This is a genomic window from Tenacibaculum sp. IMCC1 (assembly GCF_054906355.1).
Window position 1 is genome coordinate 57,502 of the sequence record NZ_CM142818.1, and the last position, 115,343, is coordinate 172,844.

The window sequence follows — 115,343 nt, forward strand, 5'->3', positions numbered from 1 at the left end:
ATTAGCTAATATTTTTGAAGCTCTTGAAAAAATTAATGTTTCTAAAAAAGTAGTATTGCCATTGCATCCAAGGACAAAAAAAATGTTAGAAAAGTACAAATTAAAGTCTAATATAACCTTTATTGAACCTGTAGGGTATTTTTCTATGTTAGAGTTATTAAAAAATTGTGCTCTTGTTATAACTGATAGTGGAGGTTTACAAAAAGAGGCTTTCTTTAATAAGAAGTTTTGTGTTATAGCAAGAGAAGAAACAGAATGGAAAGAGTTAGTAAGTAATGGTTATGGAGCTATAACAGGAGCTAATTCAGGAAAAATAATTAATTATTTTCAACAGTTTTTAGCTACATCAAAAGATTTTAAAGAGCCGTTATATGGAGATAATGTTGGAGAAAAAATATATCAATCAATATTAAAATTAATAAAAGAATAAATTGGGAATTGTATTTAAACAATCGTTCAGGAATACTCTAATAATCTATTTAGGATTTTTGATTGGAGGTGTTAATACTTTGGTGTTATATACACGATTTTTAGGAGATGAGTATTATGGATTAGCAACCTATGTTTTTTCGGCTTCAAACTTAATTATGCCTGTTACAGCCTTTGGAGTTCACTTTACAATTATCAAGTTTTTTTCTGGATATACTTCAAAAGTAGAAAAAGATAAATTTTTAAGCTCTATAATTTTTTTACCATTATTTATAGCGATTCCAATAGGATATTTTTGGAGTTTATTTCATAATTGGATTATGAGTTATGTGGTAGAAAATGGAAGTGGAGGCAACCTCATAATTGAAGATTATACTATTTATATTTATATTATCGCTGTAGCTTGTGCTTATTTTGAAGTGTTTTATTCTTGGGCAAGAGTACAAATGCAATCGGTTTTTGGGAATATTTTAAAGGAATTATACAATAGAGTAGCTGTGATGGTTTTACTTTTTGCTGTGTATTTTAACTTTATAACAAAAGAAGAGTTTTTAGTATATATGTCAATAGCTTACATATTAAGAGTACTCTTAATGATGGGGTATGCTTTTCGTCTATATACACCAAAATTTACCTTCAGTTTACCAAACAACTTTAAAGAAGTTTTACGATACACTTTTTATATCATTTTAGCAGGTAGTGCAGGAGCTATTATCTTAGATATAGACAAAGTAATGATACCAGGGAAAGAAGGTTTTGCTACAGCTGCATATTATACGGTAGCTGTGTTTATAGGATCATTTATAGAGGCACCAAGTAGGGCAATGGGGCAAATTTTACAGCCATTAACCTCTAAGGCTCTTAATGAAGATAACCCAAAAGAAACAGAAAGTTTATATAAGAAGAGTTCTATTAATTTATTGTTGATTGGCGGGCTGTTTTTTGTCTTAGTAAATTGTAATGTGGAGGAGTTATTCAGGTTGATGCCGAATAAAAATTATGGAAAAGAAGGAGTATTAGTAGTATTATTGATTTCGTCTGCAAAGTTATTTTTAATGTCATTAGGTAGTAATGGTGCTATTATAAGTAATTCTAAATTTTATCGTATTACGTTACCTGTAGGTTTAGGAATGGCCTTTTCTGTATATTTTTTAAATAGTTACTTTTTTAATGATTTAGAAATGGGAACAAAAGGGTTGGCACTAGCAACACTTATTACAGTTTTGGTGTTTAATACCTTTAAACTATGGTTTGTAAAAGAAAAGTTTAATATGACCCCTTTTACTAATAAAACATTTTTAATGATTCTTATTGTCTTAATTATGTTTTTAGGGTTTAACTTTTGGAATTTTTCAATACCTAAGTTTTATCTTTTTGACTTTCCAATTCACCCAATAGTAAACATTGTTTTAAAGAGTATATTAATTATAGTAATTTATGTCTTTGTCGTAGTAAAATTATCTATTTCTGAGCAGATTAACAATCTAGCCAAAAGGTATATAAAGTAAAAAGACCTGCACACAAAGGGAACAAGTCTTTTCTTAATAATAAGGGGGAAATGAAACATTAAAAAGGGGGAAATGCTTCGGTGGCAAATATATATAAAATAACTAAATAACCTCTTAGTTTATGTTAAAAAATAAAGAAATACTAAAATAGTATGAAGAAAGTTATTTTAGGCTTATATTAATTTTTTCTAAAAAACTAATAGTATTAGCACCTTCCATAAACAAAAGATCTAAAATAGATAAATTAGGTATAAATCCGTATTTATCATCAAACATTTGAATATAAGAATCCATTTTTATTTCAACTCCTTTTTTGGCAATAGCTAAAGGTCTGAAGTCTTTGCTTTCAGAGTTTAACTCGTAACTAGTTGTTTTGTTAAATCGTTGCTCAATTTGTAAAGCGTCAGTTACAAATAAATGAGTATCAATATTCAAGTCTTGTAAAAACGTGTACTTTTTATTGAAAATAGCTTGTAAATCATCTTCAAAAAATTCAAAAAATGGAGAAGAACGATAAGCTGATTGTAATGACTTAAAATGTTGTTGTTGCCAAGGGAAGTCATTTTCTACTAAGGTGTCTTTGGTCTTTTTTCTACCTTCTTTTGTTTTATGTTTAACAGGAATATTAAGAGCTAATTTACCATTGGCTCCATAAATATAACAGCGATTACGATAGGTTTGCTTTTGATAATTATCTTCTATTTCAAAAGTAATAGCATCCGATTGATAGATTGCTGCATACTGTGAAATAGGAGCAAAATAAGTTGGAATAAAAAGTGACATTATGCTTTTTTCTTTTTACTTTTTCTAAAACTGTACACGATATAACCTCCAATCAACAATAAAACTAACCAAAGGTAAGAAACAGGTTTACCACTTCCTCCAACAGTTGTAAACATTCTGTCCCAACGAATAGAATTTAACTTAGCAATAAAACTAGGTGCATTAGCATCCCAACTTAACCAAATCATAACAGGTTTACCAACTACGTGGTCAAAAGGCACATACCCCCAATTTCTAGCGTCTAACGAACGTTGACGATTGTCTCCCATCATCCAGTAGTAATCTTGCTTAAAAGTATATTCTTTTGCTTTCTCACCATTGATATAAATGTCGTCTCCAAAAATTGTTAAATTGTTATTCTCATATCTACGAATAATCTGCTCATAAAAAGGAATTGTTTTAGAATTTAATTTAACAGTAGCTCCTTTTTTAGGAATATATATTGGTCCAAAATTATCCGAAGACCAAGCATATCTTGGGTCATGAGGAAAAACTGATTTGTCATAAGCTCCTTTTGGAGTTAAGTGTTTTTTAATACTTTCTACAATAGGGTTTTTAGCTATTAAAGCAGCTTCTTCATCTGTTAAGTTTAAAGCATATTTACCATCAGGCATTACTTGTCCTTCTCTAATATTATATCTAGAAAGGGCTCCTTGGCTAAACTTTTCTCCGTTGGTATCAACTATAAAATGCCATTGTGGTTTCGCTCTATCTGGTAAAACAGTTTTCTTTCCATTAATAAAAACATAACCATCACGTACTTCTAAGCTATCTCCAGGAATTCCTACAGCACGTTTTACGTAGTTCGTACGCTTATCAATTGGTTTATAGGTAAAGTTACCAGAGTTATCTCCCCACATTGTGGCTAAAGAGTCTGAAGGCCAGCTAAAAACAACGATATCATTACGGTTAATTTTTTGAAAGCCAGGAACACGCATATAAGGTAAAGAAAGCTTGTTTAATAAACCTTCCTTGTTTTTATCATCAGATAAAAATGATTTTATACCCAATCCAGGAATAGTATCGTGTGCCATTGGTGCAGCAACGGTAGTCATTGGTACACGTGCACCGTAATGAAACTTACTTACAAATAAATAATCACCAACTAATAAGGTTTTCTCTAAAGATGAGGTAGGAATAGTGTATGGTTGCATAATATAAGTATGTACCAAAGTAGCAGCAATAATAGCAAAAGCAATAGAGCTAACCCATTCACCTAAAGGAGATCTTGGTTTTAAACTTCTGTTTTCAATATATTTTGCATCTGTAAAATAATTGATATAATAGATATATAATCCTAAAGTTAGAATAGCTAAAATAGTATCAGGTCTTTTGTTAAAACCAAAACTTCTACAAGTTTCAACCCAAATAATAGGGAACATTAATAGGTTAACTATAGGAATAAACAATAAAATAACCCACCATTTTGGACGATTTATTATTTGCATCAATACAATAGCATTATAAACAGGTATAGCAGCTTCCCAAGCTTTTTTACCTGCTTTAGTATATAGCTTCCAAGTACCTAAAAAATGAACAACTTGTATGAATAAAAAGAATAAAAACCATTCAGTAAATGTCATAATCTATATATTTTGTAGTTCCATTAAGGAATAAAATTCAATTTTATTTGTGTGTTTTTTGAGTTGTTTGTTACGTTATTAACCTAAGTTTAACACATCTCGCATAGTAAAAACACCTGTTTTATTATTTAACCACTCAGCAGCAATTACAGCACCTAAAGCAAAACCTTGACGATTATGAGCTGTGTGTTTAATATCAATAGTATCTATTTCAGAATTGTAAGTCACGGTGTGAGTACCTGGAACATCCGGAGTTCTGATAGCTTTAATAGGAATATTTTCTTCTGATGTTTTTTCGTCTAATTCCCAAGCTTTTTGGTTAGTATTTTCAATAACACCTTCTGCCAATGTAATTGCAGTACCGCTTGGAGCATCCAACTTTTTAGTATGATGAATCTCTTCAATAGAAACATTATATTGTTCTAAAGTATTCATCATTTTAGCAAGTTGTTTGTTTAGTTCAAAGAAAACATTAACCCCTAAACTAAAGTTAGAAGCATAAATAAATGCACCTTTCTTGTCATTACATAACTCAACAATATCGTTGTACTTATCTAACCAGCCAGTAGTTCCAGAAATAACAGGTGTATTATTGTTAATACAATTGCTGATATTGTCGTATGCTGAAGAAGGAATGCTAAAGTCTATTGCTACATCAGCTTTTGTAATATCATACACTTCTTTTCCAGAAGTTTTTATAACGATTTGATGTCCTCTTTGTAAAGCAATTTTTTCAATTTCTTTACCCATTCTACCATAACCAAGTAAGGCTATTTTCATTTTAAAAAGAATATTTTAGTGTTAAACCAACTTTTGGGGCTTCAATAAATAAAGGATCAGGAGTTATTACTGGTTTTACAGATAAGCTATCGTCTGTGTCAAATTGTAATAAGTGTGCATTAACACTAGCTTCAACAATTTGCAAAACATATAAAAGTACACCAGTTAATAATGATAAATCTCTATTTTTTCGTAAAGTTTTTTGAGCAGATTCTAATCCAGGTGTTGAAATAAATGGGTTTCCGTCCTTACCATTGAATTCATCAGATAACCCTTGGTTTCTTAGCTTAAAAGCTGTTCGGTATCGATCATACTGATCACTATTATCAATATAAAAATATGCACTAGCACCTATTGCAGCCCATACTATTGGAGCTTTCCAATATTTTCCATTATAAATTTGCCCGCCTCCGGGGAAAATAGCTGAGTAAAAGGCAGCTTTTGAAGGTGACAAAGGATTGTATTTGTCACTTGTTAACTGAAGTTGTTTTGCCCTAACGGCAATAGAATCTTTTTGAGCAAAAGTATTTTGAAACAAAAAAAGACTAAAAAAAGCGAATATGATTATACGTACGTTCAATTACTTTAGTAAGTTTTTAATACGGTTAAAATCTTCTTCAGAATGAAAAGGAATAGAGATTTTACCTTTTCCACGATTGTTCACTGTAACGTCAATTTTATGTCCAAAATAGTCACTAATATCCTTAACACTTTCAGAAATATAATTAGGCAAAGCTTTCTTTTTGGTTGTTTTAGCAACCTTACCAGCTTTTAAGTTTTTTACAAGTTCTTCAGTTTGACGTACTGATAGTTTATCACGAACAATTTTCTCATAAATATTTAATTGATCAGAGTTACTATCAACATTAATCAATGCACGACCGTGCCCCATTGAAATAAAACCATCACGCATTCCTGTTTGAATAATAGGATCTAGCTTAAGTAAACGTAAGTAGTTAGTAACTGTAGAACGCTTTTTACCAACACGGGTACTTAGTTCTTCTTGAGTAAGTTGAATTTCATCAATTAAACGTTGATAAGAAAGAGCAACTTCAATCGGGTCTAAGTTTTTACGTTGAATATTTTCTACCAACGCCATTTCTAACATTTCCTGATCGTTTGCTAAACGAATGTAAGCAGGAACGGTTTTGTTTCCAATAAGTTTAGAAGCTCTAAAACGACGCTCCCCAGAAACTAATTGAAACTTATCGCTTGATAGTTTACGTACAGTAATAGGCTGAATTACTCCTAATTCTTTAATAGAACTAGCTAATTCGCGCAACGCTTCTTCATCAAAATAAGTCCTAGGTTGGTAAGGGTTTACATCGATTGAGTTGATATCAATTTCAATAATATTTCCAACTAACTTATCTGCATTTTTATCTTCTGCCGAATTTACTTCTGCAGTTTCCTTTAATAATGCTGATAAACCTCTACCTAAAGCTTGTTTTTTTGTTGCTTTTGCCATTTACAGTAATTATGCGTTTTTAGTTAAAATTTCGTTCGCCAAATTTAAGTAATTTACGGCACCTTTACTCGTTGCATCGTATGAAATTATACTTTCTCCATAACTTGGTGCTTCACTTAAACGGATATTTCTGTGTACTATTGTTTCAAAAACCATAGAACTGAAATGTTTGCGTACTTCATCTACCACTTGGTTTGACAAGCGTAAACGAGAATCGAACATAGTTAATAACAAGCCTTCTATTTCTAGCTCTTGATTGTGTATTTTTTGAACACTCTTAATTGTGTTTAATAATTTTCCTAAACCTTCTAAAGCAAAATATTCACATTGAATAGGGATAACAACAGAGTCGGCAGCTACTAGAGAGTTTAAAGTTATTAACCCTAAAGATGGGGCGCAATCAATTAAAATAAAATCGTAATCATCTTTAATATCTTCTAACGCTTTTTTTAACATGTACTCGCGTTGTTGCTTGTCTACCAATTCAATTTCAATAGCAACTAAATCAATATGAGCAGGGATTAAGTCAACGTTTGGAGAGTCAGTTTTTAAAACAGTGTCTTTCGCAGAGATCGTGTGTTCTAAAACCTGATACGTTCCAATTTCTATACTTTCAACGTCTAAACCTAAACCAGAAGTAGCATTTGCTTGGGGGTCAGCATCAATTAACAACACTTTTTTTTCTAAAACACCTAAAGCCGCAGCTAAGTTTACAGATGTAGTAGTTTTACCTACGCCACCTTTTTGATTTGCAATTGCAATAATTCTACCCATTATAATTTATAAAGTTTGAAAGAGGTAAATTTACAATTATTTCTCATTTTTGAAAGAGAAAGATATTAAATAAAATTACAAAAGCCACAGAGTTTTGATTCTGTGGCTTTTGTAATTTTTATATGTAGAAAATTTATTACCCGTTTAACATTACTGGCATAACAAGCATAGTTACTAACTCGCCTTCTTCAGTACCGTCAATTGGAGTTAAAATTCCAGCTCTATTTGGTAAGCTCATTTCAATTAAAACGTCGTTAGAGTTTAAGTTGTTTAACATTTCGCTAAGAAAACGAGAGTTAAACCCAATCTGCATATCGTCACCTTGATAATCACAGTTTAATCGTTCGTCGGCTTTATTAGAATAGTCTAAATCTTCTGCAGAAATATTTAATTCAGTACCCGCCATTTTCAAACGAATTTGATGTGTTGTCTTACTAGAGAAAATAGATACACGACGTACAGAATTTAAGAAAGAAGCTCTGTCAACAGTTAATTTGTTTGGATTTTCTTTTGGTATAACAGCTTCGTAGTTAGGGTATTTTCCATCAATTAATCGACAGATTAATACTACATTATCAAAAGTAAATTTGGCATTAGTATCATTATATTCAATAGTCACATTGTTTTCTGATCCCCCTAAAATTCCCTTTAGTAAGTTTAAAGGTTTTTTAGGCATGATAAATTCGGCTGATTTATCAGCAGTAATATCGGTACGTGTATATTTAACTAATTTATGAGCATCAGTGGCTACAAAAGTTAATTCTTTTGAATTGAACTGAAAAAATACACCACTCATAACAGGACGTAAATCATCATTACCAGCCGCAAAAATAGTTTTAGAAATAGCTGTAGCTAAAATATGAGAAGGGATTTCAGTGCTGCTAGGAGAAGGTAATTCTACAGCTTTAGGGAACTCATCTCCACTAAAGTATGCCATGTCATATTTTCCTTGTTCCGAAATAATCTCAATAGTGTTATCTCCTTCAATCTTAAATGTAAGAGGTTGTTCAGGAAATGTTTTTAAAGTATCTAATAATAAACGAGCATTTATAGCAATCGCTCCAGTATCAGTACTTTCAACTTCAATAACTGATGACATTGTTGTCTCAAGGTCGGAAGCTGATATTTTTAATTCGTTTTCAGATAGTTCAAATAAAAAGTTATCTAAAATTGGTAACGTGTTATTGCTATTTATAACCCCACCTAAAACTTGTAGTTGTTTTAATAATTGTGAGCTAGATACGATAAATTTCATTTAGTAATTTTTCTATTTATTAGACTTACAAATATATCTTAATTTGATGATTTTAAAAATTATTTTTTCAAAGAGTGCAATACTCTTAATTAAATTGATAATTTAATTGTATTGTACCATAAAAATTTCCTTTAGGAACACGCGAACTTTTAAGTTTTTTTGTATGGTAGTTTATGGCATAACCAAAATTAAAACGATTACTTGTAAAACGAATTCCAAACTCCGTTGTAAATTTAAAAGGTTCTACATCAAACGTTACAGGGCTTTTTTTGTTTAAAAAGCTACCTTCAATAGTTGCGTCATAAGCAACATAATGAAGCATTGGTTTTAGGTATAAAAAAACTTCCGTCTTATTTTCGAAATTAGTGTTTTTATTGTTTAAGTTTCCATGAAAAGCAATAGAATTAATAATACTTTCTAGAGGCTTAAAGCCAATACGAGTAAATAAACCAGTTGATAAATCAGTATAAACAGTACCTAACCTAGCAGAGTTTGTCCAGTTAAGGTCAAAAACATTGTCTTTAGTTATTTTTTTAATATAATCGACCTTTAGATTAAGAGCAAAAGCATCTTTTATTTGATAATCCCATCCAGTAGCTTCTTTAAAACCATACATTTTATGTATAATTCCTTGAAGTTCTTCACCAAAAGAATAAGATCCAATAGTTCCTATTTGTAAAGCTGTTTTGAGAATAGATTTATTAGCGTAAAATCGGTTAACCCCAAAACTACCGAATAAGTAGCTAGCAAAAGGACGATCATGTTCTTCAATAGTTTCAACAACAGCCTTATAAGGAGTGTACATATGGTGACCTAATTGGATTTCATATATTTTTTTATCAATATTTTTAGCTTGCTTTTTACTTAAGAAGCGGTATGTTAAAAAGGCTCCGTTTGTATAATATCGATCTTGATAGGTGGAAACATATAAGTCATTATCATTTAAAAAACTTAATTCTTTGTCATATTTACGTTGTGAGAATAGATAGAGAGTAAATAAGATAAATAAAAGTGACATGTTTTTTTTCATAGGTGTAAATATCGTATTATTTTAGCACAACCTTGGTTAAATTATTAACAAGAATAATTAATAAACATATGAAAGAAAAGCAAGTATTAACAATTGAAGATTTTGAAAGTGTTTCTACAAATGAAGAGTTGCTAGCAATTATAAAAAAAAAGGAAATTTCAATAACCAAGGTTCAGGTAAAGTTAAATTACGAAGAGGAACTGAAAAAACTACAGATAGAGTTAGTGAAACTTCAGCAATGGATTGCGCAAAATAAGAAGCGAGTGGCAGTTATCTTTGAAGGAAGAGATGCAGCAGGGAAAGGTGGGAGTATAAGACGTTTTATGGAGCATATGAATCCGCGTTCTACTCGTTTAGTAGCTTTGAATAAACCTACAGATGTAGAAAAGGGACAATGGTATTTTCAGCGTTATATTAAAGAATTACCAAATCCTGGGGAAATAGTTTTTTTTGATCGTAGTTGGTACAATAGAGCTGTAGTTGAGCCTGTAATGGGGTTTTGTACGGACGAGCAGTATAAGAATTTTTTGGTTCAAGTGCCTGAATTTGAACATATGTTATATGAAGATGGAGTTGTTGTGATAAAATTTTGGTTATCAATTTCAAAAGAAGAACAGTTACGTCGATTTAATTCTAGGAATAATAATCCTTTAAAGCGTTGGAAGTTCAGCCCTGTAGATAAACGAGGACAAGAGTTATGGGATAAGTATAGTCATTATAAAAATGAAATGTTTAGTAAAACGCACACAGCTTATAGTCCTTGGATAGTAGTAAAGACAAATAACAAAAAAGAAGCTAGAGTTGAGTGTATGCGTCATGTATTGTCTCAATTTGATTATAAAGGAAAAGAAGAGGCGCAAACTATTTTAACACCAGATCCAAATATAGTAATGCGTTATTATCGTTCAGTAAAACATTTAGATTAATTATGGGGAAGTTAACTCAAAGAGATGTAAATAAATTAAATACAACAAGAGGTTTAAAGGCTTTACTGTCTAAATCTTTTAATATAGAAAGAGCAATTCGATATGTAGATTACGAACGAAAGTTAAAAAAATTACAAGTAGAGTTAATTCGTTTACAAGCTTGGACAATAAAAAAAAATGAACGAATAATTGTAATTTTTGAAGGAAGAGATGCTGCTGGAAAAGGAGGGGCAATACGTAGAATTACAGAACGTATCAATCCTCGTCATATGCGAATAGTAGCGCTTCCTAAACCAAATGAAGATGAAAAAACACAATGGTATTTTCAAAGGTATGTAGAACAGTTTCCAAAAGCAGGTGAAATAGTTTTTTTTGATCGCAGTTGGTATAATAGAGCAGTAGTAGAACCAGTTAATGGTTTTTGTACACAAGAAGAGTATGAGGTTTTTATGAATCAAGTAAATGATTTTGAACGTATGATTTTAGAGTCAGGTATTCGTTTGGTAAAAATCTACATGTCTATTAATAAAAAAGAACAAGCTAAACGATTCAACGATATAAAAAACAACCCATTAAAACAATGGAAAATGACGCCTGTAGATGAAAAAGCGCAAGAACTTTGGGATAATTATACAGAGTATAAAAAGGCAATGTTCTCAAAAACAAATACAGAAATATCTCCATGGAAAGTTATTCGAGCAAATAGGAAAACTATAGCAAGAATAAGTGTGATTAATCACATTTTAAAAAGTATACCTTATGACAAGAGTATAGAAGTGTAGCTAAGATAATTTTTGATAAATTTCTTCGAAAATAAAAAATAACTCACCAGCAATTCGTTTACTAACTTTTAAGTATGTTTCTTCGGTTAAGTCTGTATTGTCAGATGTTTGAGGGTCGTTATAAGGTAAATGAAAACGTTCAATAGCATCAGGTATATATGGACAGTTTTGGTCGGCATTATCACAAGTAGTTATAGCTACAAAAGGATAACTGTTTTGGGGGTGATCATATAACTTAGAAAAACCTAAAATTGATTTTTTAGTTCCTTTAAAAGAAACTAAGTACCTTGGATTCTGGTGAGAAAAATCAACAACGTTAAAGATAAAGCCAGTTTTTTGTAAACATTTCACTGTGTTTCTATGAAAAGAAGTGGTTTCTGTTCCGCCAGAATAGGTGAACATGTTCTTTAAGTTAAAATATTCAATAGCAAAAAAGCTCCACACTTGTGCAAACTGACTTCTACGAGAATTATGAGTACAAATAAAATTTAAATTTATTTTTTCTCTGTCAAGATATTCTTCGTAAATAGTGTCTATTATTTCAAGCAATAAATCTTTTCGGTCTTCGGTAAGGGTTAACTCTTTTCTAGCTTCCTCAAAGAAAATTTTTGTATTGATATTCTTAGTGTTTATCATTTATTTGCAGTTATTTTGCATAATTAAATCATTTGCAAAAATACAAGCTAATACCCTTTTGGCTAATTAAATAAAGGTTAAGGATGTGTTTAGAAATAGGAAATAAAGTAGCAGTAATTGATGCTGATATTAAAGGAGTTGTAACAAAAATTAAAAATGAAGAAATTTTTGTTAAAGATGAGGGAGGAATGGAGTATTGTTTTCTTAGGAAAGAGCTAGTAAAAGTTGAGGTAGATCAAAGTGAGTTAAGTAAATATTCGGATATTAACAATCCAATGCTTAAAGCCAAGACTCAAAATAAAGAAAAGAAGAAAAAAACATCTTTTATAAAAGATAAGAGAGAAGTGGTAATGGAAGTAGATTTACATGCTGAAAAGCTGTTAAAATCTACAAGAGGAATGGATAATTTTGATATTTTATCAATACAAATTAATACAGCAAAACATAAGTTAGAGTATTGTATATCTAAAAGAATATCAAAACTAGTTTTAATACATGGAGTAGGAGATGGAGTTTTAAAAACTGAGTTACAGTATTTATTAAATAATTATCCAGTTAAATATTACGACGCTTCTTATCAAAGATATGGGCAAGGAGCAACAGAGGTATATATTTTTCAGAATCAATAATTTTTTGAAAACATAACTATCGTTAAGAAAAACTTATTTTTGCTCTATGAAATCTGTTTATTTAGACAATGCCGCAACAACACCTATGTTGCCCGAAGTTATTGAGGTTATTCAACAATCAATGCAAACCAATTTTGGAAATCCGTCATCCATACATCAGCATGGTAGAAAAGCTAAAGCAGCTGTTGAAACAGCTAGAAAGAGTATAGCGAAACATTTTAATGTGTCTTCAAGTGAAATCATTTTTACAGCAGGAGGGACCGAAGCTGATAACTTAATTTTGTTTAATGCAGTCTTAAACTTAGGAGTAGAGAGAATTATTACTTCCAAGATAGAACACCATGCAGTTTTAAACACTGTACAGTTTTTAGAAGAAAAACATAATCTAGTAGTAGATTATGTTAAGGTAAATGAAGAAGGAGCTGTTTCAATGGAGAGTTTGGGGAATTTACTAAATAAATCAAAGAAAAAAACTTTGGTGAGTTTAATGTATGTGAATAATGAAATAGGTAATTTACTATCAATAGAAGAGGTTGTAGCATTATGTAAAGAGCATGAGGCGTATTTTCATTCAGATACCGTACAAGCTATTGGGCATTATGATATAGACTTACAAAAAACACAAATAGACTTTATCACTGCAAGTGCACATAAGTTCCATGGACCTAAAGGGGTTGGTTTTGCTTATTTTAAAAAAGGGATTGGAATATTACCAATGTTACATGGTGGTGAACAAGAAAAAGGAGCAAGATCTAGTACAGAAAACGTACATTCAATAGTTGGAATGGAAAAAGCGTTGACTATTGCTTTTGAAAATTTACAAAAAGACAAAAAATATATTTTTGGATTAAAGGAATATTTTACAAAAAAAATAAAAGAAGTTATTCCAAATATTAGAGTTAATGGAGAGTCAATAGAAAAGACTAGTTATACAATTGTAAATATACAATTTCCTTTAGAGGATAAAATGCTGTTATTTAATTTAGATTTATCTGGGATAGCTGTTTCTGGAGGTAGTGCATGTCAAAGTGGAAGTAGTAAAGGATCTCATGTGTTACGAGAACTCTTAAGTGAAAAAGAAGAAAGGAATGCTTCTGTAAGATTTTCATTTAGTAAATTAAATACAATTGAAGAGATTGATTATAGTTTAAATCAGTTAAAAATGATATTAAACAAATAAAAAAGTTGTTTTTATTTGTTTTAAAGCTTTTTTTTTATTTATTTGTGCTTAGCATTTAATAAGGAATAAAACTCTTTGAGAGGTGTGTTTAAGAGGTTTATTATTATAAGTTTTAGTTATTTTAAACGCTTTAGATATATTTTTTTATTATAATGTGACTTAAATTGTTAATTTTACGTCTAATGTTTTAGTGAAAGTAAAAAAAGTTTACTTTTGCACATTCAAAATTTTAGAGGCCCCCCACGAGAAATAAGTTGTATAAGAGCAACTTAATGTTTTGTGTGGGGCTTTTTTGTATCCCATTCTGTTTTTTAGTAGTCAATTCAGTTAAAGCTTTTTGTTTTAGCTCTTTATTAAGTATATGTTAAAAAGAAGTAAATGAAAAAAAAATACAATCAAAAAGATGTAAAGAATAATGTGAATTTTTTTACTCTAATCCTTTCTTTGTTTTTTAGTGTAGGGATTTTTGGACAGGTAACCCTTTTAAATAACAACCCCACAGCATCACAGATAGCTTCTGAGTTACAGTCAGATGGTGTATTGATTTCAAATCCAACACTTACAACTACAAATACAAATATTAATCAGGTAGCGATATTTTCTGGAGGTGTAGGAGCTGGTTTAGATATTGAACGAGGAGTTGCATTTACTACTTCAAATGTGAATCAAGTATTTAGTAATAATAATGCATATACTAATATGTCTTATGGAAATATGAATGCAGATATTAATGATCCAGATTTGAAAGGTTTAGATGGAGGTTATCATACTGATATTGTTTTGTTTGAATTTGATTTTGAGGCTTTACCTGGTTATAAGGGGGTATTAGTTGAATTCCAGTTTGGTTCAGAGGAGTATCCAAATTATGTAGGTTCTAGGTATAATGATGTTTTCGGTTTTTTTGTAACAGATCCTAATGGTTTAGATCCGTTAGTACCAGATGTGGCACCAGGATTAAATTTAGCAACAGTACCAACTACAGGTTTGCCTGTAGCAGTTAATAATATTAATGCTGGGTTTCTAGGATGTGCTAATGACGGAACAGCAGCAGATTTGTCACAAAGTTCATTATATATAAATAATGGTCATGATGGGTCTACCATTACGTGTAATTCGGGTCAAGCTTCTATTCCTCGTCAAATATTTGTAGAATTTAATGGAGTGACAAAAAAACTTGAAGCTAATATAAACTTAGAAATAGGTGTAGTTTACAGAATGAAAATGGCTATAGCTGATGTAGGAGACTATCAACTTGATTCAGGCGTATTTATAACGAACGTATCAGGTGTACCTATTATAGTTGCAGAAGATGATTTTGGAGAAATAGTAAGTACAAATGGGGGAGTAGCTGTAGCAAATGTGTTAACAAATGATACCGTAGCAGGTACAACTAATCCATCAGCGTCAGGAGTAGAACTATCAGAAGTTAGTTCTGAAAACCCAGGAATAACATTAAACACAAATACAGGAGAAGTTTCTGTAGCACCTGGTGTGCCAGCTGGTGTATATGAATTAGTATATAGTTTATGTCAACCTTCAACAAATTGTGATACAGCTATAGTAACAGTAACAGTTTTAGCAGATAGTGATGGAGATAATGTTGCAGATAGAGATGATTTGGATGATGATAATGATGGTATTTTAGATACGGAGGAAAATAATTGTACAGGAACTATCAGTTATGAGTTTTATAATTCCTATCCATTATCAAATACAGTAGACGATATACCAACTACAGGGGCTTTAGCAACAGGAACAAGTACTAATTTTAATGTAGATCAACTGTGGGCGCTACATACCCCAGGGGATCATGAAACATTTAGTGTTAGATACAAAGGGTTGTTAAGAATAGATACAGATGGGGCTTATACGTTCTATACAACATCTGATGATGGGTCTAAACTGTTTATAAATGGTATAGAAGTCGTTGACAACGACGGACCACATGCAAGTCGAACACGAAGTGGTCAAATAACTCTTAAATCAGGAGTCCATGAACTCGAAGTGTTATTTTATGAAAGAACAGGAGCAGAAAATTTATCTGTAGAATATGAAGGTCCATCCATATCAAGAAGAAACTTACCATTCTCTAGATTAAGCTGTCTGTTAGATTCCGACAATGATGGAATTCCGAATCATTTAGATTTAGATAGTGATAATGATGGGTGCTTTGATGCAGTAGAAGCAAGTGAAAATGTTTCTTCTGGTCAGTTAGACGGAAATGGAAGAATAGATATAGCAGCTCAAGGAAGTATCGATAGCAATGGAGTTCCTAACCTTGTAAATGCTTCTGGAGCATCAGATATAGGAGGTGATCAAGGACAAGAGACCACAGGTAATGAAATTGTTGCTACTCAAATACAAATGGACACACAACCAAGTGATAGTACTATATGTTTAGGGAGCAATGTTACTTTTACAGCCGCAGCAAGCTCTTTAAGTACAACTACTTATACAGGAACCGCCCCAGGAACAAATCCGGATTACAGTGGTAGTACAAGTACTACAACTGGATTGGTATATCAATGGCTAGAGCAAGTAGGAGGTGTCGGAGCTTGGAATAGTATATCTAATGGAGGAATATATAGCAATGCAACTACCCCTGCATTAACCTTAACCAATCCACCAATAACAGCTTCCACTAATAAATATAGGTTGATAGTAACAAGTACACTTAACACCTGTCAGACTTTAGCTTCAGATGAAGCATCCCTTACAATTATCCCTACTTCGGTGGGAGGAAGCATTGCGGGAAGTACCAATGTGTGTACCGGAACCAATTCAACAACACTGACCCTAAGTGGACAGACAGGAAATATCATCCGTTGGGAAAGTTCTACCGATAACTTCACCACTGATACCGATATCGCAAATACCACCACGACTTTAACAGCAACCAACCTTACGACCACCACGCAATACCGTGCTATCGTACAAAGTGGTGCCTGTACTGAAGCTACTTCTGCTACAGCAACCATTACTGTAGATCCGACTTCAGTGGGAGGAAGCATTGCGGGAAGTACCAATGTGTGTACCGGAACCAATTCAACAACACTGACCCTAAGTGGACAGACAGGAAATATCATCCGTTGGGAAAGTTCTACCGATAACTTTACAACTGATACCGATATTGCCAATACCACCACGACCTTAACAGCAACCAACCTTACCACCACCACGCAATACCGTGCTATCGTACAAAGTGGTGCCTGTACTGAAGCGACTTCTGCTACAGCAACCATTACTGTAGATCCGACTTCGGTGGGAGGAAGCATTGCGGGAAGTACCAATGTGTGTACCGGAACCAATTCAACAACACTGACCCTAAGTGGACAGACAGGAAATATCATCCGTTGGGAAAGTTCTACCGATAACTTTACCACTGATACCGATATCGCAAATACCACCACGACTTTAACAGCAACCAACCTTACGACCACCACGCAATACCGTGCTATCGTACAAAGTGGTGCCTGTACTGAAGCGACTTCTGCTACAGCAACCATTACTGTAGATCCGACTTCAGTGGGAGGAAGCATTGCGGGAAGTACCAATGTGTGTACCGGAACCAATTCAACAACACTGACCCTAAGTGGACAGACAGGAAATATCATCCGTTGGGAAAGTTCTACCGATAACTTTACAACTGATACCGATATTGCCAATACCACCACGACCTTAACAGCAACCAACCTTACCACCACCACGCAATACCGTGCAATCGTACAAAGTGGTGCCTGTACTGAAGCGACTTCTGCTACAGCAACCATTACTGTAGATCCGACTTCGGTGGGAGGAAGCATTGCGGGAAGTACCAATGTGTGTACCGGAACCAATTCAACAACACTGACCCTAAGTGGACAGACAGGAAATATCATCCGTTGGGAAAGTTCTACCGATAACTTTACCACTGATACCGATATTGCCAATACCACCACGACTTTAACAGCAACCAACCTTACGACCACCACGCAATACCGTGCTATCGTACAAAGTGGTGCCTGTACTGAAGCGACTTCTGCTACAGCAACCATTACTGTAGATCCGACTTCGGTGGGAGGAAGCATTGCGGGAAGTACCAATGTGTGTACCGGAACCAATTCAACAACACTGACCCTAAGTGGACAGACAGGAAATATCATCCGTTGGGAAAGTTCTACCGATAACTTCACCACTGATACCGATATCGCAAACCACCACACCACGACCTTAACAGCAACCAACCTTACCACCACCACGCAATACCGTGCTATCGTACAAAGTGGTGCCTGTACTGAAGCTACTTCTGCTACAGCAACCATTACTGTAGATCCGACTTCGGTGGGAGGAAGCATTGCGGGAAGTACCAATGTGTGTACCGGAACCAATTCAACAACACTGACCCTAAGTGGACAGACAGGAAATATCATCCGTTGGGAAAGTTCTACCGATAACTTCACCACTGATACCGATATCGCAAATACCACCACGACCTTAACAGCAACCAACCTTACCACCACCACGCAATACCGTGCTATCGTACAAAGTGGTGCCTGTACTGAAGCGACTTCTGCTACAGCAACCATTACTGTAGATCCGACTTCGGTGGGAGGAAGCATTGCGGGAAGTACCAATGTGTGTACCGGAACCAATTCAACAACACTGACCCTAAGTGGACAGACAGGAAATATCATCCGTTGGGAAAGTTCTACCGATAACTTCACCACTGATACCGATATCGCAAATACCACCACGACTTTAACAGCAACCAACCTTACGACCACCACGCAATACCGTGCTATCGTACAAAGTGGTGCCTGTACTGAAGCGACTTCTGCTACAGCAACCATTACTGTAGATCCTACTTCGGTGGGAGGAAGCATTGCGGGAAGTACCAATGTGTGTACCGGAACCAATTCAACAACACTGACCCTAAGTGGACAAACAGGAAATATCATCCGTTGGGAAAGTTCTACCGATAACTTTACCACTGATACCGATATTGCCAATACCACCACGACCTTAACAGCAACCAACCTTACCACCACCACGCAATACCGTGCAATCGTACAAAGTGGTGCCTGTACTGAAGCGACTTCTGCTACAGCAACCATTACTGTAGATCCTACTTCGGTGGGAGGAAGCATTGCGGGAAGTACCAATGTGTGTACCGGAACCAATTCAACAACACTGACCCTAAGTGGACAAACAGGAAATATCATCCGTTGGGAAAGTTCTACCGATAACTTTACCACTGATACCGATATTGCCAATACCACCACGACCTTAACAGCAACCAACCTTACCACCACCACGCAATACCGTGCAATCGTACAAAGTGGTGCCTGTACTGAAGCTACTTCTGCTACAGCAACCATTACTGTAGATCCGACTTCGGTGGGAGGAAGCATTGCGGGAAGTACCAATGTGTGTACCGGAACCAATTCAACAACACTGACCCTAAGTGGACAGACAGGAAATATCATCCGTTGGGAAAGTTCTACCGATAACTTTACAACTGATACCGATATTGCCAATACCACCACGACCTTAACAGCAACCAACCTTACCACCACCACGCAATACCGTGCAATCGTACAAAGTGGTGCCTGTACTGAAGCGACTTCTGCTACAGCAACCATTACTGTAGATCCGACTTCGGTGGGAGGAAGCATTGCGGGAAGTACCAATGTGTGTACCGGAACCAATTCAACAACATTGACCCTAAGTGGACAGACAGGAAATATCATCCGTTGGGAAAGTTCTACCGATAACTTTACCACTGATACCGATATTGCCAATACCACCACGACCTTAACAGCAACCAACCTTACCACCACCACGCAATACCGTGCTATCGTACAAAGTGGTGCCTGTACTGAAGCGACTTCTGCTACAGCAACCATTACTGTAGATCCGACTTCAGTGGGAGGAAGCATTGCGGGAAGTACCAATGTGTGTACCGGAACCAATTCAACAACACTGACCCTAAGTGGACAGACAGGAAATATCATCCGTTGGGAAAGTTCTACCGATAACTTTACCACTGATACCGATATTGCCAATACCACCACGACTTTAACAGCAACCAACCTTACGACCACCACGCAATACCGTGCTATCGTACAAAGTGGTGCCTGTACTGAAGCTACTTCTGCTACAGCAACCATTACTGTAGATCCTACTTCGGTGGGAGGAAGCATTGCGGGAAGTACCAATGTGTGTACCGGAACCAATTCAACAACATTGACCCTAAGTGGACAGACAGGAAATATCATCCGTTGGGAAAGTTCTACCGATAACTTTACCACTGATACCGATATTGCCAATACCACCACGACCTTAACAACAACCAACCTTACCACCACCACGCAATACCGTGCTATCGTACAAAGTGGTGCCTGTACTGAAGCTACTTCTGCTACAGCAACCATTACTGTAGATCCGACTTCGGTGGGAGGAAGCATTGCGGGAAGTACCAATGTGTGTACCGGAACCAATTCAACAACACTGACCCTAAGTGGACAGACAGGAAATATCATCCGTTGGGAAAGTTCTACCGATAACTTCACCACTGATACCGATATTGCCAATACCACCACGACTTTAACAGCAACCAACCTTACGACCACCACGCAATACCGTGCTATCGTACAAAGTGGTGCCTGTACTGAAGCTACTTCTGCTACAGCAACCATTACTGTAGATCCTACTTCGGTGGGAGGAAGCATTGCGGGAAGTACCAATGTGTGTACCGGAACCAATTCAACAACATTGACCCTAAGTGGACAGACAGGAAATATCATCCGTTGGGAAAGTTCTACCGATAACTTTACCACTGATACCGATATCGCAAATACCACCACGACCTTAACAGCAACCAACCTTACCACCACCACGCAATACCGTGCAATCGTACAAAGTGGTGCCTGTACAGAAGCAACTTCTGCTACAGCAACCATTACTGTAGGAGGAGTAGTTAACTTAACTATAAATGATATTACGGCAGACAACATTGTGAATGCCTCAGAAGCAGGAAGCACTATTCCAGTAACCGGAACCGTAGGCGGTGACTTCAATACAGGAGATACGGTAACTTTAACAGTCAACGGAAACACCTATACAGGTACAGTAGATGGTAGTGGAAACTACAGCATCAATGTACCAGGGTCAGACTTAGCCGCTGACACAGACACGACAGTAGAGGCTAGTTTCCTGTCATATGCAACTTGTTCCACCAACACGAATCATGTTTATAATGTAGACACGACTGCCCCAGTTCCTACCATAAGTGTAGACAACATTACGGCAGACAACATTGTCAATGCAACAGAAGCAGGAACAACCATTGCAGTCACCGGAACAGTAGGCGGAGATTTCAATACCGGCGACACGGTAACCTTAGTAATCAATGGAAACAACTATACCGGTACCGTAGATGCCAGTGGAAACTACAGCATCAATGTACCAGGGTCAGACTTAGCTGCTGACACAGACACGACAGTAGAAGCAAGTGTAGCGACAACAGACGGATCGGGGAATGCAGGAAGTGCAAACACGACCCATGCTTATAATGTAGACACGACTGCCCCAGTTCCTACCATTAGTGTAGACAACATCACGGCAGACAACATTGTCAATGCAACAGAAGCAGGGACAACCATTGCAGTAACCGGAACCGTAGGCGGAGACTTCAATACAGGAGACACCGTAACCCTAACAATCAATGGAAACAACTACACTGGTACCGTAGATGCCAGTGGAAACTACAGCATCAATGTACCAGGGTCAGACTTAGCCGCTGACACAGACACGACAGTAGAAGCAAGTGTAGCGACAACAGACGGATCGGGGAATGCAGGAAGTGCAAACACGACCCATGCTTATAATGTAGACACGACTGCCCCAGTTCCTACCATAAGTGTAGACAACATTACGGCAGACAACATTGTCAATGCAACAGAAGCAGGGACAACCATTGCAGTAACCGGAACCGTAGGCGGAGACTTCAATACCGGCGACACCGTAACCCTAACAATCAATGGAAACAACTACACTGGTACCGTAGATGCCAGTGGAAACTACAGCATCAATGTACCAGGGTCAGACTTAGCCGCTGACACAGACACGACAGTAGAAGCAAGTGTAGCGACAACAGACGGATCGGGGAATGCAGGAAGTGCAAACACGAATCATGTTTATAATGTAGACACGACTGCCCCAGTTCCTACCATTAGTGTAGACAACATCACGGCAGACAACATTGTCAATGCAACAGAAGCAGGGACAACCATTGCAGTCACCGGAACCGTAGGCGGAGACTTCAATACCGGCGACACGGTAACCTTAGTAATCAATGGAAACAACTATACCGGTACCGTAGATGCCAGTGGAAACTACAGCATCAATGTACCAGGGTCAGACTTAGCTGCTGACACAGACACGACAGTAGAAGCAAGTGTAGCGACAACAGACGGATCGGGGAATGCAGGAAGTGCAAACACGACCCATGCTTATAATGTAGACACGACTGCCCCAGTTCCTACCATAAGTGTAGACAACATTACGGCAGACAACATTGTCAATGCAACAGAAGCAGGGACAACCATTGCAGTAACCGGAACCGTAGGCGGAGACTTCAATACCGGCGACACCGTAACCCTAACAATCAATGGAAACAACTACACTGGTACCGTAGATGCCAGTGGAAACTACAGCATCAATGTACCAGGGTCAGACTTAGCCGCTGACACAGACACGACAGTAGAAGCAAGTGTAGCGACAACAGACGGATCGGGGAATGCAGGAAGTGCAAACACGAATCATGTTTATAATGTAGACACGACTGCCCCAGTTCCTACCATTAGTGTAGACAACATCACGGCAGACAACATTGTCAATGCAACAGAAGCAGGGACAACCATTGCAGTCACCGGAACCGTAGGCGGAGACTTCAATACCGGCGACACGGTAACCTTAGTAATCAATGGAAACAACTATACCGGTACCGTAGATGCCAGTGGAAACTACAGCATCAATGTACCAGGGTCAGACTTAGCTGCTGACACAGACACGACAGTAGAAGCAAGTGTAGCGACAACAGACGGATCGGGGAATGCAGGAAGTGCAAACACGACCCATGCTTATAATGTAGACACGACTGCCCCAGTTCCTACCATTAGTGTAGACAACATCACGGCAGACAACATTGTCAATGCAACAGAAGCAGGGACAACCATTGCAGTCACCGGAACCGTAGGCGGAGACTTCAATACAGGAGACACCGTAACCCTAACAATCAATGGAAACAACTACACTGGTACCGTAGATGCCAGTGGAAACTACAGCATCAATGTACCAGGGTCAGACTTAGCTGCTGACACAGACACGACAGTAGAAGCAAGTGTAGCGACAACAGACGGATCGGGGAATGCAGGAAGTGCAAACACGAATCATGTTTATAATGTAGACACGACTGCCCCAGTTCCTACCATTAGTGTAGACAACATCACGGCAGACAACATTGTCAATGCAACAGAAGCAGGAACAACCATTGCAGTCACCGGAACCGTAGGCGGAGATTTCAATACCGGCGACACGGTAACCTTAGTAATCAATGGAAACAACTATACCGGTACCGTAGATGCCAGTGGAAACTACAGCATCAATGTACCAGGGTCAGACTTAGCCGCTGACACAGACACGACAGTAGAAGCAAGTGTAGCGACAACAGACGGATCGGGGAATGCAGGAAGTGCAAACACGACCCATGCTTATAATGTAGACACGACTGCCCCAGTTCCTACCATAAGTGTAGACAACATCACGGCAGACAACATTGTCAATGCAACAGAAGCAGGGACAACCATTGCAGTCACTGGAACGGTAGGCGGAGACTTCAATACAGGAGACACCGTAACCCTAACAATCAATGGAAACAACTACACTGGTACCGTAGATGCCAGTGGAAACTACAGCATCAATGTACCAGGGTCAGACTTAGCCGCTGACACAGACACGACAGTAGAAGCAAGTGTAGCGACAACAGACGGATCGGGGAATGCAGGAAGTGCAAACACGACCCATGCTTATAATGTAGACACGACCGCTCCAGTTCCTACCATAAGTGTAGACAACATCACGGCAGACAACATTGTCAATGCAACAGAAGCAGGAACAACCATTGCAGTCACCGGAACAGTAGGCGGAGATTTCAATACCGGCGACACGGTAACCTTAGTAATCAATGGAAACAACTATACCGGTACCGTAGATGCCAGTGGAAACTACAGCATCAATGTACCAGGGTCAGACTTAGCTGCTGACACAGACACGACAGTAGAAGCAAGTGTAGCGACAACAGACGGATCGGGGAATGCAGGAAGTGCAAACACGACCCATGCTTATAATGTAGACACGACTGCCCCAGTTCCTACCATTAGTGTAGACAACATCACGGCAGACAACATTGTCAATGCAACAGAAGCAGGGACAACCATTGCAGTCACCGGAACCGTAGGCGGAGACTTCAATACAGGAGACACCGTAACCCTAACAATCAATGGAAACAACTACACTGGTACCGTAGATGCCAGTGGAAACTACAGCATCAATGTACCAGGGTCAGACTTAGCTGCTGACACAGACACGACAGTAGAAGCAAGTGTAGCGACAACAGACGGATCGGGGAATGCAGGAAGTGCAAACACGAATCATGTTTATAATGTAGACACGACTGCCCCAGTTCCTACCATTAGTGTAGACAACATCACGGCAGACAACATTGTCAATGCAACAGAAGCAGGAACAACCATTGCAGTCACCGGAACCGTAGGCGGAGATTTCAATACCGGCGACACGGTAACCTTAGTAATCAATGGAAACAACTATACCGGTACCGTAGATGCCAGTGGAAACTACAGCATCAATGTACCAGGGTCAGACTTAGCCGCTGACACAGACACGACAGTAGAAGCAAGTGTAGCGACAACAGACGGATCGGGGAATGCAGGAAGTGCAAACACGACCCATGCTTATAATGTAGACACGACTGCCCCAGTTCCTACCATTAGTGTAGACAACATCACGGCAGACAACATTGTCAATGCAACAGAAGCAGGGACAACCATTGCAGTCACTGGAACGGTAGGCGGAGACTTCAATACAGGAGACACCGTAACCCTAACAATCAATGGAAACAACTACACTGGTACCGTAGATGCCAGTGGAAACTACAGCATCAATGTACCAGGGTCAGACTTAGCCGCTGACACAGACACGACAGTAGAAGCAAGTGTAGCGACAACAGACGGATCGGGGAATGCAGGAAGTGCAAACACGACCCATGCTTATAATGTAGACACGACCGCTCCAGTTCCTACCATAAGTGTAGACAACATCACGGCAGACAACATTGTCAATGCAACAGAAGCAGGAACAACCATTGCAGTCACCGGAACAGTAGGCGGAGATTTCAATACCGGCGACACGGTAACCTTAGTAATCAATGGAAACAACTATACCGGTACCGTAGATGCCAGTGGAAACTACAGCATCAATGTACCAGGGTCAGACTTAGCTGCTGACACAGACACGACAGTAGAAGCAAGTGTAGCGACAACAGACGGATCGGGGAATGCAGGAAGTGCAAACACGACCCATGCTTATAATGTAGACACGACTGCCCCAGTTCCTACCATTAGTGTAGACAACATCACGGCAGACAACATTGTCAATGCAACAGAAGCAGGGACAACCATTGCAGTAACCGGAACCGTAGGCGGAGACTTCAATACAGGAGACACCGTAACCCTAACAATCAATGGAAACAACTACACTGGTACCGTAGATGCCAGTGGAAACTACAGCATCAATGTACCAGGGTCAGACTTAGCCGCTGACACAGACACGACAGTAGAAGCAAGTGTAGCGACAACAGACGGATCGGGGAATGCAGGAAGTGCAAACACGACCCATGCTTATAATGTAGACACGACTGCCCCAGTTCCTACCATAAGTGTAGACAACATTACGGCAGACAACATTGTCAATGCAACAGAAGCAGGGACAACCATTGCAGTCACCGGAACCGTAGGCGGAGACTTCAATACCGGCGACACCGTAACCCTAACAATCAATGGAAACAACTACACTGGTACCGTAGATGCCAGTGGAAACTACAGCATCAATGTACCAGGGTCAGACTTAGCCGCTGACACAGACACGACAGTAGAAGCAAGTGTAGCGACAACAGACGGATCGGGGAATGCAGGAAGTGCAAACACGAATCATGTTTATAATGTAGACACGACTGCCCCAGTTCCTACCATTAGTGTAGACAACATCACGGCAGACAACATTGTCAATGCAACAGAAGCAGGGACAACCATTGCAGTCACCGGAACCGTAGGCGGAGACTTCAATACCGGCGACACGGTAACCTTAGTAATCAATGGAAACAACTATACCGGTACCGTAGATGCCAGTGGAAACTACAGCATCAATGTACCAGGGTCAGACTTAGCTGCTGACACAGACACGACAGTAGAAGCAAGTGTAGCGACAACAGACGGATCGGGGAATGCAGGAAGTGCAAACACGACCCATGCTTATAATGTAGACACGACCGCTCCAGTTCCTACCATTAGTGTAGACAACATCACGGCAGACAACATTGTCAATGCAACAGAAGCAGGAACAACCATTGCAGTCACCGGAACAGTAGGCGGAGATTTCAATACCGGCGACACGGTAACCTTAGTAATCAATGGAAACAACTATACCGGTACCGTAGATGCCAGTGGAAACTACAGCATCAATGTACCAGGGTCAGACTTAGCTGCTGACACAGACACGACAGTAGAAGCAAGTGTAGCGACAACAGACGGATCGGGGAATGCAGGAAGTGCAAACACGAATCATGTTTATAATGTAGACACGACTGCCCCAGTTCCTACCATTAGTGTAGACAACATCACGGCAGACAACATTGTCAATGCAACAGAAGCAGGGACAACCATTGCAGTAACCGGAACCGTAGGCGGAGACTTCAATACCGGCGACACGGTAACCTTAGTAATCAATGGAAACAACTATACCGGTACCGTAGATGCCAGTGGAAACTACAGCATCAATGTACCAGGGTCAGACTTAGCTGCTGACACAGACACGACAGTAGAAGCAAGTGTAGCGACAACAGACGGATCGGGGAATGCAGGAAGTGCAAACACGACCCATGCTTATAATGTAGACACGACTGCCCCAGTTCCTACCATAAGTGTAGACAACATCACGGCAGACAACATTGTCAATGCAACAGAAGCAGGGACAACCATTGCAGTCACTGGAACGGTAGGCGGAGATTTCAATACCGGCGACACGGTAACCTTAGTAATCAATGGAAACAGCTACACCGGTACCGTAGATGCCAGTGGAAACTACAGCATCAATGTACCAGGGTCAGACTTAGCCGCTGACACAGACACGACAGTAGAAGCAAGTGTAGCGACAACAGACGGATCGGGGAATGCAGGAAGTGCAAACACGAATCATGTTTATAATGTAGACACGACTGCCCCAGTTCCTACCATTAGTGTAGACAACATCACGGCAGACAACATTGTCAATGCAACAGAAGCAGGGACAACCATTGCAGTAACCGGAACCGTAGGCGGAGACTTCAATACAGGAGACACCGTAACCCTAACAATCAATGGAAACAACTACACTGGTACCGTAGATGCCAGTGGAAACTACAGCATCAATGTACCAGGGTCAGACTTAGCCGCTGACACAGACACGACAGTAGAAGCAAGTGTAGCGACAACAGACGGATCGGGGAATGCAGGAAGTGCAAACACGACCCATGCTTATAATGTAGACACGACTGCCCCAGTTCCTACCATTAGTGTAGACAACATTACGGCAGACAACATTGTCAATGCAACAGAAGCAGGAACAACCATTGCAGTCACCGGAACCGTAGGCGGAGATTTCAATACCGGCGACACGGTAACCTTAGTAATTAATGGAAACAACTATACCGGTACCGTAGATGCCAGTGGAAACTACAGCATCAATGTACCAGGGTCAGACTTAGCTGCTGACACAGACACGACAGTAGAAGCAAGTGTAGCGACAACAGACGGATCGGGGAATGCAGGAAGTGCAAACACGAATCATGTTTATAATGTAGACACGACCGCTCCAGTTCCTACCATAAGTGTAGACAACATCACGGCAGACAACATTGTCAATGCCTCAGAAGCAGGAACAACCATTGCAGTCACCGGAACAGTAGGCGGAGACTTCAATACAGGAGACACCGTAACCCTAACAATCAATGGAAACAACTACACTGGTACCGTAGATGCCAGTGGAAACTACAGCATCAATGTTCCAGGATCAGACTTAGCAGCCGATGCAGACACGACAGTAGAAGCAAGTGTAAGTTCAATTGATAGTGATGGGAATAGAGGATCTGCTTTGAATACTCATAAATACTATTTACAAGACACGGATAATGATGGCATATCAGATGTTGTAGATGTAGATGATGATAATGATGGGATTCCAGATGTTGAAGAGGGAGATGGTTTAGTAGATACTGATGGTGATGGAATTCCAGATTCATTAGATCTAGATTCTGATAATGATGGTATTAATGATGTAATAGAAGGAGGAAATGGAGATTTAGATACCAACGAAGACGGTGTTATAGACTCTGGCGATTCAGGGTATACAGATGCTAATGGAGATGGACAAGCTGATGATTCTGTAGATGATGATGAAGAGCCAGATACGGATGGCGACGGTACTCCAGATTATCAAGATTTAGATAGTGATAATGACGGTATTAATGATGTTATTGAGGGAGGAAATGAAAGTTCCGATACTAATGGTGATGGAGTTATAGATTCTAATGATATGGGAGGTTCAGATTCTGATGAAGATGGAATTTCTGATAGTGTTGATGGAGATATAAATAATTTTGGTGAGGGAGGTAATGGAGATGATACTCCATTAGATACAGATGGAGATGGTGTTCCTAACTATCAAGATTTAGATAGCGATAATGATGGAGTAAATGATGTTGTAGAAGGAGGGAATTTAGATGAAGATGGAGATGGACAAGTAGAAAACCCTTTAGATGATTCAGACGGAGATGGAATTTCTGATAGTGTTGATGGTTTAGATGGTTTTGGAGATGCTAATAATCCAGATAATAACTCTAGCCCTACAGATCCAAACGATGGAGGTAACGGAGTGATAGATGGAGAAGATACAGATGGAGATGGAATACCTGACATTATAGATGGTTTTGATGGGTTTGGGGATGCAATCAATGATGACACTTGTGTGAAAGTAAACAACTTAATGAGTCCTAATGGAGATGAAGCAAACAGTTACTTACACATTGATTGTATTGAAAATTTCCCAAATAATACTCTTGAAATTTTTAATAGATGGGGTAATACAGTATATAAAACTGAAGGATATAACAATAGCAGTGTTGTGTTTAGAGGAATTTCCGAAGGAAGAGCTAATATAAATGTAGGCGATAAATTGCCAGTTGGAACATACTTCTATATTTTAGATCTTGGAAATGGAAGTAAAGTTAAAAAAGGCTGGATTTACATTAATAGATAATCTAGATTTATAAAAAAGACTGATGAATAAAAGTATTAATCAAATGAAATTATATTTAAGTTTAATTATAATATGTACAATGAGTATTTGTATAACTACAAGTATTCATGCGCAACAAGATCCTCAGTACACACAGTATATGTACAATACAATGAATGTAAACCCTGCTTATGCAGGGTCTAGAGGGCATACAGTAATTACTGCATTAGGTAGAATGCAATGGGTAGGTTTTGAGGGAGCTCCCAATACTCAAAACTTATCATACGATACTCCTTTAGGATATTCTGGGTTAGGATTAGGGGTTAACTTAATGAATGACCAAGTAGGACCATCTAGTGAAATATATTTAGACGCTAATGTATCTTACAATATACAAACAGGTGCAGAAGGTAATTTAGCCTTTGGTTTACGTTTAGGAGGAAGGTTATTAAATATAGATTGGTCAAAAGGAACTTATAAAGATGATGAAGTTGTTTTTCAAGATAATATTAATAAGTTCTTACCAACTGTTGGAGCAGGTATTTATTATCATCAACCACAATGGTATGTTGGATTATCGGTACCTAATATTTTAAGAATGGAACATTACGATGCTGAAACTCCAGGAGAAGTAGCAGTAGAAAGAATGCACTTTTTCTTAATTGCAGGATATGTTTTCGATATAAATGAAGACTTAAAGTTTAAACCAGCAGCTTTGTTAAAAGGAGTTTCAGGGGCACCTCTATCATTAGATATTTCAGCTAATTTACTATTTAATGAGAAGTTTAGAGTTGGAGCTTCTTGGAGATGGGATGATTCTGTAAGTGCACTTTTAGGTTTTCAAGCAACAGACTCTTTACTTATAGGGTATTCATATGATTTAACAACATCAAACTATAATGTAACAAATTCTGGGACACACGAAATTATGCTACAGTATGAAATCTTTAAGGATATTAGATATAGGTCACCGAGATTCTTTTAAAAAGAGAGAAATGAAATTAAAAAAGATACTAACATTAACAATATTGTTAATGCTTACTGCAGTTGGATTTAGCCAAAGTAGAAAAGTAGCAGATCGTTATTTTGAAGAATTTTCTTATGTCCAATCGGCCAAATTATATAAAGATTTAGTATTAATTAAAGGAGATAGCTCTCAACATGTGTTAACTAGGTTAGCTGAGTCTTACTATAATAATTCAAATACAGAAGAAGCAGAAATATGGTATCAAAAACTTATTTCAAATTTTAATGAAAAAGTAGAAGAAAAACATTTGTTTAAATATGCTCAAGCTTTGAGGAGTAATGGAAAGTATAAAAAATCAGATTCTATATTTTTAAGATTAACTCAAGCTCAAAAAAGTAGTTTAAATAAGGAACTTAAAAAAGAAAACTATTTGTTAGACTACACTAATAAAGAGAAAAGAATAGGAGTAAGGAACTTAGCAATAAATACACCCTATTCAGAATTTGGAGGGTTTTTATTGAATGGAAAAGCATATTTCTCATCATCTGTAGCTAATGATTCAAAAAAACAAAAATTATATAAGTGGAATAATCAACCATTTTTAAATATTTATAAGGCAGAAGAAAGTATACAAACATTAGAAGGTAGTAAGCAAGACACTATCTTAGTTTTAGGAAACGTTCAAAAGCTAGGAGAGCCAATAGCTTCTGAATTACATGAGTCGACCCCTGTTTTTACAAAAGATGGAAAAACCATTTACTTTACAAGAAATAATTCTGAAGGAAAGAAAGTAAAGAGAAGTAAGAAAAACATATCTAATTTAAAAATTTATAAAGCCAGTTATATTAATGGTTATTGGGTTAACGTTAAAGAGCTACCATTTAATAAAGATGAATATTCAACAGGTCATCCAGCTTTAAGTCCAGATGAAAAAACATTATACTTTGTTTCTAATATGCCAGGAGGATATGGGCAGTCTGACATTTATAAAGTAGAAATAAAAGGAAATGATGAGTATGGAGAACCAGTAAATTTAGGAAGTGACATAAATACATCAGAGAAAGAAGTCTTTCCGTATGTAGGAAATGATAATGTATTATATTTTTCATCTAACGGGCATTTAGGTTTAGGACTGCTTGATATTTTTCAAGCAAAGATTAAAGAGGATGGTACATTTTTATCACCTGAAAACTTAGGGTATCCATTCAATAGTAAAAAAGACGACTTTTCATTTTTTATAAGTGAAAATGGAAAAAGAGGTTTCTTTTCGTCAAATAGAGAAAAAGGAAAAGGAGATGATGATATTTATAGCTTCTTTATCTATACGGACCCACCAGTTTGTACACAAATTGTTAAAGGAGTAATAGAAAACAATAAAACAAATACTCCGGTAGATGCGGTTGTAGTAAAACTAATTAATAAAGAAAAAGAAGTTATAGCAGAAACAATTTCTGATAGTTCAGGTAACTATACTTTCAAAGATGTGCCATGTAATAATACCTATACAGTTACAGCAACTAAATTAGATCATAGATCAAATAGAAGTATAGTTCGAACTAATAATAAGAGAAATAAAGAAATTATAGCAAACTTAAAGTTAACACCATTAATAATAGGAAACCAAATAGTTATAAAACCTATTTATTTTGATTATGATAAGTATGATATTAGGGAGGATGCAGAGTATGAGTTAGAAAATATTGTAACAGTAATGACTAATCATCCTGAGTTAGTGATAAAAATAGAGTCACATACAGATAGTCGAGGTAGAAGAGATTACAATAGGTTTTTGTCAGATAAAAGAGCAAAATCTACGAGAGATTACATATTATCAAGAGGAATTGCAAGTAATAGAATTGAAAGTGCTATAGGTTATGGTGAAGACAACCCTTTAAATGATTGTGTAGACGGAAAAAAGTGTACTGAAGAAGAATATCAATTAAACAGACGTTCATATTTTTATATAGTAGAAGGGAGTGAATCTATAGAAATAAGACAGGAACAAGAAAAGAAAAGGATCAATAGAAGATTTACGACAAGAAAAAGTAATTTTTTAGAGTTTTTAAGCAAAAACTTAAAAAAAACTGATAGAAGCTTAAGACCAGAGGATAATAAATGTTTTAAAGAAAAAGATAGTGATTGTCAAAAGTTAAACAAAAACGTAAAATTAAACTATAAAAAATAAAATTTTATTTGAATAGTTGTAAAATCAACAAATAAAAAACTCCTTTATTTAAAGGAGTTTTTTATTTATACTGACATAATAATATATCGAAAATTAAGTTATAGAGTTACATTAACTTATTATCATTTATTATTAATTATGAAAAAATTATTTATTCCTTTAGCGGTATTGGCTTTAACAATGTCGTCTTGTGTATCAAAAAAGAAGTATGTAGAACTTGAACAAAAGTATAATGATACTAGAGGAAATTTACAAAAGACAACTCTAGAAAAAGAGCAATTAGAAGCTAAGTTTGCTAAAATAGAAAAGAGAGTTGATGATTACAATGAAAAAATTAACTCATTAAAGAGTGTAAACGAAACACTTCATGAAGAAAATAACATTAAGCTAGATATGGTTGGAAAATCAGCTGTAATCTCAAACTCTGTAAAAGAAAAAATGAGAGAAACGCTTAAAAATGTTGATCCAGCTGAGTTAGCTAATGTTAAAACGTTAAAAGACTCCATGAATGTAGCTATTGCTCACAACTTAAAAAAATCTATCAATACTTCAGAGTTAGAAAATGATGAAGATGTAAATATTGACATTGATCAAACAGTTGTGATGATTTCTGTTTCAGACAAAATGTTATTTAATACAGCTAGTTATAGAGTTAAAAAAAATGCACATAAATTAATAAAAAAATTAGCTGATGTGATTAACTCTGAACCAAGCATGGATGTTATGATAGAAGGTCATACAGACTCAAGACCTATTAGTAATGCAGTTGTACAAGATAACTGGGATTTAAGTGTTAAAAGAGCAACATCTATCGTTAGGCTTTTAGAGAAAAAATACAACGTTGATCCAAGTAGATTAATAGCTTCTGGTAGAGGTAGTTCTGTGCCACTTGTTGAAAATAACTCGGCTAGCAATAGAGCTAGAAATAGAAGAACTAGAATTGTAATTTTACCAAACTTAGATAAGTTTTTTGGTTTGTTAGCAACAGAAGAAAACATTAAGCTTTAATAAGAAAAAAAGACAAAAAAGTAAGCCAGCATTATTGCTGGCTTTTTTTATGCTCATTACTTTAATAACTTACCTAATTTAAGTTCTATTTTGATATTGTTTAGATAATCAGAGAAAGTATGAAAACCTTCATTTATGCTTTAAAACAGGTAAAAGAAAAAGGTGTATATAAAGTAATTTTCTAATAAAGGATTAAAAAGAGGAAAACTCTACCTTAATAGGAGTAAAGGTATATAGGTGTTATAGTGAGATAAAAAATTAAAAGAGGAGAGTATTCTAGTAAATTTAAAAATTTTAAAAGAAATAAAACTAAAAAAAGCTTCTAATTATATAATTAGAAGCTTTTTTAAACACTTTTAAGACCTTATTCATGAAGTTTAAAGTTAACAGGAATGTAGTACTCAACATTAGCTGTTTTTCCATTATGTTCTCCAGGAACGAATTTAGGTAACTTAGAAACCATTCTCTTAGCTTCTTGTTCTAATAAGTGACCATCTTTAGGTCCTTTCATTTTTATGTTAGTTACCTCTCCTTTTTTATCTATGATAAAGCGAACCCATACTCTACCTTCAATATTTTGTTCTGCAGCTGCTGCAGGGTAGTTAAAGTTTCTTTGAATATGACTAACCATTCTTTCATTGAAACAGGTTAATTTTTGCATATCAGGAACTTTTGTACAAGCTTTGAATTGAGGAATACTTTGTACCTCTACAAATTTTACAAAATCAGTAATAGTTTTTTCTTTTACTACATTAGAACTTTTTTTAGCTACGACTTTACTTGTTGTACTAGATGAAGAATTATTTGATGCTCCTGGAGCCTTGAAAGTGATAGGAACTCCGTACTTTACTTTAACAGTCCTACCATTATGTTTACCAGGAATAAAGTTTGGAAGGTTATTAATTATTCTTTCAGCTTCTTTTTCTAAAGACTCTCCACCTTTTGGCCCACGTAGTAAGATATCTTCAACATTTCCTTGCTCATTGATTGTAAATTGAACTAAAACTCTTCCTTGTATACCAGCTTCAATGGCGTCTTGAGGGTAGTTGAAATTTTTAATAATATGTTTAGTCATGTTTGTTTCAAAACACTTTGCTTGCTTTATTAAAGGAACATTGTTACACTTACTAAACAATGGAATTTCTTCAACTAAATTAAAAGGTACTTTTTCAATAGTTGAAGAATTATCTTCTAACTCAAGTTTACCAATTAACAAAGACTTCTTTTTAATATCAGCTACTTTTTGTGAAGAATTAATACCTCCACCTATAGCAGAAACAGCCTCTTTGTTCTTACGAACAACACGTCTTCTGGTTGAGACTTCAATAGAAAGTTGTTTTTTTGCACCACTCTCGGTGTCTTCAATTGCACATTTTGTGATACTGTTTGGATCAGCGATTTGTTCATCTGGAGTAGTACATACTTCTTGTCCTACAGCCGCTAAAGAAAGTAGCATAGCAGCTACTACTAAGGGGAATTTTTTAATCATGTGTGCTCTATTTTTAAGTGTTTGGTTTAGTTATTAACACGTTAACTAACGCTGTAAATATAAGTAAAAAATAGAATATAGCAAATTATTTTATAATCTTGACCAAAAGATAGTTCCTTTAAAAAGAAAATATAAAGTTATGGAACTTTAAAAATTATAGGTAAAGCATATTTTACATTAACCGAGCTACCTTTATGACTTCCAGGAATAAATTTAGGGAGCAGTGAAATTAATCTTTCTGCTTCTTTTTTTAGAAGTGCACTGTTTTTGGGTCCTTTCTTTTTTATGTCAATTACTTTTCCTTGCTTATCAATAGTAAATTGAACTAAAATTTTACCTTCAATTTTTTTTCGCAAGGCCTCTTTTGGATAATCAAAATTTCTAATAATATGTTTAATCATTTCTTTTTCAAAACACTTAGATTGTTGAAGAATTGGAGTCTTTTTACACTCATTAAACAAAGGAATTTGTTCAACTAGATGAAAAGGAATTTTATCTAAAGAAGTTAAAATATCTTCTTTTAAGTTTAGTTTTTCTACAAGAGAATTTTTACTTTTTATTTCTTCTACTTTATTTGATTTTGCTGAAATAGTATTTGTTTTTCTAAGTTTACGATGTCTTTTTCTTGTCGAAATTTCTTTAGTTTTTTCAGTTTCTAGAGCTTCTTTTACATCTTCTATAGAGCACTTAGTAATACTAATGGTATTTAAATCTTGGATATTTTCATTTGGGGTTTCACATTTTTCTTGAGCATAAGAAAATGATATTGAAAATAAAAAAAAGGTAAAGATATGTTTCATTTGTGTGTTAAAGAGGAATTTTTAAGGAGCACGAAAATAAAATTATCTGAAAACCTAGATAAATATTTTATATTAATTTAAGATTAAATTTATAGGAAAAGAGTATGTAACATCAACAGGAATTCCTTTTTCCTTACCTGATTCTAACTGAGGTAACTTGTTAATAATTCGGTTGATTTCGTTGGTAATAATATCACTTGGTTTAGAGCTTACTACTTGAATGTTTTTTGGTAATCCATATATATCTATTGTGAATTGAATCAAAATTCTGCCACGTATACCTTCTTCTGAAAAGACTTCAGGATAATAATTTTTAGAAAAATGTTTTTGCATATTGTCTTTAAAACATTTTTTTGCATTTTCGTTAGAACTATTTTTACACTTAGGAAATAAAGGAACTTGCTCAACAACAGAAAATAAAATTTCTTTAGTTTGAGATTTTAAAGAATTTTGTATTGATAAGTCATTGTTTGTAGTAATAATAGAAACTTTTGAAGAAGCATTTAAGCTTGATTGATTTTTTTGAGTAATCTTTCTTACTTTTTTTATTCTGTTTCTAGCAGTTAGTGTTTGAGTTGTTTTTTTTATAGGAATTTGATTTTCTTTACCAATTTCACATTTATCCATACTAATAATATTTAAATCAATAGTATTATCTTCAGGCGTAGTACATACTTCTTGAGCTTCGAGTGTAATTGAGATGAAAAGAAAAAATGTAAAAAAAAGGAAAGTTGTTTTCATAAGGCTTAAGAGCTTGTTTGATGACGTAAAAATCATTCTTTTTTACTCTTTTGTTCTTAAGTAATTATGATATATCTATTAAGTAATATGTTCTTTAATGTTATGAATATTAAGTAAATATTAAGTGAAATGAGATAATAAAAAAAGCCTTCATAATTTATGAAGGCTTTACTAACTTGTATAATAAATTGTAAGCTATTACTTTACATTCATTAACTCAACATCAAAAATTAAAGTTGCGTTTGGAGGAATTACACCACCAGCACCTTGTGCACCATATGCTAAGTCAGATGGAATTACTAAACGAGCTTTGTCACCCACTTTTAATAACTGAATACCTTCATCCCAACCAGGAATTACCTGACCAACGCCAATAGCAAAATCGATAGGTTGTTTACGTTTGTAAGAAGAATCAAATACAGTTCCATCTAATAACTGACCTTTATAGTGAACAGAAACCATAGCTCCTTTAGTAGCTTGTTTTCCATCTCCATTTTGTAAGATCTTATAACGTAAACCACTTGGAGTTTCATCATATCCAGCTGCTACTTGATCTAATAACTCTTTTTGTTTAGCTTTTGCTTCAGCTTCACGTTTTTCACGAGCTCCTTCAAAACTTCTAAAAGCTTCTACAGCATTAAAAGCTTCAGCGGTATTACCAACACGAATAATTTCTACATCCATAGTATCGTCTTGCGCAATAGCATCAACAACGTTTTGTCCTTCAACAACACTACCAAAAACAGTATGTTTACCGTCTAACCAAGGAGTAGCAACATGTGTAATGAAAAATTGAGAACCGTTGGTTCCAGGACCTGCGTTTGCCATAGATAATTTTCCTGGAGCATCATGTTTTAATTCAGGGTGAATTTCGTCATCAAACTTGTAACCAGGGTTTCCTGTTCCTGTTCCTTGTGGGCAACCACCTTGAATCATAAAATCAGCAATTACACGGTGGAATTTTAATCCATTATAATAAGGAGTTCCCTGTGGTTTTGCGGAGTTTTCTAAATTTCCTTCTGCTAAAGCAACAAAGTTACCTACAGTTCCAGGAGTTTTTTCGTATTCTAAGTTTACTAAAATTTCACCTTTTGGAGTGGTGAACTTTGCATAAATTCCGTTATCCATTTTTCTCTTGTTTATTTATATATGTATGATTCCAGTGCCCAAAATTTAAGGGAAAAAAGAATCTTTTTATTAAAATAGCTAAATCATTGTTTTTCTTAGCAATGGCAAAGTTAGTTTTTTACAGATAAAGTTGAAAGGTTAAAGCTTAAACCTATGTTAATATTGTTTGAGTTAACATTTCCAAAAGGAGAGTAATATCTACCTCCAGATGCAATTATAGAAACCTGATTTACTATATCATAACTCAATCCAAGTGTAGGACGAATAATGATTCCTTCGTCAGTATCTACACCAGCACCTCCGCCAGCTCCTGCCATAACTTCTATGAATCCACGCATTTTTTTATTAAAAAAATACGGACTATATATACCCCCACCGACTAATCCGTGAGCATATCCACCTGAACGACCGTCATATGCAAAACCTGCTTCACCAGCAATGTATAGCCATTTGTTTAGATCGTAGTTTATTTTTAAACCGATTAATTGTAAATCTATAGCGTATCTATTATCAGGTGGATCGAATTTAGCAACATCAAAGTAAGTTTGATTTTGAACTTCAAAACGTAACCCTCTTGTAAGATAAGTACTGTTCTCTTCGGAAGATGTTCCGCCGTTTAATCCGAAGTACTTTAAACCAAATCCGAAGGTATAAGCTTCTAAATCTCCAGCTATAGCACGATAATATCCACCATGGCCACTAATGGCAATGTTTTTAAATAGTTTTAAGTCAATTCCTGCAGAAGGGTAGATCATTAACCCACCTTCAGGAGCTACACGACCACCAGCAGCACCAATACCTAATTTTCCGAAGATATTAATGTATTTTGATTGATATGGATGATATCCAGCACCTACAAATAAATCCATAAAGCCAGCGCGTAGCCCCCTGTAAATTGCATCGGTGTGAGCAAATAGAAAAGTATTTTCGTTCAAATATTTCTGATACTCAAATCCAAGTACATATAGTAATTCATTTAGGTCATCCCCATTATCTTTTTTCGAATTACCAATAGGTTTAAAGAAATCAAAACGAATTTGTTGTGCATTTTTAACCACTGGTTTACTCCAAAAACTATCAGGCGAAAGGTTTTTTGCAACAAATTTTTGATGCGCTTTGTCATAATCAGTAAAACGTAAAATACTAGGTATTTCTACAAAGAAAGAAACGGAATTACTTTTAATTTCTCCTGATAAAAAGTTAACATGACTGTATTGTATTCCGAATGAGTAATCGTTCTTTTTGTACTGTAATCCGATATTCGGATTGATAAAACCGCCATCGTTTACCAAGTAACGATATCCGCCGCCGCCGCCAAAATGGAAGTTAGCATCAATATATAAGTTTTTGTATAGTTGTTTATTTATTCCTAATTCAGCACCTAAGGTAAATAATCCTCCTTGGTCTCCTGTTACTGCAAAATGAAATCCAGCACCACCGTACAACCAGTCATTAATAGGGATTTGATAGTGCAAACCAGTTAAACCCATCGTTGGTTTTAAGTCAGGGAATTTATCCGAAGGCATTTCAACAGGAATAAAATTCAAACGAACTTTATTGTGTAATTCTTTTCCTTGTAAACTCGATAAACCCTCTTGACTATAAGTTAGAAAAGAGACAAAAGAGAATAAAAAAGAGGCGATATAGTTTTTTTTAGAACTCACTAGTGAAATGTAATTTTACCGTAGGATATTTACTTTGTGTCATTTGAATTGTAAACGGAGAATCAGCTAAAAATACTAGTTGACCTTGTTTGTCTTTAGCTAAGTAACGTTGTTTTACACGTTTAAATTCTTTGAATTCTTCATTTTTAGGATCTTCTGGTTCCACCCAACAAGCTTTGTGCACTGCAATATTTTCATACGAACATTTAGCTCCATATTCATGTTCTAAACGGTATTGAATTACTTCGTATTGAAGTGCTCCTACAGTTCCAACAATTTTGCGTCCGTTCATATCTAAGGTAAATAACTGAGCAACTCCTTCATCCATTAACTGGTCTAAACCTTTATAAAGTTGTTTAGCCTTCATTGGGTCAGCATTATTTACATAACGGAAATGTTCTGGAGAGAAACTAGGAATTCCTTTAAAATTTAATTGTTCTCCTTCTGTTAATGTATCTCCAATTTTAAAGTTTCCAGTATCGTGTAAACCAACAATGTCACCTGGGAAAGATTCTTCAACAATTTCTTTTTTCTCAGCAAAAAAGGCATTCGGACTAGAAAATTTTACTTTTTTACCGTTACGAACATGTAAGTAGGGTGTGTTTCTTTTAAAAGTTCCTGATACAATCTTTACAAAAGCTAAACGATCACGATGTTTAGGATCCATGTTTGCATGAATCTTAAAAACAAACCCTGTCAATTTTTCTTCTTTAGAATCAACCAAACGTTCCTCAGCTTTTTTTGGCTGTGGATTTGGAGCAATATCAATAAAGCAATCTAATAACTCTTTTACTCCAAAATTATTTAAAGCAGAACCAAAGAAAACAGGCTGTAAATCTCCATTAACATAAGCTTCTTGGTCAAAGTCTGGATATACTTCATTTACTAACTCCAATTCTTCACGAAGTGTATTTGCAGAATTTTCTCCTACAATTTTATCTAGCTCAGGGTTATCTATATCATCAAATTCAACACCTTCAGAAATAGTTTGTTTGTTGTCTCCGGAAAAGATATTTAATTTCTTTTCCCAAATATTATAAATTCCTTTAAAGTCATATCCCATTCCGATAGGGAAGCTTAACGGAGTTACTTTTAAACCTAGTTTTTGCTCAACTTCATCTAATAAATCAAAAGCATCTTTACCTTCACGGTCTAATTTATTGATAAAAACAATCATTGGGATTTTACGCATACGACAAACCTCTACTAATTTTTCGGTTTGTTCCTCAACCCCTTTTGCGACATCAATAACTACAATAACACTATCTACCGCAGTTAAGGTTCTAAAGGTGTCCTCAGCAAAATCTTTGTGACCAGGGGTATCAAGAATATTGATTTTTTTGTCTTTATAAATAAAAGCTAATACAGAGGTAGCAACAGAGATACCACGTTGGCGCTCAATCTCCATAAAATCAGAAGTAGCTCCTTTTTTAATTTTATTATTTTTTACCGCACCAGCTTCTTGAATCGCTCCACCAAAAAGTAATAATTTTTCAGTTAAGGTGGTTTTACCTGCATCTGGGTGTGATATAATTCCGAATGTACGTCTCTTCTGTATTTCTTCTAAAAAACTCATCTATAAATTTTAAGGTTGCAAAGATACATTTTAAAGCGAACTGTTCAAAAGGTTTTAATTGTTGAACTGGTCGCAATTTTGTAAGTTTGCTTTTCGTAAATTTTCTAGATGAAAGAACAAGTAATTTTAGTTGATCAGCAAGATAATCCGATAGGATTAATGGAAAAAATTGAAGCACATGAAAAAGCTTTACTACACAGGGCATTTTCGGTATTTGTTTTTAATGATAAAAATGAATTGATGTTACAACAACGTGCTGCTGAAAAATATCACTCCCCTTTGTTATGGACAAATACTTGTTGTTCACACCAAAGAGATGGAGAATCGAACATTGAAGCTGGAAAACGTAGATTACAAGAAGAAATGGGGTTTTCATGTGAGTTAGAAGAAGTATTCTCTTTTATTTATAAAGCTCCGTTTGATAATGGCTTAACAGAGCATGAATACGATCATGTAATGATTGGTCGATTTAACGACGAACCTATTGTAAACCCTGAAGAAGTGGCGTCATATAAATGGATGCCTTTAGAGGAGGTGAAAAATGATATAGAAAATCATCCAGAAAAGTATACAGCTTGGTTTAAAATAATTTTTAAAGAATCGTACGATAAAATATCTAAGTATATTCAATTATGCCTAAAGTAACAGTTCACAGAAAAGCACATTTTAATGCAGCACATAGGTTATTTAACCCTAAATGGTCTGATGAGAAAAATTACGAGGTTTTTGGTAAGTGTAGTAACCCTAATTACCACGGTCATAATTATGAGCTAATTGTTTCATTAACTGGTGAGATAGATCAAGAAACAGGATATGTATATGATTTAGGTAAGTTGAAAGATTTAATTAAGTCGAAGGTTGAATATCTATTGGATCATAAAAACTTAAATATTGAAGTAAAGGAGTTTAAAAATGTTAATCCTACAGTAGAAAACATATCAGTAGTAATTTATAATAAGTTACGTGTAAGTATTCCAGAAAAATTAGACTTAGCAATTACATTATATGAAACTCCAAGAAACTACGTAACTTATAGAGGTACATAATTTATGATAAACCAATTACTACGATTTACTCCAATTTTAAAGCAAAAGGTTTGGGGAGGAAAAAAACTAAACCTACTACTTCATAAAAACTCAGACGGATCCAATATTGGAGAGAGTTGGGAAATTTCAGATGTTGATGGAGATGAATCGGTTGTTAGTAATGGTAACCTTAAAGGAAGAACATTAAGAAGTCTTTTAAAAGAGTATAAGCACGATTTAGTAGGTGAATATGTATATGAAACTTTTGGAGAGCAGTTTCCATTATTAATAAAATTTATTGATGCAAAAGAGGTTTTAAGTATTCAAGTACATCCTGATGATAAATTAGCAGAACTTCAAGAGTCTTTTGGGAAGACAGAGATGTGGTATGTAATGCAAGCCGATAATGAAGCTAATATTATTATAGGTTTTAAAGAAAACTCTAATAAAGAAGAATACGTATATCACCTAAATAACAAGACGCTCTTAAGTATTTTAAATGTAGATAAAGTGTCCAAAGGAGATGTTTATTTTGTGCCACCAGGAAGAGTACACGCTATTGGTGCTGGTTTACTGATTGCTGAAATTCAACAAACCTCAGACATAACTTACCGTATTTACGATTGGGATAGAAAAGATATAGACGGTAATTACCGAGAACTCCATACTGAAAAAGCATTAGAAGCTATTGATTTCTCAGCTAAAAGTTCCTATAAAACAACTTATAAGAAACAAAAAAATATAGCGAATAAAGTTGTTGCATGCCCTTATTTTACAACAAATATATTACCAGTGGAGGGGAAAAAAGAAATAGATTTATCTAAAAAAGATTGCTTCGTAATTTATATGTGCGTAGAAGGAGAGGTAATGTTCTTTTATAAAAGTCAACAAGAAGTTGTAAGAAAAGGAGAAACAATCTTGGTACCAGCATGTATTGATAAAGTGGAAATTTTATCAGAAAACTCTTCAGAACTATTAGAAACGTATATAAAATAAGCTTAAGAGAAAAGAATCTCCTAAGCTTATAAACAAACCAAACTAACTTAACGATTGCTTAATTGATTGTAAAATCAATTTTTAGGAATAATTAAGACGCTTTTTTAATTGTATAGCCAAAAGTAGCTGTACATATAATATTTTGTTTCTTTTCTTCTTTTTTAGATACTGTTATATTGAAAATAATCTCAGTATCACTCAATTTTTTAATATTGTTTTTGATAACAAGTTTATCATTAAGGTATGCGTTGCCTAACAGATCAAACTCGATACTGTTAAAACTAAAATTAGAAGAGTCTGGATAAAAGCCTAAAGAAGTATTCGCGCTAGATTCAATTTTATCGTATAAAACTGAAGTTTTTAACACTTTGTTTTTGCTAACCTGCTTTTTGTTAACTATAAATTGATTTGGCTGACTGTTTGATGTGATATTTAATGTTTTCATGATAATTTTAAGGATTAAGTATTAGTAATTCCGGATCTCTGTAAAATGGATTTTGTACTGAGTACATTACAGTTGAGGCTACATGTTTTCTAATTGAGTTTCGATACTTAAAAGTGTTCATAATGTTTAAAATTTAAAATATTAGTAAATAAAAAAGGTGCTTTTTTAAAAAAGCACCTTTGGTTAAATTTATATTAAAATTGATTGTTTAAAATCGATGTTTAAATCTGTTTCTTTGGGTGCTTTTAGTTACATATACATATTGTTTATGCATGCGGGCAGTACACATAATCGAATTGATTGTGTTAAAAATAAACGTGTATGTACCTAAAAGCGTCTTCATAATGACTCAAAAGTAGTAAAAGTTTTTAATAATTGAACAAAACTAAAAAGTATTTAATGTTAAAGTTTTATAAAAGTGAGTATTATCAGTTTTTATGATGGCAGTTTAAATATGTATCTTTGATACGTAAACACTTATGATTATTTATGAAGATAATAGCAATGATACCTGCACGTTATAGTGCATCACGTTTTCCAGGGAAATTGATGAAAGATTTAGGAGGAAAACCTGTAATTGTAAGAACCTATGAAGCAGCTGTAAAAGCAAACCTTTTTGATGAGGTATATGTGGTAACCGATTCCGAAGTAATTTATAACTCTATAGAAAAAGTAGGAGGTGAGGTTTTAATGAGTAAAAAGGAACATGAATGTGGTTCTGATAGAATAGCAGAAGCAGTTCAAAATTTAGATGTAGATATTGTGGTAAACGTACAAGGAGATGAACCCTTTATTGATACAGTTTCGTTGTCAAAACTAATTAGTGTTTTTAAATCTGATATTCAAAAAGAAATAGATTTAGCATCACTAAAAGTAAAAATGACGAATAAAGAAGATATTCAAAATCCAAATAACGTTAAGGTAATTACTGATACAAATGATTTTGCTATTTATTTTTCAAGAAGTATAATTCCATATCATCGAGATAAAGAAGTTCCTGTAAACTATTATAAGCACAAAGGAGTTTATGCGTTCAGAAAAGAAGCGTTAATTGATTTTTATCATACCCCTATGACACCAATAGAGGCTGCTGAAAAAATTGAATGTATTCGTTATTTAGAAGTAGGAAAAAAAATAAAGATGATAGAAACTTCAGTGGAGAGTATTGGTATTGATACTCCTGAAGATTTAGAGAAAGCTATAAAACAACTAGAAAATGAATAATATTAAAATAATATCTTTTGATGCAGATGATACACTTTGGGTAAACGAGACTTACTTTCGTGATGCTGAAGATAATTTTGCTCGATTATTGTCCGATTATGAAACAGAGAATAAAATCCATCAAGAGTTATTTAAAAAAGAAATAGAAAATCTTAAAATATACGGGTACGGAGTAAAAGCTTTTATGCTGTCAATGGTTGAATGTGCGCTAGAAATTTCTAACTATAAAATTAGTCCTAAAAAAATGGAAGAAATTCTTGAAATAGGAAAAGATATGTTAGAAAAACCAATAGAACTCCTAGATGGGGTAGAAGAGGTGTTGCAAGAATTACATGGAAAATATAAGTTAATTGTAGCAACCAAAGGAGATTTGTTAGATCAAGAACGTAAGTTGGCAAAATCAGGAATTTTAAAATATTTTCATCATACAGAAGTGATGAGTGAGAAGAAAAAAACTGATTATAAAAAATTAGTAAAACGCTTAGATATTAATCCTTCAGAGTTTTTAATGATAGGAAACTCATTAAAATCAGATGTGTTACCGTTAATTGAAATAGGAGCAACAGCGATTCATGTTCCGTTTCATACAACATGGGCACACGAAGAGGTTAAAGAAGAGCAAAAATCAGATGCTTACAAAACAGTATCTAGTATTACAGATGTATTAAAATTTTTATAAATGAAATACCTAGATATTGAAAGTTGGAATAGGAAAGAGCTTTTTAAACATTTTAGAACTTTAGAAGATCCAACTTTTGGATTAGTTGCAGATGTAGATGTGTCTATAATCTATCAATTAGCAAAAGAAAAGAATCAGTCCTTTTTTGTCCGATACTTACATGCTTGCATGAAAGCTATAAATGCAGTTGAGAATTTAAAATATAGATTAGAAGGTGATAAAATAGCTGTTTACGAAGTAATCAACGCTTCAGCAACTATTGCAAGGCCTGATAACACTTTTGGATTCTCGTATATAGATTATTCTGAAAAGTTTGAGGAATTCAATTGTAACTTTCAAAAGGAAAAAGAACGAATTTTAAATTCTAATGATTTGTTTCCGTCTAAGTACTCTTTAGGATGTATACATTGTTCGGCCATTCCTTGGGTAAGCTTTACAGGGCATAAAGAACCTTTTTCAGGAAATAAAAATGATAGCGTGCCTCAATTAGCTTTTGGTAAAATAAAGGAGCAAAATAAAAAAATGTTAATGCCTGTGGCTGTTAATGTAAATCATGCTTTGGTGGATGGATATCATGTAGGGCAGTTTTTTGAGAAATTTCAAGAAGAATTGAATAAAATCGATTAATTTTGCATCAAAATTTATAATTATGGCAAGCATAAAAAATTTAAAGAAAGATATTAACTATACGTTAGGAGATATTATTAGTATTTGTCAAATAACAAAAGAGTTAAACCCTGAAGCAGATAAAGCAAAGGCAGATGCTATTGTAGATGAGGTTATTGTAACTTTTGATGATTTAGTAGCTAAAGTTAACGCAAAAAACGTTGAAAATAAGAAAGCTCACTATAAATCAATTAATACAGAGTTAGAGACTAGAGCAAATGCTTTAATAGAAAAAGTGAATAGTTTATAGTATTATAAATTATACGACTAAAAATGCGAGACTTGAATAAGTCTCGCATTTTTTTTGGATAAACTTTAACACTCTACTTGGAATAAAAATTTGTAAATTACGTTCAGTATTTAATAACAGATAACCCCAATAAAAATGGCAAGAGCTATGTATGAGTACACGAAAACTGTGCTTCAAAAGGTTAGTTTTAACGCTGATTTATTTTGTAAAGAGCTTGAAAAAGCTTTAGGTAGATTACTACCTTATGAAATAGATGAACTAACTATTTGGCTAAAACAATTTACGGCTAATAAACCAGATTTATATGTTTGTTTAGCCTTAGTCGATAAGTAAAAAAAGGAAGCTTTTAAAGCTTCCTTTTTTTACTTATCGATGTTTCTTTTTTTCACCCTTTAGCTTTTTTATGAGCTTTCGGTGAAATTCATGTTCAGCCACCTCCAAGGTGAGGATTTTTTTATCTGATAAAAAGGTAGAAAGTTTATCATAAAAATTAGTTTTAGTTTCATATTGTTCTTTTGAAACGGACTTAATTTTATTAACAATTTCTTTTGATTCTTTATCAGTTAAGCTATCAATTCCTCCACAACTAAGTATTTTCTTTTTAATACTATAGCGTTCTGCTTTATGAAGTTCAATCATTTTTTTGTCATATACATTATATAGTGGCCAAAACTTATTGGCTTCTTCTTCTGTTAAGTTTAACTTTTCAGAAAGAAAAGCAACCTTAAAAGCTTTAACCTTTTCATAATTTCCTTTTCTTGTTTGCGCTTGAACAGAAAAAAAGGAAGTGAAAATTACGAATAATATAAATAATTTTTTTTTCATTATTGTTCTATTTCATTTATGAGTGTTGTTGTATCAACAGAATTTAAGTAGTCTTCTAGTGTTTCATCACTAATAGAGGCTAATATATCTTCATCTAGTTCAGACGTGTTTAATGTTGCTGCAAGCTCATTATTGTCAATATCACCGTATCCATTTTCATACCAAGATTCAATATCGGTAATAGTTATATCTTCGAAAGTAATTTTTTGAGTATTAAAATAATTAAAACCGATGAAAAGTAAAACTGAAGCTGCAGCAGCTAAAGGGATGTACTGTAAAATTCTTTTACGTAATGAAATTACTTTCGTTTCTGTAGTTTGTTCTGTAACTAATTTTGATAGAATTTGAGTTTCGATTGTGTCAAAATAATCATCAGGAGTATTGAACGTTTTCTTTTTTGGTAAACTATCTATAAAAATGGAAGTATTAATTTTTTCTTCAATTTCTTCAAAGTAGTTTTGAGGAATTGAAAAACCACAATTCTTACCAGCTTTTAGGCTTGAGAAATTTATAGTATGTTTATTTTTTTTATTCATTATACTTTAGTAAGACTATTCTTATAGTAAAAGGTTTAATTATAGTTCTTTATAAAATGTTCTATTTTTTTTGTTGCTATGTGATAAGAAGCTTTTAAAGCTCCAATAGATGTGTTAAGAATTTCAGAGATTTCCTCATATTTCATTTCATCGAAATACTTCATATTAAAAACTAATTGTTGTTTTTGAGGTAATGTAGCAATTGCTTTTTGTAAAATAAGTTGAATTTCATCACCTGAAAACCAATAATCGCTATCTAGAGTGGAAGTAATTTGTAGTTGATAATCAGAAATATGAATATTTTTCTCTTTAGCTTTTTTATTGATGAAGGTAATAGCTTCATTGGTTGCTATTCGGTACATCCAAGAAAATAGTTTGCTATCTCTTTTAAATTGATTAATATTTTTGTAAACCTTTATAAAGGTGTTTTGTAAAACATCGTCAGCATCTTCATGAGAAATTACAATCTTTCGTATATGCCAATACAATCGCTCTTTATATTGCGATACTAGGTTTTTAAAAGCAACCTGTTTTGTGGTAGGTTGCTGCAATTGATCTATAAGTGTAATTTCGTCAATCAACTAAAAACTATTTAGTTGTTAGACTATAAAGATAGTTAAAGGTTTAAAAAGAGTAATAAAAAAATACTATTTAATTCTTTTTGTGCAACCAAATAAACGTTTTTCTTTGATAGTTTCAGAAACTCCTTTAGGAAGCATTTCTTCCCATCCATCTTCTCCGTTTTTAATCATTTTTAAAACTTTCCTAGAGAAAATATGTAAAATATCGGGATTAAAGTCTTTAATATCAATTAATCTACCGTTATTTTTGAAGAACTTATAAAGTTCTTTCATTCTAGGGTGTACTTTAAGGTTTTCACTAGTAATATATTCACCAGTTTCTTCATTTTTATAAGGATACATATAAACTTTTAAATCTCTGTAAAAAAGTTTTCCAAATGCTTCTAAAATACCTCCACTTAAATCACGGTAATATTTCTCGTTAAAAATTTGAATAAGATTATAAACCCCCATTGCAAGCCCCATACGTTCCTTAGTATATTCACTAAAATACTCTACAAGCTTAAAGTACTCTTGGTAGTTGGTGATCATAACATTTAAACCAAGAGAGCATAATAGTTCTGCTCTGTCTAAAAAGTCACGTTCATTAATTTCTCCTTCAGCACGAAGATTACTTAACGTAATTTCAAAAATAATTTTAGTTTTTTTAGGGTCTACCTTATTCTCGTCAAAAAACAATTGCTTAGCACTTTCAAACATGTCCATATTAACCTTTGTTACAGGTCTATAACTTCCTCTAAGGGCTAATATATTTTTTTTATAAAGTACTTGTGCAGGCAACAAGTTGTTTCCATCAGGACCAAACATTACAGCATTTGTCATTCCGTTTTTAACAAGTTGTAAGCTCATTAAACGGTTGTCAACATACATAAAACGAGGTCCAGAGAAATTAATCATATCAATTTCTAAACGATCTTTGTCAATATTATCGTAAAAAGATTTTAATAAATCTTTCGGATTATCATTTAAATAATAAGCACCATAAATTAAGTTTACACCTAAAACGCCTAATGTTTCTTGTTGTTGACGTGCATCTGTTTCTTTAAAACGTAGGTGTAAAACAATTTCGTTATAATCTTCTAGTGGATCTAATTGAAAACGAATACCAACCCATCCATGACCTTTAAACTTTTTAGTAAAGTTAATAGTTGCCACTGTATTAGCATAGCTAAAGAACAATTTATCAGGATGCTTTTGACGATCAAGTCGCTCTTCAATTAAATCCATTTCGTGCTTTAGCATCTTTTTTAATCGAGGCTCTGTAACATAACGATTGTCTTTTTCAATTCCATAAATGGCATCAGAGAAGTCTTTATCATAAGCACTCATAGCTTTCGCTATTGTACCAGAGGCCCCACCAGCCCTAAAAAAATTACGAACAGTTTCTTGACCAGCTCCAATCTCTGCAAAAGTTCCATATATGTGTGCGTTTAAGTTAATCTTTAACGCTTTCATTTTGGTAGTTGGTACAGTGTTTATTTTTTGATCTCCTTTTAACGTAATTGCCATTTTGTTATTTTTTGTTACGTAGTACAAATGTACTGAAATTACAAACGAACAGACAATTTTTGTTGTATTTTTGTGATGAAAATGAAGAAAAAAAATCAAGTAAAAATAACTTTTTTAGGAACGGGAACTTCTACTGGAGTTCCAATGATTACCAGTAAACATCCTGTGGCATTATCTAAAAATCCGAAAGACAAAAGATTACGATCTTCGGTGTTAGTTTCATGGGGTGATATTAACTATGTGATTGATTGTGGTCCAGATTTTCGTCAGCAAATGATGCGTGAAGAGGTGGCTTCGATTAAAGGGATTTTATTTACCCATGAACATGCAGATCATATAGCTGGTTTAGATGAAATTCGTCCGTACTGCTTTCAAATAGGACCAGTACCTATATATTTAACAAAAAGAGTGCTAGGAGTTTTACAAAAGCGATATGATTATATATTTGCAACAGAAAATCGATACCCAAGTGCACCAAGTGTAGCTCCAACGATTATTTCACATAAAGAAAGTTTTGAGTTAGAGGGAGTAGAGGTTACTCCAATTGAAGTAATGCACGGTAATTTACCGATTCTCGGATATCGTTTTAATAACGTAGCATATATAACCGATATTAAAACTATTTCAGAAGGAGAGAAAGAAAAACTAAAAAACCTTGATGTTTTGATTGTGACAGGTTTACGAAGAGAACCTCATAAAACACATTTTAACTTAGAAGAATCGTTAAGTTTTATAGAGGAAATTAAACCTAAAAAAGCATATTTAACACATATTAGTGAGCTTTTAGGATTACATGATGAGGTTGAAAAAGAATTACCAGAGAATGTGTTTTTAGCTTATGACGGATTACAAGTTTAGTATTAAAAAAATTAATACTACAATCAATTTAAATTACCTGAAGTAATTGATGATTTTAAAATAGCTTCTTATTTTTACTTTAAATTTTATAGCATGAAAATTATAATATCACCAGCAAAATCGTTAGACTTTGAAAGCAAAGCTACTACTGATGTATATACGCAACCTAGGTTTTTAGAGCAATCTGAAAAACTGAATAAGAAGTTAAGAACATTGTCAAGAAAAAAATTAAGCGAGTTAATGAAGATTTCTGATGATTTAGCAAGTTTAAATTATGATAGAAATCAAGATTGGCAACCTCCTTTTTCTTTAGATAATGCAAAACAAGCAGTATTTGCATTTACAGGTGAAGTGTATAGAGGTATTGATGCCAGTTCTATATCAGAAGATAAGATTCCTATTTTACAAGAGAAATTAAGAATTTTATCAGGGTTATACGGTTTGTTAAAACCGTTGGATTTAATTCAACCTTATCGTTTAGAAATGGGAACTAAGTTAAAAGTAGGTAGAAGAGAAAACTTATATAAGTTTTGGGATACTACATTGGCTGAGTCGCTAAATGAAGAATTAGGAGATGGAGAGTTGTTAATTAATTTAGCAAGTACAGAATATTTTAAGGCGCTTCCTAAAAAAGCATTAAAAGTACCTATGATAACTCCTGTTTTTAAAGATTTTAAAAATGGACAGTATAAAACTATTATGACCTTTGCTAAAAAAGCTCGTGGATTAATGGTGCGTTACATTATAGATAATAATGTGGAGACTTTAGAAGAGTTAAAAGGTTTTGATGTGGAAGGATATGGTTTTTCTGAAGAAATGTCTACCGAAACTGAATTAGTATTTACAAGATAGATGAAACGAAAAAAAGTTGCTATTATTTTTCTTTTAGGTTGTTTACTAGTTGTTACTTCTATTTATGTTTCAAACAAAGTAATAATTAATAATGCAGAAGGAAAACTATTTAATTCTACAGAAAATATATCTAAAAATAAAGTAGGGTTGTTATTAGGTACGGTAAAGTATTTGTCTGATGGGAGAATAAATCTGTATTATCAATTTCGTTTGAATGCTGCTGTGGAGTTATACAAAGCTGAAAAAATTGATTTTATTTTAGTAAGTGGCGATAATGGCTCCGAAGGATATGATGAACCAACCGATTTTAAAAATGATTTGATTGAATCAGGAATTCCTGAGAGTAAAATTTATTTAGATTATGCTGGTTTTAGAACCTTAGATTCAGTAGTAAGGGTAAAAGAAGTTTTTGGTCAAACCTCAGTAACAATAATATCTCAACAATTTCATAATGAAAGAGCATTGTATTTGGCAAACCATTTTGATATTGAAGCAATAGGATATAACGCCAGAGGAGTTTCAGGAAAAAAAGCTATGAAAGTTAAATTAAGAGAATATTTAGCAAGGGTAAAAGTATTTGTAGATATTCTCTTAAATGTTAATCCCAAGTTTTTAGGAGAACCTGTTGAAATAAAATAACTCTTAACAATCAGCTAAACGAACAGTAACAGCTAAACCACCTTCTGAAGTCTCTTTGTAGTTTCTATTCATGTCTTTAGCCGTTTCCCACATAGTATCTACTACTTTGTCTAAAGGAACTTTAGATTCTTTTGGATTGGTCTCTAAGGCTAATTCAGCAGCATTAATAGCTTTAATCGCCCCCATAGCGTTACGTTCAATACAAGGCACTTGTACCAATCCGCCAATAGGATCACAAGTAAGTCCTAAATGATGTTCCATGGCAATTTCAGCAGCAACTAAGCATTGTGACGGAGTTCCGCCTAACAATTCTGTTAATGCAGCAGCGGCCATGGCAGAGGATACACCAATTTCAGCTTGACAACCACCCATAGCAGCAGAAATTGTTGCATTTTTCTTAAAAATACTTCCTATTTCTCCAGCAACTAGCAAGAATTTTTTAACATGTTCAAAAGTAGCATCGTGGTTTTCTATTACTAAATAATACATTATTACAGCAGGAATAACTCCAGCACTTCCATTGGTTGGAGCAGTAACAACTCTACCCAAAGAAGCATTCACTTCGTTAACAGATAAAGCTAAGCAGCTTACCCATTTTAAAATTTCACGGAATTTTACTTCTGTACTTCTAATAGCAGTAATCCATTCTTGTTGGTTCGTATATTCAGCTTCTTTAATAAGTCTTTGGTGTGTTTCAAATGCACGTCGTTTTACATTTAATCCGCCAGGTAAAATTCCTTGAGTGTGACAACCTATGTACATACATTCTAACATAGTGTTCCATATGCGATGCAATTCTTTGTCGATGTCTTCAGCAGAATTAATTACAAGTTCATTTTGGTAAACAATGTCAGAAATATTTAACTCTTCCTTTTCGCAATAGGCTTCAAGCTCAGTAGCTCTGTTGATAGGGAACGGAAAGTTTTGCTTATTTATCTCAATATCTTCAGCAAGATTATCGTCTTCTTGCACAATGAACCCTCCACCAATAGAATAGTATGTTTCTGTAGAAATTTCTACACCGTTAGCATATCCTCTAAAAGTCATTCCATTAGCATGAAAAGGTAAAAACTCTTTATTGAATGTTACTGAGCCGTTGGCAAAAGCAATATTTCTTTCATTATTAAAAAATAAAAGTTCTTTGGTTTTAATATCATTGATAATAACATCAATTGTTTCAATTGGAATATATTCAGGATCAGCTCCACTTAAACCTAATAAAACAGCTAAATCTGTTGCGTGCCCTTTGCCTGTTAATGAAAGAGAACCATATAAGTCCACTTTTATCTCTTCAATTAAAAGAAATTCATTTGTATCTTTTAATTTTTGAATCCATTGTTGAGCCGATCTCCAAGGGCCTAGAGTATGAGAACTAGATGGTCCCACCCCAATTTTAAGCATGTCAAAAACACTAATAAATTGCGACATAAATATAAGTTGTTTGTTGGCGGCTAAAATAAAAAAATCCTGTATTTAAAACTTAAATACAGGATTTATATTTTTTAGAAAGAGAGGTTATTACATTCCGTAAACAGACTCTTTATCAAATTTCTTAACCAACATGTAGTATACAACTGCACGATACTTATTTCTTTCCGACTTTCCAATTCTTTCCATTACTTCTCCAATAGCTTTATCTAATTCAGGTCCATCAGCTAAACCTAATTTTTTCATTAAGAAGTTTTTCTTAACAGTTTCTAGTTCTTTAGGGTCACTTCCTGATACGGTTTCAGCATCTTTTTTATAAATAGAAGGGCCTAGTCCTTTTGTTACAGCAGTTAATAAATCAGTGTTAGAACGAATATCTCTATCGTCCATAAACTTTTTATAAAGCGCCACTTTTTCGTCAAATTTACTCATGATTTTTTGTTTAAAATTAGATATTAATTTTTATGTTCTTTCAAAGATAGAAAAATAATTAACTCTTTCAAATAACTTATTTTTAATAAAAACAAATGTTTTATATTGTTAATTAAATTGTTGAAAAGAAATAAACATACCAGTAAATAGGTATTATTCTTGCAGTAACTTTATATAAATTCAAATCTGTAGCCCATGTCAATATCAAAATTTGAATCTATGTTGAAAACCAACGAGGTATATTTTTTCGATGCTGTAGAGTTTGAGACAATTATAGAGCATTATTTAAATATAGGTAAGCAGTCGTTGGCAAAAAAAGCCGTACAGTTAGGTTTAGAGCAGCATCCGTCTTCAATTCAATTAAAATTAATGAAAGTAGAAATTTTAATTTTTGAAGATGAATTGCATGAAGCAATTAAGATGTTATCTAATATCGAAGCTGTAGAACCTCATAATGATGAAGTATTTATCCAAAAAGCAATTATCTTATCTAAAAAGAAACAGCACACAGAAGCAATTGCTATTTTAAAAGAATCTTTACAGTATATAGAAGATCCATCTGATGTTTGGTCTATGATAGGTATGGAGTACTTGTATCTTGATGATTTTGAAAATGCACGTTTGAATTTTTCAAAGTGTATTGAGGTAGATTATGAAGATTATTCATCGTTGTACAATATAGTTTATTGTTTTGATATGGAGGGTAGTCATGAAGACGCAATAAAATTTTTAAATTCGTATTTAGATAAAAATCCATATTGTGAAGTCGCATGGCATCAATTAGGAAGACAATATTTTGAGCTAGGAATGTTTAAAGAAGCATTAACAGCTTTTGATTATGCAGTATTGATTGATGATAGTTTTATAGGGGGGTATTTAGAAAAGGCAAAATCCTTAGAAGAATTAAAGCGCTATGAAGAAGCAATAGATAATTATTTGGTTACACTAGAATTAGATGACCCAACGGCTTATGCTTATATAAGGATTGGGGAGTGTTATGATAAACTTGAAAACACACAAACAGCAATACACTTTTATAAAAAGGCAGTACATGAAGACCCTCTTTTAGATAGAGGCTGGGTTTTACTAACAAATGCTTGTTATAATCAAGGAAATTATGAAAAAGCATTGTACTATATAAATAAAGCAATTCATATAGATGAATCAAATGTTTTATATTGGAGGCGTTATGGAGATATTAATTTAAAACTTAATTTTTACGAAGAATCAGTTAAAGCTTTTAAAACCTGCTTATCTTTAGGAGATAAAGAGATTGAAATTTACATTGCTTTAGTAGATATTTTATTGTTTTTAGGAGAATTTAATCAAGCACTTAAGACATTAATTCAAGCAAAAAAAACGTATAAAGAATTTGCAGAAATTGAGTATAGACTTTGCGGATTGTTTATGATTCTAGGAAAAGAAGAGTATGGAGTGGCTCATTTGAATAATGCTTTAGCCATCGATTTTGAATATCATACAATTGTTAAGGACTTATTTCCTTCTGTTTTTGAAAATAAAAGAATAAAAAAAATTATATCTAATTACGATAAAGCTGTTCAATAAAGGTTTTTATGTTTAACACTAGTAAGTACTAATTGTGTTAAGAAACAAACTTCCATATTTTTCTTAAAATTAAAATACAAATTAAGGAGATTGTTGAAAGTGTTGCAGCTAGAGTTGTTTCACCATAAATCCAATTTCCAGAGGCGAATAAGAAGCTGTAAATACCTATAGTTCCAGTTATAAACCCTAAAATTTTATATCCAACATTTTTAAATTTATTTTCGTTCTCAAAAATAAGACTATCAAATTTTTCTAAGGTTTTAGTATTGGTGGGGCTTGTTAAAAGAGTTACAATAACCCAACCTGCAGTAGTAACCAAAACGCCAATGATTAATTGCCAATATCCCGCAATTTGAGTAAATGGAATCTCCATTTTTCCATTGATAAAAAAGAAAACAGCAATTATAAAAGATATGGCCATTGCAGCAATTTCACTATATGGGTTAATTCTACTCCAAAACCAACGTAAAATAAATAACAGTCCAGTTCCTGCACCAATTTGTAGCAGCAAATCGAAAACTCCTTTAGCTGATTGTAAATAGAAAGAAAAAAGAGCAGCACACAACATTAAAACTATAGTTGATATTCTTCCAACTACTACCTTTTGCTTTTCAGAAGCATTTTTATTGATAAACCTACTGTAAAAATCATTTACGATGTATGAACTTCCCCAATTTAATTGAGTAGAAATTGTACTCATAAAAGCAGCTATTAAAGAGGTTAATACAATTCCTAATAATCCAGCAGGTAAGTAGGTCATCATTGCAGCATAAGCCACATCGTGTCCTTGCATTTCAGTTGTTAAACTAGGAAATGCTTGATTCATACTATCCAAACTTGGAAAAATAATTAATGAAGCAAGTCCAACAATAATCCATGGCCAAGGTCGTAATGCATAATGGGCAAAATTGAAAAATAAAGTAGCCCAAGTAGCATTTTTTTCATCTTTAGCAGCTAACATACGTTGCGCAATATAACCACCACCACCAGGTTCAGCTCCAGGATACCAAGTACTCCACCATTGTACAGCAAAAGGAATTATAAATAAAGTAATTAATGCTTCTTTATCTGAGAAATCAGGAAACATTGCTAGTTTGTCACTTACGTTAGGATGTGTCAATAAATTTGAAAGTCCGTCAATTTCTGGTAAACCAACAATATATATAGTAGCCCAAATAGAACCAACCATAGCAATTAAAAACTGGACAAAATCAGTAAGTAAAACACCTTTTAATCCACCTAAAGAAGAGTAAATAACAATAACTATTGAAGAATAAAAAAGTGTTTCTTCTTGTGATATGCCTAATAAAATATTAGCAATTTTAGCTCCGGCTAAACAAACCCCTGCCATTGTAATTACGTTAAAAATTACACCTAAATAAATAGCTCTAAAGCCTCTTAAAAAGCTAGCCATCTTACCAGAGTAACGTAGCTCATAGAACTCTAAATCGGTAGTTATTCCTGATTTTCTCCATAGTTTAGCATAAAAAAATACGGTAAGCATTCCTGTAAGAAGCATTGCCCACCAAACCCAGTTACCAGAAACACCGTTTTCTCTAACTAATTCAGTAACCAATCCAGGAGTATCAGCAGCAAATGTAGTTGCAACCATAGAAACCCCTAACAACCACCATGGCATATTTCTTCCTGATAAAAAGAATTCGGAACTGTTCTTTCCTGCTGATTTTGAACTCCAAAGACCAATAAGCAATGAAAGAATAAAAAAACCGAAAATAATAATATAATCAAGAGAGGTTAATAACATAGTTTGTTTTATTTGTTGGCTAAAAGTAACCAAATAATATTAAACGTTAAACTTCAATTAAAAAGCAAAATGAATTTATTGTTTTTTATTAAAAAATGACTAAAATTGAGTAAATTTGATATTCGTTTTATGAGAAAAATTAAAAAAATAGCAGTGATGACTTCTGGAGGGGATGCTCCAGGAATGAATGCCGCGATACGATCTGTTGTAAGGACTTGTGCTTATTACCGAACGGATTGTATGGGAATTTACAGAGGATATCAAGGGTTGATTGAAGGAGATTTAATTCCGTTGACCGCTAGAAGTGTTAATAATATTATTCACAAGGGAGGTACCATTTTAAAATCGGCTCGTTCAAAAGATTTTAGAACTAAAGAAGGACGTCAAAAAGCCTATGAAAGTCTAAAAAAGAACAATGTAGATGCCTTAGTGGTGATTGGGGGAGATGGTTCTTTCACAGGAGGAGTTATTTTTAATCAAGAGTTCAATTTTCCTATAATAGGAATTCCTGGAACCATAGATAATGATATTTCAGGAACAAGTCATACACTTGGTTACGATACAGCTTTGAATACAGCTGTAGAAGCAATTGATAAAATTAGAGATACTGCATCTTCTCATAATCGACTTTTCTTTGTTGAGGTTATGGGGCGTGATGCAGGATTTATAGCATTAAACGCTGGTGTTGGGGCAGGAGCAGAAGAGATTTTAATTCCTGAAGAAGACTTAGGGTTAGAAAGAATGTTGGAATCTTTGAAGAAGAGTAGAAGGTCAGGGAAATCGTCAAGTATCGTAGTAGTTTCGGAAGGAGATAAAACTGGTAAAAATGTATTTGAATTAGCTGATTATGTGGAAGAAAACTTACCTGAATATGAAGTAAGGGTTTCTGTGTTAGGACATATGCAGCGAGGAGGTTCTCCATCATGTTTTGATAGAGTTTTAGCAAGTAGATTAGGAGTAAGTGCTGTAGAACTTTTACTTGATGGAAAGACAAACTTGATGGTAGGGTTAAAAGATAATAAAGTAATTTCTACCGATTTAGAAAAAGCAATCAAAGGTCAACATAATATTGATACCGAATTATTACGCGTATCAGATATTATGACCACTTAAACAAGAATATAAAATTTTAAATAATGATAAAAATAGGAATTAACGGATTTGGAAGAATTGGTCGATTAGCATTCCGTTCTGCAATAAAAAGAGACAACATTCAAGTTGTGGCTATTAACGATTTGTTAGATGTAGATTATTTAGCCTATTTGTTGAAGTATGATTCTGTTCATGGACGATTTGAAGGAGATGTTGAAGTGAAAGATGGAAATTTAGTTGTAAATGGACAAACAATAAGAATCACTGCTGAAAGAAACCCTGAGAACCTTAAATGGAATGAAGCAGGAGCAGAATATGTAATCGAATCTACAGGTTTTTTTACTGATAAAGATAAAGCAGCAATGCATATTACAGGTGGAGCGAAGAAAGTAATTATTTCAGCACCTTCAAAAGATGCTAATATGTATGTAATGGGAGTAAATCATAAAGAGTTAACAGCTGATGAAACTATTTTTTCAAATGCTTCATGTACTACAAACTGTTTAGGACCATTAACAAAAGTTATCCACGATAATTTTGGATTGAAAGAGGGATTAATGACTACAGTTCATGCTGCGACATCAACACAAAATACCGTTGACGGACCTAATAAGAAATGGAGAAGAGGACGTTCGGTAGTAAATAATATTATTCCTACGTCAACAGGGGCGGCAAAAGCAGTAACGAAAGTTATTCCAGAGTTAGAAGGTAAATTAACGGGTATGGCAGTTAGAGTTCCTGTGGCAGATGTTTCTTTAGTAGATTTAACGTTTAGAACAGATAAAGCGACTTCGTTAAAAGAAATTTTAGCAACATTAAAAGAGGCTTCAGAAGGAGAGTTTAAAGGGATTATTGGATATACTGAAGATGAGGTGGTGTCACAAGACTTTGTTTCAGAAACAAGAACATCTGTAATTGATGCTGATGCTTGTTTAGAGTTAAACGAGAACTTTTTCAAGGTAATTTCTTGGTATGATAATGAGTATGGATATGCTACTAAAATTGTAGATTTATTAGAGTATTCGGCTTCTTTATAAAAGCATAAAATATTTTGTAATATTGTATTCCCGCTTTTGGCGGGAATACTTTTTTAAACACTATTTATGGAAATAGCAATTATAGCACATGATGGAATGAAAGCTGAAATGGTTCAGTTTTTAAATGAACACAAAGAAGTTTTACGTCAAAAAAGTGTTCGGTTAATAGCTACAGGTACAACAGGAGAAAAAGCAGAAAAAGCAGGTTTTGAAGTAACAAAATTTTTATCAGGACCTATTGGAGGTGATGCGCAAATTGCTGGTAGAGTAGCAGAAGGAAAATGTCAAATGGTATTGTTTTTTAGAGACCCTTTAGCAAAGCATCCACACGAACCAGATATTTCTATGTTAATGCGTTTGTGTGATGTACATGATGTTCCGTTAGCAACAAATCCATCAACGGCAGAATTATTAATAAAAGCGATATAATAAAAAATCCACTTTCAAAAGTGGATTTTTTATTTATTCATGTTTTGAGATTGTCTTACTTAACAGCAATCATACTAATTTCTACATTTACAAACTTAGGGAGGTTAGCAACTTCTACTGTTTCACGAGCAGGAGCTGTAGCGTCATTAAAATACTCACCGTAAACAGCATTAATTTTTGAAAAGTTATGCATGTCTGAAATAAAAATAGAAGTTTTAATAACGTTTTCAAAAGTCATACCAGCAGCAGCTAATACTTCTTTCATGTTTTGCATTACTTGTTTGGTTTCTGCTTCAATAGAATCTAAAACTAATTCGCCAGTTTCAGGGTTAATAGCTATTTGTCCAGAAGTGTATAAAGTATTTCCACTAAGTACAGCTTGGTTATATGGACCAATTGGAGCTGGAGCTTTGTCTGTTGTGATTATTTTTTTCATTTTAGTTTGAGTTTATAAAGTTGTTTGCTTTGTTAAAAGGGAAAAGTTAGATTTTTCTAACTTCTAAAATAAAACTCTATCTGGTGGTTTATTTTTATCCCACTTTAAATCGCTCAATACTGAAGATTTCACTCCAATAAAGAAATTGTATGAAGAATTAACACCAAAAGGAGTCCAGTTAAAGTTGAATCGCCAACTATCTAAATCTCTAGAAAAGTTTAATCTAGTGTAGGTGAAAGCGTTGTCTTTAATATCGTAACCAGAAGAAAAACCAACTTTCCATTTAGGCGAAAGTTCAACATCGCCGCTAAACATTAATGTATTATTACCTATTTGACTTGTTAACCCGTTATTTGTATAACTCATACTGTAAGCTAAATTAAGAGTCCAAGGTATTTTGGCTTTGTATAGTTCTGTTTCTTTTGTTTCGCTTTCTTCATTTTTGTTATTAGTGTTGTTAGGAAATCCATTAGTAGGTCCTATACCTTCCCCAAAAACATCAGGAGTGTCTTGTGCTCCATTACCGTTTTTATCATCATTACTATCTCCACCATCTTTGTTTTTTTCAAAATCTTTACTAGAAATAGAGTAATTAGCTGTTACTCCCAAATTAGTCATTCTAAAGATATTGCCATTAATTTTATTTATTCTTTGGCCTTTACTGTTTACTTGATACGGGTCGAAGGTAGCATTCATATTTAAAGCTAGTTTATCTTTAAAAAGACGTGTACCAGCATTGGCTCTTACAGGAGACCAACGTACACTGTCTAAGGCTAAATTATAGCTTGTGCTAAAATTTAAGTTGTTAAGAATGGTGATTTTTTTATCTTCTTCATCACTATCGGGGTCTTTTGGGGCTACTTTAGCTTCTAAAACATTGTTTACAGAAATACCAATAGAGTTTGAAACTCCACTTCCAGGTGTTCCATAAATACCGCCTTCAAAGGGAGAGTAGGTTAGTAAGTCACTTGGATCAGAACTTTGGCGTACTGTTAAATCGTAATCATCAGCAAAATTTGGACGATATCCGTATGAAATAGAGGGTCTAATTGTATGTCGAATAGCCTTTAAACGTCCTTTTTTAAAGTTAAATGTACCATAAATATTGGTAGATAAAGAAACACCAAAATTATATTCATTATAACGTGTAAAACCACTAATAGTGTCGTTAACTGCCGCTCCTAAATTACCGTCTTTGTTTACTGCGGTAGGATCATATCTCTTTTTAATTTGGTCAAAATACCAAACATCTTTATAATTTACACTAGGTGATAGTGTAAAATATTTAAAAGCTTTTAAACTGGTGTTGGTGCTTAAATTATGTTGAATCCCTTTTTTTGCCGTTTGAAACATTTTAGCAGTGAAAAATTCGTCATCTGTGGTGTTAATTTGATATTGCCCCTGCATACTATAATTCAATCCCATTTTTTGAATAGGATTCTTTTTAATTCCTCCTTTACCTGCAAATGGATAAATACGATCCATATTAAGTTGTAAAGAAGGAAGCGTCATAGTAATTGATTCTGTATTGGTGTTTTGTGAATGAGTAGCAGTTACGCTAAGGTTAAAAGGAGTGCCTACAAAATTTTTATAATAAGAAATAGACGAATTTAATGTGTTGTTTAAGAACTGAGAACTATTAAATTCATTTAAAGATTGACGGTAGTACTTACTGCTACCTAAGTTAACAGAGGCAGAAAAACGAGAGTTTGGACTCGCCTTAGAATCTTGACTATGACTCCATCTAAGGTTAAAATTGGTGGATTTTTGATAATCGCTGAGACCACGTATTCCTTGAATAATGTTTTCAAAACGAGCACTAAAACTTCCACTAAATTTATAGCGCACATAATAGTTAGAGGAAGCATTTAACCCCCAACTGCCATTGGTGTATAAATCTCCTAATACAGTTAAATCAAAGTAATCACTTAGTGCAAAGTAATAACCTCCATTTTGCATAAAAAAACCTTGGTTATTACTTTCCCCCCAAGAAGGAATAATAAAACCAGAAGTTCTTTTGTCTGTTAAAGGAAAATAAGCAAAGGGTAAATATACAGGAGTAGGAACATCTGCTAATACTAAATTACTACCACCAACTATAATTTTCTTACCAGGTACTAGTTTTGCCTTATTTGTTTGAATATAATAATCTGGTATTTTCTTTTTTGAAGTGGTAAATCGTAACCTTCTCATGTATATAGTGGAGTCATTTACTCGTTTTGTTTTTTCACCATAAGTAATAATTCCACCTTGATTTGTTTTAACACCGTAAACTAAAGCTTTTTTAGTTTTAAAGTTAAATAAAATAGAATCTTGTTCCGATTCTTGTCCACCTTGTTTAAACTGAGGTCTTTGATGGTATCCTGTACTATCTTTTATACCTTTAGCATATACCATATTATTCTTATAGTCTAAAATAATAATTCCAGCTTTTAAATCAATATCGGTGTATGTTACATGAGCTTTGTTGTATAAAGTAATTGTTTTATTTTTAGTACTTTGTATGGTGTAATCTTCAGCATCGTGGGTAATAATACCATCAATAACTTCTTTAGGCTTAATAGAGTCATTAACAATTGTGTCTCTTTTCTTATAAACAAGGTCGTTATTTTTTAACCCTATTAAAGTATCTTTAGCAGTATTATATGTAGAATCTTTATTAGTTTTTTGAATATTTATAGCCTCCTTAATAGGTTCTTGGGCAATACTTAATTGAAAACAAAAAAGAGATAGGGCTAAAAGTATGTAAGTTGGATTTGCTCGCAATATTATTAATACTATTTTTGTGTTATATTTAAAAACTTTGGCGTGTTATTTGAATGCCTATATTTTAAAAACCAAAAATAGTTAAATTTTATTGATGCAATTCTTAAATTTCCGTAAATATAATATATCAAAATCATGCTTAATTATTCTTACTTCTTTAACAGTTTTGTTAGGGAGTATAGCGTCGGTTTCAGCTCAAAAAAAGTATACTGTTGTTTTAGATGCTGGTCATGGAGGTAAAGATCCTGGAAACTTAGGGAATGGTTACAGAGAAAAAAACATAGCTTTAAGAGTAGCATTAGATGTAGGAAAAGAGCTATCAACATCAAAAGATATACAAGTAGTTTATACTCGAAAAAAAGATGTTTTTGTAGAATTACATAATCGAGCTAAAATTGCAAATGATAAAAAAGCAGATTTATTTGTATCTATACATTGTGATGCTTTTAGAAGATCTGATCCGCATGGAGCAAGTACGTTTGTTTTAGGATTGAGTGGAAACAAAGAAAACTTAGAGATTGCTAAAAAAGAGAACTCGGTAATATTATTAGAAGACAATTATAAACAAAATTACGATTATGATCCGAATTCACCAGAATCAGTTATTGGATTATCTGTACTTCAAGAAGAAAATTTAGAAAATAGTTTAGGTATTGCAGGTTTGGTACAAAATAACTTTGTAGCAATAAAAAGAAATAATCGAAAAGTAAAGCAAGCAAATTTTTTAGTTTTAAGAGAAACAGTAATGCCCAGTGTTTTAATAGAACTAGGGTTTTTAACAAATAAAAATGAAGGAAAGTTTTTAAACTCTAGAAAAGGGCAGCTAAAGATGGCAAAATCAATAGCGCAGGCAATTAGAAAATACTTTGAACGTTTAAAATTAAATACAATTAGTGAAACTATAACGGTAAACGCACCGCTAGTTGAAAATGAAGTAGTAAATAAGGTTGCAGAAAAAGATATACAAGTTGTAAAAAAAGATAACATTTTAGAAAAAAAAGCATCTCTATCAAAACCTATATCTGCTAAAGTGATGTTTAGAATACAAGTAGCCGCATCAAGAAAAAAACTTTCAACAAGTAGTTTTAAAGGATTAGAAAATGTAGAGTATTTATTTATAGATAATTATTATAAATATTATTATGGAAACTTACCAAGTTTGTCAGAAATAAAAAAAGTTTTACCCAAAGTAAGAAGTAAAGGTTATAAAGATGCTTGGATTGTAGCTTTTAAAAACGGAAAACGAATTTCAATAAAAGAAGCATTGAAAAACCGTTAATTTAGAGGTATTCTATATATATACTCGCAAAATTATTATTATTTTCGCTCGTATAAATATATTCTATGTCTAAAGAACTAAAAACAGGAATTGTTGCTGTCGTTGTTATTGCACTATTTATTTGGGGTTATAATTTCTTAAAAGGACAAGATTTGTTCAGTGCAAACACAAGGCACTTTTTTGTAGAGTACAATAATATCAATGGTCTAAATGAAGCAAGTTCAGTTACTATTAATGGATTGAAAGTTGGAAAAGTTGATGAAATTCGTTTCAATCAAAACCCAGATAAAAAAGGAAATTTAATAGTAAAAATTTCATTAGACACTGACTTTAATTTTTCTAAAAACAGTATCGCTAAAATATATTCGGCAAGCTTAATGGGAGGGCAAAACTTAGCAATTGTGCCTAAGTATGACGGAGAAGTAGCAAAATCAGGAGATTACTTAAACGGAGAAGTTGAATCGGACATATTCTCATCTGTTGGAGAGAAATTAAACCCCATTCAAGCTAAATTAGAAAACGTATTAGTAGGAGCAGACTCCTTACTTATTGGGTTTAATCAAGTATTAGATGAAAAATCAAGAAAAAGCTTAAATAGAAGTATATTAGGCTTAGAAGGTACCATATATGATGTACGTAAAACTTTAGCTTCGGTTAATACATTATTGGCAAATAATAAAGAAAATTTAAATAAAACCTTTGAGAATACTAAAAAAATTACAGATAACTTTTCAAAAGTATCTGATGATTTGGCGAAAGCTAACTTAGGAGAATCGGTAAAAAAGCTTGAAGCAACTCTTGCAAATGTTAATGGCTTGTTAGCCAACATGAAATCAGGAAAAGGAACTTTAGGAAAGTTAATGACTGATGATAAAATGTATACTAATTTAACAAATGCCTCAAAAGAATTAGAAGAACTATTAAGAGAAATGAAATTAAACCCAAAACGTTTTGTACATTTCTCATTATTCGGAAAAAAACCAAAACCATATAACGAAGAAAACAATCAAAGCAATACAAGTAACAACTAAATAAAACAACAACTAAAAATATTCTATAACCTCTTAAAAACTGAAGAAGTAAATAGTTATAAATAGAGTAAAAAAATTAATTAAAGACAATGGAGAATTACTTGCCAAACCTCTTTTTTGCAATTATTTTAATTGCAGCTATAGGGTATTTTGTAATGAATGTTCGTAAGCTAATACGAAACATTAAATTAGGAAAAGATGTAGATAGAACTGATAGAAAGCCAGAACGATGGAAAAATATGGCTAAAATAGCTTTAGGACAATATAAAATGGTACGTCGTCCTGTTTCAGGTATTTTACATGTTGTTGTATATGTTGGGTTTATTCTAATCAATATCGAAATGTTAGAGATTGTTATTGATGGATTATTAGGAACACATCGTGTTTTTCAACCAATAATAGGAAATACATTATATGGTTTCTTAATAGGAAACTTTGAAGTATTGTCAGTACTTGTTTTAATATCTGTAACGATTTTTTGGTTCCGAAGAAATATAGAAAAAGTGAAACGTTTTTGGAATAAAGAAATGGAAGGTTGGCCTAAGAATGATGGAAATATTATTCTATATTTTGAAATGGTGTTAATGAGTTTATTCTTAGTAATGAATGCTACAGATGTTACTTTTCAGGAGGCTGGAGTAGGAAATGTAGTTTCTCAATTTATAGCTCCTTGGTTTGATGGTTTTTCTAATGAATCTTTACATACTATTGAGAAAACAGCTTGGTGGCTACACATTATAGGAATTTTAATATTCTTAAACTATTTATATTATTCTAAGCATTTACATATATTACTAGCTTTCCCAAATACATTCTATGCAAATTTAAAACCCAAAGGACAGTTTAATAATTTAGAAGCTGTAACAAAAGAGGTAAAGATGATGATGGATCCAGATGCTGATCCGTATGCTATGCCTGAAGATGGAGAAGAAGAAGGAGAACCTGAGAAATTTGGTGCTTCTGATGTGACCGATCTAAATTGGGTACAGTTAATGAATGCTTACACATGTACTGAATGTGGACGTTGTACTTCATCTTGTCCAGCAAACTTAACAGGAAAAGAATTATCACCACGTGCAATTATGATGAAAACACGTGACCGTTTAGAAGAAGTAGGAAAAAATATTGATGCAAATGGAGGTACATTTAAAGACGATGGAAAACAATTATTAAATGATTATATAACACCAGAAGAATTATGGGCTTGTACAAGTTGTAATGCCTGTGTACAAGAGTGTCCTATTGGTATTGATCCATTATCTATTATTATGGATATGCGTCGTTATTTAGTAATGGAAGAATCTGCAGCTCCGCAAGAGTTAAATATGATGATGACCAATATTGAAAATAACGGAGCACCATGGCAGTATAGTCAAATGGATAGATTAAACTGGAAAGACGAAGAATAATTTTTTAATAATTAATTATGAATTACGAGTAAGATGTAAAGCGTAAGTCATAATTTAAAAACTCACAATTTATGGTAGTACCAACAATGGCAGAAATGATGGCTCAAGGAAAACAACCTGAAGTGTTATTTTGGGTAGGAGCCGCAGGAAGTTACGATGATAGAGCAAAAAAAATAACAAGAGCCTTCGTAAAAATATTACAACAAGCAGGAGTTGACTTTGCAGTATTAGGCACCGAAGAAAGTTCAACAGGAGATGCAGCAAAACGAGCAGGGAATGAGTTTTTATTTCAAATGCAAGCTGTTACAAATATTGAAATTTTAAACGCTTACGAAATAAAAACAATTGTAACTTGCGATCCGCATTCATTTAATACATTAAAAAATGAATATCCTGAATTAGGAGGAAAGTATAAAGTATATCATCATACTCAATATATTAGCAAGTTAATCAAAGAAGGACGTTTAACTATTGAAGATGAAAATTTAAACGGTAAGCGTTTAACGTATCACGATCCATGTTATTTAGGACGTGCAAATGATGTATATGAAAGTCCACGTGAATTAATTCGTCGTTTAGGAGTAAAAATGACTGAGATGAAACGTCATAAGTCAACAGCATTATGTTGTGGAGCTGGAGGAGCACAAATGTTTAAAGAACCTGAAAGAGGAGATAAAGATATTAACGTGTTAAGAACAGAAGATGCTTTAGAAACAAATCCACAAATTATTGCTACCGGTTGTCCTTACTGTAATACCATGATGACTGACGGTGTAAAATTCAAAGAAAAAGAATCGCAAATACAAGTAAAAGACATTGCAGAGTTAATTGCAGAAGCAAATAACCTTTAGTAAAGAAATATAAAGTTTTCTTAAAAGTGTGTTACGAGAGTAGCACACTTTTTTCTTTGTAGTAAGTTTGTTGAAAAATAATTCGAAAACAAAAAAGAATGAGACACCTTTTTACCCTTTTATGCCTAGTGTTATTAATATCGTGTGATGACACCGATTTATCTCTTGACGGAAATGGAAACTTGGCAACAATAACATTTAATATTACAAGTACAAGTAATGACAACAATGGAAGAATTAAAACTGTTTTTCTAGAATCAGGTTTCTTTAAGTATGATAACACTATAACAACTAATGTTTTTCCTTATAAGAAATCGTATACAGATGAAATTAATTTTGCAGCTAATTTAGCTTTTGAATATGAAGATAAAGCCACAGATAATTTTAGTGTTTATACAATAACAATGGAAATTCTTAGAGATAATGTTTTGGTAGACAAAAGAGAATATTTTATAGATAAACCAGGAACAAAAGTAGGTTTTGATGCTGTAGTAAATAAATAAACGATTCATATAGTTGAAGATAAAAGGAAAGCTAAGCTTTCCTTTTTTTATGTCTAAAAAACTTATCTTTGAAAATCATACTATCTCAATGAAAAACTATATAAAAGCAGCACGTTTACGTACATTACCCTTATCGGTTTCAGGAATTATTTTAGGAAGTTTTTTAGGGGTTTGGCAACCTATACAAACTTCATTAGCTGAGCTTGATGTTGTTGATAAAACATATTTTAAAGTTAAACATATCGAGGTTTTTCCTTCAATATATATATTTTTACTTGCTATATTAACCACTATTGGTTTTCAAGTACTATCTAATTTTGCTAATGATTATGGAGATGGTGTAAAAGGGACGGATAATCAAAGAGAAGGAGAAGCACGTATGGTAGCTTCAGGAGCGATTACTCCAAAACAAATGAAAAATGCAATGATTGTTACAGGAGTTATTACAACTATTATTGCACTACTACTAATTTATGTTTCCTTTGGAAAAGACAACTTTTTGTATTCAATAATTTTTTTCGGGTTAGGGATAGCTTCGATAGTAGCAGCCATAAAATATACCGTTGGGAAATCAGCTTATGGTTATAGCGGGTTTGGAGATGTTTTTGTTTTTGTCTTTTTCGGATTGTTAGCAGTCGTTGGAACCTATTTTTTATATACAAAACAATTGAACTTTATCATTTTTTTACCAGCAATTACAGTTGGATTGTTGAGTACAGCGGTATTGAACTTAAACAATATGCGAGATAGAGAGAATGATGCGGTATCAGGAAAAAATACGCTTGTGGTAAAAATGGGAGCAGAATCTGCAAAAATGTATCATTACTTTTTAATTGTAGCGTCTTTTATAGTTGCATTACTGTACACGGTAATTACGTTTAAATCACCATATCAATTCTTATTTATTATAGCTTATATTCCTCTACTAAAACATTTAGTTTTTGTCTATAAAAACAAAGAAGAAACCTTGTTAGATGGAGAGTTAAAAAAAGTAGCTCTTAGTACCTTTTTATTTTCAATTTTATTCGGATTAGGTCAAATTTTGTAACTTCCCAAGAAAATTTAACACTATGAGAACTATTTTAGTTTTTTTCGGAACGTTTCTATTATTTATTAGCTGTAATAGTAAAGGAGCGAATCCAACCTCTTATGGAGAGCTTAAAACTTCAGGAAATTTTGACATTACCAAAGAAATTGTAGAAGCATCAGAAGTTGCATCAGAGAATAAAGAAGTAACAATTGAAAGAAAACTTATTAAAACAGGAGATATTTCTTTTGAAACAGATAATTTATTAGAAACAAGAAATTATATAGAGCAAGCAGTAAAAAAATATAACGGATACATTTCTGCTGATAACGAGTACAAATCTTCTCAAAATATTACTTCAAATTTAACGGTTCGAATTCCTTCAGAAAGTTTTGATACTTTTTTAAATGAGATTTCATCAAAAGTAGCAAGGTTTGATAATAAGAATATCTCTGTTAACGATGTAACAGAGCAATTTTTGGATGTACAAGCACGTTTGAAGGTAAAAAAAGAATTAGAACAACGATATAGCGAAATACTAAAAAAGGCTAGTTCAGTAAAAGAAATTTTAGAAGTTGAGCGAGAATTAACAAATGTAAGGTCTGATATTGAATCGATGGAAGGACGTTTGAAATACTTACAAAATCAAGTGTCTTTCTCAACCCTAACAATTCGATTTTATAAAGAAGAAGTAAGTAAAGCTTATTCAAAAACTTTTGGAAGACGTATAGCAGATGCTTTTGCCAACGGAATAGACAATATAAAATGGTTTTTTATCGGTTTGGTAAACATTTGGCCATTTATACTTTTAATAGTTTTATTAATAATACTCATAAAGAAACGAATTAAACGAAAAGAATAAATACATGAAAATTACTTTTTACGGTCACGCATGTTTTGGTATTGAAATTAACGGAACACATGTGTTAGTTGACCCTTTTATAACAGGAAACCCTCTAGCATCAAATATAGATGTAGATAAAGTAAAAGCAGATTATATTTTACTTACACATGCGCATCAAGATCATGTATTAGATGTAGAACGCATAGCAGAAAGAACAGGAGCTACAATAATTTCTAATTACGAAATAGTAATGTATTATGAAACGAAAAAACTCAAAGGACATCCAGTAAATCATGGAGGTACATATAAAAATGATGTGTTTTCTGCAAAGTATGTAAATGCTATTCACACTTCTTCATTTGCAGATGGAAGTTATGGAGGGCAACCAGGAGGGTTTGTAGTAACAGCAGGAGAAAAATCCTTGTATATTTCTGGTGATACAGCAGTAACTATGGATATGAAGCTAATACCGATGTCAACAAACTTAACAGCTTCAATATTTCCGATTGGTGATAATTTTACCATGGGAGTTGACGATGCTATCATAGCCAGCGACTTAGTAATTTGTGATAAAGTAATAGGGTGTCATTTCAACACCTTTCCTCCTATAAAAATAGATATAGAAGAAGCTAAAGAAAAGTTTTCACAAGCAAAAAAAGAATTAGTGATTTTAGAAATTGGACAAACAATAACTATTTAAGCAACCTCTTTTATAAAGGTATTATGAAAATAATCAAAATAATTTTAGGTGTTATAACAGTTTTAATTCTTACATTTTTCTTAACAGGATTAGTGGTACAAGAAGTTGTTTATACCAATGAAGTAACAATTAATAAGCCTGTGAAAGAAGTTTTTTCGGATTTTCAGGATGAAGAATTGATGAAAAAATGGATGCCAGAGGTGAAATCAATTGAAACTCTAGAAGAACAACCTAATAAAATAGGTAGTAAATATAAAGTGGTTGTTGAAAATCAAGGTAAATTGGTAACTATGACAGAAGAAGTATTAGCGTATAAAGAAAATGAAAAACTTACTCTTCACTTTGATGCAGAAAATATGCTAAAAACAGATGATTATACATTTATTTCAGAAGGAAACTCAACTAAGATATTACAAACTACTACCTGTATTAGTGAATCGTATATAATGAGTTGTTTATTCCCGTACTTTAAAGGAACTCTTAAAAAAATGAGTCAACAATATTTAGAGAACTTTAAAAAAGCATCTGAAGCTCATAATTAAAACACTTACAATTGATAAAAGCTACCTACCATAAATACTTACTGAATTTTAAACAAGCAAGTGGTACCTCTCGTGGAATTTTAAGAACTAAAGAAACTTGGTTTATAATTTTAGAAAAAGAAGGAAAGAAAGGTTTTGGAGAATGCGGTTTGTTCAGAGGTTTAAGTGCTGATGATAAACCTAATTATGAAGAGAAATTACAGTGGGTGTGTAACAATATTAATTCTGGCTTAGAGAAATTATTATTTGAACTCATAGAGTTCCCATCGATACAGTTTGGATTAGAACAAGCATTTTTATCCTTAGAAAGCAAAACACCGTTTGAATTATTTCCTTCTGACTTTACTAAAGGACAACAACAAATTTCTATAAACGGATTAATTTGGATGGGAGATAAAGCCTTTATGCAGCAACAAATAAAAGATAAGTTGCAACAAGGTTTTACTACCATAAAAATGAAAATAGGAGCGATTGATTTCGATACAGAGATAGCTTTGTTACAATCAATACGAAAAGAATTTTCAGCCAAGGAAATTGAACTTCGTGTAGATGCCAATGGAGCATTTTTACCACAAAGTGCCTTAGAAAAGTTACAAAGACTATCTGAGTTAGAATTACACTCTATAGAGCAACCAATAAAACAAGGACAATGGCAAGAAATGGCAAGTTTATGTGAAAAAACTCCATTACCAATTGCGCTTGATGAAGAATTAATAGGTGTATTTTCTTTAAAAGAGAAAGAAAAATGTATAGCTACAATTCAACCTCAATACATTATTTTAAAACCTAGTTTGGTAGGAGGGTTTAAAGGAAGTAACGAATGGATTCAAATAGCATCCAACCATAATGTGGGTAATTGGATAACGAGTGCTTTGGAAAGCAATATAGGATTAAATGCAATAGCACAATGGACACATACGTTAAATAATCCGTTACCACAAGGTTTAGGAACAGGTAGTTTGTTTACCAACAATTTTGAAAGTCCGTTGGAAGTTTCAAATGGAAGTTTAGGGTATAATACGAACAAAAAATGGTACTTTAATATATAACAATGAATTTTATACAACAAGCATATAAAGGAGACAACCATTGGTACTTATACTTATTAGTTATTTTTATAGTTTTATTTGGGTGGCAGTTTATAGGTGTAATTCCTTTAGCTGTAACTGCAATTTTACATTCTGAAAGTACAAGTGAGTTTTTAAGAGCAGCAGATGATAGCTTTATGAGCTTAGGAATAAATAAAAACTTGTTTTTATTTATGATGGTGGTGATGTTTGCCGTTGGGTTAGTTTCATTGTTTTTAGGAGTAAAATACATTCATAAAAGAGCTATAAAAACAGTTATAACAAGCAGAAATAAAATAGATTGGAATCGCTTTTGGTTTGGTTTCTTTGTATGGGGAATACTATCTGTACTAGTAGTATCTTCTGACATTCTTTTAGCTCCTGAAAATTATACATGGAATTTTAAACCTCTGCCTTTTTTTACTTTAATGATAATATCGTTTTTGTTTTTACCCATTCAAACGAGTTTTGAAGAATTACTTTTTAGAGGGTATTTTATGCAAGGACTTGGTACTTGGTTTAAAAACAGATGGGTTCCATTAATAGTAACTTCTGTAGCGTTTGGTTTACTCCATGGAGCAAACCCAGAAGTAGAGAAGCTAGGGTATATTTCAATGGTTTTTTATATAGGAACGGGTTTCTTTTTCGGAATAACTACACTAATGGATGAAGGAACAGAATTAGCATTAGGTTTGCATGCTATTAATAATATTGTAGCTGCATTCTTGGTAACTACAGATTGGACCGTTTTTCAAACGGATGCTTTATTTGTAGATACTTCAGATCCTTCGGTAGGAATAGAAATGTTTTTACCAGTATTTGTTTTATATCCTTTAATGTTGCTACTGTTTTCAAAAAAATATGGCTGGAAAAATTGGAAAGAAAAACTATTTGGTAACATAGAGAAGCCGGTAATAACAAAATAGTACTCCAAATAAAGTGGACAATCTAAACTTTCATAATAGTTTTCAGTTAAATGGAAAGTCTTTTTCTAATGAAGATGAATTATTGACTTTTTCGAAGACTATAAACGATTCCGTATATCAATTTTTATCAGATTGGTTTAATGCAGAAGATTTTGTAGTAGTACAAACATCAGGTTCTACGGGAAAACCCAAACCAATTCGATTGAAAAAGGAGTTTATAATAAACTCAGCAAAAGCCACTGGAGCTTTTTTCGGGTTAAAAGAAAATACTACAGCTTTATTGTGCTTATCAACCGATTATATTGCTGGGAAAATGATGTTAGTTCGTGCATTAACCTTAGGGTGGAATATGGATATGGTTGCTCCAACATCTAAAGTAGAAATTGTAAAAGAGTATGATTTTTCTGCAATGGTGCCTTTACAATTACGAAGCTCTTTAGGAGATATAGATAAAATAAAGAAGCTTATTGTAGGAGGAGGTGTTGTAGCAAATGATTTAATTGAAGCTATTCAAAATAAATCAACTGAAATTTATGCCACTTACGGAATGACAGAAACAATTACACATATTGCTGTTAAAAAGTTAAACAATATCATTTCTAACGATAGTGAGAAATCTCACTATAAGGCACTTCCTAAAGTACAACTCTCTCAAGATAATCGAAATTGCTTAGTGATTGATGCGCCAAAAGTAGCTGAAGAGAAAATTATAACAAACGATGTAATTCGTTTGATTTCTGATACCGAATTTGAATGGTTGGGGCGTTATGACAACGTGATTAACTCTGGAGGAGTAAAGCTACATCCAGAGAAAATAGAAGAAAAACTCTCTAAAATTATTTCAAATCGCTTTTTTGTTACAGGTATCAACGATAAAAAACTAGGAGAGAAGCTAGTTTTGATAGTTGAAGGAGAGAAAAATGACGTCATTTCGAATAAAGTGAGAAATCTACTTGGGCTTACTAAGTATGAAATCCCGAAAGCAATTTATTTTGTAGAAAAATTTGTTGAGACAGAAACAAAAAAAATTCAACGAAAAAAAACACTCGTTAAAATTTTACCTCACTAAAAGGTATCGTTCACTTTTCTAATAAACTTGTTTACTCATTTAAGGTTTTATAAAAATATAGTGTTAGCTAGTTTTATGTAAACTTTAAAACGAAAAACTATGTTTAAAAAACTATTTTATGCAATGATATTATTGAGTTCAATAGCACTTGCAGCACAACAAAGAACAATAACAGGTGTAGTTTCAGATGAATCAGGTCCGTTACCAGGAGTTACTATTGTGGTAAAAGGAACTACTATTGGAATTGAAACTGATTTTGATGGTAAATACTCTATTTCAGCTACACAAGGAGATGTTTTAGTGTTTTCTTTTGTAGGAATGAAAACAGAGATGAAAACAGTAGGAAAAAGTCCGGTAATAAATGTTGTAATGAAGGGAGACAATGTATTAGATGAAGTTGTAGTGACAAGTTATGGTACTTTAAAAGGTAAAAAGGCTTTTTCTACTGGAGCTATTAGCATTAGAGGACATAATCAAATTGAAAATAGAGATTCTTATGCAGGAAGAAGTGAAAATATTTTCAGAAGCCCTGTAAACTCTCCCTTGTCTACATTTTCTATTGATGTTGATAAAGCTTCTTACAGTAATATAAGAAGAATGATTAATAGCGGTCAAAAAGTACCAAAGGAAGCAGTTAAGATTGAAGAAATGATTAATTACTTTGATTATAACTATCCGCAACCTAAAGGAAAACATCCTTTTTCAATCACTACAGAAATTGTTAGGACTCCATGGAATAAAGACACTCAGTTGATAAGAATTGGATTAAAAGGAAAAGAGTATAAACAAGAAAATTTACCAGCATCAAACTTAACTTTTTTGATAGATGTTTCAGGCTCTATGTCAGATCATAATAAATTACCTTTATTAAAATCTGCTTTTAAATTATTGGTAAATCAGTTAAGAGAAAAAGATAAAGTAGCAATTGTTGTATATGCAGGAGCAGCAGGGGTAGTTTTAAAACCTACATCAGGAAATGAAAAAGAAACAATATTAGAGGCTTTGAATCAATTAGAAGCAGGAGGCTCAACAGCAGGAGGCGAAGGAATTGAGTTAGCTTACAAACTAGCAAAGGAAAATTATATAAAAGATGGAAATAACCGAGTTATTTTAGCTACAGACGGTGATTTTAATGTAGGAGCTTCAAGCAATGCTGAAATGGAAGAGTTAATAGAGGAAAAAAGAAAATCAGGAGTTTTTCTATCAGTGTTAGGTTTTGGTTATGGAAACTACCAAGATGATAAATTAGAAATTTTAGCAGATAAGGGAAATGGAAACCATGCGTATATCGACACGATGCAAGAAGCGCAAAAGGTATTTGGTAAAGAATTTGGGGGTACTTTATATACAATTGCAAAGGATGTGAAAATTCAGGTAGAATTTAATCCAGAAAAAGTGCAAGCGTATCGTTTAATAGGATATGAAAATAGATTGTTGAATGATGAAGATTTTGTAGATGATACAAAAGATGCTGGTGAGTTAGGTAGTGGTCATACAGTAACAGCATTGTATGAAGTAATTCCTGTAGGAGTAAAAAGTAAATTTTTGAAGAAACTACCCAAATTGAAGTATACTCAAAATAAACAATTAGATAGTTTTAATAATGAATTATTAACGGTGAAGTTTAGGTATAAATTACCAAAAGGGACTAAAAGTATAGAGTTGGTAAAAACGGTTAAAAATGAACTATTGGCACCAACGAATGATATGAATTTTATTTCAGCAGTAGCTTTATTTGGAATGCAATTAAGTAAATCAAAATTTAAAAATAATTCAAAAATTGAAGATGTACTTAGTTTGATAGAAGGAGAAATAGGGGAGGATAAGGATGGTTATAAAGCAGAGTTTGTTAGATTGGTGAAAACGTATAATTAAGAATAAAAAAACAGGGCATTTAGCCCTGTTTTTTATCTATCAACATCTAAAAAATCTTTAGCGTCAAAAGCTTTTTTATAATCAATTAAACTCATTCCGAATCGTTCAGCATTATAGTTTTCTTCTTTATCTATTTTGTAAAGTTTACTTCTTCTGCTTATTTCCATAGAGTTGGCTATAAAGAAAATGGAATCGGTGGTAACGTTTGTTACTTTCACGGTAGAGTAGGCTTTGTCGGATGATTTGTATTCAACAATATCGTTAACTTGAGGGGAATTAATATAGGTAACAACATTTTTGTCATGCTGTTGTGCTGAGTAGATTCCAAAGAGAATTATAGCTCCCATTAATAAAGAACCTATCCAATGTGTAAAAGGTGTTTTAGCATTTCGTTTTACGTTGTCGTGAGCTAGTTTTAACTGTTCGCTCATATTTTTACGTTCGTACGTAGCTTTACAATGATTACATTCAGAGACTCCTTTTTTACCTATAGGAAAAATAGGGATCCAATAAATGTAAAAGTATTTACCAAAAATACTAATGGTGTGAGCGTTTTGCTGTTCGCAGTGATTACATTTTACACCGCTAACTTTTTCGCTGTGTAAATGCGCACCTTTGGTTCCGTAGAAAATCATGATTATGAGAGGTTTGGTTGGAGTAAATATATAAAAAAAATCCAACGATTATTTTCGTTGGATTTATATGTTTTGAATAAGAAGATGTTTGTTATTCTTCCATTGAATGATAAACGTTGTTTACGTCATCATCCTCTTCCAACCTTTCTAAAAGTTTGTTTACTTCTTCCTTTTGCTCATCAGAAATGGCAGTAGTGGTCGTAGGTATACGTTCAAATTCAGAAGAAAGAATTTCAATATTATTTTCTTCTAAATATTTTTGAATAGCACCAAATTGTTCAAACGGAGCATACAGCATTACCGAACTATCTTCTTCGTCGGCAAAAACTTCTTCTACTTCAAAGTCAATCATTTCCATTTCAAACTCTTCTAAATCCATACCTAATGAATCTTCTTTTACTTTAAAGTTAACCACATGGTCAAACATAAAAGCAACTGAACCAGAGGTTCCTAAGTTTCCATTACACTTGTTAAAAGCAGCACGTACATTGGCTACTGTACGGTTGTTGTTGTTAGTAGCGGTTTCTACTAAAACAGCAATTCCATGAGGTGCATATCCTTCAAATAATACTTCTTTATAGTTTTCTGTACTTTTATCAGAAGCTTTTTTAATAGCGCGCTCAACATTATCTTTAGGCATGTTGGCAGCCTTTGCATTTTGAATTACAACACGTAAACGAGAGTTGGTTTCGGGGTTTGGACCACCTTCTTTAACTGCCATAACGATATCTTTACCAATACGAGTAAAGGTTTTAGCCATAGCTGACCAACGTTTCATCTTTCTTGCTTTCCTAAATTCGAATGCTCTTCCCATGTGTATTCTGTTTTAATTTTGCTTGGCAAATGTAACTAATGCTATAAAATATTGCAATTAAAAATGTTTTTTGAAAATTACATCACCTGTTTGTTTATCATAAGCTTTCCAAGTTCCACTTTTCTTATCATTTTTATAATGCCCTTTAACTTTTACGTTTCCGTTTTCATAATAGGACTTATAAGAACCATCTTTTAAGCCATCTTCTAAATCAACTTCAAATTTTAGTTTTCCGTTTTTATAAAACTCTTTGTATGATTTAGCGCTTAGGTCAGAAGGATGTATTGGCGGAAGCTTAAAAAATGTTGTGGAATTTTGAGTACTTGTAGAATCTTTGTGGGGAGCTAACTCTAATAGTAGTTTCTCTTTTAATTCTTTATCTTTTTTAGTGTTTATATCAATGTTTTTAGGATCTTCAAAAACAAGAGAAATATTACTTTCAAATAAGTCATCAGAAGCAATTAGCTGCATTCCAATTTGTGAAAAGCAAGTAATATAAGGTTTGTTTTTTTGAAGTTCACGTCGAGTTTTGTTATCAACTAAACTTAAAAGATCTTTGTAGGAATTTGGAGTGTTTACATAAGCAAAGACACTAGATTTTTTCTCAAAATGATAATTAAAATCATCGAATTTTTCAGAGTTTTCTAGGGTGTATCCTATTAAGTGGTTGTTAATAATTTCTTTAATAGTATTTGGACTAGTACTAAAAACTACAAAATCATCAATAATGGTAAAGTAAGGTTTCTCCATCTTAGAAAACATGTTTCCTGCTAACATTTTAAAGAATCCTTTTAAATCAAAAAAGTTAATAGGATAACCTCTGTAATCGATTTGCTTGTATTTTAAAGGGGTATTTTCTTTAATTTTTGAAAGGACAAGCTGAAGATTTTCTTTAGCATCATCAATATCATCAGCTTTAATAATAGCAGCGATATCTTTCTTGTTTTTTGAAAGCTCAGTGTTAAAATGAATTAAAGCTATTTCACTACCAATCCAACTATAAATGTTTTCAGAAACATTAATATCTAATTTATCCTCAATCATCGCAAGTTGATCAGAATACACCTTAAAATCAGCAGGATTTTCTTGTTGGAGTTTCTCTAGATTACTATTGAATGTTTTGAAGTTATCAAAAGCAAAACTAAGGTATAAAGAGGTGTTCTTTGGAGCTACTTTAGCAACGCTACGCTTACCAGCCCCAGACTTTTGTAATACCTTTAAATAAGTTTGTGAATTAGTGTCAACGTTTGTGTAACCAGTAGCTTGAACGATAACTCCTTCCACAATGGATATGTCTAAACCAGAGTAGAAGAATGCTTCTTTATTTAAAAAATCTAAATTGCTAGAACTGGTAAAACAATTTAAATAATCTTTTAGATATTTATGTTGTAAATAGATATTAAAAAATCCATCAGTATCTGTTTTCTTTTTTATTTCTATAAAATTTATATCTCGTCCAATAACAGGATTCAAGTATTGGTCAATTGATTGTTCAACCAAAAGGTGAGTATAAGAAGCTATAACTTGGTTTTTAATAAAAGAAAGGTGTAAAGTTTCTCTAGTCTTCTTATTATACAGTTCTATAATTTCGTGTTCTTTGTATACTCGTTTCGTTACCTTATAGTCTTCTCCAGCCAAATTACTTATAGCTCTTTTTAGAAAAATAAGTTTAGAGAATTTTTGTAAATCCGCAACGTATAATAACCCATATTTTCTAGGACTAAATACATGTACTGAAATAACCAGATTACGTTCCCCAATAAAGTCAAAAATTTCCTTTTTTGCTTTAAAAGTTTCATCTAAACTATGGAGGTCTTCAGATAGTTTATTGATTTGTTGATTCTTTTGAAGATGCGTCCAAATTTCACTTGAGCTTATTTCATCCCAAGTGTCAATAGGTCTTTCAGTATCAACTATGAAAACAGCATCATCAGGAACTAGGTAAATAGACTTGATATTATCATTTTCAGATAAGGTGAAAATATACACTTGATAGATTACAAAGCCTATAACAAGGGCAATAATGCCCCAAAACACTTTCCTCTTCATGCTGTTTTCTGTGTTTTAAACTTGTAAAACTCCTAAATTAAAAGGCTTTTCAATAGGAGCGTGGTCAGCAGCTTCTATTCCCATAGAAATCCATGTTCTGGTGTCTAGAGGATTAATTACAGCATCAGTCCAAATTCTTGCAGCAGCATAGTAAGGAGATATTTGATTATCGTATCTCGATTTAATTTTATCGAATAATTCTGCTTCTTTTTCAGGAGTAATTTCTTCTCCTTTTTTCTTTAAAGCAGCTGTTTCAATTTGTAATAATACTTTGGCAGCAGAGGCTCCACTCATCACAGCTAGTTCAGCACTTGGCCATGCAAAAATAAGACGAGGGTCATAGGCTTTACCACACATAGCGTAATTTCCTGCACCGTACGAGTTACCAATAACTACCGTAAATTTAGGAACTACAGAATTACTAACAGCGTTTACCATTTTAGCACCATCTTTAATAATTCCGCTATGTTCAGATTTACTACCTACCATAAATCCAGTAACATCTTGTAAGAAAACTAACGGGATTTTCTTCTGGTTACAGTTGGCAATAAATCGAGTAGCTTTATCAGCTGAATCGTTATAAATTACCCCACCAAATTGCATTTCGCTAGGTTTAGTTTTGGCTCCTTTTGATTTTACAATTTTACGTTGGTTAGCAACGATACCTACTGCCCATCCATCAATACGAGCATATCCAGTAATAATGGTTTGACCATAGCCTGCCTTGTATTCTTCAAATTCAGAATTATCAACCAAACGCTTGATGATTTCCATCATGTCGTATTGCTCATTACGAGCTTTTGGTAAAATTCCGAAAATATCATCTTCATTTTCTTTTGGAGGAAAAGCTTCTTTACGATTAAATCCAGCTTTGTCATAATCTCCAATTTTATCCATTAAGTTTTTAATGGTATCTAAAGCATCTTTATCATCTTTTGCTTTATAATCGGTAACCCCAGATACTTCACAATGTGTAGTTGCTCCACCTAATGTTTCATTATCAATAGTTTCACCAATAGCGGCCTTAACTAAATAACTACCCGCTAAGAAAATACTTCCTGTTTTGTCTACAATAAGTGCTTCATCACTCATAATAGGTAAGTAAGCACCACCAGCAACACAACTTCCCATAACGGCAGCAATTTGGGTAATTCCCATGCTACTCATTACCGCATTGTTTCTAAAAATTCTTCCGAAATGTTCTTTATCAGGAAAAATTTCATCCTGCATTGGTAAATAAACCCCAGCAGAATCTACCAAATAAATAATAGGTAGTTTATTTTCAATTGCTATTTCTTGAGCTCTTAAATTTTTCTTTCCTGTAATAGGGAACCAAGCGCCCGCTTTTACGGTAGCATCGTTAGCAACAACAATACATTGCTTACCGCTAACATATCCCATTTTTACAACCACGCCGCCTGAAGGACATCCACCATGTTCTTGATACATGTCTTCACCTGCAAAAGCAGCAATTTCGATAGACTTAGACTTATCGTCTAATAAATAATCAATACGTTCACGAGCTGTTAATTTTCCTTTCTCATGATGTTTGTCAATACGTTTTTGTCCACCGCCTAATTTAACTTTGGTTAAGCGTCTACGTAAATCTGATACTAAAAGTTTATTGTGGTCTTCGTTTTTGTTGAAGTTAAGATCCATGGTAAGTTATTTGTTTGCGTGTGCTAAAATAAGAAAAACAACGTACAAAACAAGGTGTTTAGGTGTACGATTGAATGATGTTTTCAACAGTATTTTCTATTTCTTTATTTCTAGATTGTTTTAGTAAAATATAAGGTTCTGCCACCCGTTCATTACAGTTTTGTACTGCGCATGTTTCACAAGTAACACCTACTGTTTTTTTAGTGAAAGTATCTTCATTAAAAAAATGAAGTTTTCTTTTTAAGTGTGGAGAAAGCAACATACCTATGCTAACACTACGATTAATTTTTTCTTTAAAAGGATCGGCAGTAGCTGCAGAAAGAACTAAATACTCCTTTTGAGAATTTTCGTATGACGAAATTTGAATTCCGTAAGCAGATTTTTTTTCTTCTGAAATTTCTAAATCCTGAATTGTTTTAATGGCAATCCATCTTCTGCAATAATGTTCATTGTTACGATTGGCGTGAGGAGACTGTTGTTGTGTAATATGTAGTTCTTTAGAAAGTCTATGTGCCAGAGAACCTTCTTTATGAGTAAAACGTAAAAAGAAGAGGTTCTTAATATTAAAATGTCTTGGTAAAATGTTCGTTAAACGTTGATAAAACGTTTCGTCAGAACAATTATAACTTCTAATAATTTTGTGCAATTGTATAGGTTGCCAAGTTTTTAAAGAAAAAAGTTGTGTTAGTTTTTGAATTAAATCATCTTTCGGAATAATTAAAGCACCTGCAAAGTAAGAAGCTACAAAATTATTTAATACTTCATCAAAACTGTCAAATTTAATCCATGGAAATGTATATAACCTGTTTTCAATTTGTAAATAATTATAAGCTATTTCTTTGGCAAAAATGAATGTTCTCTGTGCTTCGTTTATATCGTTATATATAAGAAGTGTTTTGTTTTTTGGAATATAGATGTTTCTTAATTCAGATAATTTTTGATGTTTAGATAGTTCTTCGCTATCAATCGTATAACCGTATTCTTCAATTAAAATTTCTTCTAAGTCTTTTGAAGAAATAGGTTTGTTTGGATTGATTTGATAAGCCTTAATAAAATCTGTAACCTTTGTTTCAATATCCTCAAAATAGTTGTTGTGTGCTTCTTGGTACGAACGTAATGCAGCAAGAAAAAAGCTTTCTCTTGTTAAATTGTAGTTTTGAGAAATCTTAATAATGGTACTTATAAAAGCATTAACCTTTGCAGGAGCATTGGCAATGATGTCAATTAGATTATTTTCTTTAATACCAAATAGGTCAAGAGGAATCTCTTTTAAAATTTTCGATTGTAAAATTTCACCAATAGGGGCTAGGTTTTTATCTAACTTTAGAGATACCAAATGATCATAAGGTACTTCTAGCTTCTCAGAAAGAATAACAATTTTATCAGTTTTTGGATACTTTTTTCCTTTCTCAATTTCGTTTAAATACGATTTTGATAATCCTGTTAGTTTAGCTAATCCAAAGAGTGATAGGTTTTTATCTGTACGTATTTGTTTCAGTTTTAACCCAAAAACTAATCTGATATATTCTTCTTCCAATGTGTTTTATTAAAATATTCGTAATTCAAAGGTATAAAAATTAGCGAATTAATAAAAATTTGTAATCTATGTGTTTTTAGCGAACGTTCGCTTTTTTATTTAAGTTCTTTTTTTTAATATTGGACTGTCAATCAATAAGTAAAAAATAAATAGATATGAATCAAGATGTTTTAGCAAAAGAAATTCAATGTGTAGGTTTTGATCAAACCGAGTATAAAAGTGTTTTGACCAATGAAGCCAAAGCATTTTTAATTCAACTTCAAGAAAAATTTAATCCTCAAAGACTTCAATTATTAGCTGAAAGAGAAATCGAACAAGCTTATTTTGATGCAGGAAACTATCCTTCTTTTCCTTTGGAAACGAAAGAGATAAGAGAGAGCGATTGGGTATGTGCTCCGTTACCTGAAGATTTGTTAGATAGGAGAGTAGAAATTACAGGGCCAGTAGAGCGTAAAATGATTATCAATGCATTAAATTCTGGAGCAAAAACGTTTATGGCAGATTTTGAAGATAGTAATTCGCCTACAATTCAAAATATTTTAGATGGTCAGGTAAACTTACGAGATGCAGTAAATAAAACAATTTCATTTTACAACGCTGCAAAAGATAAAAGCTATGAGTTGAAAGACAAAGTAGCTACCTTGTTAGTAAGACCAAGAGGATTGCATTTAAATGAAAAACATTTGTTGATTGATGGTGTAGAAATGTCAGGTTCTTTGGTTGATTTTGGATTGTACTTTTTCCATAATATCAAAACCTTACGAGAGCAAGGAAGTGCAACCTATTTTTATTTACCTAAACTAGAACACTACAAAGAAGCACGTTGGTGGAATGATGTTTTTGTATTTGCACAAGAGTATATGGAGGTACCACAAAAAACCATTAAAGCAACAGTATTAATAGAAACAATTACGGCAAGTTTTCAGTTAGATGAAATTATTTATGAGTTAAAAGATCATATGGCTGGCTTAAATTGTGGTCGTTGGGATTATATCTTTTCATACATTAAAAAGTTCAGAAATCATTCTGGTTTTATTGTGCCAAACCGTTCACAAGTAACCATGAGTAGCCCATTTATGAAGGCGTATTCGTTACGAGTTATTCAGTCGTGTCACAAACGAGGTGTACATGCTATGGGAGGGATGGCTGCACAAATTCCAGTAAAGAATAACGAAGCGTTAAATAAAGAAGCTTTTGCAAAGGTTAAGAAAGATAAGGAGCAAGAAGTTAGGAATGGTCATGACGGAACTTGGGTGGCGCATCCTGGTTTAGTAGCAATTGCAATGGACGTTTTTAATACAACAATGCCCAATGCGAATCAGATAGATAAAAAGCTAGAAGATCTAACAATTACAGAAAAAGATTTAGTAGAATTACCAGAAGGTACTATTACTGAGCAAGGAATACGAGAAAATATCAATGTTGGTATTTTGTATGTAGAGTCGTGGTTAATGGGACAAGGAGCAGCTGCCTTGTATAATTTAATGGAAGATGCAGCAACTGCTGAAATATCTCGAACACAAGTATGGCAATGGTTACATAAAAACGTAATGCTTGAAGATGGTAGAACGTTTACAGAAGGAATGTATGAGCAATTTAAAAAAGAAGAATTAAAAAAAATAAAAAGTTATGTAGGTGAAGACAGATACAATAACGGAAAGTTTGAGTTAGCTATTCAATTATTTGACGAGTTGATTTTAAACAAAGAATTTGTAGAGTTCTTAACCTTACCAGCATATAAATATTTATAGAGAAAAGCAATTTAAATTAAAGACTAAACTTGAAATATTTAAATCTCGATTATCGAGAAAAAAGCCCCCAAAAATGCGGCAACATTTAAGAGGGCAAGCTATCAATAAAAATTAATAACCTTATCAATTACAAAATTATGAAAAATTTAGCACACGCTAATTATAGTTCTGCTTTACAAACAGTAAAAGAATTAAAGAAAAAGTTTGGATCAACTTGGAATTCAGTTTCTCCAGAGAATGCTGCTAGAATGGTAGCACAAAACCGTTTTAAAACAGGTTTAGATATCGCTAGATATACCGCTGCAATTATGAGAGAAGATATGGCGGCTTACGATGCAGATTCATCTAATTATACACAGTCATTGGGGTGCTGGCACGGGTTTGTAGCACAACAAAAAATGATTGCAGTAAAAAAACATCACAAAACAACAAGTAAACGTTATTTATATCTTTCAGGATGGATGGTAGCTGCATTGCGTTCAGAGTTTGGTCCATTGCCAGATCAATCGATGCATGAAAAAACAGCGGTTCCTGCGTTAATTGAGGAGATTTATGATTTTTTACGTCAAGCAGATGCTATTGAATTAAACGATTTATTTAGAAGATTAGAAAACGGAGAAGATGTACAGAGTGAAATTGATAATTTTGAAACACATATAGTTCCAATTATTGCTGATATTGATGCTGGTTTTGGAAATGAAGAAGCTACGTATTTGTTAGCTAAAAAAATGATTCAAGCTGGTGCTTGTGCTATCCAGATAGAAAATCAAGTTTCAGATGCTAAACAATGTGGACATCAAGATGGAAAAGTAACTGTACCACACGAAGACTTTATAGCAAAATTAAATGCAATTCGATATGCCTTTTTAGAGTTAGGAGTGGAAGATGGAGTTATAGTAGCAAGAACTGATTCAGAAGGAGCAGGATTAACTCAAAAATTACCCGTAAGTCAAGAACCAGGAGATTTAGCCTCTCAATATTTAGCATTTGTAGAAGCTGAAGAAATTACAATTGATGAAGCAAAAGAAGACGATGTATTACTAAAACGTGATGGAAAGCTAGTGCGTCCTGTACGTTTGGCTAATGGTTTGTATAAGTTTAGAGAAGGAACGAATATTGATAGGGTAGTGCTAGATTGTATTACAAGCTTACAAAACGGAGCCGATTTGTTATGGATTGAAACACCTACACCACACGTTGGTCAAATAGCTAATATGGTAAATAGAGTGAGAGCAGTAATACCAAATGCGAAATTGGTATACAACAATTCGCCATCGTTCAATTGGACGTTAAACTTCCGTAATCAAGTGTATGATGAAATGGTTGCAGAAGGAGAAAACATGACAGGGTACGACAGAAATAATTTAATGAATGCGGCTTATGATGGTACAGAATTGTGTCATAGAGCGGATGAGAAAATCCGTACTTTCCAAATAGATGGGGCAAGAGAAGCAGGTATTTTCCATCATTTAATCACCTTACCAACATACCATACAACAGCGCTACATATGAATGATTTAACAGAAGGTTATTTCGGAGAAGATGGAATGTTAGCGTATGTAAGAGGAGTACAACGACAAGAAATTAGAAAAGGAGTTTCTTGTGTAAAGCATCAACGAATGGCTGGTTCTGATTTAGGAGATGATCATAAAACTTTTTTTGCTGGAGATAAAGCGTTAAAAGCTAGTGGAGAAAAGAATACATCTAATCAATTTGAAGTAGGGGCAAAAGATAAAGGGATAGAAGAAGAAAGTGCCGTAGCAGTATAAAAAATCTTAGTTGTTTGTAAACTTCCTGTTATGTTTGGTTTGTTTCAATTGTTTGTTTGCATAGCAGGAATTTTACATACTAATTTGATAGTATGAGTTTATAATTAGCAGTTGTAAATTTTATTTTGATGTAGTTAGCTCTCTTTTTAAAAGAGAGCTTTTTCGTTTTGATAATAATGTTTCAATAAGAGCTTTAATATTTTTGATTATCAATAGATTTAGTGATAGGAGTAATTAGGTCACCAGTATGTTTGGTAGATTTTGTTTCAATAAGCATAATTAAACAATCTTCCGAAGAACTAACTCTGTGATTTACACCTCTAGGAACTACAAATAAATCACCTTTTTTCATCGTAAAACTAGGTTGATTTTCTATTTCCATTAAAAGTCTTCCATCGATAATATAAAAAAGCTCATCTTCATTTTCGTGATTATGCCACGGAATATTTTCCCCTTTAATTTTGGCGAGCTTAACATATTCATTGTTAACTTCAGAAATTATTTTAGGAGAAAAGTAATTTTTCAATTTTTCAGCTTCCTGTAGGATGTTAATTGTTTGAGTAGTATCCATATCGTAAGTTATCAAGACTTTGTTTTTAATTCCATTTTAATATTACAACGTTCGTATGGGCAGTCTTCTTCCACAGGAATTTCTAAAAAGCCGAATTTTCTATAAATGTAAATAGCGTTTTCAAGTTTAGTGTTTGAGTATAAAACCAATTTATCAAACTGTTTGTCTTTTGCAAAATCAATACAATGTTGCATGAGTTGTTGTCCTATTTTGTAACCCCTGTGTTTTGGTGAAACAGCCATCTTTGTTAATTCATAAATATTAGGTTCACTCATAGGCATTAAAGCTACAGTACCCACAACTTCATTATTTAATTTAGCAAAGAAAATATGTCCTCCTTTGTCAATAATATATTTGTGAGGATTGCTTAAAACTTCTTCATCATAAGGTTCTACGTAGAAAAATGTTTGTAACCATTCAATGTTCAGATTGTAAAAAGATGAGTTGCATTCTTCCTTAAATGTGGTAATCGTTACAGTACTTTGTGTTGTATTCATTTTTATATGTTCTATAATAGCTTCGCTGAAAGACTTTTCATCGAACTTAGTCTCTAATTCATTTATAAGTTCAGTTAGTGATTCAGCCTTTATATTAGTGTACTTTTTAATAGTGTGTTCAATGCTGTTCCATATAGGGGTTACATTCTCTATGAGCTGCTTTCCTTTGTTAGAAACAAAAACAACTTTTTTTCGCTTATCCAATTTGTCTTCTTTAAGGGAGATAAGTCCTTTTTTATGAAGCTTATTAATAGCTTGAGTAGTAGCAGGCTGCGATGTTTTTAAACTGTTGGTAATCTCAGTATTAGTAACACCATCTTTGTTTTTTATAATTTTAAAAGTAGGAAATAGGTAAGGGTCAAAATCAATATTAAACTCATCGTACACCAATTGTGTTTCGCGCATCATGTATTCGCTAGTCCTTTTTAACCTAGAACCTAATCCAATTTCTCCTAATCCTTTAAGTGCGTCCATTTTTAATAAATATAAGTACTTATATAAATACAAATATATGTTTTTTTTGATTTATAATCCTTGTGTATTATTATTGATAAATGTCTAGGTGATATTTACCATGGAAAATAATAAAAACATTTTTATATATTTGTAAATGAATTTTAATAACAAACAAAATGAAAAGAGATAAAATTATTTTTTATGTAGCTACAGGGTTATTAACATTATTAATGTTTTTTTCAGCAGGAATGTATTTTTTTAATCATGCAGAAGTAGCTAAAATGTTTACAGCATTTGGGTACCCAACATACATTATTTACCCATATGCAGTAGCTAAGCTGTTAGGTTTAATAGCTTTATGGTTTTTTAGAGGAAAGTTTTTAAATGAATGGGCGTATGCAGGTTTTTTCTTTGCATTTATTCTAGCTTTTTTTGCTCATTTTATGATTGGTGATGGAGAACAAACAGGAGCTGTAATAGCAATCGTACTATTAATAGTTTCGTATATTTATAGTAAAAAAATATAATGAGCAACAATCCAATAGCAACAGTTACTTTAACTGACCGAAATTACTTAGCAGAAGCAAAAATGAGAAATCATTTTGCTGTTATTGATGAGCCTTTAGACAAAGGAGGAGACGATAATGGACCAACTCCAGTAGAATATTTACTAACTGCAATTGGTGGATGTGTGTCTATTACTTTGAGAATGTATGCAGAGAGGAAAGGATGGGACTTAGGAAAAGTTACAGTAAATGTTAGCCAAAAAGAAGAATTAACTCCAGAAGGAATTAAAAAATTATTAGTAGAAGAAATTTCATTCGAAAAAGAAGTTACAGAAGAGCAGCATACTAAACTATTAGAAATAGCAGGTAAATGCCCAGTAGCTAAAATGGTGAAAGGTGAAACAGAAATTGAGTCAAAAATAACAACATAGATGAAAAAAATAATCGCTTTCGCAGGTAGTAACAGCAAAAAATCAATAAACAAACAATTAGTAACATATGCTTCTAGCTTATTAGGTGGAATTGAAGTTTCAGTATTAGATTTAAACGATTATCCATTACCTATTTATGGAATTGATAAAGAAATAGAAGAAGGTGTACCAGAAAATGCCGCAATATTTCTAGAAAAAATTAAAGAAGCAGATGGAATAGCTGTATCGTTAGCAGAACATAATGGTAATTTTACGGTAGCTTTTAAGAATATTATAGACTGGATGTCGCGTATAGAACAAAAAATATGGCATAATAAACCAATGCTATTATTATCAACTTCTCCTGGAGGTAGAGGAGGGGCGTCGTCAATGGCAATAGCTAAAAATGGATTTCCTCATATGGGAGCAAATGTTATAGCAGATTTTTCTTTACCGAAATTTTATGATAACTTTAATGACGGAAGGATTGTAAATGAGGAGTTTAATGAAGAAATAAAAGAAGCAGTTACAACTTTCCAAAAAGCAGTATAAACATAAAATTTTAAGTTATGTCAGAAGCAAAGGAAATTGTAAAGAACTATAGTAATAATGATATTACTGTAGTTTGGAAGCCAAACAAATGTATCCATTCAAAAAAATGTTGGAAAGGTTTGATACAGGTTTTTAATCCACAAAATAGACCTTGGATTAAGATGGATGGAGCTACTACAGAAAGAATTAAAAAGCAAGTAGAGGAATGCCCATCAGGAGCTTTATCATATATTTCAAAAAGAGAAGGGAGTCAAGCAGCAGCTCATACAGAAACTAAGGTAGAAGCATTAGAAGATGGTCCTTTATTAATTTACGGAACTCTGCATGTAACTAATCCGGATGGTACAACAGAAAAGAAAAATAAAACAACTGCTTTTTGCAGGTGTGGGGCTTCTCATAACAAACCATATTGTGATGGTACACATGTAAAAGTTGAGTTTAAAGGGTAATTATGAAAGTACAGCAAGAAGACAATGATAAAAAAGGAGAGTTCTATATTGAAGTTGAAGGGAATAGAGCTGCTTTAATGACGTATACTTGGGCAGGTAAGGATAAATTAATTATAGATCATACTGAAGTTGGTGATGATTTAAGAGGAAAAGGAGTAGGATATAAGTTGGTAGCAGCCTCGGTAAATTTTGCTAGAAGTAAAAATATCAAAATTCTTCCATTATGCCCATTTGCTAAATCAGTTTTTGATAAAAAGCCTGAATACTCAGACGTTTTAGCTTAAATAAAATTCCTTTTCAATATTTGTAAAGAATTTATATTCCTTGGTATATAAATGTGTGTTTTGTATTTTTGTACTCAAAATAAGGAGGTTAAAAATGAAGATAGTTTTATATGGTAGAAAAGGACATGCACATACAGTTGCATATAAAAACTTTTTAAAATCTGCAGAAGTACCATTTGAATATAAAGATGTTTCTGTTGATGATGAAGCAAAAGAACACACGAAAGAATTATATGAAGGTCAAGTTAAATATCCAACGCTATTTGTTGATGATGAAGTGTATCTGACACCATCATCAGATACTTTCAACAAATTAATGCAAGACTTAAAGTTAAAAGGATAATCTTATTTTAATAAAAAAGGCTAATAGCTAACAGCTAATTACCAAAGCAATGGGAGATATTTCAAAAGATATTAATTCAAAGTTTCCAAATAATAAAATTAAAGCGTTTATAAATATTAAATACACTGCCAATTGGATAAACAGTCAAGAAAATGAGTTTTTTAAGCAGTACAGTATTTCATCTCAACAATTTAATATTCTTCGTATTTTAAGAGGAGCAAAAGAAGCGATAAAAGTTCAAACAATAAAAGATAGAATGATTGAACGAGCTCCAAATGCTACGAGATTAATGGATAAATTATACGAGAAGAATTTAATAGATCGTGAAAGATGTAAGCATGATAGAAGAGTAGTTTATATAAGTATTACGCAACAAGGAAAAAAGTTATTAAAAGCAATAGATGATAAGTTACATTTAGATTTTATTGAAAATTTAACGGAAGAAGAAGCTACACAACTTAGTGGTTTACTAGATAAAATTAGACAATAGATTTTGTGTTTATAGTTAATAAAAGGGAAATATAGATTAAAAAATACGCCTTTTAAGAAATAGAAATTACATGAGTGTATAAAAAAGTTATTATCCTTTTAAAAATAAGAGGTTTATCTTGTGTTATAAGTAGTCTTTTACCTAGGTATTCCTAAATAATGCTTAGATATATTTGAGTTGATTAATTAACCCAAACTCAATTTTATGAAGACTTTAAAAACCCTAATGTTTGTAAGTATCTTTTTTATGGTATTTACATCATGTCAAAATGAAGAAACTGTATTATTAGACGAAACTCAAACAGAAACTTTAGATACTAAAGCAGCAAAATCAGCAGAAGACTTAAAGCTAGATTATCATGAAGATTACGGAGTAGTTAGAGCAGATGAATACCCAATGAATCCAAATGGGCTAGAAAAACCTACTTTAGATTTATTTTTAGAAAGAGGAAACCTTAAAAAAGAAGATTTAAAAAGTTACCGTATCGTAAAAGATGAATTTTCAGGTGTTGGTTTGGCAGAGCACAGAATGAAAGATGGTAATGTAATACAAGTACCTCATGAGTATCAAAGACAACCAGTTTACATGTTTGAAGCCGAATTAAACGATGGAACCAAAGTTAGGATTATTATAATCATTATATGTTCAAATGGTTTAATCATAATATTTTGGTGGTAAAAATACCCTAAAAGCATAAAAAGACCCTATACATTGTATAGGGTCTTTTTGTATAAAAAAAATATAATAAAAAATATGTATCTTGCAATTTGTTATGCATGCATAATATTTTATAAAAATTCAACAATGAAATACAAACATATTTTTGAGCCGTTAGATTTAGGTTTCACTACTTTAAAAAATCGAGTGTTAATGGGATCTATGCATACTGGTTTAGAAGAAGAAAAAAATGGAATTAAACGCATTGCTTCTTACTATGCAGAGCGTGCACGTGGTGGGGTAGGTTTGATTGTTACAGGAGGAATTGCACCGAATATTCAAGGATGGACAGCACCTTTTTCTGCCCGTATGAGTACAAAAAAGCATGCCCGTGAACACAAAGTAATTACAGAAGCAGTTCATAAAGAGGGAGGTAAAATATGTATGCAAATTTTACACTCAGGACGTTATGGATACCACCCATTTAATGTGGCACCTTCAAAAATCAAATCACCAATAACGCCTTTCAAACCATTTGCATTAAAGCAATCGGGAATACGAAGAACAGTAAAAGACTTTGTAAACTGTGCTAAATTATCACAAGAAGCAGGATATGATGGTGTAGAAATCATGGGGTCTGAAGGATATTTAATTAATCAGTTTATAGTAACGAGAACTAATAAAAGAACCGACGATTATGGAGGTAAGTATGAAAATAGAATTCGTTTAGCAGTAGAATTGGTTCGTAAAATTAGAGAAGCTGTTGGAGAGAACTTTATCATTATCTATCGTTTATCGATGCTAGATTTGGTAGAACAAGGAAGTTCTTGGGAAGAAGTAGTACAGTTAGGAAAAGAAATAGAAAAAGCTGGGGCTACTATTATCAATACAGGTATTGGATGGCATGAAGCACGAATTCCTACTATTGCAACCTCAGTACCTAGAGCTGCGTTTACTTGGGTAACCAAAAAAATGAAAGAAGAACTATCTATTCCATTAGTTACTTCTAACCGAATAAATATGCCAGATACTGCTGAAAAAGTTTTGGCAGAAGGACATGCAGATATGATTTCAATGGCACGCCCATTTTTAGCAGATCCAGAATGGGTAAACAAAGCTAAAGAAGAAAGAATAGATGAAATAAATACTTGTATAGCTTGTAATCAAGCTTGTTTAGACCATGCATTTCAAAAGAAAGTAGCAAGTTGCTTGGTAAACCCAAGAGCATGTCACGAAACAGAACTTAACTATAATCTAACTTCAAAAAAGAAAAAAATAGCAATTGTAGGAGCAGGACCAGCTGGTTTAGCAGCTTCAACAGTAGCAGCTCAAAGAGGGCACGATGTAACCTTATTTGATGCCGATAAAGAAACAGGAGGTCAGTTTAATATAGCAAAACAAATTCCAGGAAAAGAAGAGTTTTATGAAACCATTCGTTATTTTAATAAGCAATTAGAATTGCATAAGGTAAATGTAAAGTTAAACACAAGGGTTACTGCTGAAGATTTATACAATGGTAATTTTGATGAGGTTGTTTTAGCAACTGGAATTACACCGAGAACCCCAAGAATAGAAGGGGTTGATCATGAAAAAGTATTGAGTTATATTGATGTTGTGAAATTAAAGAAACCTGTAGGTAAACGTGTTGCGGTTATTGGAGCGGGAGGAATTGGTTTTGACGTTTCAGAATATTTAGCTCATGAAGGAGAGAGTACTTCTCAAAATATAGATGCTTGGTTAAAGGAATGGGGTATTGATAAAACATTAAAATCACGTGCAGGAATAGAAGGTGTTACTCCTGAAGTTCATCCTTCACCAAGAGAAATATATATGTTTAAACGTAGTTCAGGAAAGTTTGGAGGAAATTTAGGAAAAACTACAGGATGGATTCATCGTTCAGTATTAAAAAGAAAAAAAGTACAATTTATAAATGAAGTACAGTATACAAAAATAGATGATGAAGGTTTACACTATGTTCAAAATGAAGAACAAAAAGTATTACCAGTTGATAATGTAATTATTTGTGCAGGTCAAGTTCCATTTAAAGAATTGTTAGAGCCATTAGAAGCCAAAGGAATGAAAGTACATGTAATTGGAGGAGCTGATGTTGCGGCAGAATTAGATGCAAAGAGAGCCATAAATCAAGGAAGTAGATTAGCTGCTGAACTCTAGTAGTATATAAATTTAAAATCACTAAAAAAGTCTTGCCAATGCAAGACTTTTTTTATGCGTAAAACTACAGTGAATAAGTCTAAATAATTACCGATATTTGTAGCTCACATTTTATTGAAAAAAGTAAATTATGGCAATGAACAAAAACACTGTCCTAGGTTGGGCAACGCTTATAATGGTATTAATGGGGGTTTTACTTATTGGATTAGCAGTATTTAAATATGATGAAATAGCAGGGTATGGATTTGGAGCTGTTGGTTTAGGTTTTTTTGCAAATGCATGGGTGTTTAATGCCCTAAAAGGAAGAGTTTAATTAAAGAAAATATAGAGAAATGAGCGACGATAAAAAAGTCATTTTTTCAATGAATAAGGTCTCTAAGACCTACCAAAGTACAGGAAAACAGGTTCTTAAAGATATCTATTTAAGTTTCTTTTATGGAGCTAAAATTGGTATTTTAGGTTTAAACGGTTCAGGTAAGTCTACTTTGTTAAAAATTATAGCAGGAGTAGAAAAAAACTACCAAGGAGATGTTACGTTCTCTCCAGGTTATAAAGTAGGATATTTAGAACAAGAACCTCAGTTAGACGAAGATAAAACCGTTTTAGAAGTTGTTAAAGAAGGAGTAGCAGAAACAGTTGCTATTTTAGATGAATACAACAAAATAAACGATATGTTTGGCTTAGAAGAAGTATATTCTGATGCAGATAAGATGCAAAAGTTAATGGATCGTCAAGCTGAACTACAAGATAAGATTGATGCTTCTAATGCATGGGAATTAGATACCAAGTTAGAAATAGCGATGGATGCTTTGCGTACGCCAGAAGGAGATAAGAAGATCGGAGTATTATCTGGAGGAGAGCGTCGTCGTGTTGCTTTATGTCGTTTATTATTACAAGAACCAGAAATTTTATTACTAGATGAGCCTACCAACCACTTAGATGCAGAATCTGTACATTGGTTAGAGCATCATTTAGCACAATATAAAGGAACGGTAATTGCAGTAACACACGACCGTTATTTCTTAGATAACGTTGCAGGTTGGATTTTAGAATTGGATAGAGGTGAAGGTATTCCATGGAAAGGAAACTATTCATCTTGGTTAGACCAAAAATCTAAACGTTTAGCTCAAGAAAGTAAAACAGCTTCTAAGCGTCAAAAAACTTTAGAACGAGAGTTAGAATGGGTACGTCAAGGAGCAAAAGGTCGTCAAACAAAGCAAAAAGCACGTTTGAAGAACTACGAAAAGTTAATGAGTCAAGATCAGAAGCAGACGGAAGAAAAATTAGAAATATACATTCCTAATGGTCCTCGTTTAGGAACGAACGTAATAGAAGCTACAGGTGTTTCTAAAGCTTATGGAGACAAATTATTATACGAAAATTTAGAGTTCAACCTACCACAAGCCGGAATTGTAGGAATTATTGGTCCGAACGGAGCTGGTAAAACCACTATTTTCAGAATGATCATGGGAGAAGAAACTCCTGATGCGGGAAGCTTTAAAGTAGGGGAGACAGCTAAAATAGCTTATGTAGATCAGTCACATTCTAATATTGATCCAGAAAAATCTATTTGGGAGAACTTCTCTGAAGGTCAAGATTTAGTGATGATGGGAGGTAAACAAGTAAATTCAAGAGCTTATTTAAGTCGTTTTAACTTCTCGGGAAGTGAGCAAAATAAAAAGGTAGCAACCTTATCAGGAGGAGAGCGTAACCGTTTGCATTTAGCAATGACGTTAAAGGAAGAAGGTAACGTATTGTTATTAGATGAGCCAACAAACGATTTAGATGTAAATACTTTACGAGCTTTAGAAGAAGGTTTAGAAAATTTTGCAGGATGTGCTGTGGTAATTTCGCACGATAGATGGTTTTTAGATCGTATTTGTACACATATCTTAGCTTTCGAAGGAGATAGTCAAGTGTATTTCTTTGAAGGTTCTTTCTCTGATTATGAAGAGAACAAGAAGAAGCGTTTGGGAGGAGATTTAATGCCTAAGCGAATTAAATATAAGAAGTTAATCAGGTAAATAAAACATTTATAAAATAAAACTCGAAGCTATTAACTTCGAGTTTTTCTTTTTCAATAACAATCATCCCCTCAAATTGCAAAACTGTTTTAGTAGATAGTTTTCCATAGTAGTAGTTATTACGTTAATGTTTTGTTAGTAACAACTATTATGCCGAAATGAAAAATATTCAATAAAAATAGAATTAAATATTTTTTTAAATGTTTCAGAGGATTTTAAATGTAAAAAAAATAAATAATTAACTAAGTTTAACAAAATTTAAAATTTGCTGTGATAAAAAAAACAATAAAAATAATTGTAATAATAGTAGTCCTATTTTCAGTCTTAATTTTGAGTCTGAACTATATAGCAGCAGGTAAAATTGAAAAAAAACTGACAGAAACCTTAGTTAAAAAACATATTAATTATACAGGAAAAGTAAAAGCTAATGTATTATTAGGTAATATTAGTATTGATGATTTTTTTTTAGAAAAAGATAGTATACATCTTAAAATAAATAACTTAAGTGTAAAAGGAGTTTCTTATTATGCTTACTTTATTAAAGATAAACTATCAATCGATAAAATAGTCTTAAATAGTTCTATTATAAAAGGAAAAATACCTAAAGATATATTTAATGCTAAGGAAAAAGATACTATACATAAAAAAAAGAGAATGCCAATAACTATTGATGAGTTAGAAATTAAAAATTCAGCTTTAGCTATTATAAATGATAAAAATTACCCTATTACTATAGATAACTATAGGTTAAAACTTACAAAATTAGAATACTCAAAAGATTTAAAAACGACAATTCCTTTTCTATATGAAAAAATTTCATTGAAGCTTAATGCTTTTGATGCACAGGGTTCAGAAATTCAATCTTATAGCATAGCTAATCTTAAATTGGAGGATAATTTTCTTAAACTTGATAGTGTGAAAATTACTCCTCTTAAACCTAGAAAGAACTACATATATCATGTTCCTTATGAAAAGGATATATTAGATTTATTTATTAAAAAAATAGAAGTACCTAAAATAAAATTAACAAATAAAAAAAAGTTACTTTTTACTATTGACAAAATATTAATAAGTGATGGAGACTTTGGTGTATACCTAGATGCAACAGTTCTTAATCATAGAAACAAAAGAAAAGACTTATATAGTAAGAGTCTAAGAGAACTACCAATTAATTTTGTAATTGATAGTATTAAAATAAAGGATACTAAAATTACTTATGAAGAGCTAACTAATAAGGAAAGAAAAGCAGGATTGGTAAGTTTTGAAAACATTGATGCAATTGTAACTAACTTGACAAATGTTAAAATAAAAGATAGCATTCCAACTACAATTGTTAAGATTAAAAGTGACTTTATGGGAACATCTCCTTTATCAATTGATTGGAGATTCAATATAGCAGATGTTAATGATGCTTTTACAATTAAAGGAAAACTTTATGAAGTAAGTTCAAAAAATATAAACTCATTTATAGAGCCTGCACTAAATATAAAGTGCGAAGGTAAAATAGATAAGCTGTTTTTTAATTTTTATGGTAATGATAATTTTTCTAATGGAGATTTTGCTATAGCATTTAAAAACCTTGAGTTGAAAATGCTCAATAAGCAAAAAGGAGTAAAAAAAGTAGTTTCTTGGTTAGCTAATTTATTTGTGAAAAATTCTTCAAAAAATAAATTAGAAAAGGTAGAAATAAAAAACTTTGAAAGAGATCAAACTCGTTCTTTTTGGAACTTTTTGTGGAAGAATGTAGAAGAGGGGTTAAGAAAATCTTTGATATAAACTTTTTTATAGCCTTAAAAGGTTTTTATCAGCATTTCTAATAAATTGGTGGTATAGTTAGGTCAGGTAAGATATATTAGAAAAATAAAATGCAAAAAAATATTAAATAATAATTTCTTTAGATAAAAGTGTTATCAAGCTACTATAAGTAGAGCTGTTATGTAAACCTCACCTTATTATGGTGAGGTTTATAAATTCTTTAATATATTCTGATCACACGCTTTAAAGTATAAATTATATCTTAGGAGATGATTATGTTATTGACCACATATTTCATAAAAACCATTTACGCAACAAAGGTTGACCCCTAGAATACAATAAGATGGAAATTGAGGATCACTAGTACAACGATCCCCTAAAGAACATTCTTTCATATTATTTCCTCCAGTAATTAATTTTTGTTCATGGTTTTTTAAAACAGAACCTAATTTTAAAACATTTCTTAACATAAGTGTAAATTTTTATAATTTATAACAAAGTTAGATAATAGAGGTTAAGGAACTTAATTAAAAACCGTAATAATAGTAAGGAAATTACGTACTTTTTAACTATGAAAAGCAGCATTATGAACTAGCTTTCCACCACAACTCTTACATTGGCCTGAATTATCTGAACCAATAGTACAACCGTTAGAACAAGTATAATGATATTGTCCAGCTGCATTTGGACCAGAAGTGGGGGGCGTTACGGGTGTTGATATTGGTGAGTTTGAAGTTTTGTTTTGGGTATTATGAAAACCTTGGTTATGAGCAAGAGGAGTTTTACAAACAGGACAAGAAGTGCCTTGAACACTTGAAGTTCCTCCTTTACATTTGTTAGGGCATATATAATGTGCACCTCCAATAACATTAGTAGAAATATTTCTAGTATTTGGAAGTTTTGGTATAGGACGTTCGTTTAAGGGAACCGTTAATGGGTTTAAAGGAGTTTTTTTTTCTTCTGTTTTACAAGAATAAAAACAGCATAATAAAACGAATATTGGGAGTATTTTTTTCATATTCAAATATAAAAAAACCTCGCCAAAAATGACGAGGTTATAGTTATATAAAATTTGAGAATTTTATAAGTGGATTACTTCATCATAAGCGTCAGCAACAGCTTCCATAACAGCTTCACTCATAGTTGGGTGTGGATGAATTGCTTTTAATACTTCATGACCAGTAGTTTCTAATTTACGGCCTAAAACAGCTTCAGCAATCATATCGGTAACACCAGCACCAATCATATGGCATCCTAACCATTCACCGTACTTAGCATCAAAAATAACTTTTACAAATCCGTCAGGAGTTCCAGCAGCTTTAGCCTTACCAGATGCAGAGAAAGGGAATTTACCAATCTTTAATTCGTAACCTTTTTCCTTTGCTTGCTCTTCAGTTAAACCAACAGAAGCAATCTCAGGAGTAGCATATGTACAACCAGGAATGTTTCCATAGTCAATAGCTTCAGTATGTAAGCCAGCTATTTTTTCAACACAAGTAATTCCTTCTGCTGAAGCAACGTGTGCTAATGCCGGACCAGGAGTTACATCTCCAATCGCATAGTATCCTGGAATGTTCGTTTGGTACCAGTCGTTTACTAAGATTTTATCTCTATCAGTAATAATTCCAACATCTTCTAAACCAATGTTTTCAATATTTGTTTTAATTCCAACAGCAGATAAAACGATATCAGCTTCTAAAACTTCTTCTCCTTTTTTAGTTTTTACAGTTGCTTTTACTCCGTCACCAGAAGTATCAACAGACTCTACAGAAGAACTTGTCATTACTTTAATTCCCGCTTTTTTGAAAGAACGCTCCATTTGTTTAGAAACATCTTTATCTTCAACAGGAACAATTGTTGGCATAAATTCAACAACAGTTACATCAGTTCCCATTGAGTTATAGAAATGAGCAAACTCAACTCCAATAGCACCTGAACCTACAACAATCATCGATTTAGGTTGCGTTGGTAAGCTCATAGCTTCACGGTAACCAATTACTTTTTTACCGTCTTGAGGTAAACTTGGTAACTCACGAGAACGAGCTCCAGTAGCTATAATAATATGATCTGCAGAATATTCAGTTACTTTACCATCTTTATCGGTAACATCTACTTTTTTTCCAGTTTTCACTTTACCAAATCCGTCGATGATATCAATTTTGTTTTTCTTCATTAAGAACTGAACACCTTTGCTCATTCCTTCAGCAACACCACGACTACGTTTAATAACAGCTTCGAAATCTTTATCGATAGCTTCTGCTTTTAAACCATACTCATCAACATGTTTTAAATAATCATATACTTGTGCAGATTTTAATAATGCTTTGGTAGGAATACATCCCCAGTTTAAGCAAATTCCACCTAAGTTTTCCTTTTCAACTACAGCGGTTTTAAACCCTAATTGAGATGCTCTAATTGCAGTTACATAACCTCCAGGACCGCTTCCGATTATTAGTACGTCGTATTTCATGTTGTTTACTTTTTACTTGTTGTTTGTTTAATTATTTATTTACAATTTTCATTGTAATAAGAAACTATTTTATTTACAGGGTTTTCTTTAAGAAAATTTTTATTATTTATTTTTTCAGTAAAGGCTTTACATTTAGAGGTATACTCTGATAAAACCTTCTTAAACTTTTTACTTGTTTTTCTTCTAGGTAGTTTTACAATTTTTGGTCTTTGTGTTTTTCCTAAGTAATAAACTTGAGTAGACCCATAAGTTTTACTGAAAGGCTTAGTAGGATACATATTTATAAAATCTTCTGCGAATAATTCTAATTTACCTCCAGAAGTTGTTACTTTCCTAATTAGTTTAAATTGAGTTTTATAGAATTTATAGAAATAGTCAGTGCTGTCTTTAATACCTTTTGAATTAACAGAATAGTTTCTAACTTTTTCTATTTCTTTGGAATCATGAATGAATTGAAGTCCTTCGTTAGTTTTATATTTTATTTGTGGACTTTTCGCCATCCCATTATCAATCCATTCATAACCATTTGAATGTACTTTACCATTTCTCAAAAAAACTTTACCCAATGGCTTGTTTTGAGCAGATATGCTTAATGTAATTAAGGATACTATTGTTAATAAAACTTTTACCTTCATAGTTTAAATCACTTTACATTCTTTCAGGAACTTGAATTCCTAATAATTTGAATGCAGATTTTATAGTGTCAGCTACTTTTTTAGATAACTGAACTCTAAATACTTTTTTATCTTGATTTTCTTCTCCTAAAATAGATACATTTTGATAGAATGAGTTGAACTCTTTTACCAAATCATATGTGTAATTGGCAATCACAGCAGGAGAATAGTTACCCGCTGCTTGCTGAATTACTTCAGGGTATTGTTCTAATTGTTTGATTAATTCTTTTTCTTTCTCGTGTAATTCTACAGATATAGATGAAGAATAATCGAAATTAGCTTTACGTAAGATAGACTGAATTCTTGCATACGTATATTGTACAAACGGACCTGTATTTCCTTGGAAATCTACCGATGCTTGCGGGTCAAACAAAATTCTCTTTTTAGGGTCTACCTTTAAAATGAAGTATTTTAAAGCTCCTAATCCGATAATTTTATATAGCTCCTCTTTCTCTTCGTTTGAATACCCCTCTAGCTTTCCTAATTCTTGTGAAATTTCACGAGCAGTGTTTGTCATTTCATCCATTAAATCGTCAGCATCAACTACAGTACCCTCACGAGATTTCATTTTTCCTGAAGGTAAATCAACCATTCCGTAACTTAAATGGAATAATTGTTTTGCCCAAGAGTATCCTAATTTTTGTAAGATTAAGAATAACACTTTGAAATGATAATCTTGTTCGTTACCTACGGTATATACCATTCCGTTTACATCAGGAAAATCTTTAGAACGTTGAATAGCAGTTCCAATATCTTGTGTCATATATACTGCAGTTCCGTCTGAACGTAACACTAATTTTTCATCTAGTCCTTCGTCAGTTAAATCACACCAAACAGAACTGTCTTCTTTTTTGTAGAAAACTCCGTTTTGTAAACCTTCCTCAATAATATCTTTTCCTAATAAATAGGTGTTACTTTCATAGTATAATTTATCAAAGTTAACTCCGATGTTTTCATAAGTAACGTCGAAACCTTTGTATACCCATCCGTTCATCATTTCCCAAAGAGCAACAACTTCCTTATCACCAGCTTCCCACTTACGTAACATTTCTTGTGCTTCAACAAATAAAGGAGCTTGCTTTTTAGCATCGTCTTCAGAAACACCAGAAGCGACTAGGTTGCTAATTTCTTTTTTATATTCTTGATCGAATTTTACATAGTAATTTCCAACCAGTTTATCGCCTTTTAATCCAGTAGATTCAGGAGTTTCTCCTTCTCCAAATTTTTTCCAAGCCAACATAGACTTACAAATATGGATACCACGATCGTTGATAATTTGTGTTTTGTACACTTTATGTCCCGCAGCCTTTAAAATCTCAGCAACTGAATATCCTAACAATACATTACGAACATGTCCTAAGTGTAAAGGTTTGTTAGTGTTAGGAGAAGAATATTCCACCATACGTGCATCTGTTTTGTCTTCTTTTACAAAGCCATAAGTTGCATCAGTAGCTATTTGATTAAAAAAGTTTACGTAGAAAGAATCATCAACCACTAAGTTTAAAAAACCTTTTACGACATTGTAGCTAGTAATTTCGTTGATGTTCTCGACTAAATATTTTCCTAAATCTTCACCAATTTGAACAGGATTTCCTTTTTTGTACCGTAGTAATGGGAAGACAACTACTGTAATGTCACCTTCAAAATCTTTACGGGTTGCTTGAAATTCTACACTAGGAATTTCTACATCATACAAGGCTAAAAATCCTTCTTTTACTTTCGTTTCTATTAACGATTGAATATTCATTGGTTCTTTTTAATTGTCGCACAAAATTAGTGTTTTTAATTTTTTCTTCCCACGATTTGCCTTATGATTTTTTAAGGCAGAATAATGTATGACTTCAAAGGTGCTTTCGTACCTTTGTACCATGGATAAAGACCTTGAAAACTTACCAAAATTAGCCAAAGACGCTTTACAAGAAAATAAGAAGTATTTTCAACGATTAAAAAAGCGTACCCCTAAACGCTTAGATTTATTAATGCAAGAATTGCATGAGGAAGAATTTGAGCGTACCGACTGTTTAGAATGTGCTAATTGTTGTAAAACGACTTCACCAATTTTTACTGAAAAAGATATAGAGCGCATTGCAAAACACTTAAAAATGAAGGTGATTGATTTTACTAATCAATATTTACAGCGAGATGAAGATAATTTCATGGTCTTACAATCTGCTCCGTGTACTTTTTTAGATGAATCAGATAATACGTGTTTTATTTATGATGTGCGTCCAAAAGCTTGCTCAGAATATCCACATACTAATCGTAAAAAGTTTATCCAATTAGCAGATTTAACTATTAAAAATACGGAGGTCTGTCCTGCAACTTACCGAATAGTAGAGGAGTTGAAAAAGAGATTACCACAATCGGGAAGTTCTAAGAAATAAGTTTTTATAGATATTTTTTCTATTTTTAGGAAAAATATATCATAGTGGAAACTCTTATACATTATTTTGAAACGATTCCTTCTAGTCATAGAAGTATTATTTTAGTTGGCGGAATTACTTTCTTTTGGTTATTGGAAGGCGCTGTACCATTATTTAGTTTTAAATACAATAAATGGAAACACGCATGGCCTAATTTATTTTTCACTGCAACTACGGTAATTATCAATTTTGTATTGGCATTCTTATTATTAAAGACTGCCGATTGGGTGCAAGCAAATGACTTTGGATTAATCAACTGGCTACCCGAAATGCCATTGTGGTTGTACGTATTGTTAGGTGTATTATTTTTAGACTTCTTCGGAGCTTATTTAGCACATTTAGTTGAACATAAAGTAAAACCTTTGTGGATGGTACATTTAGTTCACCATTCTGATCATAAAGTGGATACCACAACAGCAAACAGACATCACCCGATAGAAAGTGTAATTCGTTTTACATTTACTTTAGTAGGCGTTTTTTTAGTCGGGACTCCAATAGCTATAATAATGTTGTACCAATCAATATCGTTAGTGTTTACGCAGTTAACACATGCTAATATAAAAATGCCTAAAAAGTTAGATAAGGTATTGAGTTATGTGATTGTATCACCCGATATGCACAAAGTACATCATCATAATTTATTACCTTATACAGATTCTAACTACGGAAATATCTTTTCTATTTGGGACCGTTTATTAGGAACGTATATGGAGTTAGATAGAGAAAAAATAGTGTATGGAGTAGATACATTTCCAGATGAAGAAAAAAACTCTAGTTTAAAAGAGTTGTTAAAACAGCCGTTTCAAGGCTATCGAAAACCTACGAATTTAAAGGAGTTATAAGAAGAAAAGGAACTGTAATTTTAAAAATTTTACAGCTCCTTTTTGAGATAATTATGCAGTGAACTTTGTTATTGCTGAGGCAGTAACTTCTGCGTTAGGTGTACAATGAATACCAGCGTCTGGATAAGAAGCATCTATTGTAGAATCATAAAGTGCACCTGTTTTATCCCAACATGTATATTGAAGATTTCCAGTATAATGACCTCCTTGAGTTTCTTTTAATTGAGTGTTATTTAACTCATTAACACCTTTTTGTAGTAAAATATTTTTTAACATAATTTAAAATTTATTTGGTTAATAATTTTTCAGTTTATATGGGGGTACCCATGCCATAATTAGTACCATTTGTTGGAGCTTTATAAGTGTTATCGTACGCATAACAAGAAGTAGTTGGAGATGAAAGGTCTACAGGAGATAAAAAAAATGTACTACCTGAGTTGTTTCGAAAACACTTCCATGTAATGTGTGATCTAGCTTTGTCAATGTTAACTATATGACCACCTACTAGTTCCTTTTGTTCAACTGTGTTTAATTTTTGAATACCGTTTAACTTTAAAATGCTTTTTTTCATAATAATATAAATTTGATTGTTAATAATATTAAAAGTTAAAGAATAACAGTTTTTATAAAAAATTAGAATACTTCTATTAATCTCACAATACTTAACGTTCTCATTTTATATTGAAAATAAAAGAAGGTTATCTACCTTATTGAATTACAGGTTGACAATATTCATACCCTTGAAAGTCTTCAACACCAGGATTTCCAACGTTATAAATAATATCATATTGAGAAGTAATTCTGTTCCAACATCTCCATGACACTACAGTTTTAAGAGGAGTAAGAGGAGTTGTATTTGCCATTCCTCCATTTAGAGGAATTTTAGCTCCTCCATATATGTTTTTTTGATTTTTTTCAGATAATAATTGAAAACTTTTTAAGTTTAAAATGCTTTTTTTCATAATAATATAAATTTGATTGTTAATAATGACTCAAACCTAAAAAGTTTTTAAAAAAGGTTACGAATTAACTTTGTAAAGGATAGGAATTAATTTATAAAGAGGTATTTTTTAGGTTAAAAAAGGGTTTTGCCTGTGTTTTAAATAGCTGTTTAACTGGTGTTTGTGTTTTTTAGTTCATGTAAATTTGATTTCATAATTAACCCCGAAAACTATTATTTTATGAAACAACTACAAAACTTTGTATTAGTAAGCGTCGCCTCTGATGCTACAAGCATGGCAAAAAGAAGACACTGCAAACGAACTGTTAAACAACAAAAACTTAGAGGTAAAAGAGATTTTCTCGAAACTTAGGGAAGGGAATAACGATGAAGATAATGGTATGATAGCATTCAGAAATGAAGGCGAGTCATTACGATTGGTATTTTTTAGAAGTTTAGAAGAAGATTTCATTATCTCAGAAGATATATCTCTAAGAGACTATATTGCAAAGGAATTAGGTAAAACTAATATTACTTTACAAGCAAATAAATACGTTGTAGATTATTCTCGTTTTAAAAACGGAGAGGTTTTAATACCTCTAAAAAAATTAAAAAACTAACTAATCAAACGAATAAATTCTTAGTAGATGCTAAGGATTTTAAAAAATAAGAAAAAATGAAAAAACAAAATTTTTTATGGATGGCAGTAATGTGTTTTACATTACTTTTTAGCTGTCAAAGTGAAGAAATAATTGAAAATGAATCAAAAAAAGAAGAATTACAATTAGCAAAAGGAAGTACAGTAACTATTAATCATACGTACGATTATTATGGAAAACAATTTAAAATATCTTATGTATATAATGAAGAAAGTGGAGAAGTATTGAAGGCAGATGGAGATGTAGATTTTGCTCAAGAAATTTTTGGTAACGAAGAAAAAGCTCCAAAATCATTGTTTTTTAATAATCCAGAAGAAGGAAGCACTGATATTGAAGTAAAAGTTTTCGATAATACAGAAGACTTAAAAAAATACACCTCAAAAGTAGCAGAAGGTTTCCCAGGAGATCAAGTTTCAACAGAAGGGAAGTCATCAAAATGTAATAGCTATGATGTGTATGGCTCGGGTAACTTTTATTTCTATAAACATGCCTACTATAACACAGAAATGACAGGCATGAGAAGGCAAAAACGCTATTATTACAGAGACCATTGGGTTGGGTCAGGAAATAACGACCAATTATCTTCTTTAAAAATTAGAAAACCAACTTATAGACGACAAGTAGTATATTTATACCAGCACTCTTGTTATGGAGGAAAAGTTATAGGCTTTTATTCACCAACAGGTTATTTAGGGTTAAACGTAGGGAATCTTAAATGGTACACCATGTCTGGTTGGTGGTGGTGGAAGAAGTCTTGGAACGACCAGGTTTCTTCTACATCAGGCTGGGCTTGGTAATAAAATAAACGATATCGTATTTAGTTGCTTGTAAAATAATAAAAGAACCTCAGAAGATTTTTCTTCTGAGGTTTTATAATTGTTTTTGGTCTTTATGTTTCTCAATCAACTCCAATACTTTCTTCCCTCTGGCTTTACAACCTTTACTTTCATGAATCACTTTTGTTCGAATAATATGTTCCAGTTCAGGATGTACCCAGTCTTTTTGTAAACCAAATAAATATAAAGTATTCATGGTGTAGGCTTTAACTGCTATTTTTTGGTCGGTAATTAACCAGTCGAATCCCGTTTCTATAATTAAATCGATATCAGTTTCTGTTAACTGTTCTTTTATACCATTGGTTGTTTTTGAGGAAAAAGCAGTTGCTAAATGTTCACAAATTTTAGCACAAGGTCTTATAGCGCTATCAAAGTGTACTCTATATATATTTTTTGTAAAAATAGGGAGATAAGGAATAATATATTCAATTCCATTATGTGTACAAATCCATTCCAGTACCCAAGCAGCTTTAATAGATAGTTTATTATCAACATCGAAAGTAACATCAACTAAAAACTTTACTAATTCAGGTTGCTTTAATACAATATTTGCAGCATTATTTCTGTTTACTCTAGCAGGATTATCAACATTTTCTAGCACAGAAATTAAAAAATCAAGACTCATATTGGTATGGTTTATGTAAATTTGAATTGTAAAAGAAATTATAGCATGATAAATATAAAAAGGATATTTTCAACAACACTTTTGTTATCGGTATTTTTTATAACAGCTACTCAAGCACAAAAAATAAATAAATTTGATACTAATGGAAAGAGGCATGGGGTTTGGAAAAAATATTATGATGATAATAAAAACAAAATAAGATATTCAGGAGAGTTTAAAAATGGAAAAGAGATAGGTACATTTAATTTTTATGAACCTAATTCTTACGGAATTCCTTCTATGACTAAAGAGTTTTCTGCCAAATCCGATAGTGCCTTTGTGCAATTTTTTACGCCTAACGGAAAAGTAAAAACAAAAGGATGGATGATAGGAAAAAAACGAGTAGGAAAATGGACGTATTATTTTTCAGACGGAGAACTTTTTTCAGAAGAAGAATATGCTGATGGTAAATTAGATGGAGTTTTAAAAAACTACTATAGAAATGGTAAATTAACTGAAGAAAGTATTTATAAAGATGGTAAGAAAAATGGACTTTCTAAGATTTTTACTGAAGAAGGAGTGATGATTGAAGAAGTGTATTATGTAAATGGTAAATTAGAAGGAGAAGGGAAATACTACGATTTAAAAGGAGATTTAAAAGAAAAAGGGATGTATAAAAATGGTAAGAGAGATGGTAAATGGCAATTTTACATGGATGGAGAAGTAGTTACCGACAAGAGAAAGAAAAAAGCGTTTTCAATTCCTAAAAATTAAATTATAAATATTAATAATTTAAATAACATTAGAAAAGAAAATAAACTGAGCCTTATCAGAGATTAGAATTCATCAATTTTAGTAATGAAGCCATCAATTATTTCCATAATATAAACATTTATTATTTCGTAAATTTGTAGCTTCAAAAGTATAAGATGAAAAGAGTAGTAGTAGGACTTTCAGGAGGCGTAGATAGTAGTGTAACAGCGTATTTACTAAAAGAACAGGGACACGAAGTTATTGGATTGTTCATGAAGAACTGGCATGATGATTCAGTAACCATTTCTAATGAATGTCCATGGTTAGAAGATAGTAACGACGCCATGATTGTTGCAGAAAAATTAGGAATTCCATTTCAAACAGTTGATTTAAGCGAACAATACAAAGAGCGTATTGTTGATTATATGTTTAATGAATATGAAAAAGGACGTACACCTAATCCTGATGTATTATGTAATCGAGAAATTAAGTTTGATGTGTTTATGGATATCGCGTTAAGTTTAGGAGCTGATTATGTAGCAACAGGGCATTACTGTAGAAAAGCAGAAGAAATAATTGATGGAAAGCCTGTATACAAGTTATTAGCAGGAAAAGATACGAATAAAGATCAATCATACTTTCTATGTCAATTATCGCAAGAACAATTATCTAAAGCGTTATTTCCTATTGGAGAATTGACAAAACCAGAAGTTCGTGAAATAGCCAAAGAAGCAGATTTAATTACAGCTGATAAAAAAGACAGTCAAGGCTTGTGTTTTATAGGAAAAGTAAGACTTCCAGATTTTTTACAACAAAAACTACAACCGAAAGAAGGAGATATTGTCCGAATTCCAGATGAATTTGAGCAGTACAATCGTTTAGTTCCAGAATTTGAGAATAAAGAAGCGGAGTTAGCATATTTTTCAACGAAGTTCTCTTATAATAAAGAAGATGGAAAAGTAGTAGGTAAACATCAAGGCGCACATTATTTCACCAAAGGACAACGTAAAGGGTTAGCAGTTGGAGGTACCAAAGAACCATTGTTTGTGATTGAAACCGATGTAGATACCAACATTATTTATACAGGAGAAGGAAAAAATCACCAAGGATTGTATCGAAGTGTATTATTTGTATCAAAAGAAGAATTGCACTGGGTACGTGAAGATGTAGCTTTACAAACTGGTGAGTCTATGGAAGTAGAGGCGCGTATTCGTTACCGACAACCATTAGAAAAAGCTACTCTGTATAAAGTAGACAACGGAATTTATGTTGAATTTGAAAATCCACAATCGGCTATTCAAGAAGGGCAGTTTGTTGCTTGGTATAAAAATGAAGAGCTATTAGGTTCTGGTGTGATTTCTTAAAAAGGGAAAAAATAAAACTATGAAAAAGATATTCTTATTATTGTTGGTGTTCATAAATATTAATGGATATTCACAGAAAGACTCTATTATAAACTATTTAGACAAGAAAGGTAATATAATCAACAATAAGGAGAAAGCAATGTCTTTTGAAATTATTACTAAGAGTGCAGATTCATTATGGTTGGTAAGGAAGTATAAACGCAGCGGAAAACTATATAACTATACACATTATCTAACAAAGGAGAAAAAGATTAAAATAGGAGAGTCAGTTTCGTTCAATAAAAATGGAAAAATATCAGCATTAACTTTCTACAATAAAAAAGGTAAAAGAAATGGGAGAATACAAACATGGTTCGATAATGGGAATAAGGATATTGAAGGAGTTTATATAGATGGTAAGAGAGAAGGAGTATGGAAAATTTACCATTATAATGGTAAATTGGCAGGTAGAGGAATCGCCAAAAGCGATTCGATAATTAAAACAACTTATTATAATGACAAGGGAGAAAAGATTGATGATTTAAAAAACATTATAAAAGAAAAGAGACCAACTTTTAAAGGGGGTAAGGATAAATATTACAAGCAACTTAAAAAGTTAACAAGTAAGATAAGTTACAAAGTTAAAGGTCAGATTATAGTTGAATATGTAATTGATATAAAAGGAGCAGTAAGAGATGTTACCATCAATGAAAAGGTTCCTAAAAAGTTAGAAAATGAAATTGTTCGTTTTTTTGAAAACTTAAAAGGGTGGGAGCCAGCGATACATATGAATAGAAAGATTCCTTTCAACTTTTCTCAACCATTAAACTTCAGAGGATAAAAATGCAAAACAGAATTACCAAACTATTTAATATACAATATCCAATCATTCAAGGTGGAATGATTTGGGTAAGTGGCTGGAAGTTAGCTTCAGCAGTGTCAAATGCAGGTGGATTAGGATTAATTGGAGCAGGATCGATGTATCCAGAAGTACTTCGTGAACACATTCAAAAATGTAAAAAAGCAACGGATAAGCCTTTTGGGGTAAATGTGCCAATGTTATATCCTGATATTGAAAAAATCATGGATATTATTGTTGAAGAAGGAGTAAAAATCGTGTTTACTTCCGCAGGGAATCCAAAAACATGGACCTCTTTTTTAAAGGAAAAAGGAATTACAGTAGTACATGTGGTAAGTTCAGTAAAATTTGCCTTAAAAGCAGAAGCAGCTGGAGTAGATGCTGTGGTATGTGAAGGATTTGAAGCAGGAGGTCATAACGGACGTGAAGAAACGACTACGTTTACGTTAATACCTATGGTAAAAGAACAAGTGAAGATTCCAGTAATTGCCGCAGGAGGAATAGGTTCAGGTAGAGGAATGTTAGCAGCAATGGTGTTGGGAGCAGACGGAGTGCAAATAGGAAGTCGTTTTGCAGCTACGGTAGAGTCTTCAGCACATGACAACTTCAAAAAAACAATTGTTGAAGTAAAAGATGGTGGTACACAACTAACGTTAAAAGAACTCGCACCTGTACGTTTGGTAAAAAACAAGTTTTTTCAAGAAGTTCAAGAATTATATCAACAAAACCCAACGATAGAACAATTAAAAGAATTGTTAGGGCGTGCACGTGCAAAGAGAGGTATGTTTGAAGGAAACTTGGACGATGGAGAACTAGAAATAGGTCAAGTAGCAGGGCTTATCCATGAAATTAAACCAGCAAAAGAAGTTTTAGAAGCAATTGTAGAAGAATATCAGCAAGTGAAAAAAGAGCAACTATTTTAGGAAGTATTTTTTATTAGAAAAGTATAGTGGAAGGAGAGGTTATCGATTTTATTAAGCTTAAGTTGGGTTATATTGTTTTAGATACATCCGAATCGTTTGATTTAATAGGTACAGATGGCTTAGATGCAGAAACTTTTTTTAATGATTTTGAAAGGCATTTTAATGTTAATATGACAAGCTTCGAATTTGATAGATATTTTTCTAAGGAAGACCCATTTCATAAACTATTAAGAAATAAGTTTAAATTTTTTGGAAAGCAAAAACATTTTTCAATAAAACATTTGATAGAGGTAGTTGAACGTAGAGAATGGTTTGATCCTATATAAAAGAACCAATACTAAAAAAAGTGATTTTTTTATGAATTTCTAGTTTACATTAATTCATTTTATGAAAAAAATATTGATTCTTATATAAGGTTCATAAATAATTTTGAATTAGCTTTTAAGAAAAAATACAAAGGAAAAAAAAGATATATGGACAGAAATAGATAAGACAATCCCTAGAAAAGGAGTTGTATTTAACTATGGTTATTATTTTCATGGAAAAGGTTGTAGAGTAGAGTATAATAATACTATTTGTGAATATGATTTTGGTTTATTGGAAAGAAAAGTAATCAACTTTTCTATCTGGAAATTATATAAGTTTATAGAAACAAATCCAGAGCTATCAAATGTAAGTATGAATGATGTATATTTTGGAACTCTAGATTTAATTAATGAAGGAGTTGTTTCAAGATTTATTCTAAGTGGAATTGATACAAAAACATACAATATAGATAAGGGTTATGTAGATAGAATATATCCTTATTTAAGGTGTTTATAATAAATATGAATTAATATATGAATAGTAGTTATATGACATATTATAATTAATATACTATAAATAATCCAACACAAATAAGACCTCAACACTTTTGAGAACTAACAAATTTCTCTTTAATAATTTGTGCCACAGGTTTATTTTCAATCTTACTTTCAAGCCATGAAAGAATGTCTAAATATAAAAAAGCTCTTTTTTCATAAGGATGATTCTCATAAACCTCAAGGCGACTGTGTACTTTTTTTAACTCCTTTTTTATTTGATGCGGAAACACATCTCCCAACTCTTTTATAGAAGAAATAAATTCTTTTTGAACCTCTTGTAAGTTTTCCATTTTTATTAAAAAACGATAGGTATCTTTAAACTGTCGCTCCAAATCATAATCCAAGCCACACTCGTAATGAGCAATTAAAGAAAGCACCCTTGCAAAACACTGTAAGTCGTTAGCTACTTGAATATTTTTAGGTTTAATTATTTTATTTAAATACAAAATACACTCTTTGTTTTTACCCATACCAAAGTACAAACAAGCAATTTTATAGTAAAATACCACGATATGATGATTATCAAGACGATCCTTATAACTATTAATCTTATCATTAATAATAGCCACTAAATATTCGCCCTCAGCAAAACTACCCTCTAAGAAATGTAAGTGCAATTTGTTAGCATAATAATATAGAAAAGTTAAGATTTCAGTATTGCTATTTTGCGGAATATTTTTTTCTTCAATTTCCTTTTCAAAAACAGAAAGCTCTTCTTTAAACTTATCATAATGTTTTATAAAAAATAAGCTTTCTAATAAGTAGTTTTTTCCTTTTAAATAAAAAACAGGATGTAAAGAAATATTCTTGGTATCATGCTTAAATAAATCTACCCATTTATTAGCATACTTATAACTCTGTAAAAAATCCTGTGTTAAAAAGCTGTGCCATAGATGAGCTTTGTATAACCATAACTTTTCTCTAAAACCCAAGTCTTCATACGTATATTCAGGAAGCTTAGAGTAAAAGTAAGTATTCACTCGCTGCAGCTCCTCATCGTTTTTTACGTAACCGTTTTTCAGCAACGTTCCATACAATTGTAGCGATAAGTTTGACAATTTACTAGCAATAACATTTTGCATGCTAAGCTCTTTTGCCTGAACAGTTAATTCGTCAGAACGTGTATCAATACTTCGGGTTATATACTGACTTTCAATAACCTTTTCAAGCTCAACAATTTCATAGGCAATATTCTTCTCTTCATTCTCAATCGCCATATTTTTTGCTTTGTCAAGCAGCTTTAAACTCTGTTTGTATAGCCCTTTCTGATATAAAACAGTAGCAAAATCTAACTGCTCACGTATTTGAATTCTAATGTTTTTATGAGAAGGATTCATACGAAGACTAATAAGTATTTGCTTGTATAAATGTGCTTTTAAGTTAGATAACTGCTGTTTACTCACCACACCGCTATCAATAATAGCCTTTTCGTTATAACTCTTTTGTTTTTCAAGTAATTTAAAAAGTGCAAAAAATTTCGCATCTACATTACCCCCTAAACGACCAACATATAAATTAAACTGACGTTTTTCTGACTTCGATAAAGACTTAATCAAAACAAACAAAGCATCATTTTGTTGGTTGGAGAATGTAATTGGTTTGCGCATAACTTTTTGTTTTTCAGTATTTTGTTTTTGTTTTTTGTTGTTTTGATATCGTAACTAACCCATTAAAAAAGAGCTTGCTAGAAAAGCCAATATATACATTTGGTTTTTATTTTGATAATCATAGTTAGATTTATGCAAAGCGATAAAATTCAAATTTTCGATACCACATTACGAGACGGAGAACAAGTCCCAGGATGTAAATTAGATACCCAACAAAAACTAATTATTGCTGAAAGACTCGATTTTTTAGGAGTTGATGTAATAGAAGCAGGATTCCCTGTATCCAGTCCAGGAGATTTTACATCAGTACAAGAAATAGCTAAATTGGTTAAAAATGCTGCTGTTTGCGGATTAACAAGAGCCGTTAAAAAAGACATAGAAGTAGCAGCAGATGCTTTAAAGTTTGCTAACAAGCCTAGGATTCATACGGGGATTGGTACCAGTGATTCACATATTCAGTATAAATTCAATGCTTCGAAAGAAGAAGTGATTAGGCGAGCAAAAGAAGCTGTTTCGTATGCTAAAAACTTTGTAGGCGATGTGGAGTTTTATGCAGAAGATGCAGGTAGAACCGATAATGCTTTTTTAGCCAAAGTTTGTGAAGAAGTTATAAAATCAGGAGCAACAGTGTTGAATATTCCTGATACTACAGGGTATTGTTTACCTGAAGAATACGGAGCAAAAATTAAATACCTAAAAGACAATGTTAAAGGTATTGAAAATGTAATTATTTCTTGTCACTGCCATAACGATTTAGGATTGGCTACAGCAAATTCTATTGCAGGAGCTATCAATGGTGCGCGTCAAATAGAATGTACGGTCAACGGAATAGGAGAGCGAGCAGGAAATACAGCATTAGAAGAAGTAGTAATGATTTTAAAACAGCATCCGTATTTAAATCTTCAAACAGATATCAATACCAAATTACTGTACGATACAAGCATGATGGTTCGTGAACGTATGGGAATGCCTGTACAGCCTAACAAAGCCATTGTAGGAGCAAATGCCTTTGCACATAGCTCAGGAATTCATCAAGATGGAGTAATCAAGAACCGTGAAACCTATGAAATTATCAATCCAGCAGATGTAGGAGTCACAGAAAGTGCTATTGTATTAACCGCAAGAAGCGGAAGAGCAGCCTTAGCATACCGAGCAAAAAAGATAGGATATGAGCTAACCAAAATTCAGTTAGATACAGCTTATAAAACGTTTTTACAGTTTGCTGACAGGCAAAAAGAAGTAATCGATGAAGACATTCATCAGATTATGAAACAAGTAAATAAAATTTCAAAAATAGCCATAGCTTAATGGGAAAGACATTATTTGATAAAGTATGGGATGCGCATGTGGTAGATACTGTTAAAGATGGGCCACAGATTTTATATATAGACAAACACTTAATTCATGAAGTAACGAGTCCGCAAGCATTTAACGAGTTAAAAGAACGTAAGATTCCAATTGCACGACCAGATAAAACAGTAGCAACAGCCGATCATAATACGCCAACCGTAAATCAACATTTACCAATAAAAGACGAATTATCAAGGCATCAACTAGAGCAGTTAACACAAAACTGTAAAGAAAACGATATAACCTTGTATGGGCTTGGACATAGGTACAACGGAATTGTACATGTAATGGCTCCCGAATTAGGGATAACACAACCGGGAATGACCATGGTTTGTGGAGATAGCCATACCTCAACACACGGTGCTTTTGGTACCATTGCCTTTGGTATTGGAACAAGTCAAGTAGCACAGGTGTTTGCAAGTCAATGCTTATTGTTAGAAAAACCTAAAAGTCTACGTGTAACTGTAAATGGTAAGCTTAAAAATGGAGTACTACCTAAAGATGTAATCTTGTATATCATAGCGCAATTAGGAACAAATTCAGGTACAGGATATTTCTGCGAATATGCAGGAAATGTATTTGAAGAAATGTCTATGGAAGGTCGTATGACTGTGTGTAATATGAGTATCGAAATGGGAGCCAGAGGCGGTATGATTGCTCCTGATGAAACCACTTTTGAATATGTAAAAGGACGGGAGTTTGCACCAAAAGGAGACGAGTTTGATAACAAA

At 32.9% G+C, this 115,343-nt stretch carries 105 protein-coding genes (2 of these 105 only partly in view); 64 read left to right on the top strand and 41 right to left on the bottom strand.

The window, feature by feature from the left end:
* Both wecB and ACXIHB_RS00320 read left to right on the top strand, forming a co-directional pair.
* Window positions 1-430, top strand: partial view of a non-hydrolyzing UDP-N-acetylglucosamine 2-epimerase gene (gene wecB, locus ACXIHB_RS00315; protein ID WP_159616820.1) — the 3' portion only. 656 nt of this gene lie to the left of the window's left edge; the window shows 430 of its 1,086 coding nt (coding positions 657-1,086); its start codon lies beyond the left edge, outside the window; it ends in the stop codon at window positions 428-430.
* 1 nt (window position 431) lies between these two features.
* On the top strand, window positions 432-1,937 hold the full coding sequence (locus ACXIHB_RS00320; RefSeq protein ID WP_159490714.1) for a lipopolysaccharide biosynthesis protein: 1,506 nt from the start codon (window positions 432-434) through the stop codon (window positions 1,935-1,937).
* A 162-nt stretch (window positions 1,938-2,099) separates the two neighbouring features.
* Here the strand turns inward: ACXIHB_RS00320 and ACXIHB_RS00325 are convergent, their stop codons facing one another.
* The 8 genes from ACXIHB_RS00325 to ACXIHB_RS00360 form a co-directional block, all read right to left on the bottom strand.
* Window positions 2,100-2,720: a WbqC family protein gene (locus ACXIHB_RS00325; RefSeq protein WP_047789663.1), complete on the bottom strand. Its 621-nt coding sequence runs from the start codon at window positions 2,718-2,720 to the stop codon at window positions 2,100-2,102.
* Window positions 2,720-4,303, bottom strand: a complete 1,584-nt coding sequence (gene lepB, locus ACXIHB_RS00330; RefSeq protein WP_167714033.1) for a signal peptidase I — start codon at window positions 4,301-4,303, stop codon at window positions 2,720-2,722. The genes ACXIHB_RS00325 and lepB overlap by 1 nt, the downstream gene beginning before the upstream one ends.
* 78 nt (window positions 4,304-4,381) lie before the next feature.
* Window positions 4,382-5,083, bottom strand: coding sequence for a 4-hydroxy-tetrahydrodipicolinate reductase (dapB, locus tag ACXIHB_RS00335; RefSeq protein WP_253680489.1), 702 nt, complete (start codon window positions 5,081-5,083; stop codon window positions 4,382-4,384).
* 1 nt (window position 5,084) lies between these two features.
* On the bottom strand, window positions 5,085-5,663 hold the full coding sequence (locus tag ACXIHB_RS00340) for a DUF5683 domain-containing protein (protein WP_073183192.1): 579 nt from the start codon (window positions 5,661-5,663) through the stop codon (window positions 5,085-5,087).
* Window positions 5,664-6,551: a ParB/RepB/Spo0J family partition protein gene (locus tag ACXIHB_RS00345; protein WP_125067901.1), complete on the bottom strand. Its 888-nt coding sequence runs from the start codon at window positions 6,549-6,551 to the stop codon at window positions 5,664-5,666.
* A gap of 9 nt (window positions 6,552-6,560) precedes the next feature.
* Complete coding sequence (locus ACXIHB_RS00350; RefSeq protein WP_047789668.1) at window positions 6,561-7,325, bottom strand: ParA family protein; 765 nt, start codon at window positions 7,323-7,325, stop codon at window positions 6,561-6,563.
* A gap of 136 nt (window positions 7,326-7,461) precedes the next feature.
* Window positions 7,462-8,580 carry a DNA polymerase III subunit beta gene (gene dnaN, locus ACXIHB_RS00355; RefSeq protein WP_047789669.1) on the bottom strand — a complete coding sequence of 373 codons (1,119 nt, stop codon included), beginning with the start codon at window positions 8,578-8,580 and terminating at the stop codon, window positions 7,462-7,464.
* Between the two features lie 85 nt (window positions 8,581-8,665).
* Window positions 8,666-9,598: a lipid A deacylase LpxR family protein gene (locus ACXIHB_RS00360; protein ID WP_462098625.1), complete on the bottom strand. Its 933-nt coding sequence runs from the start codon at window positions 9,596-9,598 to the stop codon at window positions 8,666-8,668.
* 80 nt (window positions 9,599-9,678) lie between these two features.
* Here ACXIHB_RS00360 and ppk2 (ACXIHB_RS00365) point away from each other — a divergent pair, with 80 nt between their 5' ends.
* Both ppk2 (ACXIHB_RS00365) and ppk2 (ACXIHB_RS00370) read left to right on the top strand, forming a co-directional pair.
* On the top strand, window positions 9,679-10,536 hold the full coding sequence (gene ppk2 / locus ACXIHB_RS00365) for a polyphosphate kinase 2 (RefSeq protein WP_047789745.1): 858 nt from the start codon (window positions 9,679-9,681) through the stop codon (window positions 10,534-10,536).
* A gap of 2 nt (window positions 10,537-10,538) precedes the next feature.
* Entirely contained in the window at window positions 10,539-11,318 is a 780-nt protein-coding gene (ppk2, locus tag ACXIHB_RS00370) for a polyphosphate kinase 2 (protein ID WP_047789671.1), read from the top strand.
* On the opposite strand, the gene ACXIHB_RS00375 is transcribed toward ppk2 (ACXIHB_RS00370), so the two are convergent.
* Window positions 11,319-11,954, bottom strand: a complete 636-nt coding sequence (locus ACXIHB_RS00375; protein ID WP_462098626.1) for a low molecular weight phosphatase family protein — start codon at window positions 11,952-11,954, stop codon at window positions 11,319-11,321. It lies immediately after the preceding gene.
* Between the two features lie 83 nt (window positions 11,955-12,037).
* Between ACXIHB_RS00375 and ACXIHB_RS00380 the strand changes: the two genes are divergently transcribed.
* From ACXIHB_RS00380 to ACXIHB_RS00405, 6 genes are all read left to right on the top strand, one after another.
* Window positions 12,038-12,583: a Smr/MutS family protein gene (locus ACXIHB_RS00380; protein ID WP_047789673.1), complete on the top strand. Its 546-nt coding sequence runs from the start codon at window positions 12,038-12,040 to the stop codon at window positions 12,581-12,583.
* Window positions 12,584-12,629: 46 nt separating this feature from the next.
* Window positions 12,630-13,763 (top strand): cysteine desulfurase family protein, encoded by a 1,134-nt coding sequence (locus ACXIHB_RS00385; protein ID WP_173361187.1) that lies wholly within the window; start codon window positions 12,630-12,632, stop codon window positions 13,761-13,763.
* A 378-nt stretch (window positions 13,764-14,141) separates the two neighbouring features.
* On the top strand, window positions 14,142-29,390 hold the full coding sequence (locus ACXIHB_RS00390) for an Ig-like domain-containing protein (protein WP_462098627.1): 15,249 nt from the start codon (window positions 14,142-14,144) through the stop codon (window positions 29,388-29,390).
* A 43-nt stretch (window positions 29,391-29,433) separates the two neighbouring features.
* Complete coding sequence (locus ACXIHB_RS00395) at window positions 29,434-30,354, top strand: PorP/SprF family type IX secretion system membrane protein (protein ID WP_073183859.1); 921 nt, start codon at window positions 29,434-29,436, stop codon at window positions 30,352-30,354.
* 10 nt (window positions 30,355-30,364) lie between these two features.
* Window positions 30,365-32,521 carry an OmpA family protein gene (locus ACXIHB_RS00400; RefSeq protein WP_462098628.1) on the top strand — a complete coding sequence of 719 codons (2,157 nt, stop codon included), beginning with the start codon at window positions 30,365-30,367 and terminating at the stop codon, window positions 32,519-32,521.
* A 138-nt stretch (window positions 32,522-32,659) separates the two neighbouring features.
* A complete protein-coding gene (locus ACXIHB_RS00405) occupies window positions 32,660-33,529 on the top strand; it encodes an OmpA family protein (protein ID WP_047789147.1) in 870 nt (289 codons plus the stop codon).
* A gap of 364 nt (window positions 33,530-33,893) precedes the next feature.
* On the opposite strand, the gene ACXIHB_RS00410 is transcribed toward ACXIHB_RS00405, so the two are convergent.
* From ACXIHB_RS00410 to ACXIHB_RS00435, 6 genes are all read right to left on the bottom strand, one after another.
* A complete protein-coding gene (locus tag ACXIHB_RS00410) occupies window positions 33,894-35,018 on the bottom strand; it encodes an energy transducer TonB (protein ID WP_053056675.1) in 1,125 nt (374 codons plus the stop codon).
* A gap of 137 nt (window positions 35,019-35,155) precedes the next feature.
* Entirely contained in the window at window positions 35,156-35,818 is a 663-nt protein-coding gene (locus tag ACXIHB_RS00415) for an energy transducer TonB (protein WP_462098629.1), read from the bottom strand.
* 72 nt (window positions 35,819-35,890) lie between these two features.
* The gene (locus ACXIHB_RS00420) at window positions 35,891-36,559 is read right to left on the bottom strand and encodes an energy transducer TonB (RefSeq protein ID WP_462098630.1); all 669 of its coding nucleotides are present in this window, start codon (window positions 36,557-36,559) and stop codon (window positions 35,891-35,893) included.
* A gap of 198 nt (window positions 36,560-36,757) precedes the next feature.
* Window positions 36,758-37,687: a peptidylprolyl isomerase gene (locus ACXIHB_RS00425; RefSeq protein WP_462098631.1), complete on the bottom strand. Its 930-nt coding sequence runs from the start codon at window positions 37,685-37,687 to the stop codon at window positions 36,758-36,760.
* A gap of 110 nt (window positions 37,688-37,797) precedes the next feature.
* Window positions 37,798-39,351 carry a hypothetical protein gene (locus tag ACXIHB_RS00430; protein ID WP_462098632.1) on the bottom strand — a complete coding sequence of 518 codons (1,554 nt, stop codon included), beginning with the start codon at window positions 39,349-39,351 and terminating at the stop codon, window positions 37,798-37,800.
* The gene (locus ACXIHB_RS00435; protein WP_349265550.1) at window positions 39,341-40,927 is read right to left on the bottom strand and encodes a peptide chain release factor 3; all 1,587 of its coding nucleotides are present in this window, start codon (window positions 40,925-40,927) and stop codon (window positions 39,341-39,343) included. The genes ACXIHB_RS00430 and ACXIHB_RS00435 overlap by 11 nt, the downstream gene beginning before the upstream one ends.
* Window positions 40,928-41,035: 108 nt before the next feature.
* Here ACXIHB_RS00435 and idi point away from each other — a divergent pair, with 108 nt between their 5' ends.
* The 3 genes from idi to ACXIHB_RS00450 are packed head-to-tail and all read left to right on the top strand — an operon-like array spanning window position 41,036 to window position 42,948.
* Window positions 41,036-41,572, top strand: coding sequence for an isopentenyl-diphosphate Delta-isomerase (gene idi, locus ACXIHB_RS00440; protein WP_394420817.1), 537 nt, complete (start codon window positions 41,036-41,038; stop codon window positions 41,570-41,572).
* On the top strand, window positions 41,560-41,973 hold the full coding sequence (locus tag ACXIHB_RS00445) for a 6-pyruvoyl trahydropterin synthase family protein (protein ID WP_462098633.1): 414 nt from the start codon (window positions 41,560-41,562) through the stop codon (window positions 41,971-41,973). The genes idi and ACXIHB_RS00445 overlap by 13 nt, the downstream gene beginning before the upstream one ends.
* A gap of 3 nt (window positions 41,974-41,976) precedes the next feature.
* Entirely contained in the window at window positions 41,977-42,948 is a 972-nt protein-coding gene (locus ACXIHB_RS00450) for a type I phosphomannose isomerase catalytic subunit (RefSeq protein ID WP_253679938.1), read from the top strand.
* A 91-nt stretch (window positions 42,949-43,039) separates the two neighbouring features.
* On the opposite strand, the gene ACXIHB_RS00455 is transcribed toward ACXIHB_RS00450, so the two are convergent.
* Window positions 43,040-43,393 carry a hypothetical protein gene (locus tag ACXIHB_RS00455; RefSeq protein ID WP_159614749.1) on the bottom strand — a complete coding sequence of 118 codons (354 nt, stop codon included), beginning with the start codon at window positions 43,391-43,393 and terminating at the stop codon, window positions 43,040-43,042.
* A 489-nt stretch (window positions 43,394-43,882) separates the two neighbouring features.
* On the opposite strand from ACXIHB_RS00455, the gene kdsB reads away from it, so the two are divergent.
* From kdsB to ACXIHB_RS00480, 5 genes are all read left to right on the top strand, one after another.
* A complete protein-coding gene (gene kdsB, locus ACXIHB_RS00460; RefSeq protein WP_462098634.1) occupies window positions 43,883-44,617 on the top strand; it encodes a 3-deoxy-manno-octulosonate cytidylyltransferase in 735 nt (244 codons plus the stop codon).
* Window positions 44,610-45,296, top strand: coding sequence for an HAD family hydrolase (locus ACXIHB_RS00465; protein WP_462098635.1), 687 nt, complete (start codon window positions 44,610-44,612; stop codon window positions 45,294-45,296). The genes kdsB and ACXIHB_RS00465 overlap by 8 nt, the downstream gene beginning before the upstream one ends.
* On the top strand, window positions 45,297-45,923 hold the full coding sequence (locus ACXIHB_RS00470; protein ID WP_047789137.1) for a CatA-like O-acetyltransferase: 627 nt from the start codon (window positions 45,297-45,299) through the stop codon (window positions 45,921-45,923).
* Window positions 45,924-45,945: 22 nt separating this feature from the next.
* Window positions 45,946-46,212, top strand: a complete 267-nt coding sequence (locus ACXIHB_RS00475) for a hypothetical protein (RefSeq protein ID WP_047789136.1) — start codon at window positions 45,946-45,948, stop codon at window positions 46,210-46,212.
* A gap of 135 nt (window positions 46,213-46,347) precedes the next feature.
* Window positions 46,348-46,545 carry a hypothetical protein gene (locus ACXIHB_RS00480; RefSeq protein ID WP_047789135.1) on the top strand — a complete coding sequence of 66 codons (198 nt, stop codon included), beginning with the start codon at window positions 46,348-46,350 and terminating at the stop codon, window positions 46,543-46,545.
* 33 nt (window positions 46,546-46,578) lie between these two features.
* On the opposite strand, the gene ACXIHB_RS00485 is transcribed toward ACXIHB_RS00480, so the two are convergent.
* The 4 genes from ACXIHB_RS00485 to ACXIHB_RS00500 all read right to left on the bottom strand — a co-directional run bounded on the left by ACXIHB_RS00485 (window position 46,579) and on the right by ACXIHB_RS00500 (window position 49,663).
* A complete protein-coding gene (locus ACXIHB_RS00485; protein WP_047789134.1) occupies window positions 46,579-47,037 on the bottom strand; it encodes a hypothetical protein in 459 nt (152 codons plus the stop codon).
* Entirely contained in the window at window positions 47,037-47,573 is a 537-nt protein-coding gene (locus ACXIHB_RS00490; protein ID WP_047789133.1) for a hypothetical protein, read from the bottom strand. Before ACXIHB_RS00490 ends, ACXIHB_RS00485 begins: the two co-directional genes overlap by 1 nt.
* Before the next feature lie 35 nt (window positions 47,574-47,608).
* Window positions 47,609-48,154, bottom strand: coding sequence for an RNA polymerase sigma factor (locus ACXIHB_RS00495; RefSeq protein ID WP_047789132.1), 546 nt, complete (start codon window positions 48,152-48,154; stop codon window positions 47,609-47,611).
* 66 nt (window positions 48,155-48,220) lie between these two features.
* Window positions 48,221-49,663 (bottom strand): hypothetical protein, encoded by a 1,443-nt coding sequence (locus tag ACXIHB_RS00500; protein WP_047789131.1) that lies wholly within the window; start codon window positions 49,661-49,663, stop codon window positions 48,221-48,223.
* A gap of 75 nt (window positions 49,664-49,738) precedes the next feature.
* Between ACXIHB_RS00500 and ACXIHB_RS00505 the strand changes: the two genes are divergently transcribed.
* The 3 genes from ACXIHB_RS00505 to ACXIHB_RS00515 all read left to right on the top strand — a co-directional run bounded on the left by ACXIHB_RS00505 (window position 49,739) and on the right by ACXIHB_RS00515 (window position 52,012).
* Window positions 49,739-50,521, top strand: a complete 783-nt coding sequence (locus ACXIHB_RS00505; RefSeq protein WP_073183804.1) for an MBL fold metallo-hydrolase — start codon at window positions 49,739-49,741, stop codon at window positions 50,519-50,521.
* 93 nt (window positions 50,522-50,614) lie between these two features.
* On the top strand, window positions 50,615-51,373 hold the full coding sequence (gene yaaA, locus ACXIHB_RS00510) for a peroxide stress protein YaaA (RefSeq protein WP_173361042.1): 759 nt from the start codon (window positions 50,615-50,617) through the stop codon (window positions 51,371-51,373).
* Window positions 51,374-52,012: a SanA/YdcF family protein gene (locus tag ACXIHB_RS00515; protein WP_462098636.1), complete on the top strand. Its 639-nt coding sequence runs from the start codon at window positions 51,374-51,376 to the stop codon at window positions 52,010-52,012. It abuts the gene before it with no gap.
* Between the two features lie 3 nt (window positions 52,013-52,015).
* Here the strand turns inward: ACXIHB_RS00515 and ACXIHB_RS00520 are convergent, their stop codons facing one another.
* A complete protein-coding gene (locus ACXIHB_RS00520) occupies window positions 52,016-53,440 on the bottom strand; it encodes an L-serine ammonia-lyase (protein WP_239180797.1) in 1,425 nt (474 codons plus the stop codon).
* A gap of 90 nt (window positions 53,441-53,530) precedes the next feature.
* Entirely contained in the window at window positions 53,531-53,872 is a 342-nt protein-coding gene (locus tag ACXIHB_RS00525; protein WP_047789126.1) for a DUF2853 family protein, read from the bottom strand.
* A gap of 195 nt (window positions 53,873-54,067) precedes the next feature.
* Here ACXIHB_RS00525 and ACXIHB_RS00530 point away from each other — a divergent pair, with 195 nt between their 5' ends.
* Window positions 54,068-55,438, top strand: a complete 1,371-nt coding sequence (locus ACXIHB_RS00530) for a tetratricopeptide repeat protein (protein WP_462098637.1) — start codon at window positions 54,068-54,070, stop codon at window positions 55,436-55,438.
* A 37-nt stretch (window positions 55,439-55,475) separates the two neighbouring features.
* On the opposite strand, the gene ACXIHB_RS00535 is transcribed toward ACXIHB_RS00530, so the two are convergent.
* Complete coding sequence (locus ACXIHB_RS00535) at window positions 55,476-57,203, bottom strand: sodium:solute symporter family protein (protein WP_462098638.1); 1,728 nt, start codon at window positions 57,201-57,203, stop codon at window positions 55,476-55,478.
* A 129-nt stretch (window positions 57,204-57,332) separates the two neighbouring features.
* On the opposite strand from ACXIHB_RS00535, the gene pfkA reads away from it, so the two are divergent.
* The 3 genes from pfkA to ACXIHB_RS00550 all read left to right on the top strand — a co-directional run bounded on the left by pfkA (window position 57,333) and on the right by ACXIHB_RS00550 (window position 59,761).
* Window positions 57,333-58,316, top strand: coding sequence for a 6-phosphofructokinase (pfkA, locus tag ACXIHB_RS00540; protein ID WP_047789124.1), 984 nt, complete (start codon window positions 57,333-57,335; stop codon window positions 58,314-58,316).
* A 23-nt stretch (window positions 58,317-58,339) separates the two neighbouring features.
* Window positions 58,340-59,332 (top strand): type I glyceraldehyde-3-phosphate dehydrogenase, encoded by a 993-nt coding sequence (gene gap, locus ACXIHB_RS00545; protein WP_047789123.1) that lies wholly within the window; start codon window positions 58,340-58,342, stop codon window positions 59,330-59,332.
* Window positions 59,333-59,398: 66 nt separating this feature from the next.
* Complete coding sequence (locus tag ACXIHB_RS00550; RefSeq protein WP_047789122.1) at window positions 59,399-59,761, top strand: methylglyoxal synthase; 363 nt, start codon at window positions 59,399-59,401, stop codon at window positions 59,759-59,761.
* 55 nt (window positions 59,762-59,816) lie between these two features.
* Here ACXIHB_RS00550 and ACXIHB_RS00555 read toward each other — a convergent pair whose 3' ends face one another.
* Together ACXIHB_RS00555 and ACXIHB_RS00560 are read right to left on the bottom strand one after the other, a co-directional pair.
* Entirely contained in the window at window positions 59,817-60,197 is a 381-nt protein-coding gene (locus ACXIHB_RS00555; RefSeq protein ID WP_159491503.1) for a RidA family protein, read from the bottom strand.
* A 63-nt stretch (window positions 60,198-60,260) separates the two neighbouring features.
* The gene (locus ACXIHB_RS00560) at window positions 60,261-62,963 is read right to left on the bottom strand and encodes a putative LPS assembly protein LptD (protein WP_201285024.1); all 2,703 of its coding nucleotides are present in this window, start codon (window positions 62,961-62,963) and stop codon (window positions 60,261-60,263) included.
* Between the two features lie 94 nt (window positions 62,964-63,057).
* Here ACXIHB_RS00560 and ACXIHB_RS00565 point away from each other — a divergent pair, with 94 nt between their 5' ends.
* The 13 genes from ACXIHB_RS00565 to ACXIHB_RS00625 all read left to right on the top strand — a co-directional run bounded on the left by ACXIHB_RS00565 (window position 63,058) and on the right by ACXIHB_RS00625 (window position 76,086).
* Window positions 63,058-64,242, top strand: coding sequence for an N-acetylmuramoyl-L-alanine amidase family protein (locus ACXIHB_RS00565; protein WP_053056673.1), 1,185 nt, complete (start codon window positions 63,058-63,060; stop codon window positions 64,240-64,242).
* 65 nt (window positions 64,243-64,307) lie between these two features.
* A complete protein-coding gene (locus ACXIHB_RS00570; RefSeq protein WP_047789120.1) occupies window positions 64,308-65,273 on the top strand; it encodes an MlaD family protein in 966 nt (321 codons plus the stop codon).
* 89 nt (window positions 65,274-65,362) lie between these two features.
* Window positions 65,363-66,682, top strand: a complete 1,320-nt coding sequence (locus ACXIHB_RS00575) for a 4Fe-4S dicluster domain-containing protein (protein WP_047789119.1) — start codon at window positions 65,363-65,365, stop codon at window positions 66,680-66,682.
* Window positions 66,683-66,753: 71 nt separating this feature from the next.
* Window positions 66,754-67,533, top strand: coding sequence for a (Fe-S)-binding protein (locus ACXIHB_RS00580; RefSeq protein ID WP_073183794.1), 780 nt, complete (start codon window positions 66,754-66,756; stop codon window positions 67,531-67,533).
* 98 nt (window positions 67,534-67,631) lie between these two features.
* Entirely contained in the window at window positions 67,632-68,036 is a 405-nt protein-coding gene (locus ACXIHB_RS00585) for a hypothetical protein (protein WP_462098639.1), read from the top strand.
* 88 nt (window positions 68,037-68,124) lie between these two features.
* A complete protein-coding gene (gene menA, locus ACXIHB_RS00590) occupies window positions 68,125-69,084 on the top strand; it encodes a 1,4-dihydroxy-2-naphthoate octaprenyltransferase (RefSeq protein ID WP_462098640.1) in 960 nt (319 codons plus the stop codon).
* Window positions 69,085-69,106: 22 nt separating this feature from the next.
* The gene (locus ACXIHB_RS00595; protein ID WP_047789116.1) at window positions 69,107-69,925 is read left to right on the top strand and encodes a DUF4349 domain-containing protein; all 819 of its coding nucleotides are present in this window, start codon (window positions 69,107-69,109) and stop codon (window positions 69,923-69,925) included.
* Between the two features lie 4 nt (window positions 69,926-69,929).
* Window positions 69,930-70,607, top strand: coding sequence for a metal-dependent hydrolase (locus tag ACXIHB_RS00600; RefSeq protein WP_047789115.1), 678 nt, complete (start codon window positions 69,930-69,932; stop codon window positions 70,605-70,607).
* A gap of 23 nt (window positions 70,608-70,630) precedes the next feature.
* Complete coding sequence (locus ACXIHB_RS00605; protein WP_047789114.1) at window positions 70,631-71,149, top strand: SRPBCC family protein; 519 nt, start codon at window positions 70,631-70,633, stop codon at window positions 71,147-71,149.
* 11 nt (window positions 71,150-71,160) lie between these two features.
* A complete protein-coding gene (locus ACXIHB_RS00610) occupies window positions 71,161-72,198 on the top strand; it encodes an o-succinylbenzoate synthase (RefSeq protein WP_462098641.1) in 1,038 nt (345 codons plus the stop codon).
* A 2-nt stretch (window positions 72,199-72,200) separates the two neighbouring features.
* Complete coding sequence (locus tag ACXIHB_RS00615; protein ID WP_159491495.1) at window positions 72,201-73,142, top strand: CPBP family intramembrane glutamic endopeptidase; 942 nt, start codon at window positions 72,201-72,203, stop codon at window positions 73,140-73,142.
* 13 nt (window positions 73,143-73,155) lie between these two features.
* A complete protein-coding gene (locus tag ACXIHB_RS00620; RefSeq protein WP_462098642.1) occupies window positions 73,156-74,211 on the top strand; it encodes an AMP-binding protein in 1,056 nt (351 codons plus the stop codon).
* Between the two features lie 99 nt (window positions 74,212-74,310).
* Complete coding sequence (locus ACXIHB_RS00625; protein WP_462098643.1) at window positions 74,311-76,086, top strand: vWA domain-containing protein; 1,776 nt, start codon at window positions 74,311-74,313, stop codon at window positions 76,084-76,086.
* Window positions 76,087-76,118: 32 nt separating this feature from the next.
* Here the strand turns inward: ACXIHB_RS00625 and ACXIHB_RS00630 are convergent, their stop codons facing one another.
* From ACXIHB_RS00630 to ACXIHB_RS00650, 5 genes are all read right to left on the bottom strand, one after another.
* A complete protein-coding gene (locus tag ACXIHB_RS00630) occupies window positions 76,119-76,721 on the bottom strand; it encodes a hypothetical protein (protein WP_349265536.1) in 603 nt (200 codons plus the stop codon).
* A gap of 91 nt (window positions 76,722-76,812) precedes the next feature.
* On the bottom strand, window positions 76,813-77,535 hold the full coding sequence (locus ACXIHB_RS00635; RefSeq protein ID WP_462098644.1) for a YebC/PmpR family DNA-binding transcriptional regulator: 723 nt from the start codon (window positions 77,533-77,535) through the stop codon (window positions 76,813-76,815).
* Window positions 77,536-77,592: 57 nt separating this feature from the next.
* On the bottom strand, window positions 77,593-79,584 hold the full coding sequence (locus ACXIHB_RS00640; RefSeq protein WP_462098645.1) for a toxin-antitoxin system YwqK family antitoxin: 1,992 nt from the start codon (window positions 79,582-79,584) through the stop codon (window positions 77,593-77,595).
* 15 nt (window positions 79,585-79,599) lie between these two features.
* Window positions 79,600-81,243: an acyl-CoA carboxylase subunit beta gene (locus ACXIHB_RS00645; protein WP_047789107.1), complete on the bottom strand. Its 1,644-nt coding sequence runs from the start codon at window positions 81,241-81,243 to the stop codon at window positions 79,600-79,602.
* Window positions 81,244-81,301: 58 nt separating this feature from the next.
* Complete coding sequence (locus tag ACXIHB_RS00650) at window positions 81,302-82,780, bottom strand: helix-turn-helix domain-containing protein (protein WP_281979925.1); 1,479 nt, start codon at window positions 82,778-82,780, stop codon at window positions 81,302-81,304.
* 155 nt (window positions 82,781-82,935) lie between these two features.
* Between ACXIHB_RS00650 and aceB the strand changes: the two genes are divergently transcribed.
* Together aceB and ACXIHB_RS00660 are read left to right on the top strand one after the other, a co-directional pair.
* Window positions 82,936-84,531 (top strand): malate synthase A, encoded by a 1,596-nt coding sequence (gene aceB / locus ACXIHB_RS00655; RefSeq protein ID WP_167713591.1) that lies wholly within the window; start codon window positions 82,936-82,938, stop codon window positions 84,529-84,531.
* A gap of 137 nt (window positions 84,532-84,668) precedes the next feature.
* On the top strand, window positions 84,669-86,300 hold the full coding sequence (locus ACXIHB_RS00660; RefSeq protein ID WP_159614786.1) for an isocitrate lyase: 1,632 nt from the start codon (window positions 84,669-84,671) through the stop codon (window positions 86,298-86,300).
* Window positions 86,301-86,493: 193 nt separating this feature from the next.
* Here the strand turns inward: ACXIHB_RS00660 and ACXIHB_RS00665 are convergent, their stop codons facing one another.
* On the bottom strand, window positions 86,494-86,886 hold the full coding sequence (locus ACXIHB_RS00665) for a cupin domain-containing protein (protein ID WP_462098646.1): 393 nt from the start codon (window positions 86,884-86,886) through the stop codon (window positions 86,494-86,496).
* Entirely contained in the window at window positions 86,883-87,842 is a 960-nt protein-coding gene (locus tag ACXIHB_RS00670) for a bifunctional helix-turn-helix transcriptional regulator/GNAT family N-acetyltransferase (RefSeq protein WP_462098647.1), read from the bottom strand. The genes ACXIHB_RS00665 and ACXIHB_RS00670 overlap by 4 nt, the downstream gene beginning before the upstream one ends.
* 158 nt (window positions 87,843-88,000) lie before the next feature.
* Here ACXIHB_RS00670 and ACXIHB_RS00675 point away from each other — a divergent pair, with 158 nt between their 5' ends.
* From ACXIHB_RS00675 to ACXIHB_RS00730, 12 genes are all read left to right on the top strand, one after another.
* The gene (locus ACXIHB_RS00675) at window positions 88,001-88,351 is read left to right on the top strand and encodes a DoxX family protein (protein ID WP_047789103.1); all 351 of its coding nucleotides are present in this window, start codon (window positions 88,001-88,003) and stop codon (window positions 88,349-88,351) included.
* Complete coding sequence (locus ACXIHB_RS00680; protein ID WP_462098648.1) at window positions 88,351-88,761, top strand: OsmC family protein; 411 nt, start codon at window positions 88,351-88,353, stop codon at window positions 88,759-88,761. The genes ACXIHB_RS00675 and ACXIHB_RS00680 overlap by 1 nt, the downstream gene beginning before the upstream one ends.
* A complete protein-coding gene (locus ACXIHB_RS00685; RefSeq protein WP_073183765.1) occupies window positions 88,762-89,292 on the top strand; it encodes an NADPH-dependent FMN reductase in 531 nt (176 codons plus the stop codon).
* A 17-nt stretch (window positions 89,293-89,309) separates the two neighbouring features.
* Window positions 89,310-89,741 carry a (4Fe-4S)-binding protein gene (locus tag ACXIHB_RS00690; RefSeq protein ID WP_253057332.1) on the top strand — a complete coding sequence of 144 codons (432 nt, stop codon included), beginning with the start codon at window positions 89,310-89,312 and terminating at the stop codon, window positions 89,739-89,741.
* 2 nt (window positions 89,742-89,743) lie between these two features.
* The gene (locus ACXIHB_RS00695; protein WP_073183761.1) at window positions 89,744-90,025 is read left to right on the top strand and encodes a GNAT family N-acetyltransferase; all 282 of its coding nucleotides are present in this window, start codon (window positions 89,744-89,746) and stop codon (window positions 90,023-90,025) included.
* Between the two features lie 94 nt (window positions 90,026-90,119).
* Window positions 90,120-90,368, top strand: coding sequence for a glutaredoxin family protein (locus tag ACXIHB_RS00700; protein ID WP_047789098.1), 249 nt, complete (start codon window positions 90,120-90,122; stop codon window positions 90,366-90,368).
* Between the two features lie 49 nt (window positions 90,369-90,417).
* Entirely contained in the window at window positions 90,418-90,858 is a 441-nt protein-coding gene (locus tag ACXIHB_RS00705) for a MarR family winged helix-turn-helix transcriptional regulator (protein ID WP_082118638.1), read from the top strand.
* A 204-nt stretch (window positions 90,859-91,062) separates the two neighbouring features.
* A complete protein-coding gene (locus tag ACXIHB_RS00710; RefSeq protein ID WP_462098649.1) occupies window positions 91,063-91,536 on the top strand; it encodes a hypothetical protein in 474 nt (157 codons plus the stop codon).
* A 126-nt stretch (window positions 91,537-91,662) separates the two neighbouring features.
* The gene (locus tag ACXIHB_RS00715) at window positions 91,663-93,687 is read left to right on the top strand and encodes an NADPH-dependent 2,4-dienoyl-CoA reductase (protein WP_047789095.1); all 2,025 of its coding nucleotides are present in this window, start codon (window positions 91,663-91,665) and stop codon (window positions 93,685-93,687) included.
* A gap of 136 nt (window positions 93,688-93,823) precedes the next feature.
* Entirely contained in the window at window positions 93,824-94,000 is a 177-nt protein-coding gene (locus ACXIHB_RS00720) for a CAL67264 family membrane protein (protein WP_239180883.1), read from the top strand.
* A 19-nt stretch (window positions 94,001-94,019) separates the two neighbouring features.
* The gene (ettA, locus tag ACXIHB_RS00725; protein ID WP_047789093.1) at window positions 94,020-95,711 is read left to right on the top strand and encodes an energy-dependent translational throttle protein EttA; all 1,692 of its coding nucleotides are present in this window, start codon (window positions 94,020-94,022) and stop codon (window positions 95,709-95,711) included.
* 330 nt (window positions 95,712-96,041) lie between these two features.
* On the top strand, window positions 96,042-97,487 hold the full coding sequence (locus tag ACXIHB_RS00730; RefSeq protein ID WP_167713596.1) for a hypothetical protein: 1,446 nt from the start codon (window positions 96,042-96,044) through the stop codon (window positions 97,485-97,487).
* A 544-nt stretch (window positions 97,488-98,031) separates the two neighbouring features.
* Here the strand turns inward: ACXIHB_RS00730 and ACXIHB_RS00735 are convergent.
* From ACXIHB_RS00735 to argS, 4 genes are all read right to left on the bottom strand, one after another.
* The gene (locus ACXIHB_RS00735) at window positions 98,032-98,484 is read right to left on the bottom strand and encodes a hypothetical protein (protein WP_047789091.1); all 453 of its coding nucleotides are present in this window, start codon (window positions 98,482-98,484) and stop codon (window positions 98,032-98,034) included.
* A gap of 63 nt (window positions 98,485-98,547) precedes the next feature.
* Window positions 98,548-99,936: a dihydrolipoyl dehydrogenase gene (gene lpdA / locus ACXIHB_RS00740; protein ID WP_159614808.1), complete on the bottom strand. Its 1,389-nt coding sequence runs from the start codon at window positions 99,934-99,936 to the stop codon at window positions 98,548-98,550.
* 35 nt (window positions 99,937-99,971) lie between these two features.
* On the bottom strand, window positions 99,972-100,571 hold the full coding sequence (locus tag ACXIHB_RS00745) for a hypothetical protein (RefSeq protein ID WP_462098650.1): 600 nt from the start codon (window positions 100,569-100,571) through the stop codon (window positions 99,972-99,974).
* A 13-nt stretch (window positions 100,572-100,584) separates the two neighbouring features.
* On the bottom strand, window positions 100,585-102,357 hold the full coding sequence (gene argS, locus ACXIHB_RS00750; RefSeq protein ID WP_462098651.1) for an arginine--tRNA ligase: 1,773 nt from the start codon (window positions 102,355-102,357) through the stop codon (window positions 100,585-100,587).
* A 121-nt stretch (window positions 102,358-102,478) separates the two neighbouring features.
* On the opposite strand from argS, the gene ACXIHB_RS00755 reads away from it, so the two are divergent.
* Both ACXIHB_RS00755 and ACXIHB_RS00760 read left to right on the top strand, forming a co-directional pair.
* Window positions 102,479-102,994 (top strand): YkgJ family cysteine cluster protein, encoded by a 516-nt coding sequence (locus ACXIHB_RS00755; protein WP_047789088.1) that lies wholly within the window; start codon window positions 102,479-102,481, stop codon window positions 102,992-102,994.
* Window positions 102,995-103,038: 44 nt separating this feature from the next.
* Complete coding sequence (locus tag ACXIHB_RS00760) at window positions 103,039-103,875, top strand: sterol desaturase family protein (protein ID WP_073183747.1); 837 nt, start codon at window positions 103,039-103,041, stop codon at window positions 103,873-103,875.
* Window positions 103,876-103,926: 51 nt separating this feature from the next.
* On the opposite strand, the gene ACXIHB_RS00765 is transcribed toward ACXIHB_RS00760, so the two are convergent.
* The 3 genes from ACXIHB_RS00765 to ACXIHB_RS00775 all read right to left on the bottom strand — a co-directional run bounded on the left by ACXIHB_RS00765 (window position 103,927) and on the right by ACXIHB_RS00775 (window position 104,837).
* Window positions 103,927-104,151 (bottom strand): hypothetical protein, encoded by a 225-nt coding sequence (locus ACXIHB_RS00765; RefSeq protein ID WP_073183744.1) that lies wholly within the window; start codon window positions 104,149-104,151, stop codon window positions 103,927-103,929.
* 34 nt (window positions 104,152-104,185) lie between these two features.
* On the bottom strand, window positions 104,186-104,446 hold the full coding sequence (locus tag ACXIHB_RS00770; RefSeq protein ID WP_462098652.1) for a hypothetical protein: 261 nt from the start codon (window positions 104,444-104,446) through the stop codon (window positions 104,186-104,188).
* 136 nt (window positions 104,447-104,582) lie between these two features.
* Window positions 104,583-104,837, bottom strand: coding sequence for a hypothetical protein (locus ACXIHB_RS00775; protein WP_239180839.1), 255 nt, complete (start codon window positions 104,835-104,837; stop codon window positions 104,583-104,585).
* 262 nt (window positions 104,838-105,099) lie between these two features.
* On the opposite strand from ACXIHB_RS00775, the gene ACXIHB_RS00780 reads away from it, so the two are divergent.
* Both ACXIHB_RS00780 and ACXIHB_RS00785 read left to right on the top strand, forming a co-directional pair.
* Entirely contained in the window at window positions 105,100-105,435 is a 336-nt protein-coding gene (locus tag ACXIHB_RS00780; RefSeq protein ID WP_239180841.1) for a hypothetical protein, read from the top strand.
* A gap of 56 nt (window positions 105,436-105,491) precedes the next feature.
* Window positions 105,492-106,271, top strand: a complete 780-nt coding sequence (locus tag ACXIHB_RS00785) for an ABC transporter permease family protein (RefSeq protein ID WP_073183735.1) — start codon at window positions 105,492-105,494, stop codon at window positions 106,269-106,271.
* A 73-nt stretch (window positions 106,272-106,344) separates the two neighbouring features.
* Here ACXIHB_RS00785 and ACXIHB_RS00790 read toward each other — a convergent pair whose 3' ends face one another.
* Window positions 106,345-106,935, bottom strand: a complete 591-nt coding sequence (locus ACXIHB_RS00790) for an adenylosuccinate lyase (RefSeq protein WP_159491454.1) — start codon at window positions 106,933-106,935, stop codon at window positions 106,345-106,347.
* A gap of 45 nt (window positions 106,936-106,980) precedes the next feature.
* Between ACXIHB_RS00790 and ACXIHB_RS00795 the strand changes: the two genes are divergently transcribed.
* From ACXIHB_RS00795 to ACXIHB_RS00820, 6 genes are all read left to right on the top strand, one after another.
* Window positions 106,981-107,688, top strand: a complete 708-nt coding sequence (locus tag ACXIHB_RS00795) for a toxin-antitoxin system YwqK family antitoxin (RefSeq protein ID WP_462098653.1) — start codon at window positions 106,981-106,983, stop codon at window positions 107,686-107,688.
* Window positions 107,689-107,843: 155 nt separating this feature from the next.
* Complete coding sequence (mnmA, locus tag ACXIHB_RS00800; protein ID WP_462098654.1) at window positions 107,844-109,031, top strand: tRNA 2-thiouridine(34) synthase MnmA; 1,188 nt, start codon at window positions 107,844-107,846, stop codon at window positions 109,029-109,031.
* A 19-nt stretch (window positions 109,032-109,050) separates the two neighbouring features.
* Window positions 109,051-109,851 (top strand): toxin-antitoxin system YwqK family antitoxin, encoded by an 801-nt coding sequence (locus ACXIHB_RS00805; protein ID WP_047789080.1) that lies wholly within the window; start codon window positions 109,051-109,053, stop codon window positions 109,849-109,851.
* Window positions 109,852-109,853: 2 nt separating this feature from the next.
* The gene (locus ACXIHB_RS00810) at window positions 109,854-110,792 is read left to right on the top strand and encodes an NAD(P)H-dependent flavin oxidoreductase (protein WP_462098655.1); all 939 of its coding nucleotides are present in this window, start codon (window positions 109,854-109,856) and stop codon (window positions 110,790-110,792) included.
* Between the two features lie 26 nt (window positions 110,793-110,818).
* Entirely contained in the window at window positions 110,819-111,118 is a 300-nt protein-coding gene (locus tag ACXIHB_RS00815; RefSeq protein WP_462098656.1) for a DUF1493 family protein, read from the top strand.
* A gap of 157 nt (window positions 111,119-111,275) precedes the next feature.
* On the top strand, window positions 111,276-111,614 hold the full coding sequence (locus tag ACXIHB_RS00820; protein ID WP_462099346.1) for a DUF6896 domain-containing protein: 339 nt from the start codon (window positions 111,276-111,278) through the stop codon (window positions 111,612-111,614).
* Window positions 111,615-111,696: 82 nt separating this feature from the next.
* On the opposite strand, the gene ACXIHB_RS00825 is transcribed toward ACXIHB_RS00820, so the two are convergent.
* Window positions 111,697-113,262: a hypothetical protein gene (locus ACXIHB_RS00825; protein ID WP_462098657.1), complete on the bottom strand. Its 1,566-nt coding sequence runs from the start codon at window positions 113,260-113,262 to the stop codon at window positions 111,697-111,699.
* 132 nt (window positions 113,263-113,394) lie between these two features.
* On the opposite strand from ACXIHB_RS00825, the gene ACXIHB_RS00830 reads away from it, so the two are divergent.
* Window positions 113,395-114,570 carry a 2-isopropylmalate synthase gene (locus ACXIHB_RS00830; protein WP_053056672.1) on the top strand — a complete coding sequence of 392 codons (1,176 nt, stop codon included), beginning with the start codon at window positions 113,395-113,397 and terminating at the stop codon, window positions 114,568-114,570.
* Window positions 114,570-115,343 carry the 5' portion of a 3-isopropylmalate dehydratase large subunit gene (leuC, locus tag ACXIHB_RS00835; protein WP_394420840.1) on the top strand. It continues 609 nt past the right edge of the window, so only the first 774 of its 1,383 coding nucleotides appear in the window; its start codon is at window positions 114,570-114,572; its stop codon lies beyond the right edge, outside the window. Before ACXIHB_RS00830 ends, leuC begins: the two co-directional genes overlap by 1 nt.

Bases quoted from the DNA above. Each gene is read 5' to 3' on its own strand.
- ACXIHB_RS00325 (WP_047789663.1), bottom strand. From the start codon at position 2,720: ATGTCACTTTTTATTCCAACTTATTTTGCTCCTATTTCACAGTATGCA.
- lepB (WP_167714033.1), bottom strand. From the start codon at position 4,303: ATGACATTTACTGAATGGTTTTTATTCTTTTTATTCATACAAGTTGTT.
- dapB (WP_253680489.1), bottom strand. From the start codon at position 5,083: ATGAAAATAGCCTTACTTGGTTATGGTAGAATGGGTAAAGAAATTGAA.
- ACXIHB_RS00345 (WP_125067901.1), bottom strand. From the start codon at position 6,551: ATGGCAAAAGCAACAAAAAAACAAGCTTTAGGTAGAGGTTTATCAGCA.
- ACXIHB_RS00350 (WP_047789668.1), bottom strand. From the start codon at position 7,325: ATGGGTAGAATTATTGCAATTGCAAATCAAAAAGGTGGCGTAGGTAAA.
- dnaN (WP_047789669.1), bottom strand. From the start codon at position 8,580: ATGAAATTTATCGTATCTAGCTCACAATTATTAAAACAACTACAAGTT.
- ACXIHB_RS00360 (WP_462098625.1), bottom strand. From the start codon at position 9,598: ATGTCACTTTTATTTATCTTATTTACTCTCTATCTATTCTCACAACGT.
- ppk2 (WP_047789745.1), top strand. From the start codon at position 9,679: ATGAAAGAAAAGCAAGTATTAACAATTGAAGATTTTGAAAGTGTTTCT.
- ppk2 (WP_047789671.1), top strand. From the start codon at position 10,539: ATGGGGAAGTTAACTCAAAGAGATGTAAATAAATTAAATACAACAAGA.
- ACXIHB_RS00375 (WP_462098626.1), bottom strand. From the start codon at position 11,954: ATGATAAACACTAAGAATATCAATACAAAAATTTTCTTTGAGGAAGCT.
- ACXIHB_RS00380 (WP_047789673.1), top strand. From the start codon at position 12,038: ATGTGTTTAGAAATAGGAAATAAAGTAGCAGTAATTGATGCTGATATT.
- ACXIHB_RS00385 (WP_173361187.1), top strand. From the start codon at position 12,630: ATGAAATCTGTTTATTTAGACAATGCCGCAACAACACCTATGTTGCCC.
- ACXIHB_RS00390 (WP_462098627.1), top strand. From the start codon at position 14,142: ATGAAAAAAAAATACAATCAAAAAGATGTAAAGAATAATGTGAATTTT.
- ACXIHB_RS00395 (WP_073183859.1), top strand. From the start codon at position 29,434: ATGAAATTATATTTAAGTTTAATTATAATATGTACAATGAGTATTTGT.
- ACXIHB_RS00400 (WP_462098628.1), top strand. From the start codon at position 30,365: ATGAAATTAAAAAAGATACTAACATTAACAATATTGTTAATGCTTACT.
- ACXIHB_RS00405 (WP_047789147.1), top strand. From the start codon at position 32,660: ATGAAAAAATTATTTATTCCTTTAGCGGTATTGGCTTTAACAATGTCG.
- ACXIHB_RS00410 (WP_053056675.1), bottom strand. From the start codon at position 35,018: ATGATTAAAAAATTCCCCTTAGTAGTAGCTGCTATGCTACTTTCTTTA.
- ACXIHB_RS00415 (WP_462098629.1), bottom strand. From the start codon at position 35,818: ATGAAACATATCTTTACCTTTTTTTTATTTTCAATATCATTTTCTTAT.
- ACXIHB_RS00420 (WP_462098630.1), bottom strand. From the start codon at position 36,559: ATGAAAACAACTTTCCTTTTTTTTACATTTTTTCTTTTCATCTCAATT.
- ACXIHB_RS00425 (WP_462098631.1), bottom strand. From the start codon at position 37,687: ATGGATAACGGAATTTATGCAAAGTTCACCACTCCAAAAGGTGAAATT.
- ACXIHB_RS00435 (WP_349265550.1), bottom strand. From the start codon at position 40,927: ATGAGTTTTTTAGAAGAAATACAGAAGAGACGTACATTCGGAATTATA.
- idi (WP_394420817.1), top strand. From the start codon at position 41,036: ATGAAAGAACAAGTAATTTTAGTTGATCAGCAAGATAATCCGATAGGA.
- ACXIHB_RS00445 (WP_462098633.1), top strand. From the start codon at position 41,560: ATGCCTAAAGTAACAGTTCACAGAAAAGCACATTTTAATGCAGCACAT.
- ACXIHB_RS00450 (WP_253679938.1), top strand. From the start codon at position 41,977: ATGATAAACCAATTACTACGATTTACTCCAATTTTAAAGCAAAAGGTT.
- ACXIHB_RS00455 (WP_159614749.1), bottom strand. From the start codon at position 43,393: ATGAAAACATTAAATATCACATCAAACAGTCAGCCAAATCAATTTATA.
- kdsB (WP_462098634.1), top strand. From the start codon at position 43,883: ATGAAGATAATAGCAATGATACCTGCACGTTATAGTGCATCACGTTTT.
- ACXIHB_RS00465 (WP_462098635.1), top strand. From the start codon at position 44,610: ATGAATAATATTAAAATAATATCTTTTGATGCAGATGATACACTTTGG.
- ACXIHB_RS00470 (WP_047789137.1), top strand. From the start codon at position 45,297: ATGAAATACCTAGATATTGAAAGTTGGAATAGGAAAGAGCTTTTTAAA.
- ACXIHB_RS00475 (WP_047789136.1), top strand. From the start codon at position 45,946: ATGGCAAGCATAAAAAATTTAAAGAAAGATATTAACTATACGTTAGGA.
- ACXIHB_RS00480 (WP_047789135.1), top strand. From the start codon at position 46,348: ATGGCAAGAGCTATGTATGAGTACACGAAAACTGTGCTTCAAAAGGTT.
- ACXIHB_RS00485 (WP_047789134.1), bottom strand. From the start codon at position 47,037: ATGAAAAAAAAATTATTTATATTATTCGTAATTTTCACTTCCTTTTTT.
- ACXIHB_RS00490 (WP_047789133.1), bottom strand. From the start codon at position 47,573: ATGAATAAAAAAAATAAACATACTATAAATTTCTCAAGCCTAAAAGCT.
- ACXIHB_RS00500 (WP_047789131.1), bottom strand. From the start codon at position 49,663: ATGGCAATTACGTTAAAAGGAGATCAAAAAATAAACACTGTACCAACT.
- ACXIHB_RS00505 (WP_073183804.1), top strand. From the start codon at position 49,739: ATGAAAATGAAGAAAAAAAATCAAGTAAAAATAACTTTTTTAGGAACG.
- yaaA (WP_173361042.1), top strand. From the start codon at position 50,615: ATGAAAATTATAATATCACCAGCAAAATCGTTAGACTTTGAAAGCAAA.
- ACXIHB_RS00515 (WP_462098636.1), top strand. From the start codon at position 51,374: ATGAAACGAAAAAAAGTTGCTATTATTTTTCTTTTAGGTTGTTTACTA.
- ACXIHB_RS00520 (WP_239180797.1), bottom strand. From the start codon at position 53,440: ATGTCGCAATTTATTAGTGTTTTTGACATGCTTAAAATTGGGGTGGGA.
- ACXIHB_RS00525 (WP_047789126.1), bottom strand. From the start codon at position 53,872: ATGAGTAAATTTGACGAAAAAGTGGCGCTTTATAAAAAGTTTATGGAC.
- ACXIHB_RS00530 (WP_462098637.1), top strand. From the start codon at position 54,068: ATGTCAATATCAAAATTTGAATCTATGTTGAAAACCAACGAGGTATAT.
- ACXIHB_RS00535 (WP_462098638.1), bottom strand. From the start codon at position 57,203: ATGTTATTAACCTCTCTTGATTATATTATTATTTTCGGTTTTTTTATT.
- pfkA (WP_047789124.1), top strand. From the start codon at position 57,333: ATGAGAAAAATTAAAAAAATAGCAGTGATGACTTCTGGAGGGGATGCT.
- gap (WP_047789123.1), top strand. From the start codon at position 58,340: ATGATAAAAATAGGAATTAACGGATTTGGAAGAATTGGTCGATTAGCA.
- ACXIHB_RS00550 (WP_047789122.1), top strand. From the start codon at position 59,399: ATGGAAATAGCAATTATAGCACATGATGGAATGAAAGCTGAAATGGTT.
- ACXIHB_RS00555 (WP_159491503.1), bottom strand. From the start codon at position 60,197: ATGAAAAAAATAATCACAACAGACAAAGCTCCAGCTCCAATTGGTCCA.
- ACXIHB_RS00565 (WP_053056673.1), top strand. From the start codon at position 63,058: ATGCAATTCTTAAATTTCCGTAAATATAATATATCAAAATCATGCTTA.
- ACXIHB_RS00570 (WP_047789120.1), top strand. From the start codon at position 64,308: ATGTCTAAAGAACTAAAAACAGGAATTGTTGCTGTCGTTGTTATTGCA.
- ACXIHB_RS00575 (WP_047789119.1), top strand. From the start codon at position 65,363: ATGGAGAATTACTTGCCAAACCTCTTTTTTGCAATTATTTTAATTGCA.
- ACXIHB_RS00580 (WP_073183794.1), top strand. From the start codon at position 66,754: ATGGTAGTACCAACAATGGCAGAAATGATGGCTCAAGGAAAACAACCT.
- ACXIHB_RS00585 (WP_462098639.1), top strand. From the start codon at position 67,632: ATGAGACACCTTTTTACCCTTTTATGCCTAGTGTTATTAATATCGTGT.
- menA (WP_462098640.1), top strand. From the start codon at position 68,125: ATGAAAAACTATATAAAAGCAGCACGTTTACGTACATTACCCTTATCG.
- ACXIHB_RS00595 (WP_047789116.1), top strand. From the start codon at position 69,107: ATGAGAACTATTTTAGTTTTTTTCGGAACGTTTCTATTATTTATTAGC.
- ACXIHB_RS00600 (WP_047789115.1), top strand. From the start codon at position 69,930: ATGAAAATTACTTTTTACGGTCACGCATGTTTTGGTATTGAAATTAAC.
- ACXIHB_RS00605 (WP_047789114.1), top strand. From the start codon at position 70,631: ATGAAAATAATCAAAATAATTTTAGGTGTTATAACAGTTTTAATTCTT.
- ACXIHB_RS00615 (WP_159491495.1), top strand. From the start codon at position 72,201: ATGAATTTTATACAACAAGCATATAAAGGAGACAACCATTGGTACTTA.
- ACXIHB_RS00625 (WP_462098643.1), top strand. From the start codon at position 74,311: ATGTTTAAAAAACTATTTTATGCAATGATATTATTGAGTTCAATAGCA.
- ACXIHB_RS00630 (WP_349265536.1), bottom strand. From the start codon at position 76,721: ATGATTTTCTACGGAACCAAAGGTGCGCATTTACACAGCGAAAAAGTT.
- ACXIHB_RS00635 (WP_462098644.1), bottom strand. From the start codon at position 77,535: ATGGGAAGAGCATTCGAATTTAGGAAAGCAAGAAAGATGAAACGTTGG.
- ACXIHB_RS00640 (WP_462098645.1), bottom strand. From the start codon at position 79,584: ATGAAGAGGAAAGTGTTTTGGGGCATTATTGCCCTTGTTATAGGCTTT.
- ACXIHB_RS00645 (WP_047789107.1), bottom strand. From the start codon at position 81,243: ATGGATCTTAACTTCAACAAAAACGAAGACCACAATAAACTTTTAGTA.
- aceB (WP_167713591.1), top strand. From the start codon at position 82,936: ATGAATCAAGATGTTTTAGCAAAAGAAATTCAATGTGTAGGTTTTGAT.
- ACXIHB_RS00660 (WP_159614786.1), top strand. From the start codon at position 84,669: ATGAAAAATTTAGCACACGCTAATTATAGTTCTGCTTTACAAACAGTA.
- ACXIHB_RS00670 (WP_462098647.1), bottom strand. From the start codon at position 87,842: ATGGACGCACTTAAAGGATTAGGAGAAATTGGATTAGGTTCTAGGTTA.
- ACXIHB_RS00675 (WP_047789103.1), top strand. From the start codon at position 88,001: ATGAAAAGAGATAAAATTATTTTTTATGTAGCTACAGGGTTATTAACA.
- ACXIHB_RS00680 (WP_462098648.1), top strand. From the start codon at position 88,351: ATGAGCAACAATCCAATAGCAACAGTTACTTTAACTGACCGAAATTAC.
- ACXIHB_RS00685 (WP_073183765.1), top strand. From the start codon at position 88,762: ATGAAAAAAATAATCGCTTTCGCAGGTAGTAACAGCAAAAAATCAATA.
- ACXIHB_RS00690 (WP_253057332.1), top strand. From the start codon at position 89,310: ATGTCAGAAGCAAAGGAAATTGTAAAGAACTATAGTAATAATGATATT.
- ACXIHB_RS00695 (WP_073183761.1), top strand. From the start codon at position 89,744: ATGAAAGTACAGCAAGAAGACAATGATAAAAAAGGAGAGTTCTATATT.
- ACXIHB_RS00700 (WP_047789098.1), top strand. From the start codon at position 90,120: ATGAAGATAGTTTTATATGGTAGAAAAGGACATGCACATACAGTTGCA.
- ACXIHB_RS00705 (WP_082118638.1), top strand. From the start codon at position 90,418: ATGGGAGATATTTCAAAAGATATTAATTCAAAGTTTCCAAATAATAAA.
- ACXIHB_RS00710 (WP_462098649.1), top strand. From the start codon at position 91,063: ATGAAGACTTTAAAAACCCTAATGTTTGTAAGTATCTTTTTTATGGTA.
- ACXIHB_RS00715 (WP_047789095.1), top strand. From the start codon at position 91,663: ATGAAATACAAACATATTTTTGAGCCGTTAGATTTAGGTTTCACTACT.
- ACXIHB_RS00720 (WP_239180883.1), top strand. From the start codon at position 93,824: ATGAACAAAAACACTGTCCTAGGTTGGGCAACGCTTATAATGGTATTA.
- ettA (WP_047789093.1), top strand. From the start codon at position 94,020: ATGAGCGACGATAAAAAAGTCATTTTTTCAATGAATAAGGTCTCTAAG.
- ACXIHB_RS00735 (WP_047789091.1), bottom strand. From the start codon at position 98,484: ATGAAAAAAATACTCCCAATATTCGTTTTATTATGCTGTTTTTATTCT.
- lpdA (WP_159614808.1), bottom strand. From the start codon at position 99,936: ATGAAATACGACGTACTAATAATCGGAAGCGGTCCTGGAGGTTATGTA.
- ACXIHB_RS00745 (WP_462098650.1), bottom strand. From the start codon at position 100,571: ATGAAGGTAAAAGTTTTATTAACAATAGTATCCTTAATTACATTAAGC.
- argS (WP_462098651.1), bottom strand. From the start codon at position 102,357: ATGAATATTCAATCGTTAATAGAAACGAAAGTAAAAGAAGGATTTTTA.
- ACXIHB_RS00755 (WP_047789088.1), top strand. From the start codon at position 102,479: ATGGATAAAGACCTTGAAAACTTACCAAAATTAGCCAAAGACGCTTTA.
- ACXIHB_RS00765 (WP_073183744.1), bottom strand. From the start codon at position 104,151: ATGTTAAAAAATATTTTACTACAAAAAGGTGTTAATGAGTTAAATAAC.
- ACXIHB_RS00770 (WP_462098652.1), bottom strand. From the start codon at position 104,446: ATGAAAAAAAGCATTTTAAAGTTAAACGGTATTCAAAAATTAAACACA.
- ACXIHB_RS00775 (WP_239180839.1), bottom strand. From the start codon at position 104,837: ATGAAAAAAAGCATTTTAAACTTAAAAAGTTTTCAATTATTATCTGAA.
- ACXIHB_RS00780 (WP_239180841.1), top strand. From the start codon at position 105,100: ATGCTACAAGCATGGCAAAAAGAAGACACTGCAAACGAACTGTTAAAC.
- ACXIHB_RS00785 (WP_073183735.1), top strand. From the start codon at position 105,492: ATGAAAAAACAAAATTTTTTATGGATGGCAGTAATGTGTTTTACATTA.
- ACXIHB_RS00790 (WP_159491454.1), bottom strand. From the start codon at position 106,935: ATGAGTCTTGATTTTTTAATTTCTGTGCTAGAAAATGTTGATAATCCT.
- ACXIHB_RS00795 (WP_462098653.1), top strand. From the start codon at position 106,981: ATGATAAATATAAAAAGGATATTTTCAACAACACTTTTGTTATCGGTA.
- mnmA (WP_462098654.1), top strand. From the start codon at position 107,844: ATGAAAAGAGTAGTAGTAGGACTTTCAGGAGGCGTAGATAGTAGTGTA.
- ACXIHB_RS00805 (WP_047789080.1), top strand. From the start codon at position 109,051: ATGAAAAAGATATTCTTATTATTGTTGGTGTTCATAAATATTAATGGA.
- ACXIHB_RS00810 (WP_462098655.1), top strand. From the start codon at position 109,854: ATGCAAAACAGAATTACCAAACTATTTAATATACAATATCCAATCATT.
- ACXIHB_RS00825 (WP_462098657.1), bottom strand. From the start codon at position 113,262: ATGCGCAAACCAATTACATTCTCCAACCAACAAAATGATGCTTTGTTT.
- ACXIHB_RS00830 (WP_053056672.1), top strand. From the start codon at position 113,395: ATGCAAAGCGATAAAATTCAAATTTTCGATACCACATTACGAGACGGA.